The organism is Streptomyces erythrochromogenes, from assembly GCF_036170895.1.
Lineage (GTDB): Bacteria > Actinomycetota > Actinomycetes > Streptomycetales > Streptomycetaceae > Streptomyces > Streptomyces erythrochromogenes.
In genome coordinates this window covers 7,319,998-7,433,152 of sequence record NZ_CP108036.1, presented here as the reverse complement: position 1 = coordinate 7,433,152, position 113,155 = coordinate 7,319,998, and the positions used below count along the sequence as shown (strand labels likewise).

Here is a 113,155-nt window from a genome sequence, read left to right as displayed (position 1 = left end):
GCCGCGCGCCGAGCTCGCCCGCCTGCTGCCGGCCCGCGCCTACCCGTACCCGCCGGACCACGCCCGGTCCGCGGCCCGGCCGCCCGGTACCGACTGCGCGTTCTACCGCTCCGGCGGCGATCTGCTGGGCCCGGTCGACCTCTACCGGCTCTGCTGGGCCGCAGACACGCTGGTGGCCAAGGACACGGTGCCTGCCGGCCGGGCCCGCCACTGACCTCCGAAGCAGGCGGCCGAAACCACCCCTTCGGGCCCATTTCGGTCCGGCTCCCGGGAGCCGGCGGGCCCGTCCGGGTAGTGCATGAGGCGTGACCTCGACCCTCCGGCGGCTCCACGACCGGCTCCAGGGCTCCTACGCCGGGCTGGCCTGGAGCCGTGGCCGGGAGATGGAGCTGATGCACCGGGCGATGGGCTTCGCGGCCCTCGGATTCCTCACCCTGGTGCCGCTGCTGGTGGTCGTGGCCGCCGCGGCGCCCGGAAGCGGCTCGGGATTCGGCCGCTGGCTCGGCCAGGCCCTCGGGGTGACGGCGTCCTCGCGGACGAGGATCGAGATGGTCTTCGGGGCGGCGGACACGGCCCTGGAGCGGACCACCGCCTTCGGGCTGGCCGCGCTGGCCGTGTTCGGACTGACCTTCGGCTCGGCCGTGCAGACCGGCTACGAGAAGGTGTGGGACCTGCCGACCGCCCGCTGGCACACCATGTGGCGGCACGTGGTCTGGCTCGCCATGCTGGTCTGCTACCTCGCGCTGCTCGTGGTGATCCCCGCGCCGTCGGACGACGCCTTCGGCACGGTCCTCGGCACCGCCGGCGACCTCTTCGGCACCTGCCTGTTCTTCGTCGCCTCGCAGCGTCTGCTGCTCGGCGGCCGGGTCCGCTGGCGGGCCCTGGTACCGGGAGCGGTGGCGACCAGCCTCGGGCTGCTGGGGCTGCGGGTCTTCTCGCAGCTGGTGTTCTCCCCGCTCATCGCGTCCAACGCCGTGACCTACGGCCCCTTCGGGACGCTGCTGGTCGTCCAGTCCTGGCTCGTCGGCGTCGGCTTCGTGGTCTACGGCGGCGCGCTCGTCGGCCGCCTCGTGCACGAGCACCTCACCCTGCGGCGGCTGCGCCGCAGCGGCCTCCTCCCCTGGGACGACGCCCGGCACCGCCCGGAACCGGACTGACCGGCCGGCCGACGGACTGACTGACTGACCCCACGCTGCCGTACGGGTGTCAGCGGCCCCGCGCTCCGAAGCGGTCCCGCAGCTCCCGCTTGAGGATCTTGCCGCTGGCGTTGCGCGGGAGCGCGTCCACGAACAGGACCCGCTTCGGGGCCTTGAAGTGGGCCAGCCTGTCGCGGGCGTAGGCCATCAGCTCCGCCTCCGTCACCTCACCGCGCGGCACCACCACCGCCGTGACCGCCTCGATCCACCGCTCGTCGGGCAGCCCCACCACCGCCGCCTCGGCCACGCCCGGATGGGTGTAGAGCACGTCCTCCACCTGCCGCGAGGCGACCAGCACCCCGCCCGAGTTGATGACGTCCTTCACCCGGTCCACGACCGTGAAGTAGCCCTCGGCGTCCCGCACCGCGAGGTCGCCCGAGCGGAACCAGCCGTCCCGGAAGGCCTTGCCGGTCGCCGCGGGGTCGTTCCAGTAGCCCAGGCAGAGCTGCGGTGAGCGGTAGACCACCTCGCCCGCGGTGCCGTCCGGCACGTCCTTGCCGTCCTCGTCGACGACCTTCGCCTCCACGTGGCGCACCGGCCTGCCGCACGAGTCCATCCGCCCCTCGTGTTCCCGGGGGCCGAGCACCGTGGCCAGCGGGCCGATCTCGCTCTGGCCGAAGCAGTTGTAGAAGGCGAGGCCCGGCAGCCGCTCGCGCAGCCGCTCCAGGACCGGAACCGGCATGATCGAGGCCCCGTAGTACGCCTTCCGCAGCCCGCCCAGCTCGCGCTCGGCGAACTGCGGGTGGTTGGCCAGGCCGATCCACACCGTCGGCGGGGCGAAGAGGCTGTCCGCCTCGCCCGCCTCGACGAGGTCGAAGACCTGCTCGGCGACCGGCGCGTCCACGATGGTGTTGCGGGCCCCCACCGCCAGGTACGGCAGCAGGAAGACGTGCATCTGCGCGGAGTGGTACAGCGGCAGCGAGTGGAGCGGCCGGTCGTCCTCGGCCAGGTCCAGCGCCTCGATGGCGCTCTCGTACTCGTGGGCGAGGGCCCGGTGGGTCATCATCGCGCCCTTGGGCAGGGCGGTGGTCCCAGAGGTGTAGAGGAGCTGCGCCATGCGGCCCGGGTCGCGGTCGGGCGCGAAGGGCAGCGGCTCGGCCAGAGCGGCCAGGAAGGAGTCGGGGGCGTCGCGCAGGGCCCGTACGGGATACCCGTCGGGGACCCGCCCGGCCAGGCCGGGGTCGGCGAGGACGAGGGCGCTCCCGGAGTCGTCCAGGATGTACGCGAGGTCCTCGCCGGTGAGGTTCTGGTTGACCGGGACGTGGACGAGGCCGGCCCGGGCGCAGGCGAGGAACGCCAGCAGGTAGGCGTCGGAGTTGTGGGCGAAGGTGGCGACCCGGTCGCCTCCTGCGAGCCCGTACCGCTCCCGCAGGAGGGCGGCCCCGGTGGTGACGGCCGCGTCGAGTTCCGCGTACGTCCAGTTCCGCCCGGCGTAGCGGACGGCGAGGCGGTCGGGGGCCCGCCGCGCGCTGTCGCGCACCAGTCCGTCGACGGTGTTGTCCCGCACGGCGCCTGCCGCCTGCCCTGCCTGCCCCGCTCGCGCTGACGTCATGGGCGTGATCCTCGCCGCCGGGCGGGCCGGGGTCAATGACCGGATACCAAGCGGGATGTTGACAGGCCGCCGGTGCGCCTGAATGAGTGTGGGGGCACGGAGGCACCGCCTGTCCATCGGGTAACCACGGCCGTTCTCAGGCCACTTGGGAGGTACGTTGCACCGCAGAACGCGTTCGGCGCTCCGTCGCGTCGCCCTCGCCGGGGCGGCCCTGCTCGCCGCGGCGGCCGCGGTCCCGCCGGCCCACGCCCAGGCCCGGGCGGCGCCCGACGGGCGGACACCGTCCGGCGGCGGCCTGTCCGCAGTCGTCCGCTACACGGAGAACGGCATACCGCACATCCTCGGCCGCGGCTACGCGCAGGTCGGCTTCGGCACCGGCTGGGCCCAGGCCGCGGACCAGGTCTGCGTCCTCGCGGACGGGTTCGTGACCGTCTCGGGCGAGCGCTCGCGCTGGTTCGGGCAGGACGCCGCGACCGACGGGTCGCTCTCCTCCCTCACCCGGAACCTCTCCAGCGACCTGTACTTCAAGGGCGTCCGGGAGTCCGGCACGGTGGAGAGGCTGCTGGCGGCACCCGCCCCGGCGGGCCCCAGCAAGGACCTCAAGGAGCTGATGCGCGGCTGGGCCGCCGGTTACAACGCCTGGCTCGCCCAGAACAAGGTCACGGACCCGGCCTGCAAGGGCGCGGCCTGGCTCCGCCCGGTCACCACGGTCGACGTGGCCGCCCGCGGCTTCGCGATCGCGGTCCTCGGCGGCGAGGGGCGCGGCATCGACGGCATCACGGGCGCCCAGCCGCCGGCCCCGGCCGGCGGAGCCCGCCCGGCCGCACCGCAAGAAGCCGATCCGCGGGAGGCCGATCCGCGGGAGGCCGATCCGGCCGCCGCGGCGCAGGCGGCGCGGGAGTTCTTCGACACGAGCCGGTACGACATGGGCTCCAACGCGGTGGCGTTCGCCGGGTCCACGACGGCGAGCGGCCGCGGTCTGCTGCTCGGCAACCCGCACTACCCGTGGCAGGGCGGGCGCCGCTTCTGGCAGTCGCAGCAGACCATCCCGGGCGAGCTGAACGTGTCGGGAGGTTCACTCCTCGGCATGCCCGCGGTCAGCATCGGCTTCAACGAGAAAGTGGCCTGGAGCCACACGGTGGCGACCGGCACCCCCGTCAACCTGCACGAGCTCACCCTCGACCCGGCGGATCCGACCGCCTACCTGGTCGACGGCGTCCCGCACACGATGACCCGGCGGACCGTCACCGTACCCGTGGCGGGCGGCGATCCGGTCACCCGCACCCAGTGGTGGACCCGCTACGGCCCGGTGGTCACGAGCCTCGGCGCCGGCCTGCCACTGCCCTGGACCACCCGGTCGGCGTACGCACTGAACGACCCCAACGCGTCGAACCTCCGCGGCTCCGACACCGCCCTCGCCCTCGGGAAGGCCCGCTCGGTCGCCGGGATCCAGGCCGCCCTGGCCCGCACCCAGGGCCTGCCCTGGGTCAACACGGTGGCCGCGGACTCGGCGGGCGGCACGCTCTTCACCCAGACCCAGGTGCTCCCCCGGATCACCGACGAGCTCGCCGCCCGCTGCTCCACGCCGCTGGGCCGGGCCGTGTATCCGGCCTCGGGGCTGGCGGTGCTGGACGGTGCGCGCGGCGACTGCGCGCTCGGCTCGGACGCCGACGCGGTGCAGCCGGGCGTGTTCGGCCCGGGGAAGGCGCCGACGCTGCGCGACGCCCCCTACGCCGAGAACTCCAACGACAGTGCCTGGCTGGCCAATGCGGACCGGCCGCTGACGGGCTACGAGCGGATCTGGGGCAATGTCGCGACCCCGCGCTCACTGCGGACCCGCGGGGCGGTCGAGGACGTGTCCGCCATGGCCGGGAAGGGCCGGCTGACCGTGGCCGACCTGCAGGAGCTCCAGTTCGCGAACCGGGCGCCGGCCGGTGACCTGGCGGCGGCGGACGCGGCCCAGGCCTGCTCCGCCCTGCCCGGCGGCACGGCCACGGCGGCCGACGGCTCGGCGGTGGACGTCTCCGCGGCGTGCGCGGTGCTGGCGGGCTGGGACCGTACGACCGACGCCGGCAGCCGTGGCGCGCTGCTGTTCGACCGGTTCTGGCGCAGGCTGACGGCGTCGACCCCGGCCGCGGACCTGTGGCTGGTGCCGTTCTCGGCCGCCGATCCCGTACGTACGCCGCGTACGCTCAACCGGGAGGCGCCCGGCATCGGGCGGGCCCTCGCGGACACCGTCGCGGAGCTGAGGGCGGCCGGGATCGCACTGGACGCCCCGCTGGGCGAGCACCAGTTCGTGGTCCGGGGCGGCCAAAAGCTGCCGGTCGGCGGCGGTACGGAGGCGCTCGGCGTCTGGAACAAGGTCGAGGCGCGGTGGAACGCGGCGGCCGGCGGCTACCCGGACGTCGCGAACGGTTCCAGCCACATCCAGGCGGTCGGCTGGGACGGCAGCTCCTGCCCGGTGGCGCGCACCCTGCTGACGTACGGCCAGTCCTCGAACCCGGGCTCGCCGTACTACGCGGACCAGACCCGGCTGTTCTCCGAGGAGCGCTGGGTCAGGGCGCGCTTCTGCGAGCGGGACATCCTCACCTCGCCGCAGCTGAAGGTGGTACTGGTCCGCGAGCGGCGGTGACCGGGGGCCGCGGCCTCTTCCGGCCCCGGCCCGCGCCCGTCACGGGCTGACGGCCAGGAAGAGGTACGCGGCCAGCACCACGATGTGCACCCCGCCCTGGAGCAGCGTCGCGCGGCCGGGGGCGAGCGTGAGCGTGCTGACCACCACGGTCAGGGCGAGCAACACCATGTGGACCGGGCCGAGACCGAGCATGAGCGGGCCGGAGAGCCAGATGGAGGCCAGCGCGATCGCCGGGATGGTCAGCCCGATGCTGGCGATGGCGGATCCGTAGGCGAGGTTGAGGCTGGTCTGCACGCGGTCGCGGCGGGCGGCGCGGACGGCGGCGAGGGTCTCGGGCAGCAGGACGAGCAGCGCGATGATCACACCGACGACCGCCTGGGGCAGGCCGGCCTTGGCCACCGCCGTCTCGATGGTCGGGGAGACGGCCTTGGCGTCGCCGACCACCGCGACGAGCGCGACCAGCAGCAGGCCGAGGCTGAGCAGGGCGGCGCGGTCGGTGGGCGGCGCCGCGTGGTCTTCCTGCGGGTCCGCGTCCCGGCCGGTGTCCACGGGCAGGAAGTAGTCCCGGTGGCGGACCGTCTGGACGGCGACGAACAGCCCGTACAGGGCGAGCGAGGCGACGGCGGCGAAGGTCAGCTGCCCGGTGGAGAACTCCGGGCCGGGCTTGCTCGTGGTGAAGGTCGGCAGGACCAGGCTGAGGGTGGCGAGGGTGGCGACGGTGGCGAGGGCCGCCCCGGACCCCTCGGGGTTGAAGACGGCGATCCGGTTGCGCAGGGCGCCGACGAGCAGGGAGACGCCGACGATGCCGTTGCAGGTGATCATGACGGCGGCGAAGACGGTGTCCCGGGCGAGGGAGGCGGACTTGTCCCCGCCGTCGGCCATCAGGGTGACGATGAGGGCCACTTCGATGACCGTGACCGCGACGGCGAGGATGAGCGAGCCGAACGGTTCGCCCACCCGGTGGGCGACGACCTCGGCGTGGTGGACGGCCGCCAGGACGGCGCCGGCCAGGCAGAGTGCGACGAGCACCACGGCGAAGCCGGGTAGCTCCCTCCCCCAGCTGAACACCAGCGCGACCAGCGCCAGCACGGGAACCAGGACGGTCCAGTCGGTCAGGGGGGATCTGCGCTTCGTCGTACCCATATCTGCCAACTTGCCAGAAGTGTCCCTCCGGTGCGTCGCACGGCGCGCTCCCAGCGCCCTGACGTGGCATTTCTCACGGATCCTCCTGGCGTGGCGGGTTCCCCTCGCCCGCCACGGCCGACCGGGTGCCGCTCACATGGCGCGCTCGTGGCCCTCCCAGTACGGGTCGCGCAGCCGTCGCTTGTAGAGCTTGCCGTTCGGGTCGCGCGGCATCGTCTCGATGAAGTCGACGGTCTTGGGGCGCTTGTACCCGGCGAGCTGCCGCTCGCAGTGGTGCAGGATCTCGGCGGCCAGGGCGTCGCCCGCCGCGAAGCCCTCCGCCGGTTCGATGACGGCCTTGACCTCCTCGCCCCAATCGGCGTGCGGGATGCCGAAGGCGGCGGCGTCGGCGACGGCCGGGTGGGTGAGCAGGGCCGACTCGATCTCGGCCGGGTAGATGTTGACCCCGCCGGAGATGATCATGTCGATCTTGCGGTCGCGGAGGTAGAGGTAGCCCTCCTCGTCCATCAGGCCGAGGTCCCCGACGGTGAAGAAGTCGCCGATGCGGTTCTTCTTCGTCTTGCCCTCGTCCTTGTGGTAGCTGAAGCCGCCGGTGTTCATCTTCATGTAGACGGTGCCCAGTTCGCCCGGGGGCTGCCGGTTGCCGTCGTCGTCGAAGACAGCCAGTTCGCTGATCGGCCAGGCCCTGCCGACGGTTCCCGGCTTCTTCAGCCAGTCCTCGGCGGTCGCGAAGGCGCCGCCGCCCTCGCTCGCCGCGTAGTACTCCTCCACGCAGCCGCCCCACCAGTCGATCATCGCCCGCTTGACGTGGTCGGGGCAGGGCGCGGCGCCGTGGATGGCGTGCCGCATCGAGGAGACGTCGTAGGCGTCCTTCGTCTCCTGCGGGAGGGCGAGGAGCCGGTGGAACTGGGTCGGAACCATGTGGGTGTGCGTGCAGGCGTGCGCGTCGATCAGGCGCAGCATCTCCTGCGGGCTCCACCTGTCCATGAGGACGAGCGGGTGCCCGATGTGCAGGGCGGCGCCCGCGAACTGCAGGACGGCCGTGTGGTAGAGCGGCGAGCAGACCAGGTGGACGTTGCCGTCGAAGGGGCGGATGCCGAAGATGCCGAGGAAGCCACCGAGGTACGTCTCCTCCGGGAGCTTGCCGGGCAGGGGGCGGCGGATGCCGCGGGGGCGGCCGGTGGTGCCGGAGGTGTAGTTCATGACCCAGCCGAGGGTGCGGTCCGCGGGGGGTGTCGCGGACCGCCCGTCGAGGAGTTCGCCGTACGGGCGGAAGCCCGGGACCGTTCCGACGCAGTAGCGGTGGCTCGCGGGCAGGGCGGCTTCGTCGGCCGCGGCGGTGGCGGCCTCGGCGAAACGCTCGTGGGCGATCAGGACCTTGGCGCCGGAGTCGGCGACGATCCAGGCGATCTCGGGGCCCACGAGGTGGTGGTTGACGGGGACGAGGTAGAAGCCGGCCTGGGAGGCGGCGAGGTAGGCGGTGAGGAACTCGACGCCGTTGGGGAGGACGACGGCGAAGACGTCGCCCTTCTCCAGCCCGGCGGCGCGCAGTCCGTGGACGAGCCGGTTGACGTCGGCGTGCAGCCGGCCGGCGCTCCACTCCTCGCCCCCGGGGGCGGTCAGGACGGTGCGTCCGGGGTCGGCGGCGGCCTGCGCCCAGAAGCCGTTGGGCGGCTGCCGGTCGGCGGCGGGGGTGGTGGACGTCGTGGCGGTCATGGCTCTCACGCCTCTCGGACTCGGCCGGCGATGCGGTTGATGCGGTCGATCGCCTTCTCGAAGCCGCTGGTGAGCTCGTCGAAGACGGCCTGGACGCTGCGTTCGCTGTTCATCCGGCCGACGATCTGGCCGACGGGCGTGCCGAGCAGCGGCTGGACCTCGTACTTCTGGATGCGGGAGACGGCCTCGGCGACGAGGAGGCCCTGGAGCGGCATCGGGAGGGCGCCGGGGCCCTCCGGGTCGTCCCAGGCGTCGGTCCACTCGGTGCGCAGCTGGCGGGCGGGCTTGCCGGTGAGGGCGCGGGAGCGGACGGTGTCGCCGGAGCCGGCGGCGAGGAGCTTCTCGGTGAGGGCGCGCGAGTGGAGGTCGGCCTCGGTGGTGGTGAGCCAGAGGGAGCCGAGCCAGGCGCCCTGGGCGCCGAGGGCGAGGCCGGCGGCGATCTGCTCGCCGCTGCCGATGCCGCCGGCGGCGAGGACCGGGAGCGGTGCGACGGCTTCGACGATCTCCGGTACGAGGACCATGGTGGCGATGTCGCCGGTGTGGCCGCCGGCCTCGTAGCCCTGGGCGACGACGACGTCGATGCCGGCTTCGGCGTGGCGGCGGGCGTGTTTGGCGCTGCCGGCGAGGGCGGCGACGAGCACGCCGTGGTCGTGCGCGCGGGCGATGACGTCGGCGGGCGGGGAACCGAGGGCGTTCGCCAGGAGTTTGACGGGGTAGTCGAAGGCGACGTCGAGCTGCTTGCGGGCGACCTGCTCCATCCAGCCGGTGATGCGCCAGCCGGAGGCCTCGCCCTCGGCGAGCTCGGGCACGTGGTGTTTGGCGAGGGTGTCGCGGACGAAGGCGCGGTGTCCGGCCGGGATCATCGCCTCGATGTCGGCTTCACTGATGCCGTCGACGGCCTTCTTGGCGGGCATGACGACGTCGAGGCCGTACGGCTTGCCGTCGGTGTGCGCCTGCATCCAGTCGAGGTCGCGCCCCAGGTCGTCGGGCGCGGTGTAGCGGACCGCGCCGAGTACGCCGAACCCGCCCGCCCGGGTGATCGCGGCGGCGACCGCGGGGAAGGGCGTGAAGCCGAAGATGGCGTGCTCGACTCCCAGTTTCCTGCTCAGCTCCGTCTCCATGGGCGGCAGGATGCCGCAGCCCGGCGGCCGAGGGAAGAGGTTTTCTGATGCAGTGTCAGATTCTTTACGGCCCGGTCGGTGGGGAGGGTGCCCGAGGTGCGGGCAGATACCCCATAGCCTGCGGCACGCTCGGCAGTTCCGGGAGGCCCGGTCCGGTCCGCCCGCGGTGCGCGCGGCGGGTACCGGGGCCGGCCGGTGCCGGTGCGGGCCCGGGAGGCGCACATCCGGAAGGCACTGCGGGCACGGGTCGCGGGATGCGGGATGCGGACGAGGAGGGCCGGACATGGCAGCGGACACGGGGGCCGAAGTGGTGGCGGACGTCGGCACGGTACGGACGGGCGGCACGGCACGGACGGGCGGCACCGCCCGTGAGCAACCGCAAGAGCGCCGGCACGGCCTCGGACAGCGGCCGGAGCACGAGCGCGAAGGCCCGTGCGAGCCCCTGCGGGGGCTGAGCCGGCGGCGGCTCGGGGCGCGGCTGCTCGCCCTCGGCGGGGTGCTCGTCCTGCACGCAGCGCTCCCGGGGGCGACCGGCGCGGCCGGCGCGGCGGGCGGCCCGGCCGAACGGCGCGCCCTGCAGGGGCTGCGCCTGCGGTACGGGTCCGCGCGCCAGGCCGGGCTGCTGGAGAGGCACCTGGAGGCGGTGGCGGACGAGGCGAGGCGGTTCCTGGGCCCTTCCCCCGAGCACCCGTACTACGCGGGCGCGGTGGTCCTCGCCGGACGGGGCCGCACGGTCGCCCTGCACCGGGCCATGGGCCACGCCGTCCGGTACGCGGAGTACGACGGACGGACCGACCGGGTCCGGGAGTTCCCCGCGGCCGAGCGGATCGCCATGGCCGAGGACACCGTCTTCGACCTGGCCTCCCTGACCAAACTGTTCACTTCGATCCTGGCCGTGCAGCAGATGGAGCGGGGGCGCCTGGAGCTGGAGGCCCCGGTGCGCCGCTACCTCCCGGAGTTCACCGGCGGCGGCAAGGAGATCATCACGGTCCGTCAACTGCTCACGCACACCTCGGGGCTGCGCTCCTGGGCGCCCTTCTACCAGGAGTCCACGCGCGAGGGCCGGCTGCGGCTGCTGTGGTCGGTCCGGCCGCAGGAGACCCCGGGGACCGTCTACCGCTACTCCGACCTCAACCTCATCGCGCTGCAACTGCTCCTGGAACGGATCACCGGCCGCACTCTGGACGTGCTGCTCCACGACGAGATCACCGCTCCGCTCGGTATGCACCGCACTCGTTACAACCCACCGCTCTCCTGGCGCCGGGTCACCGCGGCCACCGAGGTGCAGCGGCCGCCCTGGTCCGGCCTGGACCGCGGCCTGGTGTGGGGGGAGGTCCACGACGAGAACGCGTACGCCCTCGGCGGGGTCGCGGGCCACGCCGGGGTCTTCGGCACCGCCTGGGACCTGGCCGTCCTGGCCCGCGCCCTCCTCGACGGCGGGGCCTACGCGGGCCGGCGCATCCTGCGCCCCGCCTCCGTCGAACTGCTCTTCACCGACTACAACACGGCCTTCCCCGGTGACGACCACGGCCTCGGCTTCGAGCTCTACCAGCACTGGTACATGGGCGCGATGGCCACCCCGCACTCGGCCGGCCACACCGGGTTCACCGGCACCTCCCTCGTCCTCGACCCCTCCACCGACTCCTTCCTGATCCTGCTGGGCAACTCCGTCCACCCCGTGCGCACCTGGCGGGCCGGCAGCGCCCCGCGGGTCGCCGTCGGCAACCGCTTCGCCCGCGCCGTCCCGGTCCGCACCCGGCACGGCGGCGCCGCCTGGTTCTCGGGGACCGCCCCCGGCGGCTCGGGCACCCTCACCCTGCCCCCGCTCACCCCGGCCACGGCCGCAGCCCGGCTGCGCTGCGCCGTGTGGTGGGACACCGTGCCCGGCGAGGGCGCCCTGCACCTGGAGGTCTCGCCGGACGGCGTGGACTGGGCCCCGCTGCCGTTCACCACCCTGCGGTCCACGGGCGGCGTCGCCGAGGAGTGGCCGCGGGGCTCGGTCGGCGGCTGGTCCGGACGCATCTGGCACCGCCTGGAGGCCCCCCTCACCGCCGCCTGGGCGGGCCGCGAGGTACGGCTGCGGTTCCGCCACTCCGCCACGGGCCGCTACGTCGGTCGCGGGGCGTACGTGGACGTCGTGCGCGTGGCGGAACCGGCCCGGCTGCTGTTCGCGGAGGACCGGCCCGACGACGCGGCCCGCGTCGAGGCCGTCGGCTGGACCCGGTCCGCGGACTGACCGGGCCGAGCGGACTGACCGGGCCGAACGGGCCGAGCGGACCGCCCGGGCCGAACGGGCCGAACTGCCGGGCGGGTCAGTCGCGGGTCAGTCGCGGACGAGGCAGAAGGGATGCCCCGCCGGGTCCGCGTAGACCCGCCAGCCGCGTCCGTCCGATCCGTCGAGGAGGGTCCCGCCGGCCGCGAACACCTCCTCCTGTGCCCGGTCCAGGTCCGGAACGCCGAGGTCCAGGTGGAACTGCTGCGGCCGGCTGGGGTCGGGCCAGCTCGGGGGCACGTGGTCCGCCGCGCGCTGGAAGGCGAGCACCGGCCCGGACGGCGTGTGGAGCGTCGCCCAGTCCTCGTCGAGGGACCAACGCCGGTCCGGCTGGTCGACGTTGCCGCCCAGCAGCGACCGGTAGAAATCGGCGAGCACGCGCGGCTCGGGACAGTCCAGGACCACGCACTGCAGTTCAGCGATCATGACCGGATCCTAGAACCCACCGAGCGTGGAGACGCCGCACGCCTACCGCGCCGCCCTGTCGGTGACGCGTGCGACGATCCAGGACATGATCGCCTCGCTCGACGCCCTGTTGCCCGCCACCGGCACGCACCGCTCGACCACCTACGCCGACTGGGTCGCCGCCCACGACCCGGGCGCCGCCGAAGCCGCGCGCGACCTGGTCGAGGGCATGGCCACCGAACTGGGCCGGTCCCGGTCCAAGCCGGGCCGGTTCGTCGACACGATGACGGCGTGGGCGCGCCGACTGCCGCCCGCCCATCTGCCGTGGTTCTGGGACACCGTGGGCCACCGGCTGATCGGCCACGGCAGCCGCCCGGGCGGCCGGGCCTACGCGGCGGCCCGGGCGGCCGAGGACCGCCACGGGCTGCCTGTGGACCCCGCCTACCGCCGGGCCAACGCCCTGCTGTTCGCCCAGGGCGGGGCCATGCCGGCCAAGGAGTTCGGGGCGCACCAGCGGTTCCTCGCCGAGACGTCGGAGCCGGCCGCAGCGCACACGGCCCTGGAGGCTTTCCTGACCGCGTGGGCCGGCTCGGCGGCGGACCTCCCGGCGGACCTGGTGCGGCGGGTACGGGCCTCCGCGAAGACGGCCGGGCTCGGGACCGAGGAGGTCGCCCGGCTGGTGGGCGCGATCCTGTCGGCCACCCGGAAGAAGTCGGTGCCGGACGCGCTGCTGACGGCCGCCGCCCCGGTCCTGGCGGCCCACCCGCCGGCGGACACCGTGGCCGCGGGGCTGGTGGAGGTCTTCCCCGACGGGGCCACCGACGGCGGGGCGTGGCTGCGGATGCTGGTCGCCTGCGGCGCGACGGAGGCGATGGAGGCCGGGCGGGTGGTCCCGGAGGGCGGCCTGGCCCGGTGGGTCGGCGGCTTCGTCCGCATGTACCAGTACGCGGCGCAGTCGGGCGGCGGCGTCGCCCGGCAGCCGCTCCCGCCGGAATTCCTCGACCTGGTGGGCCGGTTGGGGCCGCGGCTGCGGGCGGCGGGCACCCCGGTCACGGTGCACACCACCCGGCACCACTACCAGGGCTTCGACGCGGACGTGCTGGACGCGTGCCTCGCGGCCGGGGTCCCGGTCGTCGATCCGGGTCCGGAGGTCCGGATGCGCTTTTGGGGGACGGACTCCCGCCGGGACCTCGCCGCGCTCGCCGCCGACCCGGTGTTCGGCCCCCGGCTGGAGGGGACCGTGCACGCGGGCCTGAGGCCCAGGTGGCAGGCGGGACCCGCGCGGGCGGGGTCGGCGGTGACGCTGCTGCCGGGCAACGACGGCATCGCCCAGGGGGTGGCCGTACGCGTCGGCAAGCTCGTCGCCACGGTCGCCGGCGGCGGCATGGCGGGGGCCGAGGAGGCCGTGGCCGAGCTGGAGACGCTGCTGGACCGGCCGACGGTCTCGGCGCTCGGCGGGATCGGCGACGCCCTGGCCGGGGCGGGCGCGGCGGGAGCCCTGCGGCGCTCGCTGGCGGCCGGGCTGCCGGAGGAACTGGCCTGGCCGGCCCTGGAGTCCGTGTACGCGCGGTTCGCGGCGGACGCCGGCCCCGAGGAGGCGGACGCGGCGCTGCCCGGGGTGGCGGGGGTGACCTCGACCTGGCCGGTGCTGACGGTGTTCGGACGGGACCGGGCGGTCGCCGTCGCCCCCGACGGGGTGCGGGGCTCCTGCCGGTTCACGGTGCCCGAGGACGCGTCCATGTACGCGGTGCACTACGTGGGCGGCTCCTTCCTGGTGAGCTGGACCGCCGGGAACCGCTACCACTGCGACTCCGCCTTCTGGGCCGACCGCCCCGACGAGCCGTTCACGCCGGACGAGACGGGCGGGCTGGTGCCGTGCGGCGGCAGCCTGGACGGGGCGTACGGCTTCCAGTTCGAGACGGCCGACGGCGGCGGGCGGCACGGCGGGCACCGGGTGCTGCGCCCGGGCGGCCGTGAGGGCATCCACCGGGACGAGCTGCAGCTCGGCGACGGCTCGCGGATCTGGACCAACGCCGTCTTCGGGCGGCGTCCCTGGGGGCTCGTCGACCCGGTCACCGGGGAGGCGCGGGGCGCGGCGGCGCTGCCCGACTTCCCCGGACGGGCCGCGAACGCCGATCCGGCCGCGGAGCCGTCCGAGGCCGGGATGGCCCTCGATGTGGAGGCCCTCCAGTTGGCGCCGCTGCCCGCGGGGCTGCCCGGCTCCCCGCTGGGCAGCCGTGACGGCCTGGTCGGGACCCGCGTCCTCTTCCGCACGGGGCACCGCGATCCGGCGCCCGACCACTACCTGGTGGAGAGCGTGGACGGGCGCAGTGCCCGGTTCGACATCGACCGGCCGGGCCAGCAACCGTGGGGGCTGTGGGCCCCGCCGGAGGGGGCGGCGCAGGACGTGGTCCTCGCCGAGGCGCAGACCCTGACGGGCGTGCGCGCGTACGCGGCCGACGGGACGCTGCTGTGGGAGCTGGACGGGCACCCCAAGCCCGGGGCGTCGCGGGGCACTCCGGCCCGCCGGGTCACCGTGTCGGGGGGCACGGCCCTGCCGCCGGCCTTCTGGTACCTGCTGCGCACCCGGGACGCCGCGGGCTCCCGGGCGCTGCGGGCGGTGGGGTCCGCGGCGGCGCAGGCGTTGCTGGAGGCCGCTCTCGACGGTGCGGGCGCGCTGCGCGCGGCCGTGGCCCGGGAGCTGCCGGACGTCACCGACCCGGTGCTGGTCGAGGCCGTGGTGGCGGTGGCCGGGCGGGCCGCCCGGGTGGAGGAGCGGCGGCGCGCCCTGCACCGGCGCGTGCGGCTGCTCCTGGAGGCGCCCCCGGCCCTGCCGCGCCGCCCGGCTCCGGACACCGAGCTGATGCCCGCGCTGTTCGGGCTGGTCGCGACCGGCGAGGGAGGTGCGTGGCGGCGTACCGCGGACGTGGTCCTGCCGGCGACGCTGAGCGCGCTGGCCGCCGACGGCGCCTGCCTGGCCGGAACGATCGTGGAGGAGGTGCGGCGGCTTTCGCCGCCGGCGCCGCCGCACGACTGGTCGCAGCTGCTGGGCTCGATCGACGCCGCCGCGTGGCGGGCGGCGGTGGCGCCGACGCCGGACGCGGAGCGGGCCGCTCTGCTGGCGTTGCTGGACACGTGGGCGGACCAGCCCGTCGCGCGTGCGGGCGGCCGGTGGTGGGTGGGCCGGGCACCGTCCGAGGTGCTGGACGCACTGCGGGCCGGTGCGACCGCAGTGGCGTCCGCGCCCGTTCGGGCGGGCGGGTCGCAGTGCTGGTTCGTGGCGCCCGCCGCCGGCGGCCCGGAGGGCGAGGACCCGGTGCCGGCCGCGGTCGCGCAGGCACGGCTCGTCGCCGTGGACCGTGACGACGCCGCCCGGCTGCGGGCCCTGGTGGCCGCGGTCGACGCGCACGGTCCGGTGCCGCTCCCGGAGTCGGCGGCCGCACGGTTCGCCGAACTGACCGGCGTGCGCGCGGCCGTGGCCCGGCTGGTGGTGGCCGGTCTGGTCGGCCGCCCGGACCGCGATGAGCAGCGCGCCCTGGCCCGCAAGGCCCCGTACCGGGCGACGCCGATGACGGCCGAGTCGTACGAGGTGCTGCGCGAGCGGCTGGGGTCTGCCGGCCGGCGTGCCGTACTGGCGGCGGCCCTGCCCGCGGACCCGGAGGAGCTGTGGCGGCCGGGCGGGGTCGAGGCGGCCGTGGAGCGGATGGCCGGGGTGTGGCGGGAGTTGCTCGGGACCGGGTCGCCCGTGCACGACGAGGCGGCCGACGCGCTGGAGGCGGACCTCGGGCTGTCAGAGGTGTGGGCCCGGCGGCTGGCCGGCGGCTACGGGGCAGCCGCGGACTCGACCGTGCAGGCGGCCGGCTGGGAGCTGGCGGCCACTCGGTACGGGGGCCGGGTGGAGGTCCGGGCGGTTCCGCCGGCCGGACCCGAACTGCCGCGCCGCACCCCGGTGGGTCTGGCGATCGGGCAGATCGCGAGCGCGCTGGTGTGGGCGTGGACGGACCGGCCCGTAGGCGATCCCGCGGTGGCCGGTGCGGCGGACCTGTACGAGCGGCTGCGCGCGGAACTGGACCGGCCGGAACTGCTGCTGGCGCTGCCCGGCGGGCGCGTCGCGGACAGCACGGTGCCGATCGCGGAGCAGTTCGGGCCCGCACGGCTGCCGGTGGCGGAGGACCGCCGCGAGGAGAACGGGAAACCGCCGGTGACCGCGTACGACTCCGGTCCGCTGGTGGTGTGCGCGCCCGGCGGTGCCGCCTTCCTGCGGCCGGCGCGGGCCCACGACGCCGAAGTACGGGGGCGGATCCGCGCGATCACCGGCCTCGCCGACGCCATGGACCGGGTGGCGCTGCTGCTGGCCGGCGGCGGGCTGGAGCGGATGATGCGCCGCGCGGGCTCGGGGGCGGTGGCGGTCGGCGCGTACGAGGCGGACCCGCGGCAGTCCTGCCCGGAGCTGGTCGCGGGGGTGGCGGGCGCGCTCGGGGCCGGCGCGGACGCGGCGGCGCTGTACCTCCAGTTGGCGACGCTGGCCGCGCCCACCGACCGCAACGTGCGGCGGTGGAACGGCTGGTCGGCCAAGCAGCACGCGGCGGCGCGGGCGGAACTCCTCGCCACGGGCGCGGTGGTGGAGGCGAAGCGGGCGCGGGCCGGCCGGACGGTGTTCCTGCCCGGGGAGTGGACCGAGCTGAAGGCCCCGCACCTGCCGCTGGAGACGGTGAAGCTGGCGAGCCACCTGGCGTCGCCGCTGTGGCGCGGCGAGGTCCTTGCGCCGTTCGTCCGGCTGCTGCCGACGGCGCCGCTGCACGAGCTGTTCGCGCAGGCGTGGGCGCGGACTTCGGGCGGTGCCTGAACAGAAAATCCTGACCCTCACGAGCGCCTGATTCAAGCCATACGGAGGGGTGTATTTTCAGCCACGCCGGGCGTAGCGTGTGCACACTCCACCAGGAGGAACGCACCGGCCCTCCCGCCTTGATCCCGCCGGTGCGTACCGATGGAAGAGCCCCGCCGCCACATCCCCCGGTGCGGCGGGGCTCTTCTGCGTCAGGCCGGGTCCGCCAGGGCCGCGGCGAGCATCCGGCGGGCCACGGCGGTCAGTTCGGCAAGGTCCGGGGCCGGGCGGGAGCGGGCCAGGGCGCCGGCCAGCCGGTCGTAGAGAAGCCCTTCGGTCCAGGCGACGAGCAGTTCCGCGGCCTCTTCGGGCCGGTCGGACCCGAGGGCCGCGGCGATGCCCGCGGCCCGGACCCGGGCCCCCTGCCCCGCCCGGTGGAGATCCGCCTGCAGCTCCGGGTTGCGGGCGGCCTCCAGGCTGAGTTCGAAGCGGGCCAGCTGGCGCTCGCGCCCCACCGTCAGCCAGCGGTACAGCAGTCCGGCCAGCGCGGCCGCGGCCGCGTCCCGGTCCGGCATCACCGCGAGGGCGGGCGGGGCCGACCCGGGGGGACTCCCGTCGTCCACGTCCGCGAGGTCCAGCTCGGCCAGCCGCTGGTAGCAGGCCGCGATCAGCGCCGTTCTCGTGCGGAAGTAGTACGAAGTGCTGCCCGCGGGCAGCACCGCGGCACCGTCGACCGCGCGGTGGGTCAGGCCCCGGAGACCGGCTTCGGCCACGAGGCCGATCGCGGTGTCGGCGATCAGCGTTCTGCGATCAGCAGGGGGAGGGGTGGACATCGGACCACTCTACAGCTGTAGAGTGAAACCGTCATCCTCTACAGATGTAGAGGCTCGGAGGAAGGCAGGGATCCGTCATGTCGGCAGTTCAGCGTCACGCGGTCGTCGCAGGGGCGGGGATCGGCGGACTCACCGCGGCCCTGGCCCTGCACCGCAAGGGCTGGCGGGTGACCGTGTGCGAGCGGGCCCCCGGCCCGGCCGCCGTGGGCGCCGGGATCGTCCTCGCCCCCAACGCCCTGCGCGCCTTCGACGCCATCGGCTTCGACATCGGCAGCGCGGCGGGGCGTGCCCTGCCGGCCGCCATGGGCCTGCGCCGCCCCGACGGCCGCTGGCTGAGCCGCGCCGACACCGCGGCCCTGGCCGCCCGCTACGGCGGCCCGCCGCTCGCCGTGCACCGCTCGGCCCTCACCGACGCCCTGACCGCCGCGCTCCCCGCGGGGACGGTCCGCTACGGCGTCACGGTCACCACCGTGGACGGCGCCGACGGCTTCCCGGTGGTCCGCACCACGGCCGGCGACCTCGACGGCTCCGCCGACCTCGTGGTCGCCGCGGACGGCATCCACAGCCCGCTGCGCCGCCGGTACTTCCCGGACCACCCGGGCCTGCGCCACAGCGGGGAGACCGCCTGGCGCACCGTCCTGCCGGCCGGCGCGAGCCCGGCCGGAGCGGCGACCGCCGAGACCTGGGGCCGCGGCGAGCGCTTCGGCGTGGTCCCGCTCGCCGACGGCAGGAGCTACGTCTACGCCACCGCCGTCGCCCCCGAGGGCTACCGCCCCGCCGACGTCCGCGCCGAACTCCTGCGCCGCTACGGAACCTGGCACGAACCGATCCCGGCCCTGCTGGAACGGATCGACCCTGCGGCCGTGCTCCAGCACGACCTCTACGACCTGGCGGCGCCGCTCCCCCGCTTCCACCACGGGCGCCTGGCCTGGCTCGGCGACGCCGCCCACGCCATGACCCCCAACCTCGGCCAGGGCGGGTGCCAGGCCGTCGAGGACGCGGTGGTCCTCGCCCACCTGCTGGACGGGGCCGGCACCGGTGGCGTTCCGGCGGCCCTCGCCGCCTACAGCGCGGCCCGCTGCGCCCGCACCGACGCCATCCGCGTCCGGGCCCGGCGCGCGGGCCGGATCGCCGCCCTCACCCACCCCCTCGCCGCGGCCCTGCGCGACCTCGCCGTCCGCGCCACCCCGGCCGCTGTGGCGCACCGGGCGATGGACGGCCTCTTCGACGGGTTCACCCTTCCGGCCGGAATGGAGGGCGCACCCAAGGGCGTTGGCACTCGTTGGTGAGGTTCGTTGACCGTTCGAAACGAAGGCAGGCGACACCCCATGACGACCGGAATCGACTGGGACCACCCGACCGACCCGCGGGCCGGGAGCTGGCAGCTGGAACACGTCAAGCAGTACGTGGGCTCCGGCGGCACCGAGGGCCAGTACTGGAACGGCACCCAGACCCTCCTGCTCACCACCGTCGGCCGGGTCTCCGGGAACCCCGTGCGCACGCCGCTCATCTACGGTGAGGCCGACGGCCGCTACCTGCTCGTCGCTTCCAAGGGCGGCGCCGACGAACACCCCCTGTGGTTCCGCAACCTGAGCGCGAACCCGCAGGTCCGCATCCAGGTCGGCCCGCGGATCCTCCAGGGCACGGCGCGCACCGCGGACCCCGAGGAGCGCGCCGCGTACTGGCCGGTGATGGTGAAGCACTGGCCCGCCTACGACGAGTACCAGGCCAAGACGGACCGGGAGATCCCGATCGTGGTGATCGAGCCCGCCGCGTAGGCACGCCGGCGGGCCCGTCACCCCGGCCGCATCACCCCGGCGGCCGCATCACCTCAGCCGCACGTGCGCGCCACGCGCTCCAGCTCGTCCGCCCACACGGCCGGGTCCCGCGGACCGACGTGCGGCGCGGCCAGCGACCGTACGCGGAAGCGGTTGCGCGGCGTCGTCCCGTCCGCCTCGCGGATCATCAGGTCCTGGAGGGCGGGCGGGATGGCCCGGTCCTCGCCGAACCGCAGGTAGGTGCGCGGCACCCGCCCCCACCGGTCGGGCAGACCGCGGGCGTCGGCGGCGCCGATCGCCGCCGACTCGTCCGGTTCGAGGATGTTCAGGAGCGTCCGCACCTCCGCGTCCGACCAGTCGGCCGCCAGCGCGTCCTTCACCGCCGCGAAGAAGGCGGGGTCGCCGGAACGCCAGTTGACCCGGTTGACGCCCAGTTCCGGCGGGGTCTTGAAGCCGGGGATCCGGAACAGGGCGCTGGAGGCGGCCTCCGGGGTCGTCATCAGCTCCATCACCGAGCTGTGCCGCGTCGGGCAGAACGCGGACGCGTACACCAGGTGGGAGATCAGCTCGGGCACCTGGTTGGCGACCGCGTTCAGCGTCACCCCGCCCAGGCTCTGGCCGACCAGGACGACCGGGCCGTTGCGGTGCGCGGCGCGCACGGTCCCGACGACGTGGGCCGCGAAGTCCGCCAGCGTCACGGCACTGATCGGCGACGGCTCCGTGGCCAGCCGCTCCAGGTCCTGCGGGGTCTGGTAGGAGACGGGGAAGTAGGCGCCGGGCCCGTGGCCGGGCAGGTCCACCGCGATGGCCCGGTGCCCGCGCAGGCCCAGCTCCCGCAGGACCGGGCCCCAGCCGTAGGAGTTGCTTCCGGAGCCGTGGACGAGGACGAAGACGGGTGCGCCCCGTCTCCGCGCGTCCGCGGTCGCGGCGGAGGCCCCCGCGCCCACCGCCGCGACCGCTCCGGCTCCGGCGACGGCGGCCCTCAGGACCCCGCGCCGTGACCGTCCGCCGGGACGCTCCGCGCCACCGATGTCACTCACACCACTCATGTTACGCATGGGTAACACCCTAGGCTCGGGCGCACCCGTGACCGGCCGGTTTCGGACACGCCACGACGGCCGGCCCTCCCTCTGGGCATTGGCGCTAGTACTCCAGCACCGCCATCGCCGCGTTGTGGCCGGGGACCCCGCTGACGCCGCCGCCGCGGACCGCGCCCGCGCCGCACAGCAGGACGTTGCGGTGGGCCGTCTCCACGCCCCACCGGCCGCCGTCCTCGTCCGCGTAGGGCCAGGACAGGTCGCGGTGGAAGATGTGGCCGCCGGGCAGCCGCAGTTCGCGCTCCAGGTCCAGCGGGGTCTTCGCCTCGATGCAGGGGCGGCCGTCCGCGTCGAAGGCCAGGCAGTCGGTGAGCGGCTCGGCCAGGTGGGCGTCGAGCTGCGCCAGGGTGGCGGTCAGCAGCACCTCGCGGGCCTGCTGGTTGTCGTGCCCGAACAGCCGGGCCGGGGTGTGCAGGCCGAAGAGGGTGAGCGTCTGGTAGCCCTGCTCGACGAGTTCCGGCCCGAGGATCGTCGGGTCGGCCAGCGAGTGGCAGTAGATCTCCGAGGGCGGTACGGACGGCAGTTCCCCGGCCGCGGCCTCCGCGTAGGCCCGGGCGAGCTGCTCGTACCCTTCGGCGATGTGGAAGGTCCCGCCGAAGGCCTCGCGCGGGTCGACGGTGGTGTCCCGCAGCCGGGGCAGCCGGCGCAGCAGCATGTTGACCTTGAGCTGGGCACCCTCGGGGGCCGTCGCAGGGTCCTGGGCCGGGGTCTCGCCGAGGAGTTCGGCCAGCGCCTGCGGCGAGGCGTTCACCAGCACCGTACGGCCGACGACGCGGCCTTCGCCGGTCGCCGTACGGAACACCACCTCGGCCGGACCGACCCCGTCGGTGTCGATCCGCAGCACCTCGTGGCCGGTGGCGATCTCCGCCCCGGCCTTGGTCGCGGCCGCCGCCAGGGCGTCCGTCAGGGCGCCCATGCCGCCGACCGGCACGTCCCAGTCCCCCGTCCCGCCGCCGATGACGTGGTAGAGGAAGCACCGGTTCTGGGCCAGGGAGGGGTCGTGCGCGTCCGCGAAGGTGCCGATGAGGCCGTCCGTCAGGACCACCCCGCGGACCAGGTCGTCGGCGAAGTGGCGCTCCACGGCCTGTCCCAGCGGCTCCTCGAACAGCATCCGCCACGCGGCCTCGTCGTCGATCCGGGCCCGCAGCTCCGCCCGCGTGGGCAGCGGTTCGGTCAGGGTCGGGAACACCTTGCGGGCCACCCGGCCGGTGGTCTCGTAGAAGCCGCGCCAGCTCTCGTACTCGCGGTCCGAGCCGGTCAGCCGGGCGAAGGACGCCCGGGTGCGCTCCTCTCCCCCGCCGACGAGCAGTCCGCCGGGCCGTCCGTCGCGCTCGGTCGGCGTGTACGAGGAGACCGTGCGCCGGCGTACCGCGAAGTTCAGCTCCAGGTCGCGCACGATCTTGTCGGGCAGCAGGGAGACCAGGTACGAGTAGCGCGAGAGGCGGGCGTCGACGCCCACGAAGGGTCTGCTGGAGATCGCCGCCCCGCCGGTGTTCCCGAGCCGCTCCAGCACCAGCACCGAGCGGCCGGCCCGGGCCAGGTAGGCGGCTGCCACCAGACCGTTGTGCCCGCCGCCCACGATCACATCGTCGTACACGTCCCGCCCGAAGGTCGTCATGGCTCTTGGTAGCACACCTGGCCGAGCCGCTCCAGACAGTGGGCCTCGTCGGCGTGGGCCAGCACCGTTTCGGGATGCTCGTCGCCCAGCGACCGTTCACGGATGCCGGACAGGTCCCGGTAGATCGGCAGGGCTTCGTCCCAGCGGCCCAGCCGGCCCAGGCCGACGGCGAGCTCCCGGCGGCTGACCAGGGTGTCCGCGTGTTCGGCGCCGAGCACCTCGGCCCGTACGGCGGCCACCTGGCGGGCCTCGGCCACCGCCTCCTCCCAGCGGTCCAGGCGGCCCAGGTTGACGCCGAGGACGTGCCGGGCGCGGAGCGTCTCCGGGTCGGTCGCCCCGTAGGCGCGGGTGCGGTCGCGGACCAGGGACCGGAAGAGGTCGAGGGCCTGGGCGCTGCCGCCGGTGCGGCCGAGGGCGATGCCGACCTCGTATCGGGCGGCCAGGGTGTCGGGGTGGTCGCGGCCGAGGACCCGTTCCCGTGCGGCGGCGACCTCGCGGAAGCCGGCCAGCGCCTCCTGCCAGCGGTCGAGGCGGCCGAGCGCGTACGCCGCCTCGTACCGGGTCAGCAGGGTGTCCGCGTGCTCGGCGCCCAGGACGGCCTCCCGGTCCGCGGCGACCGCGACGGCCGTGGTGTGGGCGTCCGCGTACCGGCCCAGCGCGCGCAGGGCGCAGGCCAGGTTGTGGCGGCAGCGCAGCGTATCGGGGTGGAGCTGGCCCATGGTCCGCTCGCGGGCGACGAGCACCGCGCGGTAGACGTCGTGCGCCTCCTGGTGGCGGCCGAGCCGGCCCATCTCGTACGCCGCCTCCTGGCGGGCGGCGAGGGTGTCGGCGTGGTCCGGGCCGAGGACCCGGGCGCGCCCGTCGGCCACGGCCGCGTACACGGAGAGCGCCTCCTCGGGGCGGCCGGCGCGGCTGAGGGTGTGGGCGCGGGCGTGGCCGGCCGCGAGCGCGTCGGGGCCGGTCTCGCGCGGGCCGGCCTGGCGCGGGAACCCGTAGGCCGCGGTGAGGCGCGGGTCCTCGGCGGGCGCGGGGCGCACGATGGTGCCGTGCCGCTCGTCGCCGGGGCGCAGGACGGGCTGCGCGCCGCCGGGGCGCAGGACGGGCTGCGCGCCGCCGGGGCGCAGGACGGGCTGCGCGCCGCTGGGGCGCACGGCCGTCCAGGAGCCGGTGAGCACGGCCCACCGGCCGCTCGCGGGACGTGCTTCGATGCCGGCCTTGCGGCCGGCGGTCATGCCGCGGGCCCACGCCGGGAGCGGGCCGAGGGCGCCGGGCAGCCCGCCGGGGCCGAGCCGGGACTCGACGAGCGTGCGGTGCACGTGGCGGGCGTCCTGCGGGCGGTCGTCCGGGCACTTGGCGAGCAGGTCCAGGACCACCTGCTCGAAGTACCCGGGCAGCTCGGGGCGGTGCTCGCGCAGCGGCACGGGCGCGGTGTCGCGGTGGCCGATGAGCACCGACCAGGAGTCGCCGAGGTCGAAGGGCGGGGCGCCGGTGGCGATCTCGTACAGGACACAGCCGAGGGAGTAGAGGTCGCTGCGGTGGTCGACCTCGCCGCCCGCGATCTGCTCGGGCGACATGTAGTGCGGGGTGCCCATGGCCATGCCGCCGCCGGTGAGCTTGGCGGTGAAGCCGATGTCGTGCGCGAGCCGGGCGATGCCGAAGTCGCAGATCTTCACGGTGCCGTCGACGAGCCGCATGATGTTGGCCGGTTTCAGGTCCCGGTGGACGACGCCCTGGTCGTGGGTGTAGCCGAGGGCGGCGGCCATCTGCTCGGCGATGTCGACGACCACGTCCACGGGGAGGGGGCGGGTCTCGTTGTCCTCCATGAGCTGGCTGAGGTTGCGGCCTTCGAGCAGCTCCATGACGAGGTAGAGGGGGCCGCCGGCAGCGCTGTCGTCGCCGAAGTCGTGCACGACGGTGACGCCGCGGTGCTGGAGGGAGGCGGCCACGCGCGCCTCGCGCCGGAAGCGCTCGCGCAGCACCTGCGTGAAGTGGGCGTCCTGATCGGCGCCGATCGGCTTGAGGCACTTCACGGCGACCTGCCGGCCCAGCGATTCGTCCCGGGCGCGCCATACCTCGCCCATGCCGCCGCGCCCGATCAGATCGAGCGACCGGTACCGGCCCTGGATCAGTCTGGACTCCGCCATGTCTTAAAGTCGCCCCCGTTGTCGCGCTACGCCCTCCCCGGCCGGTCCAGTATGGCCGCTGATGTACGCAGTGTGTACGGAGAGGGGCGGCTCCCGGGGCCCATGCGACGCATCGCTTTCAAGATGTGACCTGGCGGCAGCTTCCAGCGCAGACCTGCGGGAATGCTGCGCAGCACGCGTCCTGTGAGGCGCAGGCGCCGGGTGACGCTGCGCGGGGCGGGAGCGGGCCGCCCGTACAGCTGGTGCGCCCAGCCGGGGAGGGAACCGTACGCAAGGCCGGCGAGCGGGCGCCACAGCAGGTTTCGGCCAGGGACGAGGAGGGGATGGACGGGCGGGCCGCGCAGGAAGTCGTCCACGGCGAGGGCGTCGGGGCCGGCGGCGAGCTCGGGGCGGACCTTCTCGAAGTAGGCGGTGAGCTGGGCGGTGTCGGCGGGGACGCCGGCCGGGTCGAGGCCGACGAGGCGTGCGTTGACGCGGTTCTCGTCGACGTAGCGGTCGGCCTGGGCGGGAGTGAGCGCAAGGCCCGATCGGCGCAGGACGTGCAGGAAGCTGTCGATCTGCGCGCAGTGGATCCACAGCAGCAGCTCGGGATCGTCGACGGGAAAGGTGCGGCCGGTGGCCGGATCGGTGGCGGACAGCCTGCGGTGGATGGCGCGGACCCGACCGCCGGCACGCTCGGCGGCCTCGGTGGTGCCGTAGGTGAGGGTTCCGACGAAGTCGGCGGTGCGCAGCAGTCGGCCCCAGGCGTCGCGCCGGAAGTCGGAGTTCTCCATGACGCCCCGGACGGCGCGCGGGTGGAGTGCCTGGAGGTAGAGGGCGCGGACCCCGGCGATCCACATCATCGGGTCGCCGTGGCACTGCCAGGTGACGGAGGCGGGGCCGTAGAGCCCGGGGTCGGCGCCGGCTCCGGCTCCCGTCCCGGGCCGGGGCCCGGGACCGGTCGCGGTGTTCCCCATCCCGTACCTCCCCGTCGCAGGCGCCCGGCGGCTCCAGCCTACCGAGACGGGCGCCCGCGGGGCAGCGGGCGGCATAGAGTTGCGGCGTGCAGCTCTACACCATCGGCGAGGCAGCCCAACTCCTCCGCGTCAGCACCGACACCGCCCGCCGCTGGGCGGATGCCGGACGCTTCCCGACCCGGCGGGACGGCACCAGGCGGATGGTGGAAGGCGTGCACCTGGCCGCCTTCTGCGTGGAGCTCGCCCGGGAGCCCGCCGAGGGCGACGGCGAGGTCGCGACGTCCGTCCGCAACGCGCTGCCCGGCATCGTCACCGCGGTGACGCTCGGCGAGGTCGCCGCCCAGGTGGAGATCCAGGCGGGACCGCACCGGGTGGTCTCCCTGCTGACGCGCGAGGCGGTCGAGGAACTGGGACTCGCGGTCGGCGTCCGGGCCATCGCCCGCGTGAAGTCCACCAGCGTCCACATCGACGTGGACTGAGCTCCGCGGCGGGACGTTCAGGGACGGGTCACCCGGGTCACCGTCCTGTCGGTGTTGTTGTTCCGCTTCGGGTCCGGCGTACGGGAGTGGACCTCGGCGGTCGCGATGACGACGGGCCGCTGGGCGGCCCGCACCGTGACGTGGAAGACCCGCAGCTGTCCGGCGCCCAGGGCCTCGATCCGTCGGCTCACCCGGTTGGTGCCGCCCCGGTCGGCGACCGGAGCGGTGCCGGTGACCTGCGCCCCGCGCGGCAGGTTCAGGGTGACCACCGTGTCCGCCGCGGCGAAGGGCCCGTTGTTGGTCACCGTGACGGTGTAGGTGTACTGATCGCCTTCCCGTACGGTGGCCGGCGCGCTCAGGCGGACCGCCAGGTCGGCCCTGGGCCGGCCGGCGCCGGCCTCGACCCGCCCGACGCGGTCGCCGACGATCTCGGTGAACCACATGCCGCCGTCGGGACCTGCGGTGATCCGGGTGGGGAAGCTCGCCGGGGCGGGCAGCGGGTAGTGCGCGAACCGCCCTGCGGGGGTGATCCGGCCGATGCCGTTCCCGAGCTGCTCGGTGAACCACAGATTGCCGTCGGGCCCGGCGGCGATCCCGTCCGGGCCGCTGTCGGCGGTGGGCAGGTCGTACTCGGTGACCGTCCCGGCGGTGGTGATCTTCCCGATCCGGTTGCCGAAGAGCTCCGTGAACCACAGCGCGCCGTCGGGACCCGCGGTGATGGTGTCCGGTCCGCTGTCGGGGTGCGGCAGGTCGTACTCGGTGACCGTCCCGCCGGTGGTGATCTTCCCGATCCGGTTGCCGAGGATCTCGGTGAACCAGAGGTTGCCGTCGGGTCCGGTCACGATGCTCTCCGGGCCGCTGCCCTCGTGGGGCAGGGCGTACCGGGTGATGACGCCCGCTGTGGTGATCTTCCCGATCCGGTCACCGGGGTCCTCGGTGAACCACAGGTTGCCGTCCGGACCGGCGGTGATGGCGAAGGGCTGGCCGCTGTCCGGGGGCAGGTCGTACTCGGTGATGGCACCCGCCGTGGTGATCTTCCCGATCCGGCCGCTGACGTCCGTGAACCACAGGTTGCCGTCGGGGCCCGCGGTGATCCCGAGCGCGTCGTTGGCGACGCCGGGCAGCTGGAACTCGGTCAGCTTCCCGGAAGGGGTGAGCCGACCGATCTTCCTGGTGCCGGTCTCGGCGAACCAGAGGTTGCCGTCGGATCCCGTGGCGATGCCGCTCGGCGCGCTGCCGGCGGCCAGCGGGTACTCGGTGATGTCCCCGACCGCGGCGCGGCCGGGGACCGGGGCGGGGGCCGAGGCGGCGGGCGGGCCGGCCAGGCCGAGGAGGAGGGCGGCGGCCAGCGGGAGGGCCCAGCGCGCGCGGCGGCGTCGGGCGGTGGTGGGCGGGGGCCCGCCCAGGGTGCGGGGGGTCATCGGCGGCAGACCTTTCGGCCGGGGTTCGGGGGCGGGCCCGTCATCGGGCGAGACCTCGCCGACGGGTCCGGGCACTGTCGGGCGGCGCGTGAGGTCGCGACAGCGGCGCGCTCCGGCATGCCGGAGCATGCGTGCACTGCAGCGTAGGGGGCCGGGTGACGGCATGTCAGGCCGCCCCGCCGGGACGGCCCTGCCGCCGGTCCTGGCCGGGCGGCCCGGTCTGGGCGCGGTCCGGTCTGGGGCCGTCCCTTCCGGATCTTGCCGGGCCCGCGCCGTCCGACAAGATCCGGAAGAGACGGCCTAGACGCGGTCCGGGCGGAGCTCGATGTGGTCCGCCGCCAGGTCCACCGCCACGCGGTGCTCCATGCCCAGGGCTTCCAGGAACTTCGCGGGGAGCTGGACGCGTCCCGAGCGGTCCAGGACGACGTACTCGCGTTCGCTGATCGATTCCTCGCCGTGCTCGTCGGTGACCAGGCGGCGCAGGACCTCGCTGCTGGTGCGGCCGTCGCGGATCGCGACCGTGCGGCGGACCTCGCCCGCCACCATGGGGTCGTGCGTCACGATGACCACCGTGACGCCGAGTTCCTTGTTGACCGTGCGGAAGGCCTCGAAGACGGCCGCGGCCGTCTCCGAGTCGAGTTCGCCGGTGGGTTCGTCGGCCAGCAGCACCTTGGGGTCGTTGGCCATCGCCACCGCGATCGCGACGCGCTGCTGCTGGCCGCCGGACAGTTCCGCCGGGCGCCGGTGTGCCAGGTCGCCGATGCCGAGGGCGTCCAGGATCTCCGCCACCCGGGCCGAGTGGCGGGCGCCCGCGCCGCGCCGGGAGCCGCTGCCCTTCAACTGCATCGGCAGGGCCACGTTCTGGGCGGCCGTCAGGAACGGCAGCAGGTTGCGGGCCGTCTGCTGGAAGACGAACCCGACCGCTTCGCGCCGGTAGCGCAGCCGGTCCCGGGCCGTCAGTTCCAGCAGGTCGTAGCCGGCGACCGCCGCGCTGCCCGCCGTCGGGACGTCCAGTCCCGCCAGGATGTTCAGGAGGGTGGACTTGCCGCTGCCCGAGGCGCCCACGAGGGCCACCAGGTCGCCCTGCGCCACCGTCAGCTCCAGCCCCTGGAGGGCCTGCACCTCGATGCCGTCCGTGCTGAAGATCCGGACCAGGCGGTCGCAGGCGATGGCGGCGTCCGTCGCCGGGGTGCGGGGCTCCGCGGCGGCCGTCGCCCGGCGGCGCAGCTCCTCGTACGTCGGCTGGTCGCTGTTCAACGCTGGTCTCCCGCTCTCAACTCGGTGGTGATCTGCCGTCGCCCGGATGTCGCCGCCTCGACGAGCACGGCCGCGGCGACCAGGGCGGCCAGGCCCAGGGCCTGGGTCAGTACGGGCCCTGCCGTGAGCCGTACGCCGGTCGGCACGCTCGCGCCGACCAGGGTGGACAGGTCCATCGCCGGACCCAGCAGCGCCACCGCGGCGCCGGCCACCAGGGCCCCGCCGAGTGCCGCGGCCAGGGTCTGCGGCAGGGTCTCGGCGAGGATCAGCGCGACGCCCTGCCGGCGGCGCAGGCCCATCGTGCGCAGCCGGGCCAGCAGCGCCGCGCGTTCGGGGACGGTCCGCATCAGCGTCAGCAGTACGGCCAGCAGGGCGAAGCCGGCCGCTCCGGCGACGGAGGCCCAGAAGAGGCGCTCCGCCGACCGCTGCAGCGGGTCGGCGCCCAGCTCGGCGACGGCGTCGGCGCTGGTGCGCACGGGATACACCTCGTCGGCCGGTTGCGTCCCGGGGGCCGGGGCCGCCGGGGTTGCGGACGCCACCGGGGACGCGGACGCCGCCGGGGCAGCCGCCGGGGTCGCGGAATCCGGCGGGAGCGCGGAGCGGACCAGCGCGCGCAGCCGGTCCCCGTCGACGGGGCCGAGGCCGAACCACCGGTTCGGGCGGTCGGAGCCGCCGATGAGGGCCGTCGCGCGGTCCGCGGGCAGGACGACGGTCGCGGCGTCCGCGGCCGGGACCGCCGGGGTGCAGTCGACCACGGCGGCGCCCCGGACCCGCACCTCGCCGCCGTTGCCGGGCTGGACGGTGAACGTGCCCGAGCCGCCCAGGCGCGCCACGCCGGAGCTGAACAGCGCGGGCACCGGCGCGTCCGCGGGCTGCCCGCCGCCCGTGGCCAGCAGGGCTGGGTCGAAGGAGCCGCAGCCGAGGACACGGGACAGTTCGGCGTACGCGGCCGGCTCGACGACGATCAGGTTGACCTGGCTGGAGCGCTGGACGGTGCCGACGAGGGCGGAGTCGTGGTCGATCCACAGCGGCACGGACGTCCGTACGCCGGGCAGTTCGCCGGCGGCCTTCGCGAGGCCGTCCGGGAGGATCGCCTTGCCGAAGGCCGAGATCGCGGCGTCGCCGCCGACCGTCAGCCGGGCGACGCCGAGCCGGTTCGATTCCACGGACTGCAGGACCGCGGCTCCGAACCCCCCGGTGGTGATGGCGAGCAGCAGGGCGACCATCGGCAGGACCGAGGGGCCCGAGCTGCCGGCGCCGCGGGCGCCGGAGCCGCGGGCGGCCCGGGCCAGTCCGAGGAAGCCGACCAGACCGGAGCGGCGGCCGGCCATCCGGGCGAACCATCCGGTCACCACCGGCTGGACCCGGGCCAGCAGCAGCGCCCCGCACAGGGCGAGCAGCAGCGGAGACGCGACGAGCAGCGGGTCCGGGTCGCTGCCGGCCGGGGCGACCCCGCGGCGGCGGACCTCCAGGACGGCGGCGGCCGTGGCGGCGAGGACGAGCAGTTCGGCCACGGGCCGGCGCCAGCGCCCGGCCGGGCGCGCCGGGGTGAGCAGCACGGCCGCCCGTACCGGGAAGGCCAGCAGTGCGAGCAGGGCGACGGTCGCGGCCGAGAGCAGGGCGGGGGCGAGCCGGGGGGTGGGCAGCAGGAGTACGGCGAGGCCGGTGGCTGCGGCCGCGGCCGGGAGGACGGTGACGGCGCCCTCCCTGAGGAGCCGGCCGACGATGGCGGAGCGGGAGCCGCCACGCGCCAGCAGCAGCCGCAGTTCGGCGTCCCGCCGGTCCGCGGCGAGCGCTCCGGCGAGGCAGAGGACGACGAAGGCGACCCCGCCGACCCCGGCGGGTCCGATCAGTGCGAGCGGCGCCGCCGCCTGCCTGCGTTCGTGGGCCTGCTCGAACAGTTCGGGCAGCCACGAGGTGGTCCGCAGCCGCTCGCGACGGGTCTCGAACGACAGGGTGGCGGCGGTGGGGCCGGCCACATAGGAGGCGATCTCCTTCTTCGTGGCGCCGAGCCGGTCGGCCCGCAGGCGGTCGACGTCCACCGGGAGGCGCCAGAAGTCCTGCGCGTCGTGGCCCCAGAGGTCCATCCGGTCGAGGTCGCCCGCCCCGATCAGGGCGTCGGCCTCCCACAGGTAGCTCTCCCCGACGAACTTCTTGCAGGCGCGCGGGAGGCAGTCCATGCCCACCCAGAAGTCCTCGGTCTCGTCCCGGACCGAGAAGAGGCCCACGACCTCCACGGACGGCGTGCCGTCGACCAGGGCGGCGCTCGCCAGGACGGACCCGACGCGGGCGCCGATGGTCTCGGCGGCCTGCTGCGAGATGGCGACCTGGAGCGGCGGCTCGTACGCGGCGCCTCCGGCGGGCCGGGGGGCGCCGCTCGGCCAGCGCCCCTCCACCAGCTTCACGTGGTCCTGCGCCTGCTGCACGTACAGCAGGGACATCTCGGGCGGGAGGCCGTGCGGGCGGGACAGCTCCGGATTCATCAGCGGCTGCCGCTTGTTGGTCCGCGTGCCGTGGACGACCTTCTCGGCCTCGACGTGGAAGGTGTTCCCGGTACGGGCTAGCAGGCTCTTCAGCGTCTGGTCCAGTGCCTGGGCGCTCTGCCCGGACGCCGGTGCCGGCGCGGTCGCCTGGAGGCTGGTGCGGCTCGATCCGCTGTCGTTCAGGAAGGACCTGAGGGCCTGGTCGGCGCCGCGGTCCTGGGCCCTGGGCAGCGCGGCGGCGAGCAGGACGGCGACGAACGCCAGCGCGGCGGCGAGGAGGGTGCCGAGCGGGGCCGCGCGCAGCCGGGTCCGTACCCACGGCGCGGGCCGCGGCCCGGACCGCGGTGCGGCGGGCGTCCGGGCGTCGGACGGCGGCGGGGTGGCGGACGGCGGGGTGGTCACATCTCCTCCACGGGGCGCAGCCGGGCGGCGATGTCGCGGCCCCGGGGGCCGCTGAAGACGGCCGACAGCAGGGGAACGGCGGCGATGGCGGCGGCCGTCAGCAGGATCTGCCAGAGCGGCATGTGCACCTGCACGGGCGGGAACGGCCGGCCGGCCGAGGGGGTCAGCACGATCAGGGGTGCCATCAGATGGACGAGGGCCAGGCCCAGCCCGGTCCCGACGGCGGTCCCGATGAGGATCAGCACGCCGCCCTCGGCGGCGGCCGCCACGGCCAGTGACCGGCGCGGTGTGCCGAGTGCGAGCAGGACGGAGAACTCCCGGCCGCGTACCCTTCGTTCGGCTGCGGTGGAGGTCGCGAAGCCGATGGCCGCCAGGACCGCGCAGGCGATCGCGAGGGCGGTAAGCGCGCTCTGCGGGCCGGCGCTCAGCGGGTCGTCGAGCAGGCGGTCGGTGATCTCCTCGCGGAGTTGGACGCGCTCGGTCCTGACCCCCGCGCGCAGTTCGGCGGCGGCGCGGGCCGGGACGGGGTCGGCGGCCGAGGCGGCGGGCAGCCACCACTCGGTGGGCGCGCCCGGCTGCCGGCCGGCGGATTCCAGCAGGAAACGGCCGAGCGTGCGCAGGTCGGCGGCGAGCGCCGTGCGTCCGGCCACGGGGAGGGAGTCCACGGCGGCGGTGATCCGCATGGGGACGGTCGCCCCGTCCATCGGGACCGGGACGGTGTCGCCGACGGCGGCGCCCACGCTGCGCATGTAGTGGGTGGTGGCGACGGCCGGGACCGCGTCGGCGGGCGGCGCGGCCGGCGCCGGGAACAGGACGACGGTGACGCCCCGGTCGGTGCCGAACCCGCCCCAGTAGCGCAGCCGCGCCAGGTCCGTGGATCCGGTCGGGACGGGGGCCGGTTCGGGGGCCCGCTGGATGCGCTGCCCCTGCGGGGGCAGGGAGCGCCAGCCGGCCGGGCCGGCGGTGGCGGGTGCGGGGACCGCCGACGCGGCGCCGTCGACGGTGTCGGAGACGGCGATCCGGCGCAGGGTCAGTTCGCTGCCGTCGCCGGGCGGGCCGCCGTCCCCGGCGTAGGAGAGGCGTAGGCCCGCCAGGGTCAGCGGGGCCGCGGCCGATCCGACCGGGGCGCCGGTCAGCGTGTCCAGGGGGAAGGCGAGGGTGGCGTCGCCGCCGGCGGGCAGGGTGACCGACTGCGTGGCGTGGACCGCCCCGAACCGGTCGCGCAGCAGCACGCTGACGGCGGCCCAGCCGGTACCGGAGGACCGTACGGACACGTCGAGGTCGACCCGGCGCGGGTTGCCGGGCAGTGCGACGCCGGGGGCCTGGGCGGCGGTGTCGGCGAGCGGGGCGAAGAGCTCGCGCATGTCGCGGCCGCCCCGCAGGTCGGCGCGCAGCGGTACCTGTTCGCCGGCCTTGGGGGCGTCGAGCGCGAGGACGTCGGCGACGACCCCGCCGGGCAGTTGCTGCTCGCGGCGGACCACCGGGTTCAGGCGGTCGCCGCCGGGCAGTGCCCCGTAGCGTCCGCCCTGTCCCATCGCGGGCATGCTGCTCGCGGAGATCCGCAGGCCGCCGGCGGTCGCGAAGTCGGCCTGGTCGCGCTGGGACGCGGACCAGGCGGAGTCCTGGCCGAGGGCCAGGATGCCGCTGGAGACGGCGAGTACGAGGAGCAGCACGGGCCCGGTGGCCCGGCCGGGGCGCCGGGCGAGCTGCCAGCCGAAGAGGGCCGGGGCCAGGCTCCGGCCGCGCGCGGCCAGGCGGCCTCCGGCGCGCGCGGCGAACGGCAGCAGCCGCAGGACGAGCAGCGTGCCTCCGCACAGGGCGAGGGCCGGGGCGGCGACCAGGACGGGGTCCACGCCGAGCCCGCCGCCGAAACCGGTGGCGGGCGGCGGGGCGTCCGTACCGCCGCGCTGCGACAGCTGCTGGTAGCCGAGGACGGCGAGGACCACCACGGCCAGGTCCAGGCCGGAGCGGGCGGCGCCGGTCACCACCGCCTGGCGGCTGCCGGCGCGGCGCAGTACGGCGGCCGAGGCGCCGCGCAGGACGGAGGGCAGGGTCGTGAGCAGGACGCAGGCCAGGGCGCAGCCGGCCGCGACGGGCCAGACCAGCCAGGTGTCCGGGATCTCCAGGTGCACCCGCTCCAGCGGTCCGAACCGGCTGAACAGGCGCAGCAGGGGCGGGGTCAGCAGCGGCGCCAGGACGGCGGCGGGCAGGGCGAGCAGCAGGGACTCGGCCGCGCTCAGGGCGCCGAGCCGGCGGCGGGAGGCGCCGCGGGCGGTGAGCAGGACGCGCTCCGGCTCCTGGCGGACGGTGACGATGTGGGAGACGAGGAGCAGTGCGGCGGTGGCGAGGACGGCGAGCTGGAGGGCGCCCATCATCAGGGTCGAGCGGGCGACGCGCAGGCCGGAGTCCAGCTCGGCGAGGACCTTCGGCAGTTCGGTGGCGGCCCGGAGGGAGGTGCTGCGCTCGAGGGTGGCCGCGGCGGGTTCCGTGGCGCTGCGGATCGCCTCGGCGTCGGTGCTGCGGATGGTGCCGAGGGCCGGAGTGAGCAGCGTGAGGCGGTAGTTCTGCAGGAGTGCGCCCGTCGTGAAGGCGCTGTCGTCCACCAGGAGCGGGCCGTAGGTGGCGAGGGTGCTGGACTGGACCTCGCGGCCGCCGAGCGGGTCGAGCCGCCAGTACCCGGCGTCCGGGTCGGCGGCCCGGTACACACCGGTGACGAGCACGGTGAGCGGGGGGCCGCCGAACCGGTCGTCGAGCCGGACCGGTGCGGGCAGGGCGGACTCGGCGAGGCCGAGCCGGGCGAGGGCGGCGCGCGGCGCGGCGACCTGTACGGGTGCCGGGGCGGTGGCCGTGGTGGTGCCGGGAGCGGTGACGGGCCCGGGCCACTGGCCGGTGAGCAGTTGTAGGTGTTCCCGGCCGAAGGCGGCGAGCAGGGTCAGGTCGGCGTCCTGGCCCGAGGCGGCGGCGCCGGGGAGTCCGTACGAACGGCTGCGGGCCACGCTCTCGGTGGTCACGGGGAGCCGTCCGAACACCTCGTCCGCGTAGGCCCGGACGGACTCGCCGTCCTTGGTGCGGGAGTCTGCGGGGTGGCCGCTGGTGATCACGACGGCGGTCCGGGGCTGTTCCGGGCCGGTCAGGGCCCGCCGTAGCCCCTCCTCCCCCACGCCACGGGTGAAGGCCGTCAGTGCGGTCAGAGCGGTCGCGGTGATCAATACGGTGAGCAGCACGGCGACGGCGAGCGGCCATCGCCCGCGCAGCCGGCGCACGACGAAGCCGAGCACGTGTTGTGTTCCTCCCCCGTCCGGACCCCAGGTACCGGATAGCGGACGATGTTGTCAGATTCGGGCCATGGACGGAAGGGGCTTGCGTGATTGGTGCGACGGATGCGCAAATGCGATCAGAATGTTGCAGCGGCAGCGTGAGCGGGCGCGAGATCCGGAGCCAGATGCTCCGCTCGGACGACCCAACGGGGGGTACAGGCGATGACGGACCACCAGGAAACGGCCACGGTCCCGGCGGCGCGCGAGGCCGGCGGCACACCGATCGTCGTCGTGGACGACGTACACCACAGCTTCGGCAGCGGGGCGCAGGCCGTCCACGCCCTGCGCGGCGTGTCCTTCGAGGTCCGCCGGGGCGAACTCACTGCCCTCAAGGGCCGGTCGGGCTCCGGCAAGACCACCCTGCTGAACCTCGTCGGCGGCCTCGACACCCCGACGAGCGGCCGGATCAGCGTCGACGGCACCGACCTGGCGACCCTGGGCGAGCCGGACCTGCTCGCCCTGCGCCGCGACCGCATCGGCTTCGTCTTCCAGTCCTTCGGCCTGATACCGGTCCTCACCGCCGCCGAGAACGTCGGCGTACCGATGCGGCTGCGCCGCATGCCGGCGAAGGAACGCGAGGAGCGGGCCCGCACCCTGCTCGCCCTGGTCGGCCTCGCGGACCACGCCGAGCAGCGCCCGGGCGAACTCTCCGGCGGCCAGCAGCAGCGCGTGGCGGTGGCCCGCGCCCTGGCCAACGACCCCGACCTGATCATCGCGGACGAGCCCACGGGCCAGCTCGACTCCGAGACGGGCCGGTCGATCATGGAGCTGCTGCGCGCGGTGGTGCGCAGCGAGTCGGTCACCATCCTCGTCGCCACCCACGACCCCAACCTGATCGAACTCGCCGACCGCGTAGTGGAACTGCGCGACGGCCGCCTGGTCGAACGACCCCCGGCCCCCTGACGAGGGCCGCGACGGTGTGGTCGGCGGGCCCGGCCGGGCCCGGTCTGCTCGAACCGATGGGCGCCGGCCGGCTTCCGGCCGTGCCCGGAGGTCCGGGACCTGTACCGGCCCGCACAAACGGAATGCCGGGGGCGCCGTCGCCTTGTGATACTGATCCGATGATCGATCTGCCTGCCGCCGCTCTCGACTCGCTGTCCGGACTCGCCTTCGGCGATGCCTTCGGCGACCGCTGGTTCGGCATCCTGCGCCGCGAAGGCCCGGCGGCCCTGGAGGCACGGATCGTGCCCCCGGAGCCGTTGTGGCAGTGGAGCGACGACACCGCCCAGGCGGTCGTCCTCGTACGGGAACTCGCCGAGGGCGGCGGGACGGTCGACCAGGACCGCTTCGCCCGCCGCCTCGCCGAGGCCTACGCCGGCGACACGCACCGCGGGTACGGCGCCTCGATGCACGACGTGCTCCGCCGGATCGGTGCGGGCGAGCCGTGGCGGGAGGTGGTGGCCGGGCAGTTCGACGGCCAGGGCTCCTGGGGCAACGGCGCGGCCATGCGCGTGGCCCCGCTCGGCGCCTGGCACGCCGCCGACCTCGACGCCGTCGCCGAACGGGCCGCTGAGCAGAGCGTGGTCTCGCACCACCATCCGGAGGCGGTGGCCGGCGCGGTGGCGGTGGCCGTCGCCGCAGCGCTCGCGACGCGCAGCCGGGGCGGCCCGGCGCCGGCCCGCCCGGACTTCCTCCGGGCGGTCGCCGCACGACTGCCCGACAGCGACGTCCGGTCGGGGGTGCGGGTCGCGGCCCGGATGTCGGCACGCGCCTCGGTCCGGCACGCCGCGGAGGTCCTGGGCTCCGGCTACCGGATGTCCGGTCCCGACACCGTTCCCTACGCCCTCTGGTGCGCCGCGGGACATCTCGACGACCTCCACGAGGGCCTGTGGTCCACCGTCGCCGGCCGCGGCGACATCGACACCACCTGCGCCATCGCGGGCGGGGTGATCGCCGCCCGCACGGGCGTCGCCGCCCTCCCGCCCACCTGGCACGCGGCCCGCGAACCACTGCCGCCGCTCGACTGAGACCTGCGACGAGGAGGCGCAGTCGGCACGGTTCTCAGCTGCCGGCGCCCGCACCGCGGTTGATCTCGCGGCATGTCGGTCCGGGGCGGCGGGCCGGTCGTTCGGCCATCGCCGGAGGGCCGCTACTCGTAGCGGTACTTCAGCGAGTCCGCCTCCGCCTGCTCGATGGCGGCGATCGTCAGCTCCGGCATCCGCAGCTGGGCCAGCGTCACCTCGGCCGAGGTCGGCTGGGCGTCGGCGGGCAGCCACTGCTCCGGCTTCCAGGCCCCGCTGCGCAGGAGCGACTTGGGACAGTGCGGGTAGACCTCCTCGATGCCCAGCACCAGCGCACTGGCCGGCGGCTTGCCGACGGCGGTCAGCTGCGACAGCAGCTCCGGGCTGGTGGAGACGCAGGCCCGGCCGTTCACCCTGAGCGTCGTGGTGCGCCCCGGGATGATGAACAGCAGCCCGGCCCGTCCGGTGGCGACGACGTTGCGCAGGGTGTCCAGACGCTTGTTGCCGGTGGCGTCCGGAATCGCCACCGTCCGCGCGTCCAGGACGGCGACGAAGCCGGCGGGTCCGCCGCGCGGGGAGACGTCGCAGTTGCCGTCGACGTCCGCGCTGGCGACCAGGACCAGCGAGGAGCAGCCGATCAACCGCCGCGTCTGGTCGGTGAGTTCGGTCATCTGCTTGCGCAGGGCCGTGTCCTTGGGCAGTTCGTATACCCGGCGCAACGCGTCCTGATCGGGCACGGCGTCGAGGCGGAGGGAGTCGAAGGCACTGCCGGCAGGGGATGCTGTCATGCCCCCGACCCTATGGGGACGACCTGCGATTGATCACGGTTGCTCGCTCCGCATCGGTGTCATCGACGACGAGCCGGTCCCACGAGCGCAGCGTACGGAGGCCACGGATGGCGAGTCGCGCCCACCCCGAGCCCGTGGTGGGCCGCAACCTCGCACGGGGTCGGGGCCTACCAGAGGGGCATGCCGTTCGAGGTGATCGAACAGGCTCGGGAACATGCCGATGGGGGGCGTGTGGCGCCGGGTGCGAACGCATGCCAAGGGCCACGCCCGCGGGGCAAGCCGGGGCGGAGGTCCGTCCTTCGTCAGCGGATCGGGAGCGCACTGACGGGGAACTCGCGCGCCGAGAACCGCGGACCGCAGTTCTGGGTGGCCTCGCCCTTGCAGAGGAAGAGCGTTCCGTCGGGGTTCATGGCCGGCACCGAACGCAGATCGAATGTCGCCGCACCCGGACCGCACTGGGTGGCGGCTCTTGTGGCCGGCGCACTGCCGATGCCCAACTTGGCCCAGAGGGAGTAGCAGTCGTTGCCGGTGTTCTTCAACTCACCTTTGATCACGAGCGTGGAGAGCACAGAAAACGGAAGTTCACGTTCAGAATGGCGCTTCCCCGTGATCACCGCACCGTCATAGGCCTTGAACCAGCCGCTCTCCGCCGCTGATGCGGAACCGGCGACGAACGAGGAGGCAGTCAAAGCCATGGCGACAACAGCCGCCCTGGAGGCAGGTAAGCGCATTTTGCATCCTTTCGATGCTTCAGAATCGACACTACTTCTCTTACAGGGCCAGAAAGCGGGCGACGGCAAGCATCAACCCTCTTCCCCCGAGGGTGCGCCGTGGGCACGGCGTCGCACCGCGGGGCCGATGCCGGCAGCGCTCCCGATCCCGATCCCGAGGCCCAGGCCCATGCCGACGTTGTCGAAGACGAAAAGCCCGAGCAGGAGCCCAACTGCGACGCCGAGCGACATGCCCACGGCCAGGCCGATACCAAGGGAACGGCTTCCGGAATTACCATCGTGTGTCATACACGTATTGTGCCACGCACAGCCAACACCTGCTGGTGGAGCACCATACGGGCTCAGGTGAAACCGGGTTCCTCGGCTGCCAGGATCCCGAGGAGGGCCTCCTCTCGCGGAAGCACTCCCAGCCGGTTGCACATCATGTGGGCCTGGTGGAACACCAGGTGCCCCGCGCTGTAGGGAACTTGGCCGGCCGCGGCCCTCCCGAGGTAGGCGGACAGCACCTCGGTCCAGGCCCGTAGGCGGACCCGCACTTCCGGATCATGCGCCAACTCGGCAACTCGGCTGCGGATTCCCGGCTCGTCGGTAGCGGCGCACGTCCGCAGACGGGTACGGAGTTCTGCGGCACCTCGTCCGCCGTCATGGGTCCACCAGGCAAGGTGGCGCTCCCAGAACCACGCGGTGTCGGTACCCGTGACGTGCTCCTGCAGGGCAGCTGCCGAGGCGCGCAGCAACAGTGTCGCGAGGGCTGCGCGGTCGGGGTGGCGCTGCAGGTTTGCGGCCCACAGGGCGAGGTCGCTGGAGTGCTGGAAGACCTCTTCTGCGAGTTCGGTCCCCAGGGGCCCTCCGTACTTTCCCTCCTCGGGTTCGTAGAGAGCCGTTGCGACGCCGGCGTGGCACCCGCTGAACGGGCCCGACTCGAACGGGACCAGGGCGCCACGGCTCGGGACGGACTCGCGGGCGAGTACTTCGAGGTCGAGGGCGATCCGCGGGAGCCTTCTGTGGAGCCGGTCCACCGTGTCGCGCTCGCCGTGGATCCGGAGCCTGAGGTGTGGGCCCTTCCAGTCGGTGTACTGGATGAAGAACCACCGGTCGGCACCGAGTTCCTGGGCGAGATCGACAAGAGGCGGCAAGCACCGGACAACGGCCTGGTCCAAGTGGTCGAGTCCGCCGGGGTAGAGACGTGCGTACCACCAGTCCGCCTGCAGGAGAGGGTCCTTCACGAGCTCGCCTCCGCGCTGTGGGTTTCGGGCTCACCGTTGGGCCGGGCATGCCGTGAGGGGCGCTGCCAGCGCAGCAGGGAGACGTGTTCTGCCGCCCGGCGGCTCCCGCTGTCGTCCCGCAGCCAGTAGGCGGAGCGGTCCGGGCACGTTTCGGCGAGCCGGACGGCCGTCGCGTCCTTCGCCTTGCCGATGTGGTTCGCCGCCGCCCAGATCGCGTGCGGGCTCTGGAAGGAGAGCCAGAAGGGCTTGCTCCGGGAGGAGGACACTCCTGCCGCCGTGAAGGGGAATTCGACGGACACGAACGCTTCGTCCGGGAGGCCCAGGCCGATGCGCCACCGGTGCACCCGCCGGAAGTAGGCCGAAGGCTGCTCGCCCTTGGTCGGCTGGGGCAGGGCTTCGGGGGCGATCCGCCAGGTACGGCGTCCGAGGACCAGGCGGTCGTGAACCCTGCGCGGGACGACTTCTACGTCCTCGCCGGTGACGGGTGGAGAGCCGTCCACCGGGTTCGGCGTACAGCATAACCGGGATCCGTTGATCCACGGGTCGGCGAGGCACAGCAGCAACCGCGCGACGCCTGGGATGAGGTGCTGCGGCACGACGCCGAGGTAGACGGGCGCGAGTGCGCGACCGGTGCCGTCCGCGAACTCCAGCGTGTCCGTGTCCGGGCAGTGGCTGATGGTCGCGGGCGCCGCCTCGTGCACGGCCTCGCCGGCGTGGGAGGGCTCCCCCGGCCAGCGGAACGCCGGCAGTACACCATCGGCAGCGCGGTGCATCCCGTTCACGTCACCGGACAGGGTGAGCTGGCGCGGTGCGGCGTGCGGGAACAGCTCCGCGATCCAGTGCCGCAGGTGCCGGGTGAGCCCGACGCGGTCGGCAGTCGGGCCGTCCAGCTGGTGGCGGAAGCGCGCGAGCAGCCCGCCCACTCCCGAGTTGTACTGGTTCACCACGATCCGGTAGTCGCCACTGCGGACAGCGTCGGCAGACCGTGCTGCGACCTGGTACAGCACGGCTGCCGTCGGCGGCGCGCTTGACGCGGACACGGGCAGCCACGCGCGTTCGGTGGGGCGTCCCGACTCCCCGTGGTCCTTCTGCAGGGCTCGGTAGAGGTTCGCCTCGAACCCCGGAGATGCCGCGACGGCCCAGAGGAACTCGAACAGGTCGGGGCAGTGCCCGCCGGCGCCGTACCGGGCCACGAACTCGTCCCGGAGCCAGTCGTAGACGTGCGAGCGGAAGACATAGGGGCGCAGGAGACGGCCCAGCTCGGCGAGGTCCTCCCGGACGGCTTCGGCCGGCAGGTCCGCCGGGACGTCGGACAGGGCGTCCTCGTATGCGGCGTAGGGGATGGCGGGCCGCGGATCGTCCGCAGTGCCGGAGCCGATGCGTGCGGCAAGTCGGTTGACCGATCGGGCGCGTTCGCTCCCGGAGAGCAGGTGGAGTCCCGCCGCCTCCTTCCCGAGGTCCTCCAGCAGCGCACGGGTGCGCCGCGCGACCGGGTCGGAAAGGCACTGCAGACTCCGTGCGAGGGAACGGATGGGGTGCGGTTCCGTTGCCGTCCAGGGGAGCACGAGCTGCAGCAGCCCGGTGTCGAGCAGTCTGAGGAACCCTCCGAACGGGTCTCTGCCCCCGATGCGTACGAGGGCCTGGGCGATCGTCATGCGGGGCCACGAGGCCAAGGCGCCGATCAGCTCGACATGGCGGGAGGCGTCGGCGATCGAATCCGTGCGCCAGGCGGATTCGCCCGGACCGGGGTGGGCAGGGGTCAGCAGGTACGCGCGTCCGCCCGGTCGGCGCAACGACCTGTTGGGCTCGACCTGGAAGGCTGCGGCGAAGCGCTTGTCGCGGGCCAGGGTGTCCAGCCAGGCACGGACGTGCTGCTGATCGACGTAGCTGTGGCCGGTTCCGTCCGCTTCCCCACCCTCCAGGGCCAACGCGGTCAGCCGGGAGAACGGACTGGTCTTCACCGCAGCCCTGGAGACGTAGCCGAGCACCGAACGGGCAGCCTTGCTGTTCGGTTCGAGCGGCCTGGCCGTCACGTGGTCCAGCAGATGGGGGCTCGCCTGTGCGAGTCCCTGGGCGAAGACCGGATCGGAGAGGACTTCCCGCAGGCGTCCGGTGGCCCGCCCGCGCTCCTCTTCGTACAGGGCGTCGGTCCGCTCGCGCAGTGCGGAGAGGTCGCGCATACCGTGAAGCCAGTCCGTCAGCGCGAGGGCCGCCGGGCCGCCCAGCGTTTCGCGCAGCCCCGCCATGATGTCTTCCGACAGTTGCACCGGTCGGCCGTTGTGTATGCAGCGGCGCAGCTTGAGGACCGCGCGACGGAGGTGCGGCGCATCGTCGAGCGTCGGGACAGCGGCGTGCAGGGCATCGGTGAGGAAGTCGGCCCGCTCGGCGAGCTGCTCCTCGAACTCCGTCTCGCGCCGCAGTGAGTCCGAGGTGCGGGCCAGGGCGAGGTCCAGCGTCTCCACGGGCAGCCTGTTGACGCGGTGAACCGCCCACGCCGAGACCACTGGGCTCCGCCCGCCCCGGGCGCGGGCCCCGGGCTGCGCACGCCGCGCGGCAGCCGGTGGTGTGGCGTCCGGTGTCGTCCGGAGCTGGGGCGCGGTCGGGAGGGGAGTCATCCGAGGAGCCCTTCGATGAGGTGCCACCACCACGTCAGGACGACCCCGACCATGAACACTCCGTAGAGAGCGCACAGGACGCCGAAGGCGCAGTAGCCGACACGCTTGAGCTTGCTGCTTACGAGCAGGTGACTGGGCAGCGGGGCCCTCGTGGCCAGGTGGACGAGGAAGGCGAAGGACCGGCCGCGGAGATTGACGGAGCCCATGGCGGACTCCAGTGCGTGGTATCCGTCCGAGGGAAGCAGCGGATTGAGGTTCACGATCATGAGCAGCACCTGCAGTTGCAGCAGCGCGCCGGCGACCTCGTGTACGGTCCCGCTGGTGTGCAGCAGGACGAGAGCGGTGGCTCCCGCCCAGATGGCGTCGCTCATGGGTCCGGCGAGCGCGATGAGGGCGCGTGGTGCGCGGCCCCGCACCCGGTAGGCGTCCGTACGGTCCACGTACGCCACGGGCATCACATAGAGCATGAGGGTGATGCCTGCCTCCCGGACCGGGACCCGCAAGGACTGGCACACCAGGGCGTGCGCCAGCTCGTGGACGGCGATCTGGAGGATCAGCAGGAGCGCCGCGATCCCGGACCAAACCGTGTAGTCCGGCAGGCTCCGGGTCGCAAGGGCGTACCCCGCCGTGGCCAGGCCCGCGCCCGTCAGCAGGATCCACATGCCGACCACCACGGGTACGGGCAGCTTCTGCAGCACCTTGGCGACGGGTTCGAGCAGGATGTGGACGGAACGGGTCAACGGCTTGCGCGGCATCCTCTGCCGCAGCGAGTACTTGAGGACCCGTTCCCGGCGCTTTTCCTCCTGCGGTTCGAGGGTGAGGACCCCGGCCTGGCGGAGTTCGGTCAGGAACCGGATGACAGCGGTCTCGGCGCGGACCGGGTCGGCGGACGGCGAGGCCACCCGGCGCACCACGCCACGGGCGGTGGTCTCGCCGTCGAGGAGCGTCAGGATGACGGTGCCCGCCTTGGACACCGCCACGTACTTGCCGGTGTCGGAGTCGAACAGGAGGGGACGGCCGTCGAGGCCGTCCGTGAGTTCGATGGTGTCTCGCACGGCCAGCAGCTCGGTCTCGAGCCACGCAGTGTCCGCGCTGCTCTTCTCCTTGGTCGCCGCTTCGCTGCTTTCTGGCACGGCTTGCTGCTGGTGATCGGCCGCGGCTGGTGATCGCATGAATGGCTCCTGAGGGATAATGCTGGGGCCGCTGTCCGGCCGGCACTCTGAGCCAGTGCCGGCCGGACAGCGTCTTCATCCAGGTGTCAGCGGTTCGGTTGTCAGCCGGCCGAGGAGGCGGAGCTGGCGGTACCGAAGCACGCCGCCGGGCAGCTGGCGGAGGCAGCGGTGCCGAAGGAGGCGGCGGTGCCGAGCAGGGCGCTGTCGCCGAGCGTCTCGACCGTCATGTCCTCAACGGACAGGTCGATGGCCATCACGTCCTGGTTGAGCGTGTTCATCATGATGTTCCTTTCAGTAGGGTTTCGGTGGTTCCCGGACGCAGATGCGGTCGGGAAGCTGATCAGCCGGACGAGGACGCGCTGCCGCCGGTCGAGGCAGTGGAGGCGGGGCAGGTGGCACTGCCGAACGTGCCGATCGAGCCCCAGGTGCCCAGCAGGGCCGCGTTGTCGAGGACCTCGGCGGTCAGCTCGCTGGTGATGTCCTCGGCGAAGAGGTCGAGGTTGATGGTCTCTCCCACTGGAATGTCCTTTCGTGAAGGCGGGTTGGAAGCGGAGCTCAGCCCTGGGAGCTGGCCGTGCCGGCGGTGGCGACGGTGGAGCCGAGAAGGCAGCCGAAGGTGCCGGCCGTCGAAACCGAGGCGAGCGACGAGTCGTTGGGCAGCTCGTCGACCGTCAGGGCGGTGGTGTCCTCGGCGAACAGGTCGATCGCGAGGTCGATGTCGTTGGGCATGACGCCCTCCGTTCTTGTGTGATGGATGACCGGCGGCCGCAGCTGCGGGAACCGCCGATGGGAGCCGCGCCCCTTCCGGAGTGCGGAGTCTGGTGTGGTGTGCGCCCGTGGTCTCGGGGTGTCAGCCGGCCTGTGCGGCATGGCCGCAGGAGAACGCCAGCAGCTGTGCGCTGCGGTAGCCGTCGACCGGCACGAGCGGCTTGAGGGCCGAGGAGAGGAAGCCGGCGAAGATGCTGCCGACCAGGCCCCGGTCCAGAGCGGTGAGCCAGGCGGTGTGGGCGGCGGCTCCGGCCCGGGTGAGCAGCAGCCGGTGGCCGTGTTCGCCGTGGCGGTCCAAGGACGCCGCGAGCGGTCCGCACACCATGACGATCGCGGGCGCGTGTGCGAATTCCAGCTGGAGCACGAGTTCTGCGGCCGCGTCGCCGGCGGGGAGATCTGAGAGGCGGGTGAACCCGCCCCCCGCCGGGGAGTACAGGTACAGCCCCACGGGCAGTCCGGCCACGTCACGTGCCGCCACGAGGAACTCCAGTTCGACCCCCGCGTCGTGGTCGTGCCACGCCTCGCGGTCGAATGTCGCGGCGCGGTCGATGACGGCGGCGAGCACGTCGGCTGCGACGGGCCGCGGCGCGTAGGTGCGTACCGATGCCCGGCGGCGCAGCAGGGATTCCAGGGGTTCCGTACCTGCGGGTGCGATCCCGGCGGGAACCAGGTGTTTCCCCTCACCGGCGGACCGCAGCGTTCCGCGCAGCGCGGTGTCCGGCGCGGCGGGCTCCGCCCTGAGGGCTGCCGCGTCGAGGCGTGAACGCAGCTGGAGGTTCCGCATCAGCTCGTTGTGTTCCAACAGCGCGGGGAGCGGTGACGTCGTCTGCATGGGTCAGGCCTCGTCTGCGATGAAGGGTCGGAGTTCCACGACGCCGGTGATGGGCTCGGCGTCCAGGTCGAGGTCGAATGCGGCGGCGAGAGCCAGGTCGTCCCACCGGTCCAGGGGCCGGGCCCGGAGCCCGAAGGACCGCGCCGCGTGCGCCAGCTGGGCGATCGCCACTCCGCCGTCGAGGTGCACGATGCGCCAGGCGAAAGTGGAGTACTTCGATGCGACCCGGGCCAGGGAACCGGTGAGGACGAGTGTGGCTGCGGCGTCCGCACCGGACACCCGGGCGGGGTCCACGGCATCGGGCAGCCGGGCCAGCCGGTGGGCTGCCGAGTCGTACCCCCAGAAGCCGGCCGGAACCCCCTCGACGTCGCGGACCACGGCGTGCAGATTGGCGGAGCCCAGATTACCGCCGGTGGGCGCCCATCGGGGGACACTGGGGCGGCCCGGCGCCGATTCCTCCTGCCGCCCGACGGCGAGCAGGAGCAGGGATGCGAGATGGGCCAGGCCGACCTGGCCGGCCGACGCGGTCCCGGACGGCTCCAACGGAGCCTGCGGGTGGATCCCCGTCCGGGGAAGTGTGAGGGTGCGGGCGCTCGGCCACCGCTTGCTCTCGTGTTGCAGGGCGATATTGCCGGGCTTGTAGTGCATCTGGTGGTCGCGGGGGTTGAGCAGCTTCCGCGGTGGGAAGGCGACCGACGTCTCGAAGGCCAGGGCGAGCGGCACGTCCGCCGCCGTCAGGGAGGACCGGGAATCCGTGTGGTCCGGTACCGGCGCCATGACGTACATGTCCTGACGCCATGACTCCAGGTCGGTTCGGACCATGCCGCGCAGCACGGACACGGCGCCGACCCTGCTCGCGATGGCCGTCACCTGACCTGTGATCAGGGCTGTGGCCATGGTGTGCACGGCGTTGCCGCCGGCGGCCTCGGGGCGGGCCTCCGGCGGGTGCGCCCTGCGCTGGCGGTCCGCTTCGCCGAAGGAGATGGTGAACCCCGGATCGATGTAGGGGCCCAAGTCCAGGATTGCGCCGTGGAGGTGAGCGGGGAGCATCGGTACGCCGCGGGCGGCGCACCACCGTGCGGTCTCACCCAGCTCCGAACGACCGCCTTCGTCAACCGCTACGAGAAGGTCTGGAACACCGCTGAGAGCGGCGGCCGAATCGACGAGTTCCACGTCGCCGAACCCGTTGTCCGACAGGGCGTCCCGGAGCCGTTCTCCGGTCCCGCCGTCGGTGACCACAGCCACCCGAGTGCCGGTCAGCAGCTTCATCGCCTCGGCCGCATTGCGGTTGACGCGGGTGGAGTCAAGGCTCCGTGACCAGAACACGGCGGCAGGATCGTCGACCCCGTCGTCACCCGCCCCCTCCTCAAGGAGTCCACAGGTGTACAGGAGCGCGACGACCTGTTCGATGTGCTGCACCGGCGCGTCCGTCTGCTGCGCGAGCTGCGCCACGTCCCTCGTTCCGTCGAGGAGCGGCAACACCCTCGCTGCCAGGTCACGCGCCGCCGCTCCCCGCAGGACCTGCCGGGTCGGGGCGCCTTCGACGAGGATCCCGTCGGCGAAGGGCACAACGACCAGGCCGCGGCACAGGGCGGGCCGTTCGGGGGCGCTGAACTGGGGGTCTTGCGCGACTGCGCGGCGCATCTCCTCTGCGGAGATCAGCTTGTTGTCGGCCAAGGCACTACCTCACTGACGAGCGGAAGTCGACGACGGGGCCGGAGGCCCGTCCGGAGTGGAGACCGCGCCCTCGTCCAGGGGGGTCAGCAGGGGTGTCAGGTCCCTGGCCAGGTCCGCCCAGGTGGACTCGGCCGGGACCTCCCTGCGCCGGCGGCACCGGGGACAGGCGTGCACCGCGACCACGCGCCCCCCGGAGAGGTGCTGTTCCAGCAGGTGCCAGTGACGGACGGTGCCGGCGAAGAGCTCGCCTTCACCCGCGTCGAACCGCCGCAGCACGTCCAGGGCCATCCCCGCGGCCATGTCCACGTGGTGGGGAAGGAACCCGCCGGGGCCGTCCTCGGGCGAGGCGTCGTAACGCGCGTGCAGGGTCGCGACGTGCGCCGCGTCCCGCTCGTGCTGCGAACGGCGCTTGCGGAAGCAGCGGTAGCAGGCGCCGGCACCCGGGACGACCACCGGGCCCACTCGCAAGCGGGGGTGTTCGGCGAGGACGGGGAACCACGGGGTGCCCCAGTCGGCCGACCGGGCGTCGAGCAACTCGGCGAGTCGCGGTGTCTCCCGCCAGGAGGCGAGGATGCGCAGGGCTGCCTCGGGCCAGCTCGCGGACAGCTCCAGAGAACCGGCCCGGTCGGTGGAGACCTCCAGGTCATCGCGTTCACGGCGCAGCCGATCAGCGACGGCCTCACCGAACCCGCCGACGGCGAGCACGTGCACCTTGGTCATTGGCTTCCCATTCATGTAAATGGACCTGCTCGTCGGATCGTCAGGCGAAGGGTTGGGGATGCGGATTGATGTCCGCCTCCGCGTGCACGGGGAGGCCCATCCGGGCCGGCGCCTCGTACAGCCGGGGGTGCGCGAGGTAGCGGGCACGATGCGTGAAGGACAGCGGCATGAGCTGCGGAATGATGACGCGCACGACACGGAATCCGACGTCGCGGGCCTCGTCCGTCGTGCACTCCACGGCGATCACGTCGCATCCGGCCCGCTTCAACCGCTGCACGAGGAAGGCCAGGTCCTGCCCGCTGTCGCCGGTGGTGAGCACAGGCAGTTCGCTGAGGGGCCGGCGGGCGTCGCCTTCGAGCAGGAAGTCGAAGTCCGGCCTCCGCTCCGGTCGGCCCATGTAGGCAGCCCCGTGGAAGACGTGCAGGAAGTCGTCCACCGACGGTGGCATCTCGCGCGGCACCTGCATGGCGATGCGTGAGGATGCCGACTCCCGAACGATCTTGGCAACGCTGTCGACCGGGTCCAGGCTCGTGTTGCACATGACCATCTGCCCCAGCACCTCGTTGTGCGGCGAGAGGTCGACCGAGTACACCGTCGGGATCCCGAGGTCCGTGGTCGCGTCGAAGAAGGCGGTCTCCACGAGGCTGTTGCGTGACTTCTCCAGGAACGGCGCCAGGTTCTCCGGCACGACGTCGAAGTCGATCCGCGGCAGCGACAGGCGCTGGTACCAGGTCAGTGCGATGGCATCGCGCTCCACGACCTCGCACACCGCGTTCACGAGAGCCTGCGCCAGGTCGGTATGCGTGGCGCAGCCCGTGGAAATGGGATTCGCGTACCGCTCCGCCCGGGACAGGGGCGGGATGTGCATCCACACACCCACGGCGGGCACCCACTGGGTCTTCCGCGCGGTGAGGGACCAGCCCCGTACCCAGCGCATCGGTGCCTTGGTGTCGACATCGACCGTGATGGCCCTGGGGTGGGCCAGTTCCGCCGGAGAACAGCGAGGCATCGTCGTCAGGTCGAGTGCTTCGTCGCCCAGTTCTTCCGCCGTCGCCCAGACCACGCCGTCCGGCTGGACGACGGAGGTGGAGTAGCGCTCCAAGGCCTCGGCGACGCTGAGGCGGGCCGCACGCTCAGGATCGACGGCACCGCCGGCGCCGTCCATTTCCCCGCGGGCACTGCGGCCGCGGGTGGACTCGGCGATGTTGTCGACGGCCTGGGCGAGGTCGCCGAGCGATGCGGAGAAGATCGGGAACCGCGGGTCCCCGGGGTGGTTGGGCAGCCGGTGGGTCCGTTCCACCAGGCCGTAGGGGCCCACGAGGGCGTCGAGGTCGGTGAGTCGGCCGAGGCCGGCCTGCAGGGCGGGTGCGTTCATCGGTCTTCTCCCTGGTCCCATCGGAACAGACGGGCGGCGAGCCCACCGAAGACAGCCGTCGCGGCGAGGAGGACCAGCCAGTCGGTGGTGAGGCTGTGCACGGAGGCGGCCTCGTTGAGGTCGTGGTTGAAGGCGTCCACCAGATATGTGGTGGGCAGCGCGTCGGAGACCGTCGTGATGACGGACGGCAGCATGCTCAGGGGCAGGAACAGTCCGCTGAAGAAGAGCAGTACCGGCATCAGCAGGCCCAACAGTCCGTTGACCACCTCTGCGTTGCGCAGGCGGGCCGCCATCAGATAGCCGAAGGCGAACAGCATGATCGCGCCGAGTAGACCTGTGCCCATCAGCCGCAGGGTGTCGGCGAGGGACATGAAGTCCATGGCGACGGCGACCATGCCCAGGATGACCAGCTGGACGACGACGAGAGCCAGCCGGACCGGGGCCTGGGCCAGTACGAAGGTCAATCGGCCCAGCGGTGTGGTCCCCAGCAACCGCAAGGTTCCACGTGTCCTCAGGGCTATCAAGGGGGTTGCCGTGCCGAAGAAGGCCGTCGACATCAGCGCCATCAGCAGGCCGGTGGGCAGTGCCGCCTTGAGCGGGTCGAAGGGCACACCGCCGTCCGGGGTGCGGAAGTCGGTGCGGGAATCGTCGACCCCACCTGCGGCGAGCGCGGACCGCAAACCCTTCAGTGCGCCGAACCTCGAGGCGTCGACGACCACTGATGCCTGTCCCCCGGAGACGGCGACAACCGCGTCATAGCCGCCCAGCTCGCCGGCCGGGAGCGGTCCCGACCCCTTCCAGGGCTCTGCATGGAATCCCTCGACCTGCGCCAACTCGTTGACGAACGTCTGCTGTTCCGGTGAGTCCACCACGGCGATCCGGTAGGAGCCTCCGGCCGTGAGCGCCCCGAGGCCCAGGAACATCGCGAGGAAGAGCAGCGGAAAGAGCACGGTGAAGAAGGCGGTCTTGCCGTCGCGGAACAGTTCTCGCGCGTTGGTCTTGACCATCTCCCGCAGTGCGGAGGGTGCCGCGTTCACTCAGTCACCTCCTTCTTGGTTCGGGCTGCCTCCTGGCTGCCTGCGCTCTCCGTGGCGAGGCTGCGGAACACCGTGTCGAGCCCGCCCCTGCTGATGTCGAGGTCCGAGGCGACCAATCGCTCGTCTGCCGCTATGCGGCGCAGCGTCAGGTCAGCGTCGGTCGTGCGCAACTGCACGGACCGGCGCCCTTCCGCTTCCTGCTTGACCTCGACGGCGGTCACTCCGGGCAGGGCGTCGAGCGACCCGAGGTCCGTCCCTGCCGGAGTCGTGAAGGTGACCGTGCTGGTGGACGCCAGCGCCGACACGAGTCGAGCAGGTGTGTCGCACGCCGCGATGCGCCCACCGACGAGAACGGCCACCCGATCGCACAGCTCCGTGGCCTCGTTCATGTCGTGCGTCGTGAGCAGCACGGTGCCCCCGGCCTCGCGCTGCTTCCGGATGACGTCCCACAGGTGTTCCTTGGCCTGCGGGTCGAGTCCGGCAGCCGGTTCGTCCAGAACGAGAAGGCGCGGACGGCCGATCACGGTGACGGCCAGCAGCAGACGTCGGGCCTGCCCGCCGGACAGTGCCTTGACGCGCTGGGACGCCTGCGCCGCCAGGCCGACACGGTCCAGGACTTCGTCGACCCGCTCGTGGTCCCCGTAGACGGAGGCCCAGAGGTCGACTGTCTCCCGAACCGACAGCTGCGGAAACAGCGCTGCCTCCTGCGGCTGCACCGCCATGAGTCTCCTCAGCTCCGGCGCGCGTGACCCAGGGTCGTGGCCCAGGACTCTGACGGAGCCTGCGGTCGGTCGGCGCAGACCCGTCAGACACTCCAGGAGCGTGGTCTTCCCTGCTCCATTCGGACCGAGCAGACCGAACACTTCTCCATCACGGATATCGAAGCCAACCCCGTCCAGCGCTTTGCGACTGCCGTAGTGTTTCGAGATTTCGTGAAGGGATACGACTATGCCGTCGCGATTTCCGGCTTCCATAGACTTTCCGACTCTTGAAAGGGTGGTTTCTGCGCACGACGACGCCCGGCCACTGCCTCCGGGCGCGCCAAGAGCAGACTGATCCCTGTTTTGCACCTGATGACGTTCATCCGTGCCCGTTGACTTGCACATGGGAGGCAACGGGACGACGGCACGGCAGAGCCTGCAGAGGATGCGGCGTCCATACATGGACGCCCATACCCGCACAGAAGGATGCAGGGCGCACTGACAAAGGGCACCAAGAGGCCCGACTTCCACCTACCTGGCGGAAGAATCAATTTCGATCTAGCGGGGAGCCGATTCCACTGGGGCTCGACCCGTCACGAAACCACACGCGGCAACACTCGCGAAGTGAATTGGATCACACTGGTAGTACATTCTTAAATCTCCCCCGTACACATTTCGGCGAGCCCCGTGGACCCCGCCAGGAGCGCGTTGATCTTCGCGCCGAGAACGAACCTTTCACACAGCACCTATCCGGCGCAAGTGATCTTGGCATTCAATGGCCGAAAGCCTTTCCCTTCTCACCGGGCTCGACGTCGGGCACGCCATACCTCCCTGATTTCCGGGGGATTGCGGCGCCTGAGCGCACCTGCGACCGTTCAGGACTGTGACTCAAACTCGACGGCCAGTCGGAGCCCCTCCCGTACATCCACGCATGGGGGTTCGCGCGACGACGGCGTGACGGCGGCGCGCTCGACCGCCGTCACGCGACCCGTCGCCGGTCTCCAGGAGCGTGCCACGGCCGAGCTCGCCGAGGTCGACACGAACATCGCCGACCTCGCCACCATCCGCACCACCCTGGCGACCGCCGTCGAGGCAGGCTGCGACGACCTGACCACCTGCGCGGCCTGCTGGGCGCTGCCCGTTCCTCATCACCGCGGGCATCGTCGGGGCCGACGCGGGTGCGGTGCCGGGCCGGCTGCCCACCGTGGCCGCCGTCCCGGCCGTGCTCGCCGTCGGCACCTGGTGGCTCAGTCAGCGGCGCCGCTCTTGCTCCTGTAGGACGAAGAGCGCGGGTGAGGACGGAAGCGGCTGCCAGAAGAAACTGCGGCGGTGCACCGTGCCCAGCTCGGTCTGTAGGGGCAACGGCGCCACGACCAGTAAGGGACAGGCTGCGTGCGCGAGGCCGTAGCGGGCCAGCGAGGGGCGCGTGCGGCGGCGGAACGGGGCACGTGAGCCGGTGCCGACGACCAAGAGGTCCTTCACGCCACGGGCGGTGTCCACCAGGACGGCGCCGGGTGTGCCCCGTCGGTAAGGCCCGCGAAGGCGGCTCCGGGCTTCGCCGCACGGTAACGCCGCGCCGAGCACCTCGCGACGTCTCCCGACGGCAGTGGGACGGCATTCCGCCAGGGCGGAGGGGCTGAGCCCGTTTCTGCTGCCGAGTTCGCCGCCCCGTGATTGCCACACCAGGACGACCCTCAGCTCCGCCTCACGTACGCGGGCCTCCGCGGCTGCCCGGTGCCGAGCGGCCAGGCCGGTCGCCGCCTGCCGTCAGTGATCCGTATGGAGTGGGCCGGTGGCCGTACGGGTCCCGTTACGGGGTGCCCGCTGAGGTGCGGGAGGGGGGATAGCTTCGGTTGCACGTCCCGGACTGCCTCCCCGCGCCGGGACGTACCTGCCACTCGTGGTTCCCCGAGGAGGGCCCCTGTGCTTGTTCCAGTACGACGGATCCGACTCCGAGCCCGAGGAACAGAGCCCGGCCGGGCCTCTTTACGTGGCCGCCCGGCCGGGAGGAGCGCACGTCGTCGTGCGGCTGTTCCGCACTCCGCTGGGAGCCCGTACCGCCGTCGGTTTCACCAGCCCGGAACGGCTGGCCGCCACTCTCGGTACGGCCCAGCCCTGGATCCGGCTCTTCGAGGCCGCACTGCGCGCAATGGCCCGGCCGCTCGGCGCCCCCCCCTGACCGTCGATCCGGTTCTCACCGCGCCCGCGGTCCCTGCGGCGGGTACGGCGGGACCCGCCGGAGCCCCGTTCCCACGGGTGCCCGAGACCACGGCCCGCACGGTCTGAAGGGGGAGCAGACCATGACCACCGCCGTTGCCCTCAGCGAGATCGCCGACCGGAGCGACACCCCGACCCACGTGCTGGACGAGGGCGAGGTGCGCGGGCGTTGCCGGACGTATCGCGACGCCTTCCCCGACGCGGACGTGCTGTACGCGGCCAAGGCGTTCCTCTCCCCGAACTGGCCGACTGGACAGCCGTGTTGAACGACGGCAGGATCGCCGCCCAGGGCACCGCCGAGGAGCTCAAGCGTCTCATCCCGGGCGGGCACATCCGGCTCCGCTCACCGACCCGGTCGCGTACCAGTCCGGCGCAGCCGCCCTGCGCGAGGTCACCCGGGACGACGAGGCACTGTCGCTGTCCATCCCCAGCGACGGCAGTCAGCGCGACAGTTGGCCATCGACAACGGCGAGGAGATCCAGACGGCCGTTCTCCTGCTCGTCGTCGGGTTGATCGTCTCGCAGCTGGCAGTCCGTGTGCGGCGGGAGCTCGTCGGCCTGCTGGGGCTTCGCGGCTGTCGCTTCCAGTACGGCAGTCTCATCGGGCACTTCCCCCGCCTTGAGCACGACGGCGGCCTGTGGCTGCGCCGCGGCGACCGGATCACCGAGTACGCCGGCCCGAAGAGGCCCGCTTGGTGGCCGTCGCCCTGACGGCGCAGGCAGGAGCCGCCCTGGACACGGCCGGCCTGTTCCACCAGGGGTGAGCGGCGATGCACGGCCCCTCGCGTAAGGACGGCATCAAGAGTTCCGCGACGTCCGTATAGACCCCGTCAAAGCGTCTTAACGCCGGGATGAAGACACGGTTATCTCGTCATCGGCCATCTGGCCGATTCATCACTTCCCTCTTCATCCAGGAGCTCACGATGGCCGACCTGGCCTTCGTCGTCACCACGGTCGCGGTCTTCGCGCTGGTGGCCTTCATCGCCCGGGGGGTGACCAAGCTGTGACGGTTGAGAACATCGTCGGTCTGCTGGTCGCCGTCTCCCTGCTCGGTTACCTCGTCCTCGCCCTCGTGTACCCGGAGAGGTTCTGAGCACTGATATGAGCCCCGTAACCGCTGGCGTGCTCCAGTTGCTCGCGCTGATCGCCGCGCTCGCGCTGGCCTATCGTCCCCTGGGCGACTACATGGCCCGCGTCTACTCCTCCGAGAAGCACTACCGCCCGGAGAAGTGGATCTACAAGGCCATCGGCGCCAACCCGTCGGCCGAGATGCGCTGGCCCGCCTACCTGCGTGCCGTCCTCGCCTTCTCCGCCGTCAGCGTCCTCTTCCTCTACCTGCTGCAGCGCCTGCAGGGCAGCCTGCCCGGCTCGCTCGGTTTCGTCTCCATCGACCCCGACCAGGCCTTCAACACCGCCGCGTCCTTCGTCGCCAACACGAACTGGCAGTCGTACTACGGCGAGCAGGCCATGGGCCACGTCGTGCAGACCGGCGGCCTGGCGGTGCAGAACTTCGTCTCCGCGGCCGTCGGCATGGCCGTCGCCGTGGCCCTCGTACGGGGCTTCTCCCGTTCGCGTACGGGTGAGCTGGGCAACTTCTGGGCCGACCTGGTCCGCGGCACCGTCCGCATCCTGCTGCCGATCGCCGTGATCGGCGCGATCGTCCTGGTCGCCTGCGGCGTCATCCAGAACTTCGCCGGGATCCACGAGGTCGGCCAGTTCACGGGCGGAACCCAGCAGTGGAACGGCGGGGCGGTCGCCTCCCAGGAGGTCATCAAGGAACTCGGCACCAACGGTGGCGGCTACTTCAACGCCAACTCGGCCCACCCCTTCGAGAACCCCACCCCCTTCTCGAACCTGTTCGAGATCTTCCTGATCCTGGTCATCCCCTTCGCGATGACCCGCACCTTCGGCAAGATGGTCGGCTCGGTCAAGCAGGGCTACGCGATCCTCGCCACCATGGGCATCATCTGGCTCGGCTTCACCGCGCTGATGATGTGGACGGAGTTCGCGCACCCCGGCCCGGCCTTCGACGTCGCCGGCGGGGCGATGGAGGGCAAGGAGACCCGCTTCGGCATCGGCGGCTCCTCGATCTTCGCGGTGGCCACCACCCTGACGTCCACGGGCGCGGTCAACTCCTTCCACTCCTCCTACACCGGCTTCGGCGGCGGCATCACCATGCTGGGCATGCAGCTCGGCGAGATCGCGCCCGGCGGTGTCGGCTCCGGCCTCTACGGCATGCTGATCATGGCGATCATCGCCGTGTTCATCGCCGGCCTGATGGTCGGCCGCACCCCGGAGTACCTGGGCAAGAAGATCGGCACCCGCGAGATCAAGCTCGCGGCCTGCTACATCCTCATCACCCCCGCCCTGGTGCTGTGCTTCACCGCGGCCGCCATGGCCCTGCCCACCCCGGCCAACTCCATGACGAACAGCGGGGCGCACAGCTTCTCCGAGATCCTCTACGCCTACACCTCCGGCGCCAACAACAACGGCTCGGCCTTCGCCGGCCTGAACGCCGACACCCAGTGGTTCAACAGCACCATCGGCATCGCCATGCTGCTCGGCCGCTTCCTGCCGATGGTGTTCGTCCTCGCGCTGGCCGGTTCGCTGGCCGAGCAGAAGCCCGTCCCCGAGACGGCGGGCACCCTGCGCACCGACAAGCCGCTCTACGCGGGCCTGCTCGTCGGCACCATCCTCATCATCGCCGGACTCACCTACTTCCCGGCGCTGGCGCTGGGTCCGCTCGCCGAAGGGCTCGCAGCATGAGCACCATCACCCCCACGAGGGCTCCGCACCAGGACGTGCCCACCGGCCACAAGCCGGACGCCGGCCGCGTCGGTGGCGGCCTCTTCGACCCCGAGCAGCTGCTGAAGTCCCTCCCCGACGCGGTCCGCAAGCTCGACCCCCGCATCATGGTCAAGTCCCCGGTCATGTTCGTGGTCCTGATCGGCTCGGTGGTCACGACCGTCCTGGCGATCAAAGACCCGACGGACTGGTTCGGCTGGGCCATCACCGCCTGGCTGTGGCTGACCACGATCTTCGCGAACCTCGCCGAAGCCGTCGCCGAGGGCCGCGGCAAGGCCCAGGCCGACACCCTGCGCAAGGCCAAAACCGACTCCGTCGCCCGCCGCCTGACCGGTGATGGCAGGAGCGAGGAGCAGGTCCCGGGAGGCGAGCTGCGTATAGGCGATCTGGTCGTCTGCGAGGCCGGCGACGTCATCCCCGGCGACGGTGACGTCGTGGAAGGCGTCGCGTCCGTCGACGAGTCGGCCATCACCGGCGAGTCCGCGCCCGTCATCCGCGAATCCGGCGGCGACCGCTCGGCCGTCACCGGCGGCACGAAGGTCCTCTCCGACCGGATCGTCATCAAGATCACGACCAAGCCCGGCGAAACGTTCATCGACCGCATGATCGCCCTCGTCGAGGGCGCGGCCCGGCAGAAGACGCCCAACGAGATCGCACTGAACATCCTCCTCGCGTCCCTCACGATCGTCTTCCTGCTCGCGGTCGTCACGCTCCAGCCGTTCGCGATCTACGCGGGCGCCGAGCAGTCGATGATCGTGCTGACGGCCCTGCTGGTCTGCCTGATCCCGACCACGATCGGCGCGCTGCTCTCCGCCATCGGCATCGCGGGCATGGACCGGCTCGTCCAGCGCAACGTCCTCGCGATGAGCGGTCGTGCCGTGGAAGCCGCCGGCGACGTCTCGACCCTGCTGCTCGACAAGACCGGCACCATCACCCTCGGCAACCGCCAGGCCTCTGAATTCGTCCCGGTCAAGGGCACCACGGAGGCCGAACTCGCCGACGCAGCCCAGCTGTCGTCCCTCGCGGACGAGACCCCCGAGGGCCGCTCCATCGTGGTCCTCGCGAAGGAGAAGTACGGGCTGCGCGAACGCCACCAGGGCGAACTGGCCCAGGCCGAGTGGATCGCCTTCACCGCGCAGACCCGTATGTCGGGGGTCGACGTGGACGGCAAGCAGACCCGCAAGGGCGCCGCCGGCTCGGTCATCACCTGGGTGCGGGAACAGGGCGGTCAGGTCTCCGACGACGCCGACGATCTCGCCAACAGGATCTCGGAAGCCGGTGGCACGCCGCTCCTCGTCGCCGTCAAGGACGGTCGGGGCGCCCGCGTCCTGGGCGTCATCCACCTCAAGGACGTCGTCAAGGAGGGCATGCGCGAGCGGTTCTACGAACTGCGCCGCATGGGCATCAAGACGATCATGATCACGGGCGACAACCCGCTCACCGCCAAGGCCATCGCCGAAGAAGCGGGCGTGGACGACTTCCTCGCGGAAGCCACCCCCGAGGACAAGATGGCCCTCATCAAGCGCGAACAGGCCGGGGGCAAGCTGGTCGCGATGACCGGCGACGGTACGAACGACGCACCGGCCCTGGCGCAGGCCGACGTCGGCGTGGCGATGAACACGGGCACCTCGGCCGCCAAGGAGGCCGGGAACATGGTGGACCTCGACTCCAACCCGACCAAGCTCATCGAGATCGTCGAGATCGGCAAGCAGCTCCTCATCACCCGCGGAGCCCTGACCACCTTCTCCATCGCCAACGACGTCGCGAAGTACTTCGCGATCATCCCGGCCATGTTCACCGTGGTCTACCCGGGCCTGGACAAGCTCAACATCATGGGCCTGTCCTCCCCCGAGTCGGCCATCCTGTCCGCCGTCATCTTCAACGCGCTGATCATCATCGCCCTCGTACCGCTCGCCCTCAAGGGCGTTCGGTACCGGCCCACCAGCGCCGACAAGATGCTCCGCCGCAACCTCGGCCTGTACGGCGTGGGTGGTCTCATCGCCCCTTTCATCGGCATCAAGCTCATCGACGTCCTCATCTCCCTCATCCCCGGAATCGGTTGATCTGCGATGAACAACTCTGTAGGCAACACGGCGCGCCTGATCGGCGCGGGCCTGCGGGCCCTGCTGGTCCTCACGGTGATCTGCGGTGTGCTCTACCCGCTCGCCGTCACCGGGATCGCCCAGGCCCTGTTCAACGACAAGGCCAACGGCTCCGAGATCAAGGACAAGAGCGGCACCGTCGTCGGCTCCTCCCTCATCGGGCAGACGTACACCCTCCCGAAGAACGATCCGAATGACGCCGAGGAGGCGGCCCGGCCGGACCTGAAGTGGTTCCAGCCGCGCCCCTCCAACGGCCTGGGCAGCAACAGCGCCAACACCCGGTACTCGCTGATCCTCTCCGGCGCCACCAACCGGTCCGCCGACAACGGCGCGGTGAACGGTGTCTGCACCAAGAACGCTGAGGAGGGCACCCTCTGCGCCCGGGTCGTCGCCGCCAAGGAAGCCGTCATCGCCGACAACTCCACCGCGGGCCACCGGGTCAAGCCCGAGGACGTCCCCGCAGACGCCGTCACCTCCTCCGGCTCCGGCCTCGACCCGAACATCTCCCCCGAGTACGCCAAGCTCCAGGTCCACCGGGTCGCCGAGCAGAACGGCCTCGCCGTCGCCCAGGTGGAGAAGCTGGTGGAGGACAACACCCAGGGCCGCACCCTCGGCTTCATGGGCGAACCGCGCGTCAACGTCCTCGAACTCAACATCGCCCTGAAGGCGCTCTCCAAGAGCTGATGCGCCACAACGCACGCACCGGGAGCCTGCGGGGCGTGCCGATCCCCCCGGCCTCGGCAGGGGGGTGGGGGGAGAGCAACGCCCCCGTCGGCTCCCACCGTGCCCGTACCGAAGGAAAGGCCGCACACCGATGACCCGGGTGCTGGTGGTGGAGGATGATCCCCAGCTCGTCCGCGCGCTGAGGATCAACCTCCAGGCGCGCAGGTTCGAGGTCGAGGAGGCCGGCGACGGCAGCGCGGCCCTGTGGCTCGCGGCGGCGCGCAAGCCGGACGTCATCGTGCTGGACCTCGGCCTGCCCGACATGGACGGCATCGACGTCATCAAGGGCGTCCGCGGCTGGAGCGAGATCCCCATCCTGGTCCTCTCCGCGCGCCACACCTCCGAGAACAAGATCCGGGCCCTGGACGCCGGCGCCGACGACTACGTGACGAAACCGTTCAGCACGGACGAACTCCTGGCCCGCCTCCGGGTGGCCGCCCGTAGACAGGAAGCCCCGGCGGCCTCGCAGGCGACCGAGGTCTCCGTCGTCACGCCCGACGAAATTCACCATCGACCTGGTCGCGAGGAAGGTGTGGCGGGGCGAGCGCAGCGTACGGCTCACCCCGACCGAATGGCACCTGGTGAAGATCCTGATCACCCACCCCGGTCGTCCGAGACCGCAGCCCAGGGCGAGCAGGAACTCGCGGCGACGGACGGCTGCCAGCCTGCGGAACTCGCCCACCTCGATCGGGCGTAGGGCGGCGTAGACGACAATCGCGCCGAGGGCGGCGTGTGGGCCAGCAGCGGGCGCAGGAAGAGCAGGACGGCGGCCACGCAGCCGCGCCAACGAGGGAGTACGCCTCTGTGCGGGCGCCCGAGGAGTCCGCGAGGGCGGTGCGGCTGGCGCTCCTGCTGACCGGGAAGCCGTGCAGGACTCCGGCGCCGATATTTGCCGTGCCGAGGGCCGACAGCTCGCGGTTGGCGTCCAGGGGGTGTGGGTCGTCGTGCCGGGCGAACGCGCGTGCGGTCAGGACGACGTCGGTGTAGCCGACCAGCAGAACGCCGAGAGCCGGCAGGACCAGGTCGGCGAGGTCAGTCAGCCCGGGCAGGGCGAAACCCGGCAAGCCGGTCGGGACCGCGCCGATGACGTCGATTCCCTGTTGCTCGTCCGGCGCGAAGACCGCCACCACCGCCGTGGCGAGAACGAGGACAACGAGTGGTCCGGGCAGAGCCCGCCACAGCAGGGGCAGGGTGAACAGCAGGAGCAGGCAGCCCGCGGCCATTACGGTCGTGGGCCGGCGCAGGTCGCCGGTAGCCACGGAAGGCGGGAGGGATCGCAGTGCGCCGTCCGTGCTTCGGCATGGCGCCTCCGGGACTCCAACCGGCTGTGGTCACATCGTGCCGGTCGGAGGGCTGCAATGAGGTGAAGCGCGCGAGTGAGCCGACCGCTACGTGCTGCTCTCCCGCAGACGGAAGCCGGTGACGATGTCGGGCCTGATCCGGATCGCGTCCGACGCAGTGCCCTGGACCCAGGGCTGCAGGTGATGCGCGTAGCGTTCGATCTCGCTGGGGGCGGTGACGACGGTGGCGTAGCCGGTGGCGACCACGCTCCACCCCAGGCGTTCGCCTTGATCGATGGCGTCGGCTTCGTACGCGACGACCACCCCCGCATCGCCCTGGGCTGCGAGCACGGCTGCCAGCGTCGAGCCGTCCTGGACCTGGACGATGATGTCGCCCGCGTCGAGAAGGTGGTTGACCGGACGCACGGCGGGCAGCGCGTGACGGGTGAACACGATCCGGCCCAGTTCGACGGTGCCCAGCAACTGCAGCGCCTCGTCCGCGCTGAGCTCTTCCATCTGTCGTCCGGGCATGCTGACGGCAGGCGAGCTGGGGGTCGTAACGGCCGGGTCGCTCTTCATCGTGTGCATCCTTGGTCAAGCGGGCGGGACGCTGGCGCCCTTGTCCGCTGTCGGCTTCTCAAAGGGGCGTGGGCCCAGGGGCATGGCTTCGCTGCACCGCGAGCCGCCGACCGTACTCCTCGTCGTCGATCTCGCCTCCGGCGAATCGTTCCGCGAGAAGCCTCTCGGCCCTTGTCTGAGGCTGGGTGCGGCGCGGGTGCTGTGCGCCCGTCCGCACCGTCTCGCCTGAGGGCGCGGACCACGAGAATTCCAGTACATCGCGCACCTACCGGGTGGACGGGGTCGACGGCCGCGTGCCGGCCATCTGCTGCCAGGATCTCCGGCTGCACCAACCCCGGGCATGGGCCGGTCGGCCCACAGTCGGGGCCACAGGGCCCATGCCCGGGAACGGCGGGAACGTCAAGACTGAAGACGGACTCGAACAGGAGGCCGTCCATGAGTACCCATTCACCCACGCGTGTCTCCGAGGCGCTCCCCGCCGACTGCCGTTCTCGTCTGGTGGAACTGGCCCAAGAGGTCAACTTCGACGAAGGGACGCATCTCTTCCGCGAAGGTGGCCACGCCGACCGGTTCTGGATCGTCCGGTCCGGCACCGTGACCTTGGACGTCCATGTGCCCGGGCGGCGCGCCGCCGTCATCGAGAGCCTCGGCGCCGGCCAACTGGTCGGCTGCAGGCCGCCCGCGGGCGCCTTATCGATCTGTACGCGCCCTACGGCAGCGGCAGCTTCCTCTGATCGTCCGCACGGCGAAGGAGCCGGTCATGCCCGCATCCCGCTACACCGTCAGTGATGTCATGACGCACACGGCTGTCGCCATCGGCCGCGAAGCGTCCTACAAGGAGATCGTCGAGCTGATGCACCAGTGGAAGGTCAGCGCGGTTCCCGTCCTGGAAGGCGAGGGACGGGTCGTCGGTGTCGTCTCCGAGGCGGACCTGCTGCCGAAGGAAGAGTTCCGGCGGACGGATCCCTCTCTGCCCGGTCAGCTGGAGGAGGCGTCGAAGGCCGCCGGGGTGCTGGCCGAGGAGCTCATGTCGAGCCCGGCGATCACCGTGCATCCCGACGCGCCCGTTGCCGAAGCCGCCCGGATCATGGCGCGCAAGCACGTCAAGCGCCTGCCCGTGGTGAACGCGCTCGGCATGCTGGAGGGTGTGGTCAGCCGCAGCGACCTCCTCAAGGTGTTCCTGCGGCCCGACGAGGAGCTCGAGGAGGAGATCCGCCAGAGCGTGCTCGCCGAGCTGACACCCGGCGTGAACGTGGACTTCGCCGTACAGGACGGCGTCGTCACTCTGCGCGGCCCGCTGCGGGACCGGGCCCTGGTCCCCCTGCTCGCACGGGCGATCCGCGCGGTCGAGGGTGTCGTGGACGTCCGGATGGAGCTGAACGGCGCCGTCGCTGCCTAGTGCCTAGTGCCTTCACGGCCACGGGGTGCGTTGCGCACCTTCCTGAGACAATGCGGATGGAAAGCGTCATGGGGACCGAACCAGGGGCGATCATGTCCGATGATCCGAAGGCATCCGCCGAGGCGCCGATCAAGGTGTTCCTCCTGGACGACCACGAGGTGGTCCGGCGCGGGCTGCGTGACCTCCTGGACGCCGAGCCGGACATCACCGTCGTGGGCGAGGCGGGCACGGCCGAACAGGCACTGGCCCGCGGGCCGGCGCTGCGCCCGGACGTGGCCGTGCTCGACGTACGGCTGCCCGACAGCGACGGCGTCACTGTATGCCGCGAGTTGCGCTCTCGCATGCCCGGCCTGGCCTGTCTGATGCTGACGTCCTTCGATGACGAGGACGCGCTGCTGGACGCGATCATGGCGGGTGCCGCCGGGTACGTACTGAAGCAGATCAAGGGTTCCGACCTGGTCTCCGCCGTCAGGACGGTGGCGACAGGCCAGTCGATGCTGGACCCGGCCACCACCGCCCGTCTGATGCACTCCCTGCGGGACCCCGAGGCCGCCCAGGAACCGGAAGACGCCCGGCTGGCGGCTCTGTCAGAACGCGAGCGGGCAGTGTTGGAGCTCATCGGTGAGGGCCTCACCAACCGGCAGATCGCGAAGCGGCTCTACCTGTCCGAAAAGACGGTCAAGAACCACATCTCACGGCTGCTGGGAAAGCTCGGCGTGGAGCGGCGGGTCCAGGCTGCCGTGATCGCCGCCCATGTACACGAGCACGACGTCGGGACCGCAAAGCAGTAGGAACGTCGGCGACGGTCACTGCGGGGGCGGGACCAGGGGCACCTTCCACTGCAGGCGAGTGCCCGGCTCACCGTCGCCCCGCGCTGCGACGTCCATCCGGCCGCCCAGCCTTTTGGCACGCTCTGCCAGGTTCCGCAGTCCGCCGCGCCGACCGCCCTCGGGCAGGCCGACGCCGTTGTCGGCCACGGTGATGGTCAGGGTTCCGGCGGCCGCGGAGATCGAGACCTCTGCCTGCGTGGCCTCGGCATGGCGGGCGACGTTGGTGAGAGCTTCCCCCACTACGGCGAGGGCCTCGTCCGCGACGGCCGACGGTACGTCGGTGTCGATCAGCCCCTCCATCCTGAGGGCCGGCGCGAAGCCGAGGGCTGCAGCGGCCTCGTCCATGGCCTGGACCAGGCGGGAGCGCAGTTTGGACACCTGACCGGGGACTTCGTGGTCGCGGAGTCCGAAGATCGTCGATCGGATGATCTTGATGGTGGCGTCGAGGTCGTCCACGGCACGTGCGAGGCGTTCGGACGCCTGGGGGTGGTCGACGAAGCGCTGGGCGCTCTGGAGGGTCATGCCGGTGGCGAAGAGGCGCTGGATGGCCAGATCGTGCAGGTCGCGGGCGATGCGGTCGTGGTCCTCCAGCAGGCTCATCTGCTCGGTGTCGCGGCGCCGGTCGGCAAGCTCCAACGCGAGGGCGGCCTGGCCCGCGAACCCCGGAAGCGCGGCGACCTCCGTGGTGGCGAAGGCGGGGCGACCGTGTCGCCGGGCAAGCATCAGGACGCCGCTGAGCCTTTCCTTGGTGCCAACGGTGACGGCCACGGCCGGGCCGAAGCCCGTCCACCGCTCGGGTTGCACAGTGACGCGCTCGTCGGCCGCCACGTCGGGAACCGTGATGAGGCCGTTGCCGGCCAGCGCGGCCTCGGCGAGAGTGCCCCGGGTGCTGGGCAGGACGATCCCGCGGTGCGCCTCGGCTCCCTCCCCGAGCGCGAGGGAGCCTCGCAGTTCACCGGCGGAGCCGAGCAGGTAGAAGACGCCCATGTCGGCGCCGGTGATGTCCTTGGCCCGCTCCAGCATGCCCTCGAGGACCTCGCCCTCGGCCGCTCCCGAGAGCAGGGCGCTGGTGATGTCGGAGCTGGCCTCCAGCCAGCGCTCGCGCAGCCGGACCTCCTCGAAGAGCCTGGCGTTCTCGATGGCGATGCCGGCCGCGACGGCGAGGGTGGACAGGACCGCCTCGTCCTCGGCGTCGAACTCAGCACCACCGCGCTTCTCGGTCAGATAGAGGTTGCCGAAGACGTCCTCGCGGACCCGGATCGGCACACCCAGGAAGGAGTGCATCGGCGGGTGGTGGTCCGGGAACCCGTACGAGGCAGGGTGCTCGGACAGCTCCGACAGCCGCAGTGGTTCGGGATGGCGGATCAGCTCGCCGAGGATGCCGTGGCCGGAGGGCAGGTCTCCGATCCGTGCGCGGAGGTCGTCGCTGATGCCGACGGGAAGGAACTCGGCCAGTTTCCTGTCGTTTCCGATGACTCCGAGGGCCCCGTATTCGGCGTCCACGAGAACCACGGCGGCCTCGACGATGCCGCGCAACACCTGCGGCAGGTCGAGTTCCCGGCCCACGGACATGACGGCCTCGAGCAGACCGTTCAGCCGGTCGCGCGTGCCCCTGACCTCGTCGATCCGCACCTGCAGCTCGTCCAGCAGTTCGTCGAGCCGCAGTCGGGGAACACCGCTTCCGGTGGGCTGTTCCCCTGTGCTCATGCCCGCCTCCGGCCGGAAGTGATGGCGAGAGGGCCATCACGTCCACGGTATCCCCGGCCGGAGAGCCTGGCCTTCCCACTCAGTGGGAGGCCGTTGCGCCGCTCGGCCTCTCCTCGTGCCGCGGCGTGCCGGCTTCGTCGTGCAGGTGCCGGACGTGGGCGTCCGGGCCGGGGAAGAACAGGCTGGTACGACCGGTGTCGGACCAGCGCACGTCGTACGGCGGGGTGCCGTCCTCATGGTGCAGGGCGATGACTTCGCCGTCACGGCCGGGCTTTCCGACGGTGAAGCCGCCGACGACGATCTGGTCGCCCACCTCGGCGTGGATCCCGTGCCCGTCCGCAGGTGAAGATGCGTTCATGGTCATGCCTTTCTGTGGAATGCGCTGCGCAGGAGCCGGGCGGTGATGAATGACGCGAGGGCTGCCGCGGTGGCCAGCCCTGCGCCGGCCCAGCCGACCGGCTGGGTGTCCAGCAGCGACTGCAGAGCGGGAACGTGCAGGGCAGCCATCGCCAGGAGGGCGGAGGTCGCTGCGGAGGCCGGGAGGAAGAGGTTCTGGCTGGTGAACAACCGGGCCCTCAACCCCAGGGCCACGCCCAGCTGGGCCGCGAGCAGAGACAGGAAGAGCACGCTCTGCCAGGGCAGGCCCATGCCACGCGCGCCGATGCCGGCGATCAGGCTGTACGCCGTCACGGCTGCGGCCAGGATGAGGAGGCGTTGCCACACGCCTGCGGCCAGGATGTGCTGTCCCGGCGGCCGGGGCGGGCGCCGCATCGCCTCAGGTGCGGCCGGCTCGGCGCCCATGGCCACGCCGGTCAGGCCGTGGGTGAGGAGGTTGATCCACAGGATCTGCCCCGCCCGCAGCGGCAGGGCCAGGCCGAGCAGGGGACCTGCCAGCATCACGAGGATCTCGGCGGCTCCGCCGGCCATGGCGTAGACGAGGAAGCGCCGGATGTTGTCGTAGACGCGGCGGCCTTCCTCGACGGCCGTGACCACGGTGGAGAGCTCGTCGTCCGTGAGGACGAGGTCGGCCGCCTGGCGGGCCACCTCCGTGCCGCGGGCGCCCATGGCGACGCCGATGTCGGCCTGGCGGAGGGCGGGGCCGTCGTTGACGCCGTCCCCGGTCATGGCGGTCACGGCGCCGCGGGCACGCCAGGCGTGGACGATGTCCAGCTTCTGCTGTGGATCGGTCCGGGCAAAGACGCGGACCGCGGTCAGGTCGGTGTCCGGCGCTGCGGCCAGCTCGGGTCCGGTGACGACCGTATCGGCTGAACCCTCCTCGACGAGTCCGATGCGTACGGCGATGGCGTGGGCGGTGGCGGGGTGGTCGCCGGTGATCAGGACCGGTGTGATGCTGGCGGCGCGGCAGGCTGCCAAGGTGGCGGCAGCTGCCGCTTTCGGCGGATCGCTGATGGCGATCAGGCCGAGAAGACTCAGTCCGTGTTCCGTCTCGGCCGCAGGCGGGTGCCACTGGAGCCGTTCGGTTCCCGCCACCGCGAGGACCCTGAATCCGTGCGAGGCCAACTCGGCGGCCTGTTGGCGGGCCTGGTCCAGGACTTCGGGCGGCTCGGCGAGCACCACGGGAGCCAGGACGGCCTCCGGCGCCCCCTTGAGGCAGACCAGGACGTTACCGTCCGGCAGGTGGTGGAGGGTGGTCATCCGTTTGCGCAGGCTGTCGAAGGGGGCCTCTCCGATCCGGGGGCAGTCCCGGTGCAGCTCGGCAGGGCCGGGGCAGCCGGCCTTGGCAGCGGCTGCCAGCAGTGCGGCCTCCATGGGATCGCCCACGGCCGTCCATACGTCGGAACCGCTCTGGGGCGGTTTCAGGCTCGCGTCGTTGCACAGGGCTGCCGTGGTGAGGAGCTCCTGCAGCGGGCGGAGCTGCTCGGGCGTCAGGGAGCGTCCGGAACGGGTCAGGGCTCCGTGGGGTTCGTATCCGCTGCCGGACACGTCCGCGGCTCCGGACGGCGTCCACACGTGCTGGACGACCATGCGGCCCTCGGTGAGGGTGCCGGTCTTGTCCGTGGCCAGCACACTCACCGAGCCCAGCGTCTCGACCGCCGGCAGGCGTCGGACCAGGGCGCCCCGGGCCGCCATGCGGCGGGCGCCGAGGGCGAGGGCGAGGGTGACCACGGCGGGCAGGGACTCGGGCACCGCGGCGACGGCCAGGCTGATGGCGGTGACCGCCATCGTGCTCACGCCGAGGCCGCGTACGAGACCCAGGGCGAAGACGAGCACGCACAGGGCGAGGGTGACGGCGGCCAGAACGCGGCCGAGGGAGGCGAGGCGGCGCTGGAGCGGGGTCGGCCCGTGTTCCCCGTCGAGGAGCGCTGCGATCCGGCCGAGGGCACTGGCGGTTCCTGTGGCCGTGGCGGTGGCGGTACCCCGACCGCGCACCACGACGGTGCCGGCGCTGACTGTGTCACCGGCAGTTTTCGCGACGGGTTCCGATTCGCCGGTGAGCATGGACTCGTCCATCAGGAGAGCCGACGCCTCGGTGAGATCGGCATCAGCGGCGACGATGTCCCCCTCGCCCAGCAGCAGGCTGTCACCGGGCACCACGAGCGCTGCCGGCACCTCGTGTGCGGCGCCGTCGCGCCGTACCCGGGCGTGCGGGGCCGAGAGAGCGGAGAGCGCGGCGACCGCCCGGTCCGCCCGGACCTCCTGGGCAACTCCCACGGTCGTGTTGAAGACGACCACCAGCCCGATGACGACGGCGTCCGGGTGGTCACCGATTGCGATGGTCAGAAGTGCGGCACCGAGGAGCACCATGATCAGCGGATCACGCAGCTGTGCCAGCACCCGACGGTGGAGGGGTGTGGCTCGCGGCGGTTCCACCTCGTTGCGGCCGTACCGGGCCAGTCGGCGTTCGGCCTCGGCCTGCGTCAGCCCCGTCGGGGCCGGGGAGCCGACAGGCATGTCGATCGTGCGGCTGGTCATGGCGGGCTCATCCGGTGGGGACGGTGATCACCGGGCAGTGTGCACGGTGCAGCAGGCCATGGACCACGGATCCGATCCTCATGCCGGTGTATCCACCGCGGCCGCGGCGGCCCACGACGACGGCCAGCGCGTGCTCGGCGGCCCGGGCCAGTTCCTCGACCGGGTGGCCGGTGAGGACCTCGTGCGTCACGTGGACGTCCGGGTACTTCTCCGACAGGCCGGCGGTGGCCTCGGAGAGCAAGGTGCGCTGGGCCTGCAGCGCCACCTCCTCGTCGTCCAGCATGATGAGCGGCGGCTGCCACACGCAGACGACCCGCAGCGCAGCCCCCCGAAGGTCGGCCTCGTCGAAGGCGAAGGCCAGCGCGGCAGTGGCGGACGCGCTGCCGTCGATACCCGCGACGACGCAGGGCGGCTGCTGGCTGATGTGCTCGGCGTCGCCCACGACGACGACCGGGCAATCGGCCTGGGCGGTGACGGGGACCACGAGCGAGCCGGCACTGAAGAACTCGGCGGTGCGGCTCAGGTGCCGGGAGCCGAGGACGATCATGCGGGCGTCCCGCGCCGCACGACCCAGGACGGGGGCGGGGAAGCCGCCGAGCAGATCACCGGTGACACTCACCTCGGGGTGGCGGTCACGTACCCAGTTGCACGCCTGTTCGAGTCGGTCGGATCCGGCCTGCTGCAGGGCCGTCTGGCCGGGGGTGTCATCGACGTGATGGGTGTCGTGCTGGGGCGGTACCGCGAGCACCAGGCACAGCGGGAGCCGGCGCCGTTGTGCCTCGCCGGCGGCCCAGGCCAGGGCAAGGTGCCAGTCCCGGACCGGGTCTATGCCCACGACGATGTCATGGGGTCCTGCCTGGCGGCTGGTCATGACCGGCTCCCGAAGTCGCTTCCGGTCCGGGGGATGAGGAGGACGGGGCAGTGGGAGTGGTGCAGCAGGCTGTGCGTGGCCTTCCCCAGGTTGGGGGCGAGCCCGAGGGGCCCTGGAACACGGCGGCCGCCCATGACGAGCAGGTCTGCGTGACGGGACGCCTCGACCAGGACGCCGGCCACGGAGACGCTCTTCTCCACATCGGCCTGCACGTCCAGGTCGGGGAACTCGCCGCGGACCACGTCCGAGACGGCCCGCAGGGTCTCCGCGTGCCCGCCCGCGATCTCGTCGACGCCGTCGAGCATGCTGACCACCTCACCGACGGACTGGAGCACGTTCCACACGTGCAGCAGCCGCAGCGAGGCCTTGTGCAGCTCCGCCTCCTTGGCGGCGTACCGGGCGATCAGGAGGTCGTGCTCATCGCGGATCGCCGCGAGGACGGTGCCGGTCTCCTCGGCCCCGTCGATGCCTCGGACGACGATGACGGGCGTCATGGCGATGGCCGCGGTGTCCAGTCCGACCGAGCCGAGCATGAGGGAGTTGAACCCGCCCAGGCCGCGGTTGCCCACCACGACCGTGCCGTTCAGCCCGCCGGCCCGGTGCAGGCTGTCGACGGCGCCCGCGCGGCTGAATTCGGTGGTCACGTTCAGGCCGGGGTACTCGGCCGACACAGCCTTCGCCGTGTCGTCCAGGAGCGCCCGTCCGTTGACGCGTACCCCTTCGATGGTCTCCGCCGACAGGTACAAGGCCCTGCCGTCGGTGTCGGAGGCGTAGACGATGTGCAGCGGACGGCCGCGGCGCACAGCTTCCTTGGCCGCCCACAGGGCCGCGGCGCGCGCCGACTCCGAGCCGTCCACGCCGACGACGACCGAGCTGGTGTCCGGAGTGCGGAATGTGCTTTCCACGATTCCTCCCAACCGAGAGCCGATGAGGGACACCCCTCACCCTGGCACCGTCGACGCCCTGGGAAGAGGGCCGCCCGGAACCCCAGGCGGGACCAAAGGTCCCCACCGTCGCGGCCCGGCACCCCGGACCCCTACGGGCCCCTGGACGGGACCGTTCGGCCCTCGCTCACCAGCGGTCACCGGCGGATGGTGGGAGGCACACCCGAACCGAACACCAGCCTCGCGTGACACGGCGGAACAGGAGGGCCTCATGAAGCGCCTCGAGGTGGCGGACCTGATGACTGACGAGGTCGTCTCCGTGGCCCCGGGCACCGGCTTCAAGGACGTCGCGAAGCTCCTCGCCCAGTACGACATCTCCGGAGTCCCCGTCCTGGACGACGAGGACCACGTGGTGGGTGTCGTCCCGCAGACCGACCTGCTGGCCCACACAGTGTCGGGCTCCCATCCCGCCGAGCAGAGCAGCACGGTGGCTGGGCCGCCGTCCGCGGTCCTGCGCCCGGACTCCGAGATACGCCGACGCGTCACCGACGAGGTCCTCACGGAGGTGCTCGGTGTGCCGACCGGGGACGTCGACGTCCATGTGGTGGACGGCATCGTCACCCTGGGCGGCCAGGTCGAGCGCCGGAGCCAGCTCCCCGCACTCCTCACCCTCGTCGAACAACTCGACGGGGTCGTCGCTGTGGCATCGCGTGTCACCGCCCGCACCGACGACACGGCAAGTACGCACGCGGACCATGCCCGGCACGCAATGCCCTGGTGATGGACGCCGGACCCGCCCGAAGGGAATCGCAGCCATGGAAGACCACGTGACCGCCGGAGTCGATGGTTCCCCGGAAAGCCGGGCGGCAGCGCGCTGGGCAGCACGGGAGGCCGTCCTGCGGCAGGTGCCGCTGCGGCTCGTGCACGCCGTTGACTGGCCCCTGGACCCGGTGTTCCCCGGACTGGGCCGCCAGGACGTGGACCGCTGGGCGGACCAGGCCCTGACCGAAGCCGCGCAGGAGCTGCACGGGCGCCACCCGAACTTGGAGATCACGACCCGCTGCCTGACAGCACGGCCGGCCGCCGCCCTCGCGGCCGAGGCCGCCGACGCCGGGCTGCTGGTCCTGGGATCGCGCGGCCTGGGCGGCCTGGTCGGCTTCATCGCCGGCTCGGTCGCCATGTCCACCCTGGTCGCGACCGGCACGCCGGTCGTCATCGTTCGCGTCGCCGACGACCCGGACGGCCTGGGCACGGACTCGAGCGCCGAGGTCGTCGTGGGGGTCGACATCCACGAAGCGTGCGACCGGGTCCTCAGCTTCGCTTTCGAAGAGGCGGACCGGCGCGACTGCCCGCTGCGGGTCGTGCACGGCTGGAAGATGCCCGCTGCCTACAGCTACGTCCCCTTCTTCGATCCGGACAACGAACGAGACATCGGCAGGAGCGTCACACACATGGTGGACGACATGCTGCTGCCTTGGCGGCACAAGTTCCCCGACGTGAACGTCAGCCACAGCGTGTTCATGGGATCCGCGGGCGATCATCTCGTCCGGGCCGCGCAGGGCGCGCAACTCGTCGTCGTGGGACGCCATGTGCGCCGCTCGGCCCTCGGCGCGCACCTGGGCTCGGTCGCCCACGCGGTCCTGCACCACGCAGCAGCCCCCGTGGCCGTCATCGCCCACGACTGAAGGAGCGGTACCGGGGCCGGAGCCCGCCTCGAAACCCCCGGACGGCACTACCCACGGCCGGGTCGCCCTTCAGACCATCACGGGTACCGGCCGTTTCATCGAGGAGGAAGGCCATGAAGCACCTGCGCAGCGTCGAGGACGTCATGACACACGCCGTGATCTCCGTCGACCAAGGAACCGCGTTCAAGGACATCGTGGAAGCGCTGCGGATGTGGAACGTCAGCGCGCTCCCCGTCCTGGCACAGGACGGACAGGTGGTCGGCGTCGTCTCCGAAGCCGACCTGCTGCTCAAGCCCAAAGCCAGCGACACCGCCCACGACACCACCGCCGAGCAGCTGATGACCCGCCCGGCAGTGACCGTCACGCAGAGCGCCACCATCCCCGCCGCGGCGCGCCTGATGGCCCGCGGGCACCTCAAGCGCCTTCCCGTGGTCGACCGCGACAGCCGCCTCGTCGGCGTCGTCAGCCGCGGCGACCTGCTCAAGGTCTTCCTGCGCCCCGACGAGGACATCGGCGCCGAGATCCGTGAACTGATCATGTACCAGCTGATCCCGCACGGTTCCGCCGAAGTACACGTCCACGTCGCCAACGGCATCGTCTACCTCAACGGATCGCTGCCGGACCCCGCGATGGAAGACGTCGTCGTACGCGCCGCCGGTACCGTACCGGGCGTGGTCGACGTCAAGACGGATTTCACCGTCCCCGTCTCCGCATGAGGGCATCACCGCCATGAGGCACCGTAGCGTCGCGGACCTGATGACGCCCACCGCCGTCACCGTCCGGCGCACGACCGCGTTCAAGGAGATCGCCAGGCTCCTGAAAGAGTTCGACATCACCGCCATGCCCGTGATCGACGAAACCGGGCACCCGGTCGGCGTCGTCTCCGAAGCCGACCTTCTCCGCCGGCGGCCCGCCGGCAGTGCGGCGACGGCCGAGGCGCTGATGACGAGCCCGGCTGTCACAGCCCGCCCCGAGTGGAGTGCGGTCCGCGCGGCCCGGGTCATGCAGCGCCACCGGGTCAAGCGGCTACCGGTCGTCGATGAGGAAGGCCGCGTGGTCGGCGTCCTCAGTCGTAGCGATCTGATCCAGCTCTTCCTCCGCCGCGACCGCGCGATACAGGAAGAGATCCTCGAGGACGTCCTCACCCGGACTCTCCACCTGGCTCCTTCGGCCATCACCGTCGAAGTCGACGACGGCCTGGTGACGCTCAGCGGCACCATGCCGCAGCCCGGGCTGCTGCCCGTGGTGGTGCGTCTTTGCCAGAGCGTCGACGGGGTCGTCGACGTCGACAACAGACTGACCTGCGCCGAAGCCGAGCCGAGCTGAGTGGGCGCGCAGGGCCGGTCGGTCCCCGGATGGGCCGCTCGGTCCTTCCCAGGGCGCCGCAAGCGGAAGAGGCTGGGAGAAGCCGACCATGCGACCCCGGGAGGAACACCATGTCGAACCGGATCACGGTAGGTCTGGACGGATCGGGCGCCGACACCGCCGCAGCCGACTGGGCCGCCCACGAGGCCGAATTGCGTGACGCAGCGCTGGAACTCGTCCACGCGGAGGACTGGGCACAGTACGGTCCCTTCGCCGTTCCGCTCCCCGAACCGCGTGAACAGTGGGCCGAGGAGCTCCTTTCGCACACACGGGACCGGCTGCTGCGCGAATACGGCACGCTCGACATCAGCACCCACGGCACCAAAGGACTCGCGGCCTCCAAGGTCCTCGCCTCGTCCGCGGCCGATGCGGACCTGCTCGTGCTCGGCTCACGCGGCCTCGGCGCCATTGCCGGGTTCGTCGTGGGCTCGACATGCTCGGCGACCATCCCCGAGACCGACACGCCCGTCGTCCTCGTGCGCTCCGCCGACGGCCAAGACCGTCCGCCCGGCCACGCGGGTGATGCCGGACCGGTGGTGCTCGGAGTGGACCTGCGCAGCAATTGCGACCGGCTCCTCGCTTTCGCCTGCGAGGAAGCGGACCTGCGGGCCTGCCCGCTCGTCGTCGTACACGGCTGGTCGCTCCCGCCGGTCCTCTCCTACGCTCCCGTCCTCGATCCCGGCGTCGAGAAGGAGATGGCCGACGGACTCAAGACCACGCTTCGCGAGCTGCTGAGCCCCTGGGAGAAGAAGTACCCGCGGCTCGACCTCGATGCCCGCATCGTCATCGGCCAGCCCGCCATCCAGATCCTGGACGCCGCGTCCGGCGCGGCACTCGTCGTGGTCGGCCGGCGTATCCGCCGTCCGGCACTCGGCGCCCGCATCGGCCCCATCACCCACGCGGTGATGCACCACGCCACCTCACCGGTCGCCGTCGTGGCGCACGACTGAAGCCGCACAGACAGGACCAGTGCCGTGACCGCAACACACCTCGACCCCGACACCGTCATCCAGCTCGTCGGCGACGCCGTCACCGCGCCGTCCATGCACAACGCCCAGCCATGGAAGTTCGTCTTCCATGCCGGCAGCGGTGGCCTCGCCCTGTACGGCGATCCGGAACGCGCGATGAAGCGGACCGACCCGAACCACCGCAGCCTCCACCTCGGTTGCGCCGCGGCGCTGTTCAACCTGCGCGTGTCCGCGGCCTGGATCGGTCTACCGGTCCGCGTCCAGCTCTTGCCCGACGACGCCGAACCATGGCTGTTCGCCACCGTGACCATCGACGAAACTGCGGGCGCGGACCACGAGCTCGCCTCCCTGCACGACGCCGTCCGGCGTCGGCACACCAGCCGCTACCCCTTCAGCGAGGAGCCGGTGCCGACCGCACTGCTCGACGGTCTGTGGGCCGCCGCCCACGTGGAAGGCTGCCGCCTCACTGTCCCGGACACCTGGCACATCGACACCGTGCTCGGGCTGGTACGGGACGCAGAACACCGCGAGGAGATCGATCCGCTCGCCCGGGCGGAGACCGCCGCCTGGACCTCCCCCACGCAGGACGCTTCGGGCACGCGTAGTGACGGCATTCCCGCCGCCGCGTTCGGACCGAAGGTTTCTGGCGGCCGCACGCCCGTACGTGACTTCGGTTGGGCCAACCCGATACCGGATCGCGGCTGGGCCGTGTTCGAGAAGAGGCCGCAGCTGGCTCTGCTGAGCACCCCGGGGGACACGAGAGCCGACTGGCTGCGTGCCGGCCAGGCAATGGAGCGAGTCCTTCTGCAGGCCACTGCCGACGGCCTCGCCACGTCGATGACGTCTCATCCCCTGGAATGGCCGGAGTTGCGCTGGACGGTTCGCGACCCGGTCGCGGCCATGGGACACGTGCAAATGGTGTTCCGCCTCGGCTACGGCCCCACAGGCCCCGACACGCCCCGCCGCCCGTTGACCGAGGTCCTGGAAATCCGGGAGTAGACACCACCGGCGCCTACTGCGGTTCAGTTCTTCCCGAGGGTGGCGGCGTGGTCGGGTACGGCGGTCTGCAGCAGCTTGGACGGACGCTCGTAGCCCGTGGACCGCGGCCTCGGCGGCAAGGTCAGCGACGGTACCGCCACCTCCGCCCAGGCCGGGAACCGCGTTGGGGGGCGGCCGTAGACGGCGAGGATGTCCCAACCTCGGGCGCGCACCAGTGTCGGCCGGGCGCGCATGCGAGCCAACGGCCGTCTCCCGGATGCCGGAGCTCGCTGATGGCCGTGCGGATGACCATCGCGGCGATGACGATGACGGGCGCCAGCAGCGATCATCGCCGCCGGCCATCAGGTGGGCAGCCCGTCCGTATGCTGTGGTGCTCTCGGCAGCCGTGTCGTGCTGGTAGACATCGGGGATGCCGTCGTTGTCGGCGTCAGTGTTCTCCGCCTCGTACAGCCGCCGGTAGACGGTGTTGCGTCGACGCAGCAGGACGGCTGCAAGGACCGCGGCGATCAGCGAGGCGACGAGCACGGCTGCCTTGACGTGCTCGCCGGTCCGGCCGCCGGGGAAGGCGAGTTCCCCGATGAGGAGGGCGACGGTGAAGCCGATCCCGGCCAGTTCGGACAGGCCCAGGACATCGGCCCAGGCGAGGTCGGGCGGCCACAGCCGCGCTGCCGGTCATCGCCGCGTTGTGCGGGATGGCCGTACCCGCCGCCCTCTACCTGGCCACCACCACGGCGGGCGGCGGCAGCAGTGTGGGCTGGGCGGTCCCGATGGCCACGGACATCGCGTTCGCCCTGGCGGTCCTGGCGGTGCTGTCCACGCACCTGCCAGCCGCGCTGCGGCGGGTGGGTTCCGAGGCTGGTGACGGCAGCCACGGCGGAGAGAGGGGCGAGGAGTACGAACAGGGCGGGGTAGCCGCCGAGCGGTGCGGCGAGGGCGGCGCCGGCGAAGGGGGCGAAGGCGAAGGGGGCGAGGGCGGCCGCGGTGTGGGCTGGTGCGGCAAGGAGCCCGGAGAGGCGGCCGTAGTGGGTGGTGCCCAGCGGTCGGTGACGGCAGTGGCCTGGAGGAGGGTGAGGTTGCCGCGGACTGTTCCCGCGACCGGCGAGTGCGACCAAGAGTGTGTAGGGCCCGGCGATGACCCCGAGAGCGGCGGTGGTGAGGCCGCCGAGTCCGAACAGGGCGGTGGTTCGGGCGGTCGCGCCGGTGCGGCAGGCCAGGACGGCGTAGTAGAGGATGCCCCAGCTGGTGATCTGGGTGACGCACAGGGCGGGCAGTGCGGCGCGTGGCCGCGACCGGACCCCCGTCCCGGTCGCGGCCACGCCGGCCTCGGTGTGCGGCATGGTGTTCAGCAGCCGCCGGAAGAGGGGGCGGGGGCGCCGACGGTGAGGGTCTCGGGTGCCGCGCAGCAGCCGCCGCCGCTGGTCTCTTCGGCGGCCGCGGGCTGGTCGAAGAGGCCGGCGCCGCCGCAGACTCCGGTCTCGGGGAGGGTGAGTTCGACGCGTTCGGCGGCTTCCTGGTCGCCGGCGAGGTGGGCGGCGATGGAGCGGACCTGCTCGTAGCCGGTCATGGCGAGGAAGGTCGGCGCGCGGCCGTAGGACTTCATGCCGACGATGTAGACGCCCTGTTCGGGGTGGGACAGCTCGTTCACGCCGTGCGGGTAGACGGTGCCGCACGAGTGCTGGTTCGGATCGATCAGCGGCGCGAGCTCGACCGGTGCCTGGAGGCGCTCGTCCAGGCCCAGGCGCAGCTCGGAGACGAAGGACAGGTCGGGGCGCAGTCCGGTCAGGACGATGACCTCGTCGACCGCGTCGAGGCGGCGGCCGTCCTCGGCGACCAGGATCAGGCGGCCGTCGCTGCCGCGCTGGATGGCGTCGGTGCGGAAGCCGGTGACGGCGTCGGCGTAGCCGTTGTCGACGGCGGCCTTGGCGGCGAGGCCGAGGGCTCCGCGGGCGGGGAGCTGATCGGCGCTGCCGCCGCCGAAGGTGGAGCCGGAGATACCGCGGCGCAGGATCCAGGTGGCATGTGTGCCGGTGGCGTCCTCGGCCTCGGCGAGGTCGGCGAGGTAGGCCAGCGCGGTGAAGGCGGAGGCGCCCGAGCCGATGACGGCGGTGCGCTTGCCCGCGTACCGGGCCCGGGTGGCCGGGTTCTTGAGGTCGGGGATGCGGTAGGAGATCCGGTCGCCGGCAGCCTTCTCGCCGAGGGCGGGCAGGCCGTCGCCGCCGATGGGGCTCGGGGTGTACCAGGTGCCGGAGGCGTCGATGACGGCGGAGGCCAGGATGCGTTCCTCGGTGCCGTCCGCGTTCGCGATGCGCACGGTGAAGGGCTGCTGCTCGCGGTCGGCGTCCACGATCCGGTCGCGACCGAGGCGGGAGACGCCGATGACGGTGGCGCCGTAGCGGACCCTTTCCCCGAGGACGTCGGCGAGGGGCTGGAGGTAGAAGGCGGCCCAGTCGGCACCGGAGGGGTACGTCGCGCCGTCGGGTGCCGTCCAGCCGGTAGGAGCCAGAAGCTTCTCGGCGGCCGGGTCAACGAGCTCGGACCAGGTGGAGAAGAGCCGAACGTGACCCCATTCGCGTACCGCGGTGGCGGCGGCCGCTCCGGCTTCCAGGACGAGGGGCTTGATGCCGCGCCCGGTGAGGTGGGCTGCGGCCGCCAGGCCGGCGGGGCCGGCTCCGATCACGGCGACGGGCAGGGCTTCGGTGGATGCGTTCACGACGGGCTCCCCATTGATTCGACGTCTGTCGATGTCCTGACGCCTTAAGACTGCACTCGATATCGACGTTGGTCAACATAGACATCTGTCGAAGTTCAAAGGATGATGGGGGCATGTCCACTGTGAAGGTGTTGCCGCTGCTGGAGCCGGATGCCGTGGCCCCGTGCTGCCCGCCCCTGACCCAGCGCCCACTGACGGCAGAGGAGGCCGAACGGACCGCCCTGATGTTCAAGGCCCTCGGCGACCCGGTACGCCTGCGCCTGTTCTCCGCCGTCGCCTCCCACGAGGGCGGTGAGGCGTGCGTGTGCGACATCTCCGACGTCGGCGTCTCCCAGCCCACCGTCTCCCACCACCTGAAGAAGCTCCGCGAGGCGGGCTTGCTCTCCTCCGAACGGCGCGGGACCTGGGTGTACTACCGGGTCGAACCGACCGTCCTCGCGGCCATGGGCCAGCTCCTCACCCGCGCGGCCACCGCGTGAGCATCACCATCACGCCGCTGACCGACGGGCACGCTGACGAGGTCCTGGCGATCTACCAGGCGGGTATCGACGAGGGCAACGCCACCTTCGAGACCACCGCCCCGACCTGGGCCGAGTTCGACGCGGCGAGGCTACCCGAGCACCGCTTCGCCGCGCTCGACACCGGCGGCAAGGTGCTCGGCTGGGTTGCCGCCACCCGGGTCTCCGACCGTTGCGCGTACGCGGGCGTTGTCGAGCACTCCGTCTACGTCCACCCCGGCGCCCGGGCCCGCGGTGTCGCCGGGCAGCTCCTGGCGGCGCTGGTGGAGTCGACCGAGGCCGCGGGGATCTGGACGATCCAGTCCGGGATCTTCCCCGAGAACGCCGCCAGCCTCGCCGTCCATGCGCGGGCCGGGTTCCGGGTCATCGGCACCCGCGAGCGCATCGGCCGCCATCACGGCGCCTGGCGGGACGTGGTTCTGCTGGAGCGCCGAAGCCCCAGCGTCACGTGAGGTCTGTTCCTCTCACCTGCCGGTCGGTGCTGGAGGCTGTTCGGCCCGGTCCTGATCGGTTGCGCCGCCTTTGTCGAAGGCCCGGTTCCAGACCTCGCTGTAGATCTGCAAGTCCTGCGGAGGCGGTTCGAGGTCCCCGTGGACGCGCACGGAGCTGGTGTTCCACGGCCGTCGCCCATCGTGGCGCGGGGTGAGCAGGACGCCGAGCGCCGATGATTCCTTGGTCCGGCCGGTGCGATTGGTGACCTCATGGTGCCGAAGCGGCACGTAGGCGGTGAACGCCGCCTGAACGTCACGGTCGAAGCGGGTCGCGGCGCCGACGATGAGTTGGCGTGTGCCGTCGGCGTCGAGCATGCGCCGGAAGCGCCATTTGCAGTGACCTGCAGGCACTTCCGGGACGTCGCGAAGCATGTCCAAGAGCAGGTGGCCCCACTCGGCCCGGGCCGCGACGGGCAGCCGGTCGAGGTCGGAGAGCACGGTGAAGCGGTTGTGCTCGGTCAGGGAGTCCTGGAACGGTGAGAGCGCGATGTCTTCGAGCATGATGCGGATCGTGCGGTGAACGTTCGCACCGTCGCTGCCGGCGGGAGCCTGCGGCAGCGGCGGGGCGGAAAACAATGGACCAGGGCTCCGTGCCCGCGCGTGCCGATGACCAGCATCTCAGCACCCTTGGCGGCGTGCAGCAGGGCCGGCACGGGCGCGTCGGAGAGCACTTCCGCGGTGAGGGCCAGCCCCAGGTACCGGCGGGTGAGCTCGCCCTCGACCTCCTTCAGGACGTCGTCGGCGCGGCGGGCTTCGTGTCCCGGTCCTGGACGATCGGTGCTGCGAGCGGCTGCCAAGCCAGGCGTGGACCACGTGCAGGGGCAGGTCACGCCATACGGCTTCCCGTGCGGCCCAGTCCGCCGCGGCCCGGCTCTGAGGGGATCCGTCCACTCCGACAACCAGGGTTTGCTTCACGAGTCTGTCCTCCGTACCGATGCCGGGGCATCGCCGTCGGTCGTCAGGGGAGCCGCGCCGGCCGGGGGGACCGGCGCCGCTGACCTCACCCTCCCGGCTGAACGCCGTGGCACACAGGGGCCGACGGTCCCTCCCCCAGGGCCGGTCCTCCCCTCGCGGCGCCGATGCGGGGACGGCAGTGTGGAGGCGTCGGCTCAGTCGACGAACGTCCCGGACCGTCGTACTCAGGAGCGGGCATGACCTCGTACCCCATCTCGGAGCTCGACGCGCACTGGCGCGCAGCCAACTATCTGGCAGTCGGCCAGATCTACCTCATGGACAACCCGCTGCTCACCGAGCCGCTACGGCCGGAGCACATCAAGCCGCGGCTGCTCGGCCACTGGGGCACTTCCCCCGGCCTGAACCTCGTCCACACCCACCTCAACCGTGTGATCAAGGACCGCTCGCTCGACGCCCTGTGCGTCTGGGGTCCGGGCCACGGCGGTCCGGCCGTCCTCGCCAACTCCTGGCTGGAAGGCACGTACACCGAGACCTACCCGGGCATCACGCGGGACGCGGTCGGCATGGGCGCGCTGTTCCGGCAGTTCTCCTTCCCCGGCGGCGTGCCGAGCCACGTGGCCCCCGAGACGCCCGGCTCCATCCACGAAGGCGGCGAGCTCGGATACGCCCTGGCCCACGCCTACGGAGCCGCCTTCGACCACCCCGGCCTGCTGGTCGCCTGCGTCATCGGGGACGGCGAGGCCGAGACGGGGCCGCTGGCGGCGTCCTGGCACTCGAACAAGTTCCTCGACCCGGTCCACGACGGCGCGGTCCTGCCGATCCTGCACCTCAACGGCTACAAGATCGCCAATCCGACGGTGCTGTCCCGTATCCCTGCGGACGAGCTCGATGCGCTGCTGCGCGGTTACGGGCACGACCCGCTGTACGTGACCGGCAGCGACCCCGCCCAGGTCCATCACGCCATGGCCCGCGCCGTGGACCACGCCGTGGACCGCATCGCGCTCATCCAGCAGGAAGCCCGGGCAGCGGGTATCGGCACGCAGCGCGAGCGCGCACGCTGGCCGATGATCGTGCTGCGTACCCCCAAGGGCTGGACCGGCCCCGCGACCGTCGACGGCGACCCGGTCGAGGGCACGTGGCGGGCCCACCAGGTCCCACTGGCCGGGGTACGCGAAAACCCGACGCACCTGAAGCAGTTGGAGGACTGGCTGCGCTCGTACCGGCCGCAGGAGCTCTTCGACGCCGACGGGCGCCCCACCGAGCAGGTCCTCGCCTGTCTCCCGCAGGGCGATCACCGCCTGGGCGCCGTCCCGTACGCGAACGGTGGCCGGCTCCTGCGGCCCCTCCCGCTCCCCGCCCTCGACACCTACGCCGTCCCTGTCGAAAAGCGAGGCAGCAGCCTCCACGAACCGACCCGCGTCCTCGGGCGCTTCCTGACCCGGATCATGCGCGACACCGCCGCGCGGCGGGACTTCAGGGTCGTCGGACCGGACGAGACCGCCTCCAACCGGCTGGACGACCTGTACGACGCCACCGGCAAAGCCTGGCAGGGCATGACGGAGACGACGGACCGCAACCTGTCCCGCGATGGCCGCGTCATGGAGATCCTGTCGGAACATGTCTGCCAGGGCTGGCTGGAGGGGTACCTCCTCACCGGCCGCCACGGACTCTTCTCCACCTACGAAGCCTTCGCGCACATCGTCGACTCCATGGTCGGCCAGCACATCAAGTGGCTGAAGGCAGCGCGCGAGTTGTCCTGGCGGGCCCCGATCGCATCTCTCAACTACCTGCTCACCTCGCACGTCTGGCGCCAGGACAACAACGGCTTCTCCCACCAGGACCCCGGCTTCGTCGACCACGTCCTCAACAAGAGCCCCGAGGTCGTACGGGTCTACCTGCCGCCGGACGCCAACACCCTCCTCGCCGTGGCCGATCACGCCCTGCGCAGCCGCGATCAGGTCAACGTGATCGTCGCCGGCAAGCAGCCCTGCTTCGACTGGCTGCCGATCGACGAGGCCCGCACCCACGTGACGCGCGGCGCAGGCGTCTGGGAGTGGGCGGGAACCGACCACGGCTCCCGCGAACCGGACGTCGTACTCGCCTGCGCCGGTGACGTACCCACCATGGAGGTGCTGGCCGCAGCGGCCCTGCTCCGAGAGCACCTCCCCTCGCTGGCCGTCCGCGTCGTCAACGTCGTCGACATCGCCCGGCTCATGCCCCACGAGGAACACCCCCACGGCATGACGGACGCCGAGTACGACGCGCTCTTCACCACAGACAAGCCGGTGATCTTCGCCTACCACGGCTACCCGTGGCTCATCCACCGCCTCGCCTACCGCCGGACCGGCCACCCCCAGCTGCACGTCCGCGGCTACAAGGAGTCCGGCACCACGACCACCCCCTTCGACATGGTCGTGCGCAACGACCTCGACCGCTACCGGCTCGTCATGGACGTCATCGACCGCGTCCCCGGCCTCGCCGGTCGCGCCGAGGGACTCCGCCAGGCCATGGCCGACCAGCGCATCCGCCACCACAGCTGGATCCGCGAGCACGGCACGGACCTGCCGGAGGTCGCGGACTGGTCTTGGCCGTACTGAGGCCACCGCGCCCTCGGGGACGGGGTCGGCCGCTGCTCCGACCCCTCGACCGCAGCTGCGCTCACGGCGCGAGGTCTCGGCGTTGGAGCAGCAGGTGAGCCAGCAGGACGCCCAGCACTCCCGCTCCGACAAGGATCCCGAGCTGGGGCCAGAGCACACCGCCTTCGGCCAGGGCGTCGCCCGGCGCGTAGTAGTGGAACGGGCTCAGGAACCTCAGCTGGGCTGCCGGGGCCCATGCCAGAGCGATGAAGTTGACGGCGAATCCCACGGCTCCGATCGCAATGGTCGCGCCGACCACCTGGGCCCGCCGTCGTCCCGCCGCCGGTACAGGGCGAGCCACAGCAGCGGCCACTGCCGTTTCACGGCTTCTCCCGCACGGCGCCGTTGCGATACAGGTCCATGAAGGCCTCGTCCAGCCCGGCTTCCTCCACCGTGACGTCGGCCACCGGCAGGCCGAGCAGTGTGCGCAGGGCGTCCACCACCTCGCTCGGGGGTACGAGCAGCTCCGCCCGGTCCCCGTGCCAGCGCGGGGTCCAACGCTCTGCGTCGCCCAGTGGCCGTGCTCCCTGCCCGTCCGCGAAGGACAGCCTGATGCGTCGGGCACGGGCCTCGCGCAGGCCGGCGACGCTCTGGACCGTGACCAGTCGTCCGTCCCGGATGATCGCCACCCGCTCGCACGTGCGCTGCACCTCCGGCAGGATGTGGCTGGAGAGCAGCACGGTGCGTCCGTTGGCAGCCGCCTCGCCCAGCAGTGCGAAGAACGTCTCCTGGACCAACGGGTCGAGTCCCTCGGTCGGTTCGTCGAGCACCACCAGATGCGGATCGTGCTGCATCGCCTGCACCAGCCCGAGCTTCTGTTTCATGCCCCGCGAGTAGCCCCCGACGGGGCGGGCGAGGACCTCGCGCGTCAGCCCCAACCTGTCGCACAGCTCACCGCGGCGGGGCACAGGTGCTCCCTGGAGCGCGGACAGCAGATCGAGCGTCTCCGCTCCGGAGAGTTCCGGGTACAGGCGCAGTTCACCCGGCAGGTACCCCAGCTGCGGGGCCACCCGGCGGTGATCCGCGATTGGGTCCAGACCGAGTATTCTCACGCGTCCCTCGCTCGGCCGGAGCAGCCCGGTCAGGCACCGCAGCGTGGTCGTCTTTCCCGCGCCGTTCGGCCCGAGGAAGCCGAACACCTCACCTGGTTCCACAGTGAGGCTCAGGCGGTCGACTCCCATGACCGGCCCGTACCGCTTGGTCAGCCCGGTCAGCTCGATCGCCGGCCCGTCACCCATGGGTCCAGTCTGAGCCCACTGCCGCAGAGCCGCCCTCTCACCCAAGGTCGTAGGCCGTGAGGGGAGCGTGCTGCGGTGCGGCGCCCGCTGCTGCCATGTCTCCGTAGGCAGTGCGCTTGAGCTGTTCCGCCAGGTTCTCCAGTGCCCGGGCGGCCGCGAGTTCGTCGCCGATCTCGGGCACGTCCTTGTCCGTCGGGTTGCAGCGCGCAGTGCCGTGGCCCGTGAGGCGGGTGGTTCCGGTGTCGAGTTCGACGCGGACCTTGGTGGTGTGCTCTTCCTCGAAGAGGTAGAGGTGGGTCTTCCATTCGCTCGTGTGCGACATGGTGTGCCTCCGGTCGGATCAGGAGTAGCGGTGGTGTCGGCGTCGGACCCAGCGCCGGATCTCGTCGGTTCCCCAGACGAGCGGTGGGAAGACGGCGATGAGGAGGACGACGTCGAGCGGGAGGGCGGCGGTGCCGAAGAGGTTCTGGAGCGGCGGCGCGTACACGAGCGCCGCGGTGAAGGCGAGTTCGAAGGCGATGCCGGCCAGCAGTAGCGGGTTGCTGAAGAAGCCGATGTCGCGCAGGGCAGCGTGGTCGGTTCGGGCGGCGATGGCCGTGCCGACCTGGCAGGTGACGATGCCCGCGAAGGTGGCGGTGGTCGCGGTGAGGTAGGCGTGGTGCAGGGAGGCTCCGGGTCCGGTGGGGTCGCCGGGGTGCCAGCCTGCGCGCCACAGAACGTAGAAGAAGGCGGTCATGACGAGGACGGCGGAGACGGTGCCGAGCCAGCCCCAGCTGCGCACGAGCATGTCCTTGTTGATCACGCTCTGGGAACTGGGTCGGGGCGGTCGGGACATGACCCCCGGCTCGGCGCGCTCACGGCCGAGGGCAAGGGCCGGAAGGGTCTCGGTGCCCAGGTCGATGGCGAGGATCTGCAGGACGGTCAGCGGCAGCGGCACGGCCCCGGCGGAGAGGGCGAACACCAGGAAGGGCACGACCTCGGGGGTGAGGTGGGCGAAGATGTAGACGATGAACTTCCGGACGTTGTCGTAGACACGGCGGCCGGACTCGATGGCCGTGACGATGGTGGCGAAGTTGTCGTCGGTCAGGACCATGGTCGACGCCTCGCGGGCGACGTCGGTGCCCGAGAGGCCCATGGCCACACCGATGTGGGCACGGTGCAGGGCCGGGGCGTCGTTCACCCCGTCGCCGGTCATGGCCACGATCTGGCCGTGCGCCCGCAGGGCATCGGCCACTTTCAGCTTGGTCTCGGGCGAGGAGCGGGCGAAGACGATCTCCGTGCCGTCCTGGCGGAGGAGGTGGTCCAGCTCATGGTCGTCGATCGCCTCGGACTGGGCGATGACCTGGAGATTCGATGTACCGATGCCGACGGCGCGGGCCACGGCCGCGGCGGTGGCACCGTTGTCGCCGGTGACGATGTGGACGGTGAGACCCGCCTCGTGGCAGCGCCGGACCGCGGCGGCGACCTCGGGGCGCGGCGGATCGTAGAGGCCGACCAGCCCGAGCAGGTGAAGGTCCCGCTCCACGACCTGTCGCTGCGAAATTGCAGCCGCCGTGTCGGACGGCAGTTCACGTACCGCGACGGCCAGCACGCGCATACCGTCCGCGGCCAGGGTGTCGGCGGCATCCTGGGCCTCCTCGGTCGGCTCTCCTTCGGCCAGGAGCGCCAGGACGGCCTCGGCGGCGCCCTTGACGATCACGCGGAGGCTGCCGGGTCCCCCGTCTTGGACCACAGACATGCGACGCAGGCGCGGGTCGAAGCGGAAGCAGGCTCGGCGGCGGGCATCCCGGTCGGCCGGGTCGAGCGGCGCAGCGTGTTGTGCGGCTCCTTCCACCAGGGCGATCTCGGTCGGGTCGCCGTGCAGCCGGCCGTCCCTCTCGCGGGTGACGGTCGTGCACTGGGCGGCAGCACGGACCAGTTCGGCGGCCTCCGAACCGCTCACCTCCGGGTGGGGCGGAGTCCAGGTGGCGTGCAGGCTCATCCGGTTGCGGGTCAGGGTGCCGGTCTTGTCGGTGCAGATGACGTTGGTGGAGCCGAGGGTCTCCACCGCGCTCAGCCGCTTGACCACCGCGCCCTGCCGGGCGAGGACGCGGACGCCCACGGCGAGGGCGAGGGTGATGGTGGGCAGCAGTCCTTCGGGCACGTTCGCTACGAGCAGGCCGATGGCGAACATGAGCGAGTCGGTCAGCGGCAGGCCGACCGCCACTCCAGTCACGAGGAAGACGGCGCCCATGCCGACCGCGACCGCTGCGATCAGCCAGGCGACCTGCTTGACCTGCGCCTCCAGTGGGCTCGGCTCACGGCGGGTGCGCTGACTGAGAGCGGCGATCCGGCCGAGTTCGGTGTGGTCTCCAGTGGCGAACACGATCGCCTGCGCCTGCCCCTCGGTGGCAGTGGTGCCGCTGAAGACGAGGTTGGGCTCCTGGAGCAGGGAAAGGCCTTCCAGCCCCGGGCCGGCAAGACGCTCGACGGGGGTGGACTCGCCCGTCAGCGTGGAAAGGTCGGCCTCGATTCCTCCCTCGGTCAGGCGGGCGTCGGCGGGTACTCGGTCGCCCTCGTCGAGGGCGATGAGGTCGCCGGGAACCAGCTCCCGCGCCGGGACGCGCTGCACTAGTCCGTCGCGGATCACCCGGGCCTGTGCGGGAAGGAATCGGGCCAGGGTTTCGACGGCCTTCTCGGCCTGTTGTTCCTGGACGAGGGCGAATCCGGCGTTGACGAGGATGACCGCGACGATCGCCCAGCCGAGCACCGTTATGGATGCGGTGAAGGCGAGGGCCGCCGCAGCCCACAGCAGAAGTGCCAGCGGATGGACCAGTTGCCGCAGCAGTTCCCTCAGGACACTTGTCCGGGCAGTGCGGCGGACCTCGTTCGGGCCGTGGACGGCCAGCCGGCGTGCCGCCTCCCGGCTCGACAGGCCCAGAGGGCCGGTGTGCAGCTCGCGACGGAGCAGGGGAAGGGGTTCCAGGGGATCCGGGGCGGTGTCCGGCGTGAGGTCCGGGCCGGCGCCCGTGTCAGTCATCGCCGGCTCCCTGACCGGGGCGAAGGCGGCCGGACCAGAGGGGCTCGATGCTCGCCCACTCGGATTCCCAGGCCCGTGTGCACCGCGCGTCTGCGATTCGCAGGCGCACCACGACGAGGGCGCTGCCTGCGAGCACGATCCCGGCCAGCGCTCCGGCGCCGATTCCGACCGCCTTCAGAGCGATGTCGGCCTGGCCGGGCGGCGCTGTGGCCGCACTGCCGTTCCCGTCGACCCACACCCGGACCGTGTCGCCGTTCCGGGTTCCTGCCGGAACGGGAATGGTCGCCGTGTGCGGGCGCTGAGGGGGGTAGCGCCACGTGGCGGTCGCAACGGTGGCAGGCCGGCTGCTCGGCTGGTCTCCGGCTCGGTAGGTGGTCTCGCTGACCGTGGTGGCCGTCACCGTGTGCCGGTGGCGCGCGATGTCCTCGGCAGCGCGGTTGCCGTCCATCCAGGCGGCTCGTCCGAGGGCGACACCGGCGATGACGGCCAGGAGGCAGGTCAGCACGAAGGCGGCATGCATTCGGGTCCGGGTGCGGTCGGCATCCCGCCTGAGCGGGTTGCCTCCCGTCCCTCGCGTCCGCTGTCGCATGGCACGCCTCCGCGCCGGTGCGTGCCGAGCCGGGCCGTCCCTTCAGGCGGCGACGAGCTCGGCGCTGATGTGGTGGGCCCACTTCTGGATCCGTTCGGGGTTGCGGAAATCACCGCCCTTGCCCTGGCGGGTCAGTGCCTTGGCGAGGAATCCGGGGGTGTGGGCCGTGATGCTGCCGCCGAAGGTCATGTGCTCGCGCGCGCCGACCAGCTGCATCTCCCGGGCGACGGCGGAGACCGGGGGGATGTCGTGTTCCTCGGCCGAGCGGTCGAGGGGGCCGCTGCTGAACATCCAGACCGGGCGGTGCCGAAGGGATTCGGCGTTGCGTTCTGCGCAGTGCTTGGCCTTGCTGCTCCAGTGGCCGGCGTAGAGGGAGCCGCCGAGGACGACGGCGTCGTAGGCGCGGACGTCGTGGACGTCGTCGGCGGGCAGCACGACGGCGTCGAGACCGTCCTCGCGGAGGGTCTTGCCGATCTGTTCGGCTATGCCTGCGGTGGCGCCGTGCTTGGTGCCGTAGGCGACCAGGACGCGCTTGGTGCTCATGGCGGGTGCTCCTTGGTTGCGTGGTGCGGGTCTGATGCCACTGTCACGCGGCCGGTGGCCGCTCCGCTTGGGCCGGACGGATCCTTACAGGGGCCATTCGGTCCTCCCCGTAGCGCTCCGCTTCAGCGGAGGCGGCGGGCTGCTTGACGGCGGCGAAGCTGTCGGGGGCGACGGACCGAGTCGATTCCGGCGCGGGCGAGGAAGGCGGCGTAGGCCGGGTCGTCGCTGGGCCGCTGTCCGCACAGGCCCACCGCACTACCCATGGCCTGGCCTGGACCCGCGGGAGGAGGATCTCGATGAGGCGGGTGACGGCCGGGCCGTTCTCGTCGAAGACGTGGGCGAGGGCTTCCGTGTCCGTCGAGCAGTTCCTCGTAGGCGTCGGCGGTGGTGGCGAAGCCGGGCGGCACACGCAGGCCGGCCGCGGTGAGCTGTCCGGTCAGCTTTCCTGAGGGAGGCGTTCTTGCCGCCGACCCGGCCGATGTCGCTTCGGCCGAGCGCGGTGAACGGTACGACGCGTCGCGTGTGTCCCATGACGTCCTCCGGTGGCTGCAGGTCGGCAGGGATCAGTACGGCAAGGGGCGGCCGAACGGCGTGCGCAGATCCAGCGGGGCGGGCTTGTGGGGCTGCGTGGGCCGGGTCTGGATCCGAATGCGCTGCATCGTGGTCACCCACTTCGGAAGGTGGCGCCGGGGTGGCGTCCGGGTTCCACGATCACGCGGTAGGCCACGGGGACCGAGTGCCGACGGGGCCACTCGCACGGGGCCGAGTGGGCCGCTTCGGCGCGCGCCGATCGGCCCCGGGCCCCGATACCGAGCCGGCGCTCGCAGGAGCAGGCCAGAGGTCCCAGGCGCTGGTGCTGGCGACGTAGCCGGCACTCGCCCCTGGTGTCACGGAAGGCCAGTCTCGCCGAACCTGCGTACACGGGCGCAGGCCGCCACCCGCCGTCACGGCCGGCCATGTTCGCGCCGGGCTCAGGAGGTCACGCTGCAGCCTGAAGCCGTGGCCCACTGCCGTACGCCAGGCGTGCCGGAGGCGGGATCAGTCGGCGGGGATGTGCGCCCGGACGATGGTGATCGGGCACGGCGCATGGAGCGCCGCCTGCTGGCTCACCGAACCGAGCATGGCTCGGCTGAAGCCGCCGCGCCCGCGGCTGCCCACGACCAGCATGGCCGCACCCTCTGCCGCATCCACCAGGACATCGACCGGATTGCCGCGCACCAGACGCTGGTGCACGGAGGAGGCGCCGTCCTCACCGAGAACCGTGTGGACCTCCTCGACCAGACGTCGCTCGGCCTCCTCCTCGTCGAAGTCGGTGTCCACCGCGGGAGCCGACCACGAAGCGGCACCGGGAAGGTCCCATGCCGCGACCGCTTCTACTCGCCCGTTCACCAACCCTGCGTACCGGACCGCCCAGCGCAGTGCGGCCTGGGACGAGGGCGATCCGTCGACGCCCACCACGATCCGCGGAGCCTCATGCTGCCTGTCCATCCCGTTCACCCTTCCAACGGCTGATACATCCACAGTGTGCGCATCGCGATCGCCCCGCCACGCGAGCACGGGGTGGCTACCGGGTCAGCCCTTGGGTAGCCGGAACCACCGCTCCTGGCCTGCGGCAATGCGTTCGTGCCGGTCGCCGGGCAGGACCAGGGGCACCGGGCCCAGGGGCGAGGTGGGCACTCTGATGCCGAACCGTCCGGGCCGGAACCGGATACGGATGTCCCGGTGCCCCAGGTAGGAGATCGAGAACGAGGACCGGGGCACTTCGGAGAGGGGCACCGGGTCGATGTGCAGGCCGTCGTCGTGGGGCTCGAGTCCGACGATGCCGCGCTCGACGAGGTCGAGGGTGCCGCCCATGGCACCGAGGTGGATCCCTTCGCCGGTGGTGCCGCCCTGGACGTCGGTGATGTCACTGAGCAGGGCTTCCTGGCAGTAGCGCCACGCGTCCGGGCCCTGCTCCCGGGCGAGGACCCAGCCGTGGACGAGGCTGCTGAGCGTCGACCCGTGGCAGGTGCGCCGCTGGTAGTGGTCCACCGTTCTGCGCCAGAGGCCGTCGTCGAGGCGGTGTCCGAGCCGAAGGAACAATTGCTCGAGTTCCGTGGGGCGGAAGAGGTAGCCGAGCATGAGGGTGTCGGCCTGCTTGGACGCCTGGTAGCAGTTGGGCGTGTCGCCTTCGGCTTCCAGGATGCGGTCCAGGCGGCGGATGTCGTGGTAGCGGGCGCGGTAGCCTTCCCAGTCGAGCTCGGCGAGGTCCCCGTAGCCGTGGAACTGACTGATCACGTCGCGATGGAACGGCACATACAGGCGGTGCGAGACGTCCTCCCAGGCGGTGAGGTCGTCGGGGCCGATGCCCAGTTGGGTGAGGAGCTCCGCGCGTCGCGCTGCCGGAAGTTCCCCGTACAGGTCGAGTGCGCGGGCAAGTACCCACGCGGCGGTGACGTTGGTGTAAGCGTTGTCGTCGATACCGGGAGCGGCGGCGTCCGGGTAGGCATCGTGATACTCGTCCGGTCCGACGACGCCACGGATCCGGTAGCGGCCGAGGCCGGTGTCCCATGTCGCTGATCCGGCCCAGAAGTGGGCTGCGTGCAGGAGGAGTTCGGCGCCCGGGCCGTGCATGAATCCGGCGTCACCGGTGGCCTGGCCGTACCGCCACACGTTCCAGGCGATGGCCGACCCCACATGGTGCTGGAGGTGCGAGTGGTCGGGCAGCCAGCGGCCGGAGCGCGGATTGAGGTGCAGCCGCTGCGTCTCCTCGCTGCCGGAACTACCACTCTGCCAGGGAAACATGGCTCCCTTCGCCCCAGCCCGACGGGCGGCCTCCAGGGCCGCGGGGAGCCGCCGGTGCCGGTACATCAACAGGGCGCGAGCGGTCTCGGGGAGGTGGAGGGCGAGGTAGGGCAGGACGAACAGCTCGTCCCAGAAGACGTGACCCCGGTACGCCTCGCCGTGAAGGCCCCGGGCGGGGACGCCGGCGTCGAGCTCCGCGGTGTGCGGCGAGAGCGTCTGCAACACGTGGAAGGCGTGCAGCCGCAGGACCTTGCCGGTATCGCCAGGGACCTTCAACTCTCCTTCGCTCCAGAGGCGTTGCCAGGATGCCCGGTGGGAGGCCAGCAGGGAGGGGAAGCCCGGGGCGTGTGTGGCGCAGTCGATGCTCCGCCGCAGCGGATCGGCCGAAGGGCGGTCGAGCGAGGTGCACAGGGCGGCGGTCTTCACGACGGCGACCGGGGCAGCCCGCTTGATCGGCAGGATGAGTGTCTGTGTGGCGGTGGCGGCTGTGCATGCCCGACCTACCGGTGCCACAGGACGTGCTGATGTCCGGACCGCGAGCCCGATCTCTACCCGGGAGGTGGTCGTGGTACAGGACAGCCAGGCGGTGCCCTCCGCCTCCACTCCGGCCCGGTGCTCGACGAGATGCCGCCCGGCCAGGGCGCGGTAGCGGTCGACTCCCGCGTTGGTGACGTCTCCGTCGAGCACGGACTCGATCTCGATCATGCCGCTCCAGCCGTACGCTCTGAACACCGTGTTCTGCGCAGCCAGGTTCGGGTCGCCCATGTGGACGAGGCGGGTGTGGGTGACGCCCAGGCGGCGGCCGTCGGTGTCGTGGAAGAGCATGCGGCGGGTGAGCGTCCCAGCACGGAGGTCCAGCGACACGTGGCTGCGGCGCAGGGTCGGGTGGTCGGGTGTGAGCCAGTCGCCGGGCGGTGCACCCGCGGGCAGGCAGCGGTACCGCAGAGCGGTCCAGTCCGGCAGCCGGACCATGTCCTCGTTGGAGACCGTTCGTCCGCCGACGGTGGAGGCGAGCCGGTTGAAGCAGCCTGCGAGGTAGGTGCCCGGGTAATGGATGTCGTCGGCGATGTTCTCGGGCGCTGAACCGCGCGTGGCGAAGCGGCCGTTGCCCAGGGTGCACAGGGACTCGACCAGCCGCTCGGCCTTGGGGTCGTAGTGGGGGTACTCCCAGCACCAGGCCGTGGTCACGGGCGGTCGCCTTCGAGTGCGGCGGGCAGCCCGCCGAGGTCGGGGAGGACGAGGTGGGCGCCGTGTGCGCGCAGGGCGTCCCTCATGTGCGGGTCGGCTTCGCGGTTGAGTCCCACCACCAACCGGAAACGGCCTTGGTGTCCCGCTTCGACGCCGGCGATTGCGTCCTCTACCACGGCGGTCTGAGCGGGGGTCGCGCCGAGACGGCCGGCAGCTTCGAGGAAGAGGGCAGGGTCGGGTTTGCCCGGAAGGGCAAGTGCGGCCGCGGCCTGGCCGTCCACCAGGGTGTCGAAGTAGCCGATGAGCTCCGCGGACTCCAGGAGGGAGCGGGCGTGCCGCGAAGCCGAGACGGCTGCGCATCGCACCTCCATCTCCCCTAGTCGCTGGAGCGCGGGCCGTACGTCGTCGAAGGTGCGGACGCCGTCGGTCCGCAGCATCGCGGAGAAGACCTCCTCCTTGCGGGCGGCGACCGCGTGAACGGTGGCGCACCCGGGCGGATCCCCGGGCGTTCCTGGCGGGAGGCCGATGTGACGGGCGCCGAGGAAGGCACGCACGCCGTCGAGGCGGGACCTGCCGTCGACCAGGTCCCGGTACTCGCGCACCGCGTCGAACGGACGCGGTCGTACCCCGGCGTACGACGGCTGCCACTCGGGCAGGCAGCCGTCGAAGGTCTCCTTCCATGCGGCCGCGTGGCGGTCCGCCGTGGCGAGGAGCACCCCGTCGGTGTCGAAGACGACCGCGCGCAGGTCGCTCATGAGTCGTGCACCACGCGGCGGCCGGTGATCCGGGCGGGGGTGAGCTTCATCCAGTGGCTGCGCGGACCACCGGCCCATGGTTGTGAGCGGGCCGTGGTGTCGAGGTGGTGGATCTCGTGCGGGTCCGTGACGGACGCCAGTTCACCCACGGCCAGCACGCTCCAACCAGTGGCGGTCACGTCGTCGATGTTGTCGATCTCGAATGCGGCTTCGGTACCCGCCGCTCTGGCCGTGACGGCTTCCGCGGAGGTGCGGAAGGCGATGTCGGGTCCTGCGACGAGGTAGTTGACGGGGAGGACGGCCGGGCCTTCGGGGGTGAAGATGGCGATGCGGCCGACGCCGTGCGTGTTCAGCAGCCGTCGGCATTCGGTCTCCTCCAGCGCTACGATCGTACTGTCGCGCCGGGCGGTGGCTCGGCCGGCGACGCGGTGGGCGCTGGCACCGGTCAGGTCGTCGACGGTGAGGCCGAGGGCATCGGCCACCCGGACCAGGGTGCCGATGGCAGGGCTGGCGGCGTGCTCTTCGAGGTAGGCGATGTACGTGCCGTCGGCGCCGCACCGTCGGCCCAGTTCGTCGCGGCTCAGACCGAGGGCTTCGCGGCGGGCCGCCAGACGGCGGCCCAGGTCGGTGCGTCCGGCCATCCCGCCGGACTGCTGCGGGTGGGTGCTCGGTGTGCTCTTCACGGCACTCACTGCTCCTGGGGCGGTACGGCGAGCGTGTCGTGCTGCGGTCCGCCGAGCACGACCTTGAGGGCGCCGGTTTCACCGGCGCGCGAGAAGACGTCGTACGCCTCTTCCATCTGGTCCAGCTCGAACCGGTGCGTGACCATCGCGGCGCCGGGCAGGCGGCCGGCGGCCATCATGCGCAGCAGCATGGGAGTCGAGTGGGTGTCGACGAGACCGGTGGTGATGGTGACGTCCTTGATCCACAGGTCCTCGAGGTGGAGGACGGCCGGCTTGCCGTGCACGCCGATGTTGGCGACCCGGCCGCCCGGGCGGACTATGCGGGTGCACATCTCGAACGACTCGGGCACACCGACGGCCTCGATGACGACATCCGCGCCGAGCCCGTCCGTGAGGTCCCCCACCAGTTGCTCCGGCTCCTCCTGCGCGCTGACGGTCGCATCGGCCCCGAGGTCCCGTGCGGCTGCCAGGCGGGAAGCCGCGAGGTCGACGGCGATGATCCGGGACGGGCTGTAGAGCTGTGCCGTGGCGATGGCAGCCAGCCCGATGGGTCCGGCACCGACCACGACGACCGTGTCGCCCGGGCGCACATTGCCGTTGAGGACACCCACCTCGTACGAGGTCGGGAAGATGTCCGCGAGCAGGACCGCTTCGTGGCTCGCCAGAGCGCTGGGAAGGGGATGGACGGAGAGGTCGGCGAAGGGAACGCGGACGTACTCGGCCTGGGTGCCGTCGATGGTGTGGCCCAGGACCCAGCCGCCGCCTCCGCGGCACTGGCCATAGCGCCCTTCCCGGCAGAAGCGGCAGCGGCCGCACGCGGAGATGCAGGAGATCAGGACTCGGTCCCCGGGGCGGACGCTGCGGACATCGCCGCCGGTCTCGACGATGGTCCCGACGGCCTCGTGGCCCAGGATCCGGCCGGGAGTCACTTCGGGGACGTCGCCCTTGATGATGTGCAGGTCGGTGCCGCAAATGGTGACGGCGTCGACCCGGACGATCGCGTCGGCGGCGTCCTTGATGGAGGGGTCCGGGACGTCCTGCCAGGAGGTCTGCCCGGGCCCGTGGAAGACGAGAGCCTTCATGGCGCGGCCTTCTCTCTGTGTGCTGTGCGCGAGGGGGTCACCGTCAGGCTGTGCCCGTACCCCTCCGTCCCGCTTGGGCCGGTCGGCCCCCATCCGGGGCCGGTAGGTCCCCAGCGGACAGGGCGCTCCGGTGCGACGGTGGAGACCGGCACCCGTTCCGGAAGGAGGGCTGCTGTCATGTCCCGGCCCGCCCCGTCTCCTGCTTCCGCCCGCCCGGCCCTGCTGAGGTTCCTCGGCGGAGTGCGGACGGTCACCGGCAGCAAGTTCCTGGTCGAGAGCGACCACGCCCGGATCCTCGTCGACTGCGGACTCTTCCAGGGTGTCGCGGACCTGCGCCGTCGCAACTGGGCCAAGCTGCCCTGCGACGCCTCGGACATCCACGCCGTCGTAGTGACCCACGCCCACCTGGACCACTGCGGGTACCTGCCGCGCCTGGTCCGACACGGCTTCCGCGGCCCCATCCTCACCAGCGCCCACACCGCCCGGCTCGCCGAGATCGTGCTCCGCGACAGTGCCCGCCTCCAGATGGAAGCCGCCGAGCACGCCAACCAGCACGGCTGGTCCAAGCACCGCCCCGCCAAGCCGCTCTACGACGATGACGACGTCGACCGGACGATCAAGTTCTTCGACCCGGTACCGGTGGGCAGCGAGATCGAGATCATGGCCGGCACGAAGCTGATGCTGCACCACGGTGGGCACATCCTCGGCTCCGCGTCGGCCCACCTGACCCTGGAGGACGGCCACACCCTCGCCGTGAGCGGCGACCTCGGCCGCCCCGGCCACCCGCTTCTCCTGCCGCCCGAGCCGTTCTCCGGCGCCGACGTCCTCCTGATGGAGTCGACCTACGGCAACCGCCGCCACGACCACGAGAGCGCCCGCCGGGAATTCGCCTCGGTGATCACGCGGACGCTGTCCCGGGGCGGGACCGTGGTCATCCCGGCCTTCGCGATCGACCGCACCGAGGTCGTCCTGCACGAGCTGGCCACCCTGCGCGGCGACGGCACCCTGCCCCGCCACGTACCCGTCTACGTCGACAGCCCCATGGCCCTCGCCTCCCTCGACGTCTACCGCGACGCCGTACGGGCCCACTCCCCCGAGCTGCGCCCCGAGATCCTCGCCCAAGGCGAGGCGGCGATCAACCCGGAGCCGTTCCTGGCCGCCCGTACTGTCCAGGAGTCGATCGACATCAACAACGCCACCGGGCCGGCGATCATCGTCTCCTCCGCCGGGATGGCCACCGGCGGCCGCGTCCTGCACCACCTCCACCGGACCCTGCCCGACCCCCGCAACGCCGTGGTCATCGTCGGCTTCGCCGCCGCCGGCACCCGCTCGCGCGACCTCGTGGACGGCGCCCGCACGCTCAAGATGTTCGGCGAGTACGTCCCCGTACGCGCCGAGGTCGCCGACGTACCGCACTTCTCCGCGCACGCCGACGCAGGCCAGATCATCGACTGGCTGCGCACCGCCCCCGCCCCGCACACCACCTATCTCGTCCACGGCGAGGAGACCGCCTCCGAGACCCTGCGGGACCGCATCGACCACGAACTGGGATGGACGGCCGTCGTACCCAAGTCCGGGGAGGCCGTCCTGGTCCGCTGACCGGGGCCGGACGGTCCCCTCGGTGTGCACCGCGCGGCCCTCCCGGACGTGGTGGCCCAACGAGCAGGGTGGATGCGAAGGGTTGGAGGCACTCCATGAGCACCATGCACACCGTCCTCGAAGCGATGGCACCGGAAGCCCGCGAAGCCCTGCTCGCCCACTCCCACCAGATGACTCCCGGCCGGCACCCGCATCTTCAACGAACGCCGGCGGGCCGGTCCCTCCCTACATCCGGCACCTCGGCGCCACCGCCACCCGCGAGGTGCGCGCCCTGGAATTCGACGCAGCGGCCGTACGCCGGCTGTGCAACGAGGACTCGGCCGTCGGTCGCTCCGTCGCCGTCGCCGTCGCCGTGGGCGCGGTCATCGCCGACCGGCTCGACCCCGCCCGCACCCGGCTCCTCGACCTGTTCCCCCCTCACGGCAGCGGCACCCCGCTCGCCTACGCACGCTGAGGACCCCGCCATGACTTCCACCCCGTACACCGTCGCCGACGTCATGACCACCAAGGTCATCGCCGTCACCCCCTCGACCGGCTTCAAGGACATCGCGACCGCGATGGAACGGTGGAAGGTGACCGCCCTACCCGTCATCGAGGGCGAAGGCCGCGTCGTCGGCGTGGTCTCCGAGGCCGATCTCCTACCCAAGGAGGAGTTCCACGAGCACCGCCCGGGCCTGATCGAGCAGATGCGCCGCCTCGGCGACACCGCCAAGGCGGGCTCCACCCGCGCCGAGAGCATGATGACCACCCCGGCGGTCACGATCCGCCCCGACGCCACCCTGCCTCAAGCCGCCCGCCTCATGGCCGACCGGCACATCAAGCGCCTCCCGGTCGTCGACGCCGACGGCACCCTCAAGGGCATCGTCAGCCGCGCCGACCTCCTCAAGGTCTTCCTCCGCACCGACGAGGAACTCGCCACCGAGATCCGCCGCACCGTCGTCGACCGCCTCTTCCCCCTCTCCCACGAGGCGGTCAAGGTCACCGTGGCCCAAGGGATCGCCACCCTGACCGGCGAGGTCCGCGACGGCGCCCTGATCCCCCTGGCCGAACGCCTCACCCACTCCGTCGAGGGCATCGTCGACGTCAACTGCCGACTGGATGCACCGGCCGAGGCCTGAAGTCCGACCGCGGAGCCGTGCCGGGATCCGACGCTACTGCTCCCAGATCCGGCGAGGACCTGCCCGACGTCAGACAGCAGCGGCACTCACTCTCCCCCGGCCGGCGACCGTTTCGACGCGCGCCCAGGCGCGGTACGCACGCTGCAACGCGCCGACACACGGACCGCCGAAGCGTCGTGGGTTCAGGCTGCTGAACCGGGTCCGGTGACGGCTGTCATGTGCCAACTGTCGTTGTGAGGCACGCGACCTCAGCGGCGGACGCGCGGCATGCCCAGGCCGATCCAGGAGATGATCTCGCGCTGGATCTCGTTGTTGCCGCCGCCGAAGGTGAAGATGACCGCGCTGCGGTAGCCGCGTTCGAGCTCGCCGTGGAGGACCGAGCCGGCCGAGCCGTCCTTGAGGGGGCCGGCCGCGCCGACGATCTCCATCAGCCAGGCGTACGCGTCGCGGCGCGCCTCGGAGCCGTACACCTTGACCGCGGAGGCGTCCTGGGGGGTGAGGGTGCCGGACTCGACCGCGTTCACCATCTGCCAGTTGAGCAGCTTCATCGCGTCGAGGCGGGCGTGGGTGCGGGCGAGCCGTCCGCGGACCCAGGACAGGTCGATGACCCGGCGGCCGTCGGCGAGCTTCGTCGACGCGGCCCAGCGCTGGACGTCGTGGAGGGCCCTGATGGCCATCGTGCCGTGTGCGGCCAGGGTGACGCGCTCGTGGTTGAGCTGGTTGGTGATCAGGCGCCAGCCCTTGTTCTCCTGGCCGACGCGGCGGGTGGCGGGGACGCGGATGTCCTCGTAGTAGCTGGCCGTGGTGTCGTGGGAGGCCAGGGTGTTGATCAGGGTGCAGGAGTAGCCGGGGTCCGAGGTCGGGACGAGGAGCATGGTGATGCCCTTGTGCGCGGGGGCGTCCGGGTCGGTACGCACGGCGAGCCAGACCCAGTCGGCGGTGTCGCCGTTGGTGGTCCAGATCTTCTGGCCGTTGACGACGTAGGTGCCGGTCTCCTCGTCGCCCTCGCGGACGGCCTTGCACTTGAGCGCGGCGAGGTCGGTGCCGGCGTCGGGCTCGCTGTAGCCGATGGCGAAGTCGATCTCCCCGGCGAGGATCCTGGGCAGGAAGTAGGCCTTCTGCTCGTCGGTGCCGAACTGCATGATGGTCGGGCCGACCGTGTTGAGCGCCATCAGGGGAAGCGGTACGACGGCCTGCGCGGCCTCGTCGAAGAAGATGAACTGGTCCATCGGTGTCATCCCGCGGCCGCCGTACTCCTTCGGCCAGCCGACGCCGAGCCAGCCGTCGGCGCCGAGCCGGCGGATGGTCTCGCGGTAGAACCGCTTCTGGGCTGCCGGGTCCTCGTAGCGGGCGTAGACGTCCTCCGGGACCAGCTCGGCGAAGTAGGCGCGCAGCTCGGTGCGCAACTGCTGCTGCTCAGGCGTGTATTCGAGGTGCACGGCCCCTCCGGGAGTCTCGCGGTCCAGCCGCTTCGCCGTGGTGGCGTGTTGGCGTGATGGCGTGATGGCGGCGGTCAGATTAGAACCTGTTGCAAGAATTCGGAAGGACCCGCGTGGCGGCCGTTCGGCGCCGCCGTCCATACTCTCGGCCATGACGACCCCACGGAGCAGAGCGGAATTCTTCGTCGACCCCGAGCGCGAGCACCGCTTCGGCGGCCCCGCGACCGGAGGGGAACGGCCCATGCTGGCCGCCTTCCTGGCGGACCACCGGGCGACACTGGAGCTGAAGTGCGCCGGACTGGAGGCCGAGTTGGCGCGGCGGTCGGTGGAGCCGTCCACGCTGTCCCTGCTCGGGCTGGTCCGGCACATGGCGGATGTGGAGCGCCGCTGGTTCCGGAAGGTCCTGGCCGGTCAGGACGCCCCGCCCCGCTTCTCCTCGCAGGACGATCCCGACGGCGACTTCGACGGGGCACTGCCCGACGATCCCGCCGCCGTCGAGGAGGCCTGGGAAGCCTGGCGCCACGAAGTGGCCTTCGCCGAACGCTTCGTCGCCGAGGCGCCCGACCTCGACGTCGAGGCCGACGACGCGTGGCGGGGCCGGGTGTCCCTGCGCTGGGTCCTGATCCACATGGTCGAGGAGTACGCCCGGCACAACGGCCACGCCGACCTGCTCCGGGAGCGGATCGACGGGGCCGTGGGCATCTGACCCCGGCAACCGCCCGTCAGGGTTCAGGGGTTCAGGGGCTCAGGTGTAGAGGTACAGGAGGTCGAAGCGGACGAGGTCCCGGGCCGTGTCGAAGAGGTACTCCCCCGACGGACGCCCCTCCGCCCCCTCGTGGTTGGCGTACGCGTCGAACCGGCGGCTGTGCTGCCAGGTCGCACCGGCCGGCGCGTACGGGACCAGCTCGGCGGGCAGCGCGGACGGCGCGGCCGCGGGCGCGAAGGCGTACTCCGCCTTGCCCGTGACCGCCGCCGCCCCGCCGGCCGTCAGGCGGGCGACGCCGACCAGGCGGATCCGCGAGTCGGGGCTCGGGACGGTCCGGCTCTCGGCGGAACCGGGCTTCTCGTCGATGTCGTAGCCGAGCCAGTGCGCCTCGCCCAGCGTCCCCACGTACGGGCCGAAGCGCGCGTTCAGGGGTTCCAGGTCGGTGCGCACCCGTGGCCCGGGCCGGGCCGGCCCGGGCCACACGGCGTAGGCCGTACCCGCGCCCGCGGTCAGCAGCGGGATCGCGGCGATCAGCAGGAAGCGCCTGCGGTCGGTGCGTCCCCGCTGTGCGTCCACGGCCGTCCCCCGATGTCCTTCAGTTCAGGGCGCCGATCATAGCCGCGGCCGTCGCCGTCATCGCCGCACGGGCCGCCGTCAGGTACGGCCGGGGGTCAGCCGGGGTCAGGTGGGTGCGGATGGCCTCCGTCATGGCCAGATTCAGCGCGGTACCGATGTTGACCTTGCGGATCCCTCCGGCGACGGCCGCCGCGAGCTCGGAGTCCGGCAGTCCGGACGAGCCGTGCAGGACGAGCGGTACCTCCACGGTCTTGGCCAGCCTGGCCAACAGGGCGTGGTCGAGGGCCGCGGTCCGGCTGGTCATCGCGTGGCTGCTGCCGATGGCGACGGCCAGTGCGTCGACCCCGGAGTCGGCGACGAACCGCCGCGCCTCGTCGGGGTCCGTACGGGCGCCGGGCGCGTGCGGGTCCAGCGGTGCGACGCCGTTCTTGCCGCCGACCTCGCCGAGTTCGGCCTCGATCCACAGCCCGTTGGCGTGCGCCCAGTCGGCGGCCGAGCGGGTGGCCTCCAGGTTCTCGGCGTACGGGAGCTGCGCGGCGTCGTACATCACCGAGCTGTATCCCGCGTCGCACGCCTGCCGCAGCAGCTCGGGGCTCTTGACGTGGTCGAGGTGCAGGCCGACCGGGACCGCGGCGGCCTCCGCGCAGGCTGCGGCGGCCCGGGAGATCGGCAGCAGGCGTCCGTCGCGGAACTTCACGGCGTTCTCGCTCAGTTGCAGGATGACCGGCAGCCCTGCCGCCTCGGCGCCGGCGACGACGGCTTCGGCGTGCTCCAGCGTGATGATGTTGAAGGCGGCGACGGCGCGGCCCGCACCGGCCGCCTCCCGGACGAGCGCGCCCGCGCAGACGAGGGTCATCGGACCGCCTCCTCGCCGGTGGTGAGGATCACCGAGCGGGTCAGGTTGCGCGGCGCGTCGGGGTCCAGCCCGCGCCGGGCGGCGACGGCGAGGGCGAGGCGGTGCACGCGGACGAGTTCGGCGAGCGGGTCGAGCCGCCCTGCCACCCATTGGCCGCCGGTCCGGCGGACCTGTTCGGCGAGCCCGTCGGGGGCCTCGTCGAGCGACCAGGTGACGGTGCCGGGCCCGGAGATGCTGACCGGCCCGTGCCGGTACTCCATCGCCGGATAGGACTCGGCCCAGGAGAGCGAGGCCTCGCGCATCTTCAGGGCCGCCTCGTGGGCGAGCCCGACGCTCCAGCCGCGGCCGAGGAAGGTGAACTGCCCCTGGTCGTCGAGCTCCGCAGGGAGCGGCTCGTCGAGGGCGGTGCGGGCGTCGGCGACGGCCGCGGGGCCGTGCAGCCCGACGTGCGCCCGCAGCAGGGTCAGGGCGGTGGTCGCGAAGCGGGTCTGCACGACGGACTGTTCGTCGGCGAAGTCGAGGACGACGAGCTCGTCCGCCACCGCCATCACCGGAGTCGCCGGATCCCCGATGACGGCGGTCGTGGGCACGCCCGCGTCGCGCAGTGCGGCCAGCAGGTCCAGCACCTCGGTGGTGGTCCCGGAGCGGGTGAGCGCGACGACCCGGTCGTAGCGGCGGTGGCGCGGGAACTCCGAGGCGGGGAAGGCGTCGGTCTCCCCCTGCCCCGCCTCCTCGCGCAACACGGCGGCCGCCTGGGCCATGTAGTACGAGGTGCCGCACCCGACGATCGCGGTACGCTCCCCCGGCTGCGGCAGCACCGCCCGCCGGGCCGGGGCCAGTTCGGCGGCCCGCTCCCAGCATGCGGGCTGCGTGCCCAACTCGTACGCGACGTGACTCATACAGGCTCCCTCGTGCGACAGACGGGTCTGAATGCGTTTTCCTGCAAGGTAGCGGGCACTTTCACGCAACTTCAAGCAACCACGGGGTGTTCTGCTGGGTTAGTGTCGCCGGGTAGCCCGACGACAGGCCACGGGACGGGCGCGGAACGAGCACGGGAGGGGGCGGCCGATGACCCGCAAGGAGCGCTGGCAGACACTGCTGGACCTGCTGGTGGAACGGGGCGAACTGGAGGTGGAACCGGCCGCCGAGACCCTCGGGGTGTCCGCCGCGACCATCCGCCGCGACCTCGACCAGCTCGCCGAGCAGCAGCTGCTGGTGCGCACGCGCGGCGGGGCGGTGCTGCACGGCGTCAGTTACGAACTCCCGCTGCGGTACCGGACATCGCGGCGCGCCGCCGAGAAGAGCCGCATCAGCGAGGCCGTCGCGGCGCTGGTCGCCCCGGGCGAGGTGATCGGCCTGACGGGCGGCACCACGACCACGGAGGTGGCGCGGGCCCTGGCCGGGCGCCCGGACCTGGCCCAGGGCTCGCCCGCGCTCACCGTGGTCACCAACGCCCTCAACATCGCGGGCGAACTGGTGATCCGGCCGCAGTTCAAGATCGTGCTGACGGGCGGCGTGGCGCGCCCCCAGTCGTACGAACTGACGGGCCCGCTCGCCGAGCAGGTCCTCGGGCAGCTCGCGGTGGACACGGCGGTGCTCGGCGTGGACGGTTTCGACCCGCAGGACGGTGCGGCGACCCGGCACGAGGACGAGGCCTCGGTCAACCGCCTCCTGTGCGAACGCGCCCGCCGGGTGGTGGTGGCGGCGGACTCCAGCAAGCTGGGCGTCCGCGCCTTCGCCCGCATCTGCGCGACCTCTGCCGTGGACGTCCTGGTGACGGACACGGGCCTCGCCCCGGCGGTGGCCCGGTCCTTCACCGCGGCGGGGGTCGAGGTGGTCACCGTCTGAGCGGCGGGCGGGCCGCAGGCGACACCACCCGGCACGATGACGCCGGCCCTCCCGTCGGCGGGGCGACGACGCCGGCCGCCGCCGGCACAGGCCCGCTCAGTGGGTCGGCAGGCGCTCCGATTCGCGGACCAGGGCCGCCAGGACGGGGGCGATCAGCGGGTGGGTCTCGGCCCCGCGGCGGGTGGCCGCGAAGACCCGTCGGGTGGCGGCCGGTCCGGCGACCGGGCGGACCTGGACCTCCTTGAGGTCCATGCCCCGCAGCGCCGAGCGCGGCACGAGGGCCACCCCGGCCCCGGCTCCGACCAGCGCCGTCACGGCGCGGAAGTCGTCGGAGGAGTGCGCGAACCGCGGCTGGAAGCCGGCCAGTTCGCAGGCGAGCAGGGTCACGTCGTGGCACGGGTTGCCGGGGTACTGGCCCACCCAGTCCGAATCGGACAGGTCCGCAAGCGACACCGCCGGCAGGTCGGCCAGCGGGTGCCCCGAGGGCAGCACCGCATCGAAGGGCTCCGCGTACAGCGGGAGGACGGAGAGCCTGCCGTCGTCGGCGCCCGGCGCGCCCCGGTACTCGACCGCGAGCGCGAGGTCCGCCTCGCCGTCCAGGAGCAGCGGCAGGCTCTGGTCGCCCTCCGCGTCGCGCACCCGCAGCCTGATCCCCGGCCGCTCCAGCGCGAGCCGGGCGATCGCCGGGGCGAGCACCTCCGCGATGCCCGTGGCGAAGGCGGCCACCGTGACCTCGCCGGCCGCGCCGCCCGCGTACGCGGCGAGTTCGGCCTCCGCCCGCTCCAGCTGGGCCAGCACCTCGTGGGCGTGGCCGAGCAGGATCTCCCCCGCCGCGGTCAGACGTACGCCCCGGCCGCTGCGGGTGAGCAGCGCGTGGCCCGTCTCCTGTTCCAGCGCCGCGAGCTGCTGGGAGACGGCCGAGGGGGTGAGGTACAGGGCTGCGGCCGCGGCGGTCACCGTACGGTGGTCCGCCACGGCCCGCAGGATGCGCAGCCGGCGGGGGTCGATCACCCCACCATTGTCTCAGGATGCGGAGGTCACTCAGGCCCCAGCGGTCCCCAGCGCCGCACGGGCGTCGATGAAGGCGGCCACCGCGCGCTCCACGTCGGCCGTGGAGTGGGCCGCCGAGAGCTGGACGCGGATGCGGGCCGCGCCCATCGGCACCACCGGGTAGGAGAAGCCGATCACGTAGACCCCGCGCTCCAGGAGCAGCTCGGCCATGCGGCCGGCCTCCGCCGCGTCGCCGATCATCACGGGGGCGATGGCGTGGTCGCCGGGCAGGATCTCGAAGCCTGCCTCGGTCATCTTGGTGCGGAAGAGCGCGGTGTTCGCGGCGAGGCGTTCGCGCAGGTCGCCGGCCGACTCCAGCAGGTCGAGGACCTTGAGGGAGGCCGCCGCGATGACCGGGGCGAGGGAGTTGGAGAAGAGGTACGGGCGCGAGCGCTGGCGCAGCAGCTCGACGATCTCGGCGCGCGCGGCGACGTAGCCGCCGGAGGCACCTCCGAGGGCCTTGCCGAGGGTGCCGGTGATGATGTCGACGCGGTCCATGACGCCGTGCAGTTCGGGGGTGCCGCGGCCGCCGGGGCCGACGAAGCCGACCGCGTGGGAGTCGTCGACCATGACCATGGCGCCGTAGCGCTCGGCCAGGTCGCAGATCTCCTGGAGCGGGGCGACGTAGCCGTCCATGGAGAAGACGCCGTCGGTGACGATCAGCTTGCGGCGGGCGCCGCCCTCGGTGGCCTCCTTCAGGCGGGTCTCCAGCTCGGCCATGTCGCGGTTGGCGTAGCGGAAGCGGCGGGCCTTGGAGAGGCGGATGCCGTCGATGATGGAGGCGTGGTTGAGGGCGTCGGAGATGACCGCGTCCTCGGCGCCGAGGATGGTCTCGAAGACGCCGCCGTTGGCGTCGAAGCAGGAGGAGTAGAGGATCGTGTCCTCCTGGCCGAGGAAGGCCGAGAGGCGCGCCTCCAGCTCCTTGTGCACCTCCTGGGTGCCGCAGATGAAGCGGACGGAGGCCATGCCGTAGCCCCAGCGGTCCAGGGCGTCCTTCGCGGCGGCGACGACCTCGGGGTGGTCGGCCAGCCCCAGGTAGTTGTTGGCGCAGAAGTTGAGGACCTCGCCCGCGGTACCGCCCGAGGTGACGGCGACGGCCGCGTTCTGCGGGGTGCCGATGACGCGCTCGGGCTTGTGCAGACCGGCGGAGCGGATCTCGTCGAGGGTGGTGCGGAGGTCGTCGCGGACGGTCTCGAACATGCTGCGTTTCTCCTTGTGCGGCGGAGGTGGCCGGGCCCCGCGGAGGGGGGAGGGTGTGCGGGGCCCGGCCGGAGGGAGATGGTTCGTGGGGAAGGGGGCGGTCAGGGGCCGGACGCCCCTACGCCGTCCAGTCCAGGATGATCTTGCCGCTCCGGGCGGTCGACGCCTCGTCGAAGGCGGCCTCGAAGTCGCGGTGCGAGTAGCGGCCGGTGATGACGGGGCTGAGGTCGAGCCCGCCCTCCAGGAGCACCGTCATCGCGTACCAGGTCTCGAACATCTCGCGGCCGTAGATGCCCTTGATCGTGATCATCGAGGTGACGACCTTCGCCCAGTCGACGGCGAACTCCGTCGCGGGCAGGCCCAGCATGGCGATCCGGCCGCCGTGCGTCATGTTGTCGATCATGTCGCGCATCGCCTCGGCGCGCCCGGACATCTCCAGGCCGATGTCGAAGCCCTCGCGCAGGCCCAGCTGGGTCTGCGCCTCGGCGATCGAGGACTCGGCGACGTTCACGGCGAGCGTGGCGCCCGCCTTGCGGGCGATCTCCAGCCGCTCGGGGCTCACGTCGGTGATCACGACGTTGCGCGCACCGGCGTGCTTGGCCACGGCGGCCGCCATGATGCCGATCGGGCCGGCGCCGGTGATCAGCACGTCCTCGCCGACGAGCGGGAAGGACAGCGCGGTGTGCACGGCGTTGCCGAAGGGGTCGAAGATCGCGGCGACGTCCAGGTCCACGGCCGTGCGGTGCACCCACACGTTCTGCGCGGGCAGGACCACGTACTCGGCGAAGGCGCCGTCGCGGCCCACGCCGAGGCCGACCGTGCTGCGGCACAGGTGGCGGCGGCCGGCGAGACAGTTGCGGCACTTGCCGCACACCAGGTGGCCCTCACCGCTGACCAGCGCGCCGAGCTCGATGTCCGCCACGTCCGCGCCGACCGCCGCGACCTCGCCGACGAACTCGTGGCCGAGGACGAGCGGGGTCTTGACCGCGCCCTGCGCCCAGCCGTCCCAGGATCGGATGTGCAGGTCGGTTCCGCAGATGCCGGTGCGCAGCACCTTGATCAGCACGTCGCCGGCGCCGTACTCGGGCTCCGGGACGTCCATGAGCCACAGGCCGGGCTCGGCTTTGTGCTTGACGAGTGCCTTCATGGGTGGCTCCAGGCATGCGGAAGGGGGCGCCGCGAGCGTGCGGGGCTTCAGCGGCGTCGGTGACGGGCACCAATCTGCCGATCTCCGTGGTGATCAGTCCATCGAGAGTTTCTTAAGCGGGCCGACAGCGCAGCTTCACGCCTATGCTCCTCCGTTGACGGGGCAGGGAAAAGGGGAGGTGAGGGGCGTGCCGAGTCTGCGCAGCAGGGCGCTTTCGGTGGCGCTGGTCCTGGCGGGGCGGCGAAGACGGTTCGCGAGCGCCGAGGCGGTGCGCGCGCGGGTGGCGTCGGCCGCCCGCCGGCCCGCGCCGCATCTGCCGCCGCGGCGGCTGGGGCGGGTCGCGGACATCTCCCGGACGTTCGTCGGCGCCTGGCCGGTGTACGACGTGTCCCCGCTGGGGGCCGAGCCGTCGGCGCAGGTGCTGTACGTGCACGGCGGCGGCTACGTGGGCGAGCTGGAGCGCCCGCACTGGGAGCTGGTGCGGACCCTGGTGACGCGGGCCCGGGCGCGCGTCGTCGTACCCGCGTACATCCTGGCTCCGCGCGGGACCGCCGACCGGACCGTCCCGGTCGCCACCGACCTGCTGAGCGGCCTGATCGCGGGCGGCGGCGACGGCGGGACGGTGCTCATCGGCGACTCGGCCGGCGCCGGGCTGGCGCTGGCGGCCGCGCAGCGCCTGCGCGACCGCGACGGCGGGCAGCCTTCGCGGATCGTGCTGGTCTCGCCCTGGCTGGACGTGACGATGAGCCATCCGGACCAGGCGGCGATCGAGGAGGCCGACCCGCTGCTGGCCCGTGCGGGACTGCTGGAGGCCGGGCGGCTGTACGCCGGGACGCTGGACCCCGAGGATCCCCTGGTGAGCCCGCTGCGCGGGTCGTTCGCGGGGCTGGCGCCGCTGACGGTGTTCAGCGGCACCCGGGACGTGCTCTCGACGGACAGCCGGGAGCTGGTGCGCCGGGCCCGCGCGGAGGGCACGGAGGTGGAGTTCCACGAGGCGGCGGGGATGCCGCACGCCTACCCGCTGCTGCCGGTGCCGGAGGGGCGGGCGGCGCGTGACCGGATCGTCGAGCTGGTCAGGTCCGCGGCGGACCTGTGACGACCGGGGCCGGGCGGCGCGGGCCCGGCCCTGACGACAGCACACCCCACACCCCCTACGCCGTACAGGTCATCAGCGAGCTGATCGGCCAGGCGCGGTACGCCGACCAGTAGGCCTCGTCGCGTACCGGGTCGGCGGGCGGGGTGCGGTTCGGCTGCCAGCCGACGGTGACGAAGCCCGCCTCGACGGCCGCTTCGGCGAGGTCGGAGTGGGCCCATTCGCGGAACTCGAAGGGCACGGGCGGCTCGGTCAGGAAGTGGGCCTTCAGCAGCGGCGCGTCGCCGTCCCGGACCCGGTCGAGGATGCGGACCCCGTACGGTGACCAGTCCACCCGCGGGAACGCCCCGGCGTTGGGCACGATGGCGAGCAGCCGGCCGCCGGCGCGCAGGTTGGCGCGGACGGACCGGAACATCGCGTGGAGGGTGCGCCGGTCGGGCGCGTAGCTGAAGACGTACGCGGCGGTGGCGACGTCGAAGGGGCCGAGGTCGGGCAGGCCGGCGGCGTCCGCGACGAGGTACTCGACGTCGGGGCGGTCCTTCGTCGCCTCGTGTTCGCGGGCCAGCCGGATCATCTCCTCGGAGACGTCGACGCCGACGGTCCGCCGGGCCCCGCCGCGGGCCAGCAGCCGGGTGTTGTAGCCGTATCCGCAGGCCAGGTCCAGGGCGTCGAGGCCGCGCAGTCCGCCGAGCGCGTCGAGGGCGCCGTGCAGGGTGTAGGTGTCGGCCGCGGAGTACGCCGCCGTGCTCGTGGACTCCGCGTAGCGCTCGCCGATGGTGTCGTACTGGAACCGCATGCTCTGCCTTCCGCGGGCCTGCCGGGGGGTGGGACGCGTGCGTATCGTGCCCCGCGGCGCGCGCGGGTGGGCGCCCGCACACCCGTACGCCCCCGTACGTCCCCCGGACGAGGGAAGCGGTCGGCCTACAGCGGCGGCCGCCCCTCCCGGCCCGTGGTCATCAGCTCGCGGGGCGGCCGCGGTGGTGGCGGGGCTCCGCGGCACGGCCGGCGCGGCCTCGGACGAGGCCGCGGCCCCGGTCCCCGCGGCCCGGGCGCCGGGATGCCGATGCCGTCGCCGATGGCGCATCCTGACTGTGTGATGGCGACAGCGGACAGCGTCGGCGCCGCCACCGACGCAACGGTCCAGGCGCTCGCGCGGGCCGTCGTGAGCGCAGTGGAGGCCGTGGGCGGGTACGCGGGCGGGGTCTACCTGCGCTCGCGCTCCGACGATCTCCTGCTGCTGGCCCTGTTCACCGGGCTGCCGCTGCCGCTGTTCCGGCCGTGGTGGCGGATGCAGGTCAACCGCCCCTACCCGGTCGCCGAGGCCTACCGCTCGGGGCAGGCCGTGCTCCTGGCCGACGCGGAGTCGGCCATGAGCCGCTTTCCCCAGTTCGTCGCCGGACTGCCCTTCCCGTTCGCCTCGCTGTACGAGCCGGTGGCCGCGGGGTCGGAGCGGTTCGGCGTGTTGGTGGTGCTGCGCCCGGCCACCCCCGGTGTCCCGGTCGGGGCCGGGGACCGCAAACGGCTCCGGCAGGCCTCGGAGGAGCTGGCGCGCACGCTCGCCGCGCTGTCCGCGGCCGGGGAGCCGGTGGTGTGGGAAGGGGACCCGGTCTGCGTGCCCGGCCCGGAGCCGGAGGCCGGGGCCGCGGGTGCACGCGGGGCTGTGGACCGGCTCGCGCAGGCGGTGCTCTCCCTGGACCGGCAGGGCCGGATCGGCTTCGTCAACTCCGCCGCGGAGCGCCTGCTGGGCATCGGTGGCGGGCACCTGTACGGGCGGCTGCTGTGGGAGGCGCTGCCGTGGCTCGGGCAGCCCGCGCACGACGACCATTTCCGGGCCGTCTTCATGTCGTCGGAGCCGGTGCACTTCTCCGCCCGGCGCGGGCGGCATCCGCCGGGCGAGTGGCTTTCGGTGGGCCTCTACCCGGCGTCCGACGGCGTGACCCTGACGATCGGCACGGCCGACCCGCCCGCCCACGCGCCCGTGTCGGCGGCCGACCCCGCCACGGGCCCGGGCTCACCGGCCGACCAGGCGTCCGCGCTGTACCGGCCGGTGGCCCTCGCCATCGCGCTGACCGAGGCGGTCACGGCCCGGCAGGTGTCGGCGGTGGTCACCGAGGAGCTGCTGCCCGCCTTCGGCGGCCGCCAGCTCGCGATCTACCTGCTCGACCAACGGCACCTGCACCTGGCCTGGGAGACCGGTTTCCCGCAGGGCTTCCTGAACCGGTTCGACGGGGTCGCGCTGGATGTCCGGCTGCCGGGCGTGGAGACGCTGACCACGGGCCGACCGCTGTTCTTCGAGTCGATGCAGCGGCTGGCCGCCGCCTATCCGGGCATCCCGATGGACGCCGACGTCGGCGCCCGGGCGTTCCTGCCGCTGATCGCCTCCGGCCGGCCGGTCGGCTCGTGCATCCTCGGCTTCGACTCGCCGCGCGGCTTCAGCCCGGAGGAGCGTACGGTGCTGACCGCGCTGGCCGGGCTGATCGCTCAGGCCCTGGCGCGGGCCCGGCGCTACGACAGCGAGGCGGCGCTCGCCCACGGGCTCCAGGCGGCGTTGCTGCCGCACCGGCTGCCGGTGCGCGAACACGTGGAGACGGTGGGCCGCTATCTGCCCGGCTCCGCGGGCATGGACGTCGGCGGCGACTGGTACGACGTCGTCGAGGCCGGATCGGGCCGACTGGCCCTGGTCATCGGCGACGTCCAGGGCCACGGTGTGGCAGCCGCCGCGACCATGGGCCAGCTCCGCAGCGCCGTACGGGCCTTCGCACTCGCCGGCAGCACGCCCGACCAGGTGGTGCGCGGCACGAACCGGCTGCTCATCGACCTCGATCCGGGTCAGTTCGCGAGCTGCTGCTACGTGGTGCTCGACCCGGCGTCCGGCTCCGCCCTGGCGGTCCGGGCCGGGCACCCGCAGCCGCTGCTGCGCCATCCCGACGGCCGTACGGAGGTACTGGACCTGGCGGGCGGGGTGGTGCTGGGCGTCGACCCGGAGGCCTCGTACCCGGTCACGGAACTGCGGCTGGAGCCGGGCGCGCTGCTCGCCCTGTACACGGACGGGCTGGTGGAGCGGCCCGGCGTCGACATCGACGAGGGGGTGGAGCGGCTGCGGCTGGCGCTGGCGTCGGCGCTGCCGGTTCCGCTGACCGAGACCGCCGACCGGCTGATCGGCAACGCCGTCGACCGGCCGGACGACATCGCCCTGCTGCTGGCCTCCCTCACGGGCGGCTCCGGGCGGCCCGCGCGCCCGTGACTAGGGTCGTTCGAGGGCCTGCAGCACGCCGCCGACCGAGAAGCACAGGGCGCCGAGCAGTGTCCCCCAGTTGGCCACGCCCGCGTCGACCAGGCTTCCGGTGGCGGGCCGGGTGAAGGCAGCCAGGGCCGAGACCATGAACAGCACCGATCCGAACTGGTTCACCGCGACGACCCACCAGCCGAGGCTGCGCGAGCGCAGGCAGGGCCAGGGGCGGTGGCAGATCTCGATGAAGGCCAGGTGACCGGAGATCAGGAAGAGCAGGCATCCGATCACGTCGGGGGACCAGATCAGCCGGTTGGTCTGCTGGACGGTGAGCCCCTGGAGGAAGGAGTCCAGGAGGTTGATACCGAACACGAGCGTCCCGACGAACAGCACGAACGTGCTCAGCCAGTCCAGGCGCATCGGCTCGTACCCCCACCACTTCCAGGCGGAGGTGACCAGCCTGCCGCCGTCCTGCGGGGTGTGGCGGGGGCCGTTGAGCACCTGGAGGAGGGAGACGTAGCCTCCGGTGTTGAAGAACAGGCCTCCCGCGAAGTAGATCGCGGCGCTCTCGGCGGTGGTGCCCCAGCCGAACTGGGACACGGCCGCGCCGAGCGCGAAGAGGGCTCCGCCGATGACGAACGCGGCCGAGGCGATGCCGTTGAGCAGTCGCAGGCGGCCGAGGGCCTTGGCGTCGGCGGTCGTGGTCCTGGCGGCCGGCTCTCCGGGGCGGCGGACCGCGAGGGTTCCGCGCCTGCGCGCGGGCCGCGACTCCCACACCACCGTGTCCCCTTCGGGGCGCTGCCAGGTGAGCCGGGTGGTGAAGGGTCCCGCGCCTTCGGCGCGCTGCTGGGGCAGTTCCACGTTCTCAGCCCGCCCCGGTCGTGCGCTTCTCCATGCCGGCCAGGGTGAGCGCGGTATTGACCAGGCCGACGTGGCTGAACGCCTGCGGGAAGTTCCCGAGTTGGCGCCCGGAGACGGCGTCGTACTCCTCGGCGAGCAGTCCCACGTCGTTGCACACCGTCAGCAGTCGTTCGAAGAGGGTGCGGGCCTCGTCCTCGCGGCCGGTCATGTGCAGGGCGTCGGCGAGCCAGAACGAGCAGGCGAGGAAGGCGCCTTCGTCGCCGGGCAGTCCGTCGACGGAGTCGGCGGTGCTGTAGCGGCGGACCAGTCCGCTGCGGCCGAGTTCGGCGCGCACCGCGTCGACCGTGCCGATGACCCGCGGGTCGTCGGGCGGCAGGAACCCGACCCTGGGGATGAGCAGGGTCGCGGCGTCGAGTTCGGCGGAGCCGTAGTACTGGGTGAAGGTGCCCCGCTCGGCATCGAAGCCGTTGTCGCAGACGTCGCGGTGGACCGCGTCCCGCATGGCGCGCCAGCGGTCCGGCTCGCCGCCCAGCGAGGGGTTGCCTTCCAGCGTTCGTACGGCCCGGTCCGCGGCCACCCAGGCCATCACCTTGGAGTGCACGAAGTGGCGGCGGGGTCCGCGGACCTCCCACAGGCCCTCGTCGGGCCTCTGCCAGTTCTGCTCCAGGAAGTCGAGGAGGGCGAGCTGGATGCTCCAGGAGTGGGCTTCGGCGGGCAGCCCGGCGGACCTGGCCAGGTGCAGGGAGTCGATGACCTCCCCGTACACGTCGAGCTGGAGCTGGTCGACGGCTGCGTTGCCGACGCGGACCGGCGCGGAGGAGGCGTAGCCGCGCAGCCAGGGCAGCTCGCTCTCGGGGATCCGCCGCTCGCCGGCGATCCCGTACATGATCTGGAGGTCCTCGGGGGCGCCGGCGACCGCACGCAGGAGCCACTCGCGCCAGGCGCGGGCCTCGTCGAGGAATCCGGTGGTGAGGAGGGACCCGAGGGTGAGGGTGGAGTCGCGCAGCCAGCAGTAGCGGTAGTCCCAGTTGCGGACGCCCCCGAGTTCCTCGGGCAGGGAGGTGGTGGCGGCGGCGACGATCCCGCCGGTCGGGGCGTAGGTGAGGGCCTTGAGGGTGATCAGGGAGCGGGTGACCGCTTCCCGGTAGGGGCCCTCGTAGCGGCACTGGGAGGTCCACTCGCGCCAGTCGGAGAGGCTGCCCTCCAAGGCCTCGAAGGGGTCGGTGGGTTCGGGGCGGGGTTCGTGCGAGGGGTGCCAGGTCAGGACGAAGGCGACGCGGCGGCCGGCGGTGACCGGGAACTGGGAGCGGGTGCTCTTGGCCTCGCCCCAGGTGCGGACGGGGGGTTCGCTGCGGAACCAGGCGGAGTCGGGCCCGGCGACGGCGACGCGGTCGCCGTCGCTGCGCCGCACCCAGGGCACGACGTGGCCGTAGTCGAAGCGCAGGCGCAGGGTGCTGAGCATCCTGACGGTGCCGCTGATGCCCTCGACGATGCGGACGACGTCGGGGGCGACGTCGCGCTGCGGCATGAAGTCGATGACCTTGGCGGTGCCGGTCTCGGTCTCCCAGTACGACTCCAGGACCAGTGAGCCGTCGACGTAGGCGCGGCGGGTGCAGCGCTCGCCGTCGGCGGCGCCGAGGGGGGCGATGCGCCAGTGGCCGTTCTCCTCGTCGCCGAGGAGCTTGGCGAAGCAGGCCGCCGAGTCGAAGCGCGGCAGGCACAGCCAGTCGATGGACCCGTCGCGGCCGACCAGTCCGCTGGTCATGAGGTCGCCGATGAGTGCGTAGTCTTCGATGGGTTGTGTCATTTGTGCGCTCTTCCCCTGAACGTCCGGGGCCAATCTGCTCAGGCCCCGGACACCCCCTCGGGGGTGTCCGGGCGAGCCCGGCATGACCGGCGAGACACCCCGACAGGACCTAGTTGCGCACGAGGAGCATGACGGCGGCGAGGACGACACCGAGTGCGAGGGCCAGGGCTCCGTGCGCCAGGCGCTGGGCGCGCAGGACGGGGAGGAAGCGGTCGGCGGCGTAGCGGCCGGGGCCGGTGAGGGCGAGGGCCGCGGCGCCCGCGGTCAGCAGGAGTTCGTACTCGATGCCGGCGGGGGCGAAGAAGGAGCCGGTGCCGTGGACGGCGATCGCGTTGATGAGGGTGCCGACGACGGCGGCGCCAGCGAGCGGGGTGAGCAGGCCGGCGGCGAGGCCGAGGCCGCCGAGGGTCTCGGTCAGGCCGGCGAGGACGGCCATGGCGTCGCCGGCGGGGTAGCCGCTGGCGGTGAAGAACTGGCCGGTGCCGCTGATGCCGCCGCCGCCGAACCAGCCGAAGAGCTTCTGCGCTCCATGTCCGGCCATGGTCAGGCCGAGGACGAGGCGCAGGAGCAGCAGGCCGGCGTCGTGGCCGGAGGTGGAGAGGGCGGTGAGCGGGGTCTGCGCGGCCGGCGCGGTGGCCTGCGGCTTCGTCGCGGTGGCGGAGGGGCTGGTCATCGTGGGGGTCCTTCCGGTCGTGCGGCCCGGGGAGGCAGGTGAAGAGTTGTTCAAATTCGAACCGCTGGTCATGGACCCTAACCGGTGATTCAAATTCGAACAACCGTGTAGGGTGGGGCCATGGCTGAACCGAGATGGCTGGACGAGCGCGAGATGCGGGCCTGGAGCGGCTTCCTGGCCGCCTCGGCCCTGGTGAACCGGCGCCTCGACCAGCAGCTCAAGGACGACGCGGGGCTTTCGCACCCGCAGTACGAGATCCTCGTGCGGCTCGCCGCGGCGCCCGGCCGGGAGCTGCGGATGACCGAACTCGCCAATGGCCTGATCAACTCCAAGAGCGGCCTGACGTACCAGGTCACCCAGATGGAGAAGGCCGGACTGGTCCGCCGCCGCAGCTGCCCCTCGGACGTGCGCGGGGTCTTCGCCGTGCTCACCGATGCCGGCCGCGCGAAACTGGAGGAGGCCGCTCCGGGGCACGTGGCCACGGTCCGGGAGGTCCTCGTCGACGTCCTGACCCCGGCGCAGCTCGACGCGCTCGCCGACGGGCTGGGCGAGGTCGGGCGCCGGCTGCGCGAACAGGGCGCCTGAGCGGCTCGGGCCGCCGTACGGGCATCACCGACCGGATTCGGGGTATATGGGCGCCATGGACGGAACGGTCTGGGTCATCGTGGGCGCGGTCGTCATGGCGGGGCTCGCCGTGGTTGCGGCCGTGATGTTCGTACGCGTGCTCAGGGCGCGGCGGCTGCTGGTCGACGCCGGCATTCCGCTGCACGACAAGGCCCTCTTCTGGGCCGCTCTGGTCTACACCGTCTCGCCCGTGGACCTCATCCCGGACCCGGTCTATCTGGACGACATCGGGATCCTGATGCTCGCCCTGCGCTCGCTGCACGCGGCGGCCGCGGCCGCGCGCCCCTCGAAGGAGCCCGGCGTCGACGTCCGAACCCGCGTCTGACCCGGCCTGCCCTGCCTGCACGGCCTGTACGCAGCGGCGGTCCCCGTCCGGTCAGACGTCGAACAGGCCCTGGAACAGCCCGATGACGTGGTCGCCGTTCATGAGGATCAGCCAGTTCTGCGCGGGGTCCCCGCCGAGGGCGGAGAAGCCGAGCTTCTCGTAGAAGGCCCTGGAGGCCTCGATGTCCCGCACGGACAGACTCACGGAGAATGCGCCGAGATCCACGCGCTCCAGCGTGTACGTCCGGCGACGGGGC

General features: G+C 72.5%; 101 protein-coding genes and 7 pseudogenes. 43 read left to right on the top strand and 65 right to left on the bottom strand.

Annotation, left to right across the window (positions count from 1 at the left end):
* Positions 1-305: 305 nt before the first annotated feature.
* On the top strand, positions 306-1,157 hold the full coding sequence (locus OHA91_RS33985; protein ID WP_051893726.1) for a YhjD/YihY/BrkB family envelope integrity protein: 852 nt from the start codon (positions 306-308) through the stop codon (positions 1,155-1,157).
* Between the two features lie 49 nt (positions 1,158-1,206).
* Here the strand turns inward: OHA91_RS33985 and OHA91_RS33980 are convergent, their stop codons facing one another.
* A complete protein-coding gene (locus OHA91_RS33980; protein WP_051893724.1) occupies positions 1,207-2,748 on the bottom strand; it encodes a fatty acyl-CoA synthetase in 1,542 nt (513 codons plus the stop codon).
* A gap of 157 nt (positions 2,749-2,905) precedes the next feature.
* On the opposite strand from OHA91_RS33980, the gene OHA91_RS33975 reads away from it, so the two are divergent.
* Complete coding sequence (locus OHA91_RS33975; protein WP_328740624.1) at positions 2,906-5,380, top strand: penicillin acylase family protein; 2,475 nt, start codon at positions 2,906-2,908, stop codon at positions 5,378-5,380.
* A 39-nt stretch (positions 5,381-5,419) separates the two neighbouring features.
* Here the strand turns inward: OHA91_RS33975 and OHA91_RS33970 are convergent, their stop codons facing one another.
* From OHA91_RS33970 to OHA91_RS33960, 3 genes are all read right to left on the bottom strand, one after another.
* Positions 5,420-6,523, bottom strand: a complete 1,104-nt coding sequence (locus OHA91_RS33970; protein WP_031157074.1) for a calcium:proton antiporter — start codon at positions 6,521-6,523, stop codon at positions 5,420-5,422.
* 132 nt (positions 6,524-6,655) lie between these two features.
* Positions 6,656-8,239 (bottom strand): acyl-CoA synthetase, encoded by a 1,584-nt coding sequence (locus tag OHA91_RS33965; RefSeq protein ID WP_328740623.1) that lies wholly within the window; start codon positions 8,237-8,239, stop codon positions 6,656-6,658.
* 5 nt (positions 8,240-8,244) lie between these two features.
* Positions 8,245-9,360: an NAD(P)H-dependent flavin oxidoreductase gene (locus OHA91_RS33960; RefSeq protein ID WP_031157070.1), complete on the bottom strand. Its 1,116-nt coding sequence runs from the start codon at positions 9,358-9,360 to the stop codon at positions 8,245-8,247.
* 283 nt (positions 9,361-9,643) lie between these two features.
* Here OHA91_RS33960 and OHA91_RS33955 point away from each other — a divergent pair, with 283 nt between their 5' ends.
* Positions 9,644-11,596, top strand: a complete 1,953-nt coding sequence (locus OHA91_RS33955; RefSeq protein ID WP_266504038.1) for a serine hydrolase — start codon at positions 9,644-9,646, stop codon at positions 11,594-11,596.
* 87 nt (positions 11,597-11,683) lie between these two features.
* On the opposite strand, the gene OHA91_RS33950 is transcribed toward OHA91_RS33955, so the two are convergent.
* Entirely contained in the window at positions 11,684-12,058 is a 375-nt protein-coding gene (locus OHA91_RS33950; protein WP_031157066.1) for a VOC family protein, read from the bottom strand.
* Positions 12,059-12,083: 25 nt separating this feature from the next.
* Here OHA91_RS33950 and OHA91_RS33945 point away from each other — a divergent pair, with 25 nt between their 5' ends.
* Positions 12,084-16,883: a hypothetical protein gene (locus OHA91_RS33945; RefSeq protein WP_266504033.1), complete on the top strand. Its 4,800-nt coding sequence runs from the start codon at positions 12,084-12,086 to the stop codon at positions 16,881-16,883.
* A 191-nt stretch (positions 16,884-17,074) separates the two neighbouring features.
* On the opposite strand, the gene OHA91_RS33940 is transcribed toward OHA91_RS33945, so the two are convergent.
* On the bottom strand, positions 17,075-17,695 hold the full coding sequence (locus OHA91_RS33940; protein ID WP_328740622.1) for a TetR/AcrR family transcriptional regulator: 621 nt from the start codon (positions 17,693-17,695) through the stop codon (positions 17,075-17,077).
* Positions 17,696-17,772: 77 nt separating this feature from the next.
* On the opposite strand from OHA91_RS33940, the gene OHA91_RS33935 reads away from it, so the two are divergent.
* Positions 17,773-18,984 (top strand): FAD-dependent monooxygenase, encoded by a 1,212-nt coding sequence (locus OHA91_RS33935; RefSeq protein ID WP_266504029.1) that lies wholly within the window; start codon positions 17,773-17,775, stop codon positions 18,982-18,984.
* 39 nt (positions 18,985-19,023) lie between these two features.
* Entirely contained in the window at positions 19,024-19,473 is a 450-nt protein-coding gene (locus OHA91_RS33930; RefSeq protein ID WP_051893721.1) for a nitroreductase family deazaflavin-dependent oxidoreductase, read from the top strand.
* 53 nt (positions 19,474-19,526) lie between these two features.
* On the opposite strand, the gene OHA91_RS33925 is transcribed toward OHA91_RS33930, so the two are convergent.
* From OHA91_RS33925 to OHA91_RS33910, 4 genes are all read right to left on the bottom strand, one after another.
* On the bottom strand, positions 19,527-20,513 hold the full coding sequence (locus OHA91_RS33925) for an alpha/beta fold hydrolase (protein ID WP_381732583.1): 987 nt from the start codon (positions 20,511-20,513) through the stop codon (positions 19,527-19,529).
* 103 nt (positions 20,514-20,616) lie between these two features.
* Positions 20,617-22,188 (bottom strand): phytoene desaturase family protein, encoded by a 1,572-nt coding sequence (locus OHA91_RS33920; RefSeq protein WP_031157053.1) that lies wholly within the window; start codon positions 22,186-22,188, stop codon positions 20,617-20,619.
* On the bottom strand, positions 22,185-24,332 hold the full coding sequence (locus OHA91_RS33915; protein ID WP_328740621.1) for a serine/threonine-protein kinase: 2,148 nt from the start codon (positions 24,330-24,332) through the stop codon (positions 22,185-22,187). The genes OHA91_RS33920 and OHA91_RS33915 overlap by 4 nt, the downstream gene beginning before the upstream one ends.
* 26 nt (positions 24,333-24,358) lie before the next feature.
* The gene (locus OHA91_RS33910; protein WP_031157049.1) at positions 24,359-25,288 is read right to left on the bottom strand and encodes an oxygenase MpaB family protein; all 930 of its coding nucleotides are present in this window, start codon (positions 25,286-25,288) and stop codon (positions 24,359-24,361) included.
* 86 nt (positions 25,289-25,374) lie between these two features.
* On the opposite strand from OHA91_RS33910, the gene OHA91_RS33905 reads away from it, so the two are divergent.
* Positions 25,375-25,767: a TOBE domain-containing protein gene (locus OHA91_RS33905; RefSeq protein ID WP_266503981.1), complete on the top strand. Its 393-nt coding sequence runs from the start codon at positions 25,375-25,377 to the stop codon at positions 25,765-25,767.
* Between the two features lie 17 nt (positions 25,768-25,784).
* Here OHA91_RS33905 and OHA91_RS33900 read toward each other — a convergent pair whose 3' ends face one another.
* The 4 genes from OHA91_RS33900 to OHA91_RS33885 form a co-directional block, all read right to left on the bottom strand.
* On the bottom strand, positions 25,785-27,188 hold the full coding sequence (locus OHA91_RS33900) for a virginiamycin B lyase family protein (RefSeq protein ID WP_328740620.1): 1,404 nt from the start codon (positions 27,186-27,188) through the stop codon (positions 25,785-25,787).
* A 300-nt stretch (positions 27,189-27,488) separates the two neighbouring features.
* Positions 27,489-28,445 (bottom strand): ABC transporter ATP-binding protein, encoded by a 957-nt coding sequence (locus OHA91_RS33895; RefSeq protein WP_328740619.1) that lies wholly within the window; start codon positions 28,443-28,445, stop codon positions 27,489-27,491.
* On the bottom strand, positions 28,442-31,330 hold the full coding sequence (locus OHA91_RS33890) for a hypothetical protein (protein ID WP_328740618.1): 2,889 nt from the start codon (positions 31,328-31,330) through the stop codon (positions 28,442-28,444). Before OHA91_RS33890 ends, OHA91_RS33895 begins: the two co-directional genes overlap by 4 nt.
* The gene (locus OHA91_RS33885) at positions 31,327-34,608 is read right to left on the bottom strand and encodes an ABC transporter permease (protein WP_328740617.1); all 3,282 of its coding nucleotides are present in this window, start codon (positions 34,606-34,608) and stop codon (positions 31,327-31,329) included. The genes OHA91_RS33890 and OHA91_RS33885 overlap by 4 nt, the downstream gene beginning before the upstream one ends.
* A 201-nt stretch (positions 34,609-34,809) precedes the next feature.
* Here OHA91_RS33885 and OHA91_RS33880 point away from each other — a divergent pair, with 201 nt between their 5' ends.
* Together OHA91_RS33880 and OHA91_RS33875 are read left to right on the top strand one after the other, a co-directional pair.
* Entirely contained in the window at positions 34,810-35,550 is a 741-nt protein-coding gene (locus tag OHA91_RS33880) for an ABC transporter ATP-binding protein (protein ID WP_031157036.1), read from the top strand.
* Between the two features lie 158 nt (positions 35,551-35,708).
* Positions 35,709-36,614 carry an ADP-ribosylglycohydrolase family protein gene (locus OHA91_RS33875; protein ID WP_266503968.1) on the top strand — a complete coding sequence of 302 codons (906 nt, stop codon included), beginning with the start codon at positions 35,709-35,711 and terminating at the stop codon, positions 36,612-36,614.
* A 122-nt stretch (positions 36,615-36,736) separates the two neighbouring features.
* Here OHA91_RS33875 and OHA91_RS33870 read toward each other — a convergent pair whose 3' ends face one another.
* The 15 genes from OHA91_RS33870 to OHA91_RS33800 all read right to left on the bottom strand — a co-directional run bounded on the left by OHA91_RS33870 (position 36,737) and on the right by OHA91_RS33800 (position 51,999).
* Positions 36,737-37,396 carry an MSMEG_1061 family FMN-dependent PPOX-type flavoprotein gene (locus OHA91_RS33870; RefSeq protein WP_328740616.1) on the bottom strand — a complete coding sequence of 220 codons (660 nt, stop codon included), beginning with the start codon at positions 37,394-37,396 and terminating at the stop codon, positions 36,737-36,739.
* Between the two features lie 302 nt (positions 37,397-37,698).
* The gene (locus OHA91_RS33865; RefSeq protein WP_158714886.1) at positions 37,699-38,127 is read right to left on the bottom strand and encodes a hypothetical protein; all 429 of its coding nucleotides are present in this window, start codon (positions 38,125-38,127) and stop codon (positions 37,699-37,701) included.
* Positions 38,128-38,468: 341 nt separating this feature from the next.
* The gene (locus OHA91_RS33860; protein ID WP_328740615.1) at positions 38,469-39,353 is read right to left on the bottom strand and encodes a thiopeptide-type bacteriocin biosynthesis protein; all 885 of its coding nucleotides are present in this window, start codon (positions 39,351-39,353) and stop codon (positions 38,469-38,471) included.
* Positions 39,350-41,815, bottom strand: coding sequence for a lantibiotic dehydratase (locus tag OHA91_RS33855; protein ID WP_266503958.1), 2,466 nt, complete (start codon positions 41,813-41,815; stop codon positions 39,350-39,352). The genes OHA91_RS33860 and OHA91_RS33855 overlap by 4 nt, the downstream gene beginning before the upstream one ends.
* Before the next feature lie 149 nt (positions 41,816-41,964).
* Positions 41,965-43,140, bottom strand: a complete 1,176-nt coding sequence (locus OHA91_RS33850; protein ID WP_266503954.1) for a PqqD family peptide modification chaperone — start codon at positions 43,138-43,140, stop codon at positions 41,965-41,967.
* Between the two features lie 101 nt (positions 43,141-43,241).
* Entirely contained in the window at positions 43,242-43,421 is a 180-nt protein-coding gene (locus tag OHA91_RS33845; RefSeq protein WP_266503952.1) for a thiocillin family RiPP, read from the bottom strand.
* A gap of 59 nt (positions 43,422-43,480) precedes the next feature.
* Positions 43,481-43,657 carry a thiocillin family RiPP gene (locus tag OHA91_RS33840; protein WP_266503949.1) on the bottom strand — a complete coding sequence of 59 codons (177 nt, stop codon included), beginning with the start codon at positions 43,655-43,657 and terminating at the stop codon, positions 43,481-43,483.
* A gap of 38 nt (positions 43,658-43,695) precedes the next feature.
* Entirely contained in the window at positions 43,696-43,869 is a 174-nt protein-coding gene (locus OHA91_RS33835; protein WP_266503946.1) for a thiocillin family RiPP, read from the bottom strand.
* A 121-nt stretch (positions 43,870-43,990) separates the two neighbouring features.
* Entirely contained in the window at positions 43,991-44,740 is a 750-nt protein-coding gene (locus OHA91_RS33830; protein WP_328740614.1) for a nitroreductase family protein, read from the bottom strand.
* Positions 44,741-44,743: 3 nt separating this feature from the next.
* Positions 44,744-46,417, bottom strand: a complete 1,674-nt coding sequence (locus OHA91_RS33825) for a nitroreductase family protein (RefSeq protein ID WP_266503940.1) — start codon at positions 46,415-46,417, stop codon at positions 44,744-44,746.
* Positions 46,418-46,426: 9 nt separating this feature from the next.
* Positions 46,427-47,137 carry a TOMM precursor leader peptide-binding protein gene (locus OHA91_RS33820; protein ID WP_266503937.1) on the bottom strand — a complete coding sequence of 237 codons (711 nt, stop codon included), beginning with the start codon at positions 47,135-47,137 and terminating at the stop codon, positions 46,427-46,429.
* A 40-nt stretch (positions 47,138-47,177) separates the two neighbouring features.
* Positions 47,178-48,512 carry a YcaO-like family protein gene (locus tag OHA91_RS33815; protein ID WP_266503934.1) on the bottom strand — a complete coding sequence of 445 codons (1,335 nt, stop codon included), beginning with the start codon at positions 48,510-48,512 and terminating at the stop codon, positions 47,178-47,180.
* Positions 48,509-49,549, bottom strand: a complete 1,041-nt coding sequence (locus tag OHA91_RS33810) for an ABC transporter permease (RefSeq protein ID WP_328740613.1) — start codon at positions 49,547-49,549, stop codon at positions 48,509-48,511. Before OHA91_RS33810 ends, OHA91_RS33815 begins: the two co-directional genes overlap by 4 nt.
* A complete protein-coding gene (locus OHA91_RS33805; protein ID WP_266503928.1) occupies positions 49,546-50,523 on the bottom strand; it encodes an ABC transporter ATP-binding protein in 978 nt (325 codons plus the stop codon). Before OHA91_RS33805 ends, OHA91_RS33810 begins: the two co-directional genes overlap by 4 nt.
* A gap of 978 nt (positions 50,524-51,501) precedes the next feature.
* Entirely contained in the window at positions 51,502-51,999 is a 498-nt protein-coding gene (locus OHA91_RS33800; protein ID WP_328741197.1) for a universal stress protein, read from the bottom strand.
* 178 nt (positions 52,000-52,177) lie between these two features.
* Between OHA91_RS33800 and OHA91_RS33795 the strand changes: the two genes are divergently transcribed.
* The 10 genes and pseudogenes from OHA91_RS33795 to OHA91_RS33750 form a co-directional block, all read left to right on the top strand.
* A complete protein-coding gene (locus OHA91_RS33795; RefSeq protein ID WP_328740612.1) occupies positions 52,178-52,429 on the top strand; it encodes an SAV_915 family protein in 252 nt (83 codons plus the stop codon).
* Between the two features lie 133 nt (positions 52,430-52,562).
* A pseudogene (locus tag OHA91_RS33790) lies at positions 52,563-52,700 on the top strand (diaminopimelate decarboxylase); the annotation flags it as partial.
* Between the two features lie 5 nt (positions 52,701-52,705).
* Positions 52,706-52,917 (top strand): annotated as a pseudogene (locus OHA91_RS33785) (ABC transporter); the annotation flags it as partial.
* A 2-nt stretch (positions 52,918-52,919) separates the two neighbouring features.
* Positions 52,920-53,177 (top strand): hypothetical protein, encoded by a 258-nt coding sequence (locus OHA91_RS33780; RefSeq protein ID WP_031157028.1) that lies wholly within the window; start codon positions 52,920-52,922, stop codon positions 53,175-53,177.
* Positions 53,178-53,317: 140 nt separating this feature from the next.
* Entirely contained in the window at positions 53,318-53,473 is a 156-nt protein-coding gene (locus OHA91_RS33775) for a hypothetical protein (RefSeq protein WP_167344742.1), read from the top strand.
* The gene (gene kdpF / locus OHA91_RS33770; protein WP_037633766.1) at positions 53,470-53,559 is read left to right on the top strand and encodes a K(+)-transporting ATPase subunit F; all 90 of its coding nucleotides are present in this window, start codon (positions 53,470-53,472) and stop codon (positions 53,557-53,559) included. Before OHA91_RS33775 ends, kdpF begins: the two co-directional genes overlap by 4 nt.
* A gap of 8 nt (positions 53,560-53,567) precedes the next feature.
* The gene (gene kdpA, locus OHA91_RS33765; protein ID WP_328740611.1) at positions 53,568-55,232 is read left to right on the top strand and encodes a potassium-transporting ATPase subunit KdpA; all 1,665 of its coding nucleotides are present in this window, start codon (positions 53,568-53,570) and stop codon (positions 55,230-55,232) included.
* Entirely contained in the window at positions 55,229-57,334 is a 2,106-nt protein-coding gene (kdpB, locus tag OHA91_RS33760) for a potassium-transporting ATPase subunit KdpB (RefSeq protein WP_328740610.1), read from the top strand. The genes kdpA and kdpB overlap by 4 nt, the downstream gene beginning before the upstream one ends.
* A 6-nt stretch (positions 57,335-57,340) precedes the next feature.
* On the top strand, positions 57,341-58,057 hold the full coding sequence (locus OHA91_RS33755; protein WP_031157021.1) for a potassium-transporting ATPase subunit C: 717 nt from the start codon (positions 57,341-57,343) through the stop codon (positions 58,055-58,057).
* Positions 58,058-58,187: 130 nt separating this feature from the next.
* Positions 58,188-58,707, top strand: a pseudogene (locus OHA91_RS33750) (response regulator transcription factor); the annotation flags it as partial.
* 225 nt (positions 58,708-58,932) lie between these two features.
* On the opposite strand, the pseudogene OHA91_RS39925 reads toward OHA91_RS33750, so the two are convergent.
* Both OHA91_RS39925 and OHA91_RS33740 read right to left on the bottom strand, forming a co-directional pair.
* Positions 58,933-59,319, bottom strand: a pseudogene (locus OHA91_RS39925) (SulP family inorganic anion transporter); the annotation flags it as partial.
* Between the two features lie 165 nt (positions 59,320-59,484).
* Positions 59,485-59,955, bottom strand: coding sequence for a pyridoxamine 5'-phosphate oxidase family protein (locus tag OHA91_RS33740; protein ID WP_266503912.1), 471 nt, complete (start codon positions 59,953-59,955; stop codon positions 59,485-59,487).
* 82 nt (positions 59,956-60,037) lie between these two features.
* On the opposite strand from OHA91_RS33740, the gene OHA91_RS33735 reads away from it, so the two are divergent.
* From OHA91_RS33735 to OHA91_RS33720, 4 genes are all read left to right on the top strand, one after another.
* A complete protein-coding gene (locus OHA91_RS33735) occupies positions 60,038-60,184 on the top strand; it encodes a hypothetical protein (RefSeq protein WP_328740609.1) in 147 nt (48 codons plus the stop codon).
* 206 nt (positions 60,185-60,390) lie between these two features.
* Complete coding sequence (locus tag OHA91_RS33730) at positions 60,391-60,744, top strand: cyclic nucleotide-binding domain-containing protein (RefSeq protein WP_328740608.1); 354 nt, start codon at positions 60,391-60,393, stop codon at positions 60,742-60,744.
* Entirely contained in the window at positions 60,716-61,354 is a 639-nt protein-coding gene (locus tag OHA91_RS33725) for a CBS domain-containing protein (RefSeq protein WP_328740607.1), read from the top strand. Before OHA91_RS33730 ends, OHA91_RS33725 begins: the two co-directional genes overlap by 29 nt.
* Positions 61,355-61,446: 92 nt before the next feature.
* Positions 61,447-62,145, top strand: coding sequence for a response regulator transcription factor (locus OHA91_RS33720; protein WP_328740606.1), 699 nt, complete (start codon positions 61,447-61,449; stop codon positions 62,143-62,145).
* A 15-nt stretch (positions 62,146-62,160) separates the two neighbouring features.
* On the opposite strand, the gene OHA91_RS33715 is transcribed toward OHA91_RS33720, so the two are convergent.
* The 5 genes from OHA91_RS33715 to OHA91_RS33695 form a co-directional block, all read right to left on the bottom strand.
* Positions 62,161-63,891, bottom strand: coding sequence for a sensor histidine kinase (locus OHA91_RS33715; protein ID WP_266503901.1), 1,731 nt, complete (start codon positions 63,889-63,891; stop codon positions 62,161-62,163).
* Between the two features lie 79 nt (positions 63,892-63,970).
* On the bottom strand, positions 63,971-64,249 hold the full coding sequence (locus OHA91_RS33710) for a DUF1918 domain-containing protein (protein WP_276566754.1): 279 nt from the start codon (positions 64,247-64,249) through the stop codon (positions 63,971-63,973).
* 2 nt (positions 64,250-64,251) lie between these two features.
* Positions 64,252-66,825 carry a cation-translocating P-type ATPase gene (locus OHA91_RS33705; protein WP_328740605.1) on the bottom strand — a complete coding sequence of 858 codons (2,574 nt, stop codon included), beginning with the start codon at positions 66,823-66,825 and terminating at the stop codon, positions 64,252-64,254.
* A gap of 7 nt (positions 66,826-66,832) precedes the next feature.
* Positions 66,833-67,696, bottom strand: coding sequence for a universal stress protein (locus OHA91_RS33700; protein WP_328740604.1), 864 nt, complete (start codon positions 67,694-67,696; stop codon positions 66,833-66,835).
* The gene (locus OHA91_RS33695) at positions 67,693-68,601 is read right to left on the bottom strand and encodes a universal stress protein (RefSeq protein WP_328740603.1); all 909 of its coding nucleotides are present in this window, start codon (positions 68,599-68,601) and stop codon (positions 67,693-67,695) included. Before OHA91_RS33695 ends, OHA91_RS33700 begins: the two co-directional genes overlap by 4 nt.
* A gap of 250 nt (positions 68,602-68,851) precedes the next feature.
* Between OHA91_RS33695 and OHA91_RS33690 the strand changes: the two genes are divergently transcribed.
* The 6 genes from OHA91_RS33690 to OHA91_RS33665 all read left to right on the top strand — a co-directional run bounded on the left by OHA91_RS33690 (position 68,852) and on the right by OHA91_RS33665 (position 73,597).
* Entirely contained in the window at positions 68,852-69,361 is a 510-nt protein-coding gene (locus OHA91_RS33690; RefSeq protein WP_266503891.1) for a CBS domain-containing protein, read from the top strand.
* Positions 69,362-69,395: 34 nt separating this feature from the next.
* Positions 69,396-70,265: a universal stress protein gene (locus OHA91_RS33685; protein WP_266503889.1), complete on the top strand. Its 870-nt coding sequence runs from the start codon at positions 69,396-69,398 to the stop codon at positions 70,263-70,265.
* Between the two features lie 113 nt (positions 70,266-70,378).
* Entirely contained in the window at positions 70,379-70,981 is a 603-nt protein-coding gene (locus OHA91_RS33680; RefSeq protein WP_266503886.1) for a CBS domain-containing protein, read from the top strand.
* Between the two features lie 13 nt (positions 70,982-70,994).
* Complete coding sequence (locus OHA91_RS33675; RefSeq protein ID WP_266503883.1) at positions 70,995-71,591, top strand: CBS domain-containing protein; 597 nt, start codon at positions 70,995-70,997, stop codon at positions 71,589-71,591.
* A gap of 110 nt (positions 71,592-71,701) precedes the next feature.
* Positions 71,702-72,580 carry a universal stress protein gene (locus OHA91_RS33670; RefSeq protein WP_328740602.1) on the top strand — a complete coding sequence of 293 codons (879 nt, stop codon included), beginning with the start codon at positions 71,702-71,704 and terminating at the stop codon, positions 72,578-72,580.
* Positions 72,581-72,604: 24 nt separating this feature from the next.
* Positions 72,605-73,597 (top strand): Acg family FMN-binding oxidoreductase, encoded by a 993-nt coding sequence (locus OHA91_RS33665; RefSeq protein WP_328740601.1) that lies wholly within the window; start codon positions 72,605-72,607, stop codon positions 73,595-73,597.
* 23 nt (positions 73,598-73,620) lie between these two features.
* Here OHA91_RS33665 and OHA91_RS39920 read toward each other — a convergent pair whose 3' ends face one another.
* Both OHA91_RS39920 and OHA91_RS33655 read right to left on the bottom strand, forming a co-directional pair.
* The gene (locus OHA91_RS39920; RefSeq protein ID WP_408059205.1) at positions 73,621-73,839 is read right to left on the bottom strand and encodes a hypothetical protein; all 219 of its coding nucleotides are present in this window, start codon (positions 73,837-73,839) and stop codon (positions 73,621-73,623) included.
* Positions 73,840-73,975: 136 nt separating this feature from the next.
* Positions 73,976-74,248, bottom strand: a pseudogene (locus OHA91_RS33655) (Na+/H+ antiporter NhaA); the annotation flags it as partial.
* Positions 74,249-74,256: 8 nt separating this feature from the next.
* On the opposite strand from OHA91_RS33655, the pseudogene OHA91_RS33650 reads away from it, so the two are divergent.
* Positions 74,257-74,436 (top strand): annotated as a pseudogene (locus OHA91_RS33650) (Na+/H+ antiporter NhaA); the annotation flags it as partial.
* Here the strand turns inward: OHA91_RS33650 and OHA91_RS33645 are convergent.
* Both OHA91_RS33645 and OHA91_RS33640 read right to left on the bottom strand, forming a co-directional pair.
* Positions 74,437-74,832, bottom strand: a pseudogene (locus tag OHA91_RS33645) (MFS transporter); the annotation flags it as partial. It abuts the pseudogene before it with no gap.
* Between the two features lie 107 nt (positions 74,833-74,939).
* Positions 74,940-76,307, bottom strand: coding sequence for an NAD(P)-binding domain-containing protein (locus tag OHA91_RS33640; RefSeq protein WP_328740600.1), 1,368 nt, complete (start codon positions 76,305-76,307; stop codon positions 74,940-74,942).
* Between the two features lie 113 nt (positions 76,308-76,420).
* Between OHA91_RS33640 and OHA91_RS33635 the strand changes: the two genes are divergently transcribed.
* Together OHA91_RS33635 and OHA91_RS33630 are read left to right on the top strand one after the other, a co-directional pair.
* Positions 76,421-76,786 carry an ArsR/SmtB family transcription factor gene (locus OHA91_RS33635; protein WP_266503873.1) on the top strand — a complete coding sequence of 122 codons (366 nt, stop codon included), beginning with the start codon at positions 76,421-76,423 and terminating at the stop codon, positions 76,784-76,786.
* Positions 76,783-77,277, top strand: coding sequence for a GNAT family N-acetyltransferase (locus tag OHA91_RS33630; protein WP_266503871.1), 495 nt, complete (start codon positions 76,783-76,785; stop codon positions 77,275-77,277). The genes OHA91_RS33635 and OHA91_RS33630 overlap by 4 nt, the downstream gene beginning before the upstream one ends.
* Positions 77,278-77,289: 12 nt before the next feature.
* Here OHA91_RS33630 and OHA91_RS33625 read toward each other — a convergent pair whose 3' ends face one another.
* Positions 77,290-77,817, bottom strand: coding sequence for a hypothetical protein (locus OHA91_RS33625; protein ID WP_266503869.1), 528 nt, complete (start codon positions 77,815-77,817; stop codon positions 77,290-77,292).
* Between the two features lie 117 nt (positions 77,818-77,934).
* The gene (locus OHA91_RS33620; protein ID WP_266504322.1) at positions 77,935-78,207 is read right to left on the bottom strand and encodes a universal stress protein; all 273 of its coding nucleotides are present in this window, start codon (positions 78,205-78,207) and stop codon (positions 77,935-77,937) included.
* 260 nt (positions 78,208-78,467) lie between these two features.
* Here OHA91_RS33620 and OHA91_RS33615 point away from each other — a divergent pair, with 260 nt between their 5' ends.
* Positions 78,468-80,828: a phosphoketolase family protein gene (locus tag OHA91_RS33615; protein WP_328740599.1), complete on the top strand. Its 2,361-nt coding sequence runs from the start codon at positions 78,468-78,470 to the stop codon at positions 80,826-80,828.
* A 61-nt stretch (positions 80,829-80,889) separates the two neighbouring features.
* Here the strand turns inward: OHA91_RS33615 and OHA91_RS33610 are convergent, their stop codons facing one another.
* The 6 genes from OHA91_RS33610 to OHA91_RS33585 form a co-directional block, all read right to left on the bottom strand.
* Entirely contained in the window at positions 80,890-81,096 is a 207-nt protein-coding gene (locus tag OHA91_RS33610; RefSeq protein WP_328740598.1) for a hypothetical protein, read from the bottom strand.
* A 91-nt stretch (positions 81,097-81,187) separates the two neighbouring features.
* Entirely contained in the window at positions 81,188-82,105 is a 918-nt protein-coding gene (locus OHA91_RS33605; protein WP_328740597.1) for an ABC transporter ATP-binding protein, read from the bottom strand.
* A 37-nt stretch (positions 82,106-82,142) separates the two neighbouring features.
* Entirely contained in the window at positions 82,143-82,427 is a 285-nt protein-coding gene (locus tag OHA91_RS33600) for a DUF1876 domain-containing protein (RefSeq protein ID WP_099894143.1), read from the bottom strand.
* A gap of 18 nt (positions 82,428-82,445) precedes the next feature.
* Positions 82,446-85,124 carry a cation-translocating P-type ATPase gene (locus tag OHA91_RS33595; protein ID WP_328740596.1) on the bottom strand — a complete coding sequence of 893 codons (2,679 nt, stop codon included), beginning with the start codon at positions 85,122-85,124 and terminating at the stop codon, positions 82,446-82,448.
* Complete coding sequence (locus tag OHA91_RS33590; RefSeq protein WP_328740595.1) at positions 85,117-85,644, bottom strand: Rv1733c family protein; 528 nt, start codon at positions 85,642-85,644, stop codon at positions 85,117-85,119. The genes OHA91_RS33595 and OHA91_RS33590 overlap by 8 nt, the downstream gene beginning before the upstream one ends.
* A 111-nt stretch (positions 85,645-85,755) precedes the next feature.
* Complete coding sequence (locus OHA91_RS33585) at positions 85,756-86,256, bottom strand: flavodoxin domain-containing protein (RefSeq protein WP_030758212.1); 501 nt, start codon at positions 86,254-86,256, stop codon at positions 85,756-85,758.
* 296 nt (positions 86,257-86,552) lie between these two features.
* Between OHA91_RS33585 and OHA91_RS33580 the strand changes: the two genes are divergently transcribed.
* The gene (locus OHA91_RS33580) at positions 86,553-86,705 is read left to right on the top strand and encodes a hypothetical protein (protein ID WP_266503865.1); all 153 of its coding nucleotides are present in this window, start codon (positions 86,553-86,555) and stop codon (positions 86,703-86,705) included.
* Between the two features lie 589 nt (positions 86,706-87,294).
* Here the strand turns inward: OHA91_RS33580 and OHA91_RS33575 are convergent.
* From OHA91_RS33575 to OHA91_RS33555, 5 genes are all read right to left on the bottom strand, one after another.
* The gene (locus OHA91_RS33575) at positions 87,295-87,744 is read right to left on the bottom strand and encodes a universal stress protein (protein ID WP_328740594.1); all 450 of its coding nucleotides are present in this window, start codon (positions 87,742-87,744) and stop codon (positions 87,295-87,297) included.
* An 84-nt stretch (positions 87,745-87,828) separates the two neighbouring features.
* Positions 87,829-90,228, bottom strand: a complete 2,400-nt coding sequence (locus OHA91_RS33570; RefSeq protein WP_328740593.1) for a glycoside hydrolase family 65 protein — start codon at positions 90,226-90,228, stop codon at positions 87,829-87,831.
* Positions 90,225-90,983, bottom strand: coding sequence for an HAD family hydrolase (locus OHA91_RS33565; protein WP_266503857.1), 759 nt, complete (start codon positions 90,981-90,983; stop codon positions 90,225-90,227). Before OHA91_RS33565 ends, OHA91_RS33570 begins: the two co-directional genes overlap by 4 nt.
* On the bottom strand, positions 90,980-91,666 hold the full coding sequence (locus tag OHA91_RS33560; RefSeq protein WP_031157019.1) for a helix-turn-helix domain-containing protein: 687 nt from the start codon (positions 91,664-91,666) through the stop codon (positions 90,980-90,982). Before OHA91_RS33560 ends, OHA91_RS33565 begins: the two co-directional genes overlap by 4 nt.
* 5 nt (positions 91,667-91,671) lie before the next feature.
* A complete protein-coding gene (locus tag OHA91_RS33555; protein ID WP_328740592.1) occupies positions 91,672-92,748 on the bottom strand; it encodes a zinc-dependent alcohol dehydrogenase family protein in 1,077 nt (358 codons plus the stop codon).
* Between the two features lie 177 nt (positions 92,749-92,925).
* On the opposite strand from OHA91_RS33555, the gene OHA91_RS33550 reads away from it, so the two are divergent.
* From OHA91_RS33550 to OHA91_RS33540, 3 genes are all read left to right on the top strand, one after another.
* Positions 92,926-94,347, top strand: a complete 1,422-nt coding sequence (locus tag OHA91_RS33550; protein ID WP_328740591.1) for an MBL fold metallo-hydrolase — start codon at positions 92,926-92,928, stop codon at positions 94,345-94,347.
* 262 nt (positions 94,348-94,609) lie between these two features.
* Positions 94,610-94,801, top strand: coding sequence for a hypothetical protein (locus OHA91_RS33545; protein WP_308289089.1), 192 nt, complete (start codon positions 94,610-94,612; stop codon positions 94,799-94,801).
* A gap of 10 nt (positions 94,802-94,811) precedes the next feature.
* On the top strand, positions 94,812-95,465 hold the full coding sequence (locus tag OHA91_RS33540; protein WP_031157009.1) for a CBS domain-containing protein: 654 nt from the start codon (positions 94,812-94,814) through the stop codon (positions 95,463-95,465).
* A 248-nt stretch (positions 95,466-95,713) separates the two neighbouring features.
* Here OHA91_RS33540 and OHA91_RS33535 read toward each other — a convergent pair whose 3' ends face one another.
* Positions 95,714-96,904, bottom strand: coding sequence for an acyl-CoA dehydrogenase family protein (locus tag OHA91_RS33535; protein WP_031157006.1), 1,191 nt, complete (start codon positions 96,902-96,904; stop codon positions 95,714-95,716).
* Positions 96,905-97,055: 151 nt separating this feature from the next.
* Between OHA91_RS33535 and OHA91_RS33530 the strand changes: the two genes are divergently transcribed.
* Positions 97,056-97,610 carry a DinB family protein gene (locus tag OHA91_RS33530; protein ID WP_031157004.1) on the top strand — a complete coding sequence of 185 codons (555 nt, stop codon included), beginning with the start codon at positions 97,056-97,058 and terminating at the stop codon, positions 97,608-97,610.
* Between the two features lie 39 nt (positions 97,611-97,649).
* Here OHA91_RS33530 and OHA91_RS33525 read toward each other — a convergent pair whose 3' ends face one another.
* The 3 genes from OHA91_RS33525 to OHA91_RS33515 are packed head-to-tail and all read right to left on the bottom strand — an operon-like array spanning position 97,650 to position 99,941.
* The gene (locus OHA91_RS33525; protein ID WP_031157002.1) at positions 97,650-98,186 is read right to left on the bottom strand and encodes a hypothetical protein; all 537 of its coding nucleotides are present in this window, start codon (positions 98,184-98,186) and stop codon (positions 97,650-97,652) included.
* A gap of 19 nt (positions 98,187-98,205) precedes the next feature.
* A complete protein-coding gene (locus tag OHA91_RS33520) occupies positions 98,206-99,042 on the bottom strand; it encodes a class II fructose-bisphosphate aldolase (RefSeq protein WP_031156999.1) in 837 nt (278 codons plus the stop codon).
* Positions 99,039-99,941 (bottom strand): SIS domain-containing protein, encoded by a 903-nt coding sequence (locus OHA91_RS33515; RefSeq protein ID WP_266503845.1) that lies wholly within the window; start codon positions 99,939-99,941, stop codon positions 99,039-99,041. Before OHA91_RS33515 ends, OHA91_RS33520 begins: the two co-directional genes overlap by 4 nt.
* Positions 99,942-100,110: 169 nt before the next feature.
* Here OHA91_RS33515 and OHA91_RS33510 point away from each other — a divergent pair, with 169 nt between their 5' ends.
* Positions 100,111-100,890 carry a DeoR/GlpR family DNA-binding transcription regulator gene (locus OHA91_RS33510; protein WP_031156994.1) on the top strand — a complete coding sequence of 260 codons (780 nt, stop codon included), beginning with the start codon at positions 100,111-100,113 and terminating at the stop codon, positions 100,888-100,890.
* 96 nt (positions 100,891-100,986) lie between these two features.
* Here OHA91_RS33510 and OHA91_RS33505 read toward each other — a convergent pair whose 3' ends face one another.
* The 3 genes from OHA91_RS33505 to tdh form a co-directional block, all read right to left on the bottom strand.
* Positions 100,987-101,901 carry a LysR family transcriptional regulator gene (locus tag OHA91_RS33505; RefSeq protein ID WP_031156992.1) on the bottom strand — a complete coding sequence of 305 codons (915 nt, stop codon included), beginning with the start codon at positions 101,899-101,901 and terminating at the stop codon, positions 100,987-100,989.
* Positions 101,902-101,931: 30 nt separating this feature from the next.
* Entirely contained in the window at positions 101,932-103,140 is a 1,209-nt protein-coding gene (locus OHA91_RS33500; protein ID WP_328740590.1) for a glycine C-acetyltransferase, read from the bottom strand.
* A 118-nt stretch (positions 103,141-103,258) separates the two neighbouring features.
* The gene (gene tdh, locus OHA91_RS33495; protein ID WP_266503836.1) at positions 103,259-104,287 is read right to left on the bottom strand and encodes an L-threonine 3-dehydrogenase; all 1,029 of its coding nucleotides are present in this window, start codon (positions 104,285-104,287) and stop codon (positions 103,259-103,261) included.
* 187 nt (positions 104,288-104,474) lie between these two features.
* Between tdh and OHA91_RS33490 the strand changes: the two genes are divergently transcribed.
* Positions 104,475-105,383 (top strand): alpha/beta hydrolase fold domain-containing protein, encoded by a 909-nt coding sequence (locus OHA91_RS33490; RefSeq protein WP_266503833.1) that lies wholly within the window; start codon positions 104,475-104,477, stop codon positions 105,381-105,383.
* Positions 105,384-105,438: 55 nt separating this feature from the next.
* Here OHA91_RS33490 and OHA91_RS33485 read toward each other — a convergent pair whose 3' ends face one another.
* The gene (locus OHA91_RS33485; RefSeq protein WP_037633760.1) at positions 105,439-106,176 is read right to left on the bottom strand and encodes a class I SAM-dependent methyltransferase; all 738 of its coding nucleotides are present in this window, start codon (positions 106,174-106,176) and stop codon (positions 105,439-105,441) included.
* A 300-nt stretch (positions 106,177-106,476) separates the two neighbouring features.
* On the opposite strand from OHA91_RS33485, the gene OHA91_RS33480 reads away from it, so the two are divergent.
* Positions 106,477-108,624: a SpoIIE family protein phosphatase gene (locus tag OHA91_RS33480; RefSeq protein ID WP_328741196.1), complete on the top strand. Its 2,148-nt coding sequence runs from the start codon at positions 106,477-106,479 to the stop codon at positions 108,622-108,624.
* Here OHA91_RS33480 and OHA91_RS33475 read toward each other — a convergent pair whose 3' ends face one another.
* The 3 genes from OHA91_RS33475 to OHA91_RS33465 all read right to left on the bottom strand — a co-directional run bounded on the left by OHA91_RS33475 (position 108,625) and on the right by OHA91_RS33465 (position 111,950).
* Positions 108,625-109,470, bottom strand: coding sequence for a hypothetical protein (locus OHA91_RS33475; protein WP_328740589.1), 846 nt, complete (start codon positions 109,468-109,470; stop codon positions 108,625-108,627).
* Between the two features lie 4 nt (positions 109,471-109,474).
* A complete protein-coding gene (locus OHA91_RS33470; protein ID WP_266503825.1) occupies positions 109,475-111,277 on the bottom strand; it encodes a glycoside hydrolase family 15 protein in 1,803 nt (600 codons plus the stop codon).
* Positions 111,278-111,386: 109 nt separating this feature from the next.
* The gene (locus tag OHA91_RS33465; protein ID WP_266503823.1) at positions 111,387-111,950 is read right to left on the bottom strand and encodes a DoxX family protein; all 564 of its coding nucleotides are present in this window, start codon (positions 111,948-111,950) and stop codon (positions 111,387-111,389) included.
* Positions 111,951-112,070: 120 nt separating this feature from the next.
* Between OHA91_RS33465 and OHA91_RS33460 the strand changes: the two genes are divergently transcribed.
* Both OHA91_RS33460 and OHA91_RS33455 read left to right on the top strand, forming a co-directional pair.
* Positions 112,071-112,535: a MarR family winged helix-turn-helix transcriptional regulator gene (locus OHA91_RS33460; protein WP_031156974.1), complete on the top strand. Its 465-nt coding sequence runs from the start codon at positions 112,071-112,073 to the stop codon at positions 112,533-112,535.
* Between the two features lie 55 nt (positions 112,536-112,590).
* Positions 112,591-112,899 carry a YkvA family protein gene (locus OHA91_RS33455; RefSeq protein ID WP_266503819.1) on the top strand — a complete coding sequence of 103 codons (309 nt, stop codon included), beginning with the start codon at positions 112,591-112,593 and terminating at the stop codon, positions 112,897-112,899.
* A 51-nt stretch (positions 112,900-112,950) separates the two neighbouring features.
* Here the strand turns inward: OHA91_RS33455 and OHA91_RS33450 are convergent, their stop codons facing one another.
* The gene (locus OHA91_RS33450; RefSeq protein ID WP_209441558.1) at positions 112,951-113,124 is read right to left on the bottom strand and encodes a VOC family protein; all 174 of its coding nucleotides are present in this window, start codon (positions 113,122-113,124) and stop codon (positions 112,951-112,953) included.
* Between the last annotated feature and the right edge of the window lie 31 nt (positions 113,125-113,155).

Bases quoted from the DNA above. Each gene is read 5' to 3' on its own strand.
- OHA91_RS33700 (WP_328740604.1), bottom strand. From the start codon at position 67,696: ATGACCAGCCGCCAGGCAGGACCCCATGACATCGTCGTGGGCATAGAC.
- OHA91_RS33690 (WP_266503891.1), top strand. From the start codon at position 68,852: ATGAAGCGCCTCGAGGTGGCGGACCTGATGACTGACGAGGTCGTCTCC.
- tdh (WP_266503836.1), bottom strand. From the start codon at position 104,287: ATGAAGGCACTCGTCAAGCACAAAGCCGAGCCCGGCCTGTGGCTCATG.
- OHA91_RS33865 (WP_158714886.1), bottom strand. From the start codon at position 38,127: ATGCGCTTACCTGCCTCCAGGGCGGCTGTTGTCGCCATGGCTTTGACT.
- OHA91_RS33460 (WP_031156974.1), top strand. From the start codon at position 112,071: ATGGCTGAACCGAGATGGCTGGACGAGCGCGAGATGCGGGCCTGGAGC.
- OHA91_RS33520 (WP_031156999.1), bottom strand. From the start codon at position 99,042: ATGACCCTCGTCTGCGCGGGCGCGCTCGTCCGGGAGGCGGCCGGTGCG.
- OHA91_RS33595 (WP_328740596.1), bottom strand. From the start codon at position 85,124: ATGACTGACACGGGCGCCGGCCCGGACCTCACGCCGGACACCGCCCCG.
- OHA91_RS33900 (WP_328740620.1), bottom strand. From the start codon at position 27,188: ATGACCCCCCGCACCCTGGGCGGGCCCCCGCCCACCACCGCCCGACGC.
- OHA91_RS33820 (WP_266503937.1), bottom strand. From the start codon at position 47,137: ATGACCAAGGTGCACGTGCTCGCCGTCGGCGGGTTCGGTGAGGCCGTC.
- OHA91_RS33515 (WP_266503845.1), bottom strand. From the start codon at position 99,941: ATGAGTCACGTCGCGTACGAGTTGGGCACGCAGCCCGCATGCTGGGAG.
- OHA91_RS33455 (WP_266503819.1), top strand. From the start codon at position 112,591: ATGGACGGAACGGTCTGGGTCATCGTGGGCGCGGTCGTCATGGCGGGG.
- OHA91_RS33845 (WP_266503952.1), bottom strand. From the start codon at position 43,421: ATGATGAACACGCTCAACCAGGACGTGATGGCCATCGACCTGTCCGTT.
- OHA91_RS33875 (WP_266503968.1), top strand. From the start codon at position 35,709: ATGATCGATCTGCCTGCCGCCGCTCTCGACTCGCTGTCCGGACTCGCC.
- OHA91_RS33915 (WP_328740621.1), bottom strand. From the start codon at position 24,332: ATGGCGGAGTCCAGACTGATCCAGGGCCGGTACCGGTCGCTCGATCTG.
- OHA91_RS33815 (WP_266503934.1), bottom strand. From the start codon at position 48,512: ATGAACGCACCCGCCCTGCAGGCCGGCCTCGGCCGACTCACCGACCTC.
- kdpB (WP_328740610.1), top strand. From the start codon at position 55,229: ATGAGCACCATCACCCCCACGAGGGCTCCGCACCAGGACGTGCCCACC.
- OHA91_RS33485 (WP_037633760.1), bottom strand. From the start codon at position 106,176: ATGCGGTTCCAGTACGACACCATCGGCGAGCGCTACGCGGAGTCCACG.
- OHA91_RS33685 (WP_266503889.1), top strand. From the start codon at position 69,396: ATGGAAGACCACGTGACCGCCGGAGTCGATGGTTCCCCGGAAAGCCGG.
- OHA91_RS33980 (WP_051893724.1), bottom strand. From the start codon at position 2,748: ATGACGTCAGCGCGAGCGGGGCAGGCAGGGCAGGCGGCAGGCGCCGTG.
- OHA91_RS33830 (WP_328740614.1), bottom strand. From the start codon at position 44,740: ATGCAGACGACGTCACCGCTCCCCGCGCTGTTGGAACACAACGAGCTG.
- OHA91_RS33805 (WP_266503928.1), bottom strand. From the start codon at position 50,523: ATGGAAGCCGGAAATCGCGACGGCATAGTCGTATCCCTTCACGAAATC.
- OHA91_RS33615 (WP_328740599.1), top strand. From the start codon at position 78,468: ATGACCTCGTACCCCATCTCGGAGCTCGACGCGCACTGGCGCGCAGCC.
- OHA91_RS33835 (WP_266503946.1), bottom strand. From the start codon at position 43,869: ATGCCCAACGACATCGACCTCGCGATCGACCTGTTCGCCGAGGACACC.
- OHA91_RS33580 (WP_266503865.1), top strand. From the start codon at position 86,553: ATGAGGCGGGTGACGGCCGGGCCGTTCTCGTCGAAGACGTGGGCGAGG.
- OHA91_RS33755 (WP_031157021.1), top strand. From the start codon at position 57,341: ATGAACAACTCTGTAGGCAACACGGCGCGCCTGATCGGCGCGGGCCTG.
- OHA91_RS33920 (WP_031157053.1), bottom strand. From the start codon at position 22,188: ATGACGACCTTCGGGCGGGACGTGTACGACGATGTGATCGTGGGCGGC.
- OHA91_RS33970 (WP_031157074.1), bottom strand. From the start codon at position 6,523: ATGGGTACGACGAAGCGCAGATCCCCCCTGACCGACTGGACCGTCCTG.
- OHA91_RS33470 (WP_266503825.1), bottom strand. From the start codon at position 111,277: ATGACACAACCCATCGAAGACTACGCACTCATCGGCGACCTCATGACC.
- OHA91_RS33735 (WP_328740609.1), top strand. From the start codon at position 60,038: ATGGCTTCGCTGCACCGCGAGCCGCCGACCGTACTCCTCGTCGTCGAT.
- OHA91_RS33680 (WP_266503886.1), top strand. From the start codon at position 70,379: ATGAAGCACCTGCGCAGCGTCGAGGACGTCATGACACACGCCGTGATC.
- OHA91_RS33965 (WP_328740623.1), bottom strand. From the start codon at position 8,239: ATGACCGCCACGACGTCCACCACCCCCGCCGCCGACCGGCAGCCGCCC.
- OHA91_RS33725 (WP_328740607.1), top strand. From the start codon at position 60,716: ATGCCCGCATCCCGCTACACCGTCAGTGATGTCATGACGCACACGGCT.
- OHA91_RS33950 (WP_031157066.1), bottom strand. From the start codon at position 12,058: ATGATCGCTGAACTGCAGTGCGTGGTCCTGGACTGTCCCGAGCCGCGC.
- OHA91_RS33715 (WP_266503901.1), bottom strand. From the start codon at position 63,891: ATGAGCACAGGGGAACAGCCCACCGGAAGCGGTGTTCCCCGACTGCGG.
- OHA91_RS33880 (WP_031157036.1), top strand. From the start codon at position 34,810: ATGACGGACCACCAGGAAACGGCCACGGTCCCGGCGGCGCGCGAGGCC.
- kdpA (WP_328740611.1), top strand. From the start codon at position 53,568: ATGAGCCCCGTAACCGCTGGCGTGCTCCAGTTGCTCGCGCTGATCGCC.
- OHA91_RS33575 (WP_328740594.1), bottom strand. From the start codon at position 87,744: ATGGACAGGCAGCATGAGGCTCCGCGGATCGTGGTGGGCGTCGACGGA.
- OHA91_RS33530 (WP_031157004.1), top strand. From the start codon at position 97,056: ATGACGACCCCACGGAGCAGAGCGGAATTCTTCGTCGACCCCGAGCGC.
- OHA91_RS33740 (WP_266503912.1), bottom strand. From the start codon at position 59,955: ATGAAGAGCGACCCGGCCGTTACGACCCCCAGCTCGCCTGCCGTCAGC.
- OHA91_RS33960 (WP_031157070.1), bottom strand. From the start codon at position 9,360: ATGGAGACGGAGCTGAGCAGGAAACTGGGAGTCGAGCACGCCATCTTC.
- OHA91_RS33600 (WP_099894143.1), bottom strand. From the start codon at position 82,427: ATGTCGCACACGAGCGAATGGAAGACCCACCTCTACCTCTTCGAGGAA.
- OHA91_RS33480 (WP_328741196.1), top strand. From the start codon at position 106,477: ATGGCGACAGCGGACAGCGTCGGCGCCGCCACCGACGCAACGGTCCAG.
- OHA91_RS33510 (WP_031156994.1), top strand. From the start codon at position 100,111: ATGACCCGCAAGGAGCGCTGGCAGACACTGCTGGACCTGCTGGTGGAA.
- OHA91_RS33540 (WP_031157009.1), top strand. From the start codon at position 94,812: ATGACTTCCACCCCGTACACCGTCGCCGACGTCATGACCACCAAGGTC.
- OHA91_RS33710 (WP_276566754.1), bottom strand. From the start codon at position 64,249: ATGAACGCATCTTCACCTGCGGACGGGCACGGGATCCACGCCGAGGTG.
- OHA91_RS33590 (WP_328740595.1), bottom strand. From the start codon at position 85,644: ATGCATGCCGCCTTCGTGCTGACCTGCCTCCTGGCCGTCATCGCCGGT.
- OHA91_RS33930 (WP_051893721.1), top strand. From the start codon at position 19,024: ATGACGACCGGAATCGACTGGGACCACCCGACCGACCCGCGGGCCGGG.
- OHA91_RS33910 (WP_031157049.1), bottom strand. From the start codon at position 25,288: ATGGGGAACACCGCGACCGGTCCCGGGCCCCGGCCCGGGACGGGAGCC.
- OHA91_RS33670 (WP_328740602.1), top strand. From the start codon at position 71,702: ATGTCGAACCGGATCACGGTAGGTCTGGACGGATCGGGCGCCGACACC.
- OHA91_RS33675 (WP_266503883.1), top strand. From the start codon at position 70,995: ATGAGGCACCGTAGCGTCGCGGACCTGATGACGCCCACCGCCGTCACC.
- OHA91_RS33605 (WP_328740597.1), bottom strand. From the start codon at position 82,105: ATGGGTGACGGGCCGGCGATCGAGCTGACCGGGCTGACCAAGCGGTAC.
- OHA91_RS33565 (WP_266503857.1), bottom strand. From the start codon at position 90,983: ATGAGCGACCTGCGCGCGGTCGTCTTCGACACCGACGGGGTGCTCCTC.
- OHA91_RS33935 (WP_266504029.1), top strand. From the start codon at position 17,773: ATGTCGGCAGTTCAGCGTCACGCGGTCGTCGCAGGGGCGGGGATCGGC.
- OHA91_RS33585 (WP_030758212.1), bottom strand. From the start codon at position 86,256: ATGAGCACCAAGCGCGTCCTGGTCGCCTACGGCACCAAGCACGGCGCC.
- OHA91_RS33870 (WP_328740616.1), bottom strand. From the start codon at position 37,396: ATGACAGCATCCCCTGCCGGCAGTGCCTTCGACTCCCTCCGCCTCGAC.
- OHA91_RS33705 (WP_328740605.1), bottom strand. From the start codon at position 66,825: ATGACCAGCCGCACGATCGACATGCCTGTCGGCTCCCCGGCCCCGACG.
- OHA91_RS33850 (WP_266503954.1), bottom strand. From the start codon at position 43,140: ATGCGATCACCAGCCGCGGCCGATCACCAGCAGCAAGCCGTGCCAGAA.
- OHA91_RS33625 (WP_266503869.1), bottom strand. From the start codon at position 77,817: ATGCTCGAAGACATCGCGCTCTCACCGTTCCAGGACTCCCTGACCGAG.
- OHA91_RS33730 (WP_328740608.1), top strand. From the start codon at position 60,391: ATGAGTACCCATTCACCCACGCGTGTCTCCGAGGCGCTCCCCGCCGAC.
- OHA91_RS33465 (WP_266503823.1), bottom strand. From the start codon at position 111,950: ATGACCAGCCCCTCCGCCACCGCGACGAAGCCGCAGGCCACCGCGCCG.
- OHA91_RS33550 (WP_328740591.1), top strand. From the start codon at position 92,926: ATGTCCCGGCCCGCCCCGTCTCCTGCTTCCGCCCGCCCGGCCCTGCTG.
- OHA91_RS33500 (WP_328740590.1), bottom strand. From the start codon at position 103,140: ATGTTCGAGACCGTCCGCGACGACCTCCGCACCACCCTCGACGAGATC.
- OHA91_RS33555 (WP_328740592.1), bottom strand. From the start codon at position 92,748: ATGAAGGCTCTCGTCTTCCACGGGCCCGGGCAGACCTCCTGGCAGGAC.
- OHA91_RS33955 (WP_266504038.1), top strand. From the start codon at position 9,644: ATGGCAGCGGACACGGGGGCCGAAGTGGTGGCGGACGTCGGCACGGTA.
- OHA91_RS33635 (WP_266503873.1), top strand. From the start codon at position 76,421: ATGTCCACTGTGAAGGTGTTGCCGCTGCTGGAGCCGGATGCCGTGGCC.
- OHA91_RS33940 (WP_328740622.1), bottom strand. From the start codon at position 17,695: ATGTCCACCCCTCCCCCTGCTGATCGCAGAACGCTGATCGCCGACACC.
- OHA91_RS33775 (WP_167344742.1), top strand. From the start codon at position 53,318: ATGAAGACACGGTTATCTCGTCATCGGCCATCTGGCCGATTCATCACT.
- OHA91_RS33720 (WP_328740606.1), top strand. From the start codon at position 61,447: ATGTCCGATGATCCGAAGGCATCCGCCGAGGCGCCGATCAAGGTGTTC.